Source organism: Mucilaginibacter dorajii, assembly GCF_024808255.1.
In the GTDB taxonomy this organism is placed as follows: Bacteria; Bacteroidota; Bacteroidia; order Sphingobacteriales; family Sphingobacteriaceae; genus Mucilaginibacter; species Mucilaginibacter dorajii.
Window position 1 is genome coordinate 1 of record NZ_JANTYS010000015.1, and the last position, 115,343, is coordinate 115,343.

Consider the following 115,343-nt stretch of genomic DNA (forward strand, 5'->3'; position numbering starts at 1 on the left):
AGACCTGTATAGTTCATCTTAGGACTAACAGAATACCTTGTATAGTATTTACAGGATTTACTCACAAATCTGTATAGCTATTTCCGGACGGGTCAGTCTCCTCACCTCCGGCGCACAATCCCCCATCGGTTCGTTCGAAATGACAACGTTTTTGTTTGGTGATACGATTCTAAAAAGTGTGTACACATAGTAGGTTACAGATAGGGTAGTTATTATGTTTTATAATTAAGATTTACCAGGCTATATCATGGTCGTATTGAACTCGTTTCGGTACGACCATTAGTTTTTAATAAAATTCGTAAATTCCGGCTATGAAAAAAATCGTTACCCTTATCCTGCTATTGTTAAGTATTGCAACGGCTTTTGCCAGGCCGCCCAAAAATCAATATGTGCGCATCAGCACCAGCTACGGCAGTGTAATTATCCGGTTGTATAATCAAACACCTTTGCATCGGGATAATTTCATTAAGCTGGCAAAAAAAGGATTTTACAATGGCGTTTTGTTTCACCGGGTGATCCAGAATTTTATGATACAGGGCGGCGATCCGGATTCAAAAGATCCGAACAAAGCCAAACCGGGTGCCGAACTGGGCAATGGCGACGTAGGCTACACCATCCCTGCCGAATTTAGGGATAGCCTGTTTCACAAACGTGGTGTATTAGCCGCCGCCCGGGATGATAACCCTAAAAAAGCATCAAGCGGCTGCCAGTTTTATATTGTAGAAGGTAAGCGCCTTAACGATGCTAAAATGGACTCGTTAGAAAACGGCCGCCTAAAAGGCTATAAAATCCCCGCGTGGCAACGCGAATATTACAAAACTGTTGGCGGCACCGCCCAGCTTGACCATGGCTACACCGTTTATGGTGAAGTAGTGAGCGGCATTGATATGGTAGACCATATTGCAGCCGTGCCCAAAGATAAAGCCGACCGCCCCCTCACCGATGTCCCCATGACTGTTGAGGTATTGAGCAAACGGCAGTGTAAGCAGTTGGATAAACTACTGAGCCCCCCAACCCTCTGAAGGGGGAGTATAAGGCGATATTAGTTCGAGGGCAAACGCATCTAATTGGGTTAACATAACTTAACATATTTCAGATATAATAAGTTATAATTATCTGATAATCAATATTTTATATTTTAACACAGTTAACACTAAACTGATGTATCGTGCAATTTAAGCCATCCAAATATTTGTACCTGTTGTTAGCCAGTATAAGTCCCTTCGATACATGGATCATTTAATCAGCACCAGGCAATAAAAACAAGGTATTATTTAATGCTTATATCTTCCCGATGCCATCGGCTTATCCCCGTTAACTATTTAGCTGCCTTTGCCCTGATATTAGCTCACAAAAACTTTAAACATCAACTTGTATACATTAATATTGCATGAAATATTATTAAACTTTTTAAATCAAAAAATTCCCCCTTCAGGGGGTTAGGGGGCATGAAAATAATCACTTATAATGTTAACGGCATCCGATCTGCAATTAGTAAAGATTGGCTGGCCTGGTTGCAGGCTACTGATGCTGATGTGGTTTGTTTGCAGGAAATTAAGGCTACGCCTGATGTACTGACAGACCTTGGCCTGGTAGATGCGCTTGGCTACAAACACTATTGGTTTCCGGCCGAGAAGAAAGGCTATAGCGGCACGGCTATCTTCACCAAACAAACGCCGAAACATATTGAATATGGCTGCGGTATCCCTGATTTTGACCGCGAAGGCCGTTGCATCAGGGTTGATTTTGATGAAGTATCGGTAATGAGCGCTTATTTTCCATCGGGTTCAAGCGGCGATGAGCGGCAGGTATTCAAATACCGTTTCCTGGATGAGTTTGGCAAATATCTTACCCTGCTCAAAACAGAATATCCAAAACTGGTGGTATGTGGCGATTATAACATTTGCCACCGCCCCATTGATATTCATAACCCAAAATCAAACGCCAACTCCTCCGGCTTTTTACCCGAAGAACGCGAGTGGATGGAGAAATTTATTGAAGGTGGTTTTATTGATACTTTCCGGCATTTTAACAAGGAACCCCACAACTACACCTGGTGGAGTTTCCGCGCCGGCGCAAGAGGCAAAAACTTAGGCTGGCGTATTGATTACGCCATGGCCAGTACGGAGTTAGAAGCCAACATCAAACGGGCAGCTATACTGCCAGAGGCGAAACATTCGGACCATTGCCCGGTGCTACTGGAGCTGGAGTTTGCCCCCCAGCCCCCTAAAGGGGGAGTTTAAAAAAACGCGGGTATAAGAAAAGGGAGGTTGCGTTTTTCGCAACCTCCCTTTTCTTATTATATATATGCTATTCAAAAAGCTCCCCCTTTAGGGGGCTGGGGGGCTTCGCCTTATCCCTTCACCCGTTCCACATAAGCACCTGTAGCTGTATCAACTTTTACCTTATCGCCAATGTTGATGAACAGTGGCACACGAATTTCGGCGCCGGTTTCAACGGTGGCATTTTTTTGGGCACCGGTTGAGGTATCGCCTTTTACGGCTGGCTCGGTATAAGTAATTTCAAGCTCAGCCGAACTTGGAATAGTTCCCATGATAGGCTCTTCGCTTTCAAAAGCAATAATCACGTTCATCCCCTCTTTCAGAAATTTAACCGCTGGGCCAAATAAAGTTTTAGGAATATTATGCTGATCATAAGTTTCGTTATCCATCACTACCAACGCATCGCCATCTTCATATAAGTACTGGTAATTGTTGGTTTCAACACGGGCTATATCAACCTCTTCGTCGGTACGGAAACGGTATTCAACCAATTTTCCCGATTTTACGTTACGCATACGCGCCTGGTAAAATGCACGCAAGTTACCTGGTGTACGGTGTAAAAATTCCTCTACCTGCACTAACTCGCCATTAAAGCGAAGCACATTTCCATTTTTAACATCTGATGCTTTGGCCATAAAATAATATTGAGGCGCAAACTTAGTTACTTATGGGGAAAGAATCAAGAGGGCGATTGTTGGTTTATTAGGTTGATTATGTGAATGGTTGTGCTTTATAATAAAAGAGATCGGAACTTAATCAACCACTCTCCCAATCAACCATTCACTAACCCTTATAATCACTTATGCTCATGCGTTCACTACAAAAGCCGTATTCATGTTCCTGGTTGGAGCAAACAATGGTAAGGCGATCTTTTGCGAAACGCTCCACCAAACTTAAATACCAATCTACGCCCTGGGTATCCAGGTTGGAAGTAGGCTCATCGAGCATCAACATAGGGGTATCTGAACAAAAGGCGAGGATGAGTTTAAGGCGTTGTTTCATACCCGAAGAAAAATACCGGATCAGTTTATGCTCGCTTTTGGGCAGGTTTAAAAGCTCGATAACCCGTTTTTTATCAAGGCCACTTTTATAATTTTTAAACTGAAAATGAAAATCAACCATTTCACTCAGCGAAAATTCTTCTATCAGTTCTAAATATGGGGCGGCAAGGCTCAGGTGGGTAAATACCTTATCTATCTCGACAGGTTTATCTTCAAAAGTAAAATCAATAGTACCAATTGAAGGGGCAAGACTACCGTTTAATACCTGTAATAAAGTAGATTTCCCGGAACCATTCGGCCCCAAAATAGCATATGCGCCCCCGGTAATAAAAGTACGGTTCACCCCCCTGAAAATCCAGTCGCGGTTAAAGCGGCGGCCAATGTTATTGAGGGTGATGGTCATGATTTGTTCATGGTTGATGGTTCATAGATCATGGCAGAATAGTTCATGGTTGATAGTTCATAGATCATGGCAGAACAGTTCATGTTTGGTGGTTCATAGATCATGGCAATTTGCTTTTTCTAAATAGCCACAATATGAAACTAATAAACCATTCGACTTATGACCTTAACTGCTATGAACCATGAACTATTATCCATGAACCAAAAAAGCTATTAGGTATTCCCAAATCCCTTCATGATACCCCTTTGTGAATTTTGCAGGAAGTTGATGATCTCATCGCGTTCAACACTTGGGGTAAATTCGGCTTCAATGATATCAAGGGCTTTACTTACGTTGTATTTTTTTAAGAACAGGATACGATAGATCTCCTGGATTTCGGCAATGGTAGCAGCCGAAAAGCCCCTGCGGCGCAAACCTACAGAGTTGATACCTACGTATGACAATGGCTCGCGACCTGCCTTGGTAAATGGCGGCACATCTTTACGTACCAACGAACCGCCAGAGATCATGCTATGCGCGCCAATTTCAACAAACTGGTGTACTGCAGATGAACCACCGATAAACGCGTAATCATACACATTGATATGGCCGGCTAATTGCACCGCGTTGGCAATAATTACATTATCGCCAATCACACAGTCATGGGCTACGTGTACATAGGCCATCAGCAGGCAATTGCTGCCTATAGTGGTGGTATTTTTATCAAGCGCGGTACCGCGGTTTAGGGTTACGCATTCGCGGATGGTGGTATTATCCCCAATAGAAACCGTGCTTTGCTCACCTTTGTATTTCAAGTCCTGAGGCGGAGCTGATACTACCGCGCCGGGGAAAATACGGCAATTTTTACCTATACGGGCCCCGTCCATAATTACGGAGTTGGAACCGATCCAGGTGCCTTCGCCAATTTCAACATCTTTGTGAATGGTCACAAAAGGTTCAATCACCACGTTATCGGCAATTTTTGCCTGTGGGTGTATATACGCTAAAGGCTGGATCATGCTTCGTTTCCTTTTACTTTTACTATTTGTGCCATTAATTCGGCTTCAACAACAACCCTGTTGCCTACCATGCCAACACCTTTCATGGTTGCAATACCGCGCCTTATTGGGGCAAGCAGGTCGCAAATATAAATAATGGTGTCGCCCGGCACTACTTTACTTTTAAAGCGGGCATTCTCAATCTTTAAAAACAAGGTAAGGTAATTCTCCGGATCGGGCACGGTGTTTAACACCAAAATCCCGCCGGTTTGTACCATACCCTCAATTTGCAGCACACCCGGAAATATAGGAGCGCCCGGGAAATGACCTTTAAAAAATTCCTCGTTTATAGTTACGTTTTTAGCACCTACCACGTGGCTTTTAGTCAGTTCCAATATTTTATCGATCATTAAAAAAGGCTGCCTGTGCGGCAATAAGCCCATAATCTCAACGGTATCATATACCGGTTTAGCATTAGGGTCGTAAACTTTTACCTGTTTACGGCTTTTTTCTTTTTTAATAAGGGTTTTAATCTTTTTAGCAAACGCGACGTTAGCCGCATGACCAGGCCTTGCTGCCATAATATGACCTTTTAACGGTACACCTACCAGGGCAAGATCGCCAATCATATCCAACAGCTTGTGCCTTGCAGGCTCGTTCTGGTGACGTAGTTCGGCATTATTTAAAATACCTTGTGGCGCTACGCTGATGTCCTTACGGTTAAACAATTTGGCCAGGTGTGCAAGTTCTTCTTCATCCACCTCTTTATCAACCACTACAATAGCGTTGTTTAAATCGCCGCCTTTGATCAGGTCGTGCTTTAACAGCATTTCCAGCTCGTGCAAAAAGCAAAAGGTACGGCATGAGGCAATCTCTTTTTTAAATTCTGTGATACTGGATATACTGGCATGCTGACTGCCCAATACCTGCGAGTTATAGTCAACCATGCAGGTAAAACGGTAATCATCTAAAGGCATGGCCACCATTTCTACTTTGCGGTCGGGCTCGGAGTAATGGATGTTGTATGGGATATGGTAATACTCGCGGTCGGCATCCTGTTCAACAAACCCTGTTTCGGTAATAATATCAACAAACTGAATTGAACTACCATCCATGATAGGCGTTTCGGGACCATCCATATCTATCAGCACATTGTCAACCTCCATGCCTACTAATGCAGCAAGCACGTGCTCAACCGTGTTAACCGTTGCGCCATTTTGCGAAATGGTGGTGCCACGGGATGTATCGGTCACATTATCAACATCGGCATCAATTATTGGCGAGCCAGGTATATCAATCCTTCTGAATTTATAGCCATGGTTTTCCGGCGCAGGGTTAAAGGTCATGGTTACACGCTGACCTGTGTGTAAACCCGTACCCGAAACTGATACCGGTGCCTTAATAGTTCTTTGTTTTACATTCATCTTATTAGTTCATTGGTTCACTGGTTCATTAGTTCATTGGTGTCGCTTCAATATTTAAATTGGGTTATTCATTTGGTTTCAATTGCCAGAAAACTCCGACGCAAAAGACCAATAAACTAATGAACCAGTGAACTAATGAACGTTTACTGAACGTCTTTTCTTAATTCTGCAATTATTTTTTCTAATTCGTTTATTCTTTTTTCAAGCTCGGGCAGCCGGCTGATCACCACGTTTGAGCGCATGTTGGCATTGTAAGGTGCCGCGGGTGTGCCTGCCCATTTTTTGCCTTCTTCTTTAATAGACCTACTTACGCCAGATTGTGCCTGGAATTGCGACCTATCTGCAATATTGATATGCCCAACCAGGCCAACCTGCCCGCCCATGATTACGTTTTCGCCAACCTTGGTACTGCCGGATATGCCCGACTGCGCGGCAATTACGGTATTAGCACCTATCTCAACATTATGGGCAATCTGGATCAGGTTATCCAGTTTCACCCCTTTACGAATCACTGTTGAACCCATGGTTGCCCTATCGATGGTGGTATTTGAACCTACCTCAACATCATCCTCCAAAATAACATTGCCAATCTGTGCAATTTTGGTGTACGAGCCATCGGGGTTTGGCGCAAAGCCAAAGCCATCGCTGCCTATAATGGCACCAGAGTGAACTATAACGTTGTTACCTATCACACAATCAAAATAAACGGTAACACCCGAAAACAAGGTAACATTATCTCCTATAGTAACATTATCGGCAATGTTAACATTAGGATAAATTTTACAGTTGTTGCCTATTTTGGCGTTAAGCCCAATATAGGCGAAAGCACCTATATATGGCTCGATACCAATTTGCGCGGTTGGATGGATAAAACAAGGTTGTTCAATCCCTTTTTTATCAAGCTTAATGGTATTGTATTTTTCAAGCAGTACAGAAAACGCGCTATAAGCGTTTTCAACCCTAATAAGGGTAGCAGCAACCGGAGCGGTAAGCTGTAAATCGCTGTTTACAATAACTACCGAAGCATTAGTAGTATATAAATACTGTTCATACTTTGGGTTTGCTAAAAACGACAAGCTGCCCGCGGCACCATCTTCTATCTTAGCCAGCTGATTAACCGTTACCGAAGGGTCACCTTCAACAGTGCCGTTAAGCAGAAAACTTATATCCTGGGCAGTAAATTGCATCGACAAATTTAAATGTTATAATTAAAGCAGCAAATTAAATAGTTAGTAGCAAGTATTGAGTATCAAGTATCAAGTAGTTAGTATCAAGACAGCTGCACTGGCGGCTAAAAATCTTGATACTATTACTATGTAGTTGGTATCAGAATAGCTGCATTGAAGCGCCCAAAATCTTGATACTTGATACTAACTACTTGATACTAAATTCTTACTATAGCAAAGTATATATTTTTTTACGGTTTTGGCTAACGCCTCTAACGTTGAATTATCACTGGCGGTTGTAATATCATGTACATGACCATCCTTCATCAATATACCTATGTTGCCATCGCCGGCGGTGTAGGCATTGTTACGGATGGATGTTGTAAAAACAAAGTACGCGGCGTCCTGCTCGGTTACCCCATATTTTTGCATAGCCTTTTTAGTAAGCGAATCTACAAAGGCTTTATCAGCCGGCTTATTGCTGATATCCACATGGTACAATTTACGCTGCACCAGGTTTTGTGACAGGGTTGAAAGGATAAAATCAGGATGACCGGCCCAAACCTTTACCGAGGCCATAATATCCGTATCATCAAGCCCGGCAAATGTTTCCAGGTGGTGGTCTTCATTCATAAACACATCCCTGCTGATGCTTCCTTTTATAAAATGCTTCAGCGCCGGGGTACCAAACAGGTCTTCGCCTTTTAGGGTAAGCTCACGGCAGCGTTTAAATATTTTAACCAGCAACTCCTCGCCGGCAATAACGGTTTTATGCAGGTAAACCTGCCAGTACATCAGTCTGCGGGCTATCAGGAATTTTTCTATCGAGTAAATGCCTTTGGCTTCAACTACAATATGATCGTCCTTTACATTCAGCATTTTAATGATCCTATCAGAACTGATCACCCCTTCAGATACACCGGTAAAATAGCTGTCGCGGTTAAGGTAGTCAAGCCTATCCATATCTAACTGGCTTGATACCAGCTGGTGTAAAAACTTGCGGGAATAGGTGCCATTAAAAATGCTGATAGCCATGGTAAGCTTTCCATCAAACTGCTCATTCAGCTTTTTCATGAGCATACTTGAAATATCTTCGTGATTGATGCCTTCAATAATGGAACGCTCCAACGCATGCGAAAACGGGCCATGCCCAATATCATGTAAAAGGATGGCAATGGTTACCGCTTCCTCTTCGTCATCGCTTATGTGGAGCCCTTTATTACGCAGTGTTTCAATGGCCATATCCATGAGGTGCATGGCACCAAGGGCATGATGAAAACGGGTGTGCAATGCGCCAGGATAAACCAGGTGTGTCATCCCCAGTTGTTTGATGTACCTTAACCGTTGAAAATAAGGATGCTCTATCAGGTCAAATATCAGCTCGGTTGGGATGCTGATAAAGCCATGAACCGGGTCGTTTATAATTTTCTTTTTGTTCAATGTGCTCAATAAGTGCAAAAATGTAAAACAAAGGTAAAATAAGCGACCGATGTTTGTTAAATTTTGTTAATACCTTTACTCAGTGACAACAAAAGCGTCCCTTTGGGGTTTAAGTTACGAAACCGAAACTTTAGCATTGGTTATTTTCCTCTTACAGTTTGCTGTTAAAGGATATTGCATTTTCTGCAATTCATGATCTCCGCCAAGGTTTCAACGTTTCCTGCAAATTTTAAATACAGATACTATGCAAGATACCACCATTTTATGGGCTGATGACGAAATTGACCTGTTACGACCACATATACTTTTCTTAAGCGAAAAAGGCTACAAGGTTACCACTGTAACCAATGGCAACGATGCTGTTGATACTTTTAAAAGCGGCTATTTCGACCTGGTTTTCCTGGACGAGAACATGCCGGGCCTTACCGGTCTTGAAACCCTTCAGCAGATTAAAAACATCAATAACGATGTTCCTATTGTACTGATCACCAAAAACGAAGAAGAATATTTGATGGAAGATGCCATCGGTTCAAAAATCGACGACTACCTCATTAAACCGGTACACCCAAAGCAAATATTGCTTACCATTAAGAAGCTTACTGAAAACAAACGCCTGGTTACCGAAAAAACAACCATGGCCTACCAAATGGATTTCCGTACGCTGGGCATGACGCTTAACGATAACCTGAGCCACCAGGAATGGGTTGATGTTTATAAAAAACTCATTTATTGGGAGCTGGAACTGGAGCAATTGGAAGACGCCGGCATGCATGAAATATTAACCATGCAAAAAGCCGAAGCCAACACCCAGTTTTGCAAATTCATTGAGCGTAACTATTTAAACTGGATCAAAAATCCGGATATGGCACCTACTTCTTCGCCGCAATTATTTAAAAAGAAGGTATTCCCTAAGTTAGATGGTAAGGGTCCGTTGTTTTTTATATTGATAGATAACCTGCGTTATGATCAGTTCAAGATCATTAACCCTATTATATCCGAGTATTTCAGGCTGGAGGAAGAGGATACTTACTACAGTATTTTACCTACTGCTACCCAATACGCCCGTAACTCTATTTTTAGCGGCCTGATGCCTTTAGATATGGAAAGGCGCTACCCAACCATGTGGCAAAACGACGAGGATGAAGGCGGCAAAAACCTTTACGAATCGGAATTTGTTGCCGATCATTTAAAGCGTGTGCTACGCCGGGATTGCAAATACTCGTACCACAAAATATTGAACATTGACGAAGGCCGCGCATTGAACGAGTCGGTTAGTAACCTGATGAATAATGAGCTGAATGTGGTGGTTTATAACTTTGTGGATATGCTATCGCATGCCCGTACGGATATGCAAATGATCCGCGAGCTGGCAAGTGACGATGCCGCTTACCGTTCATTAACATTATCGTGGTTTGAGCATTCGCCTTTATTTGATTTGCTTAAATACCTGGCACAAAAACAGGTTAGGGTAGTGATCACTACAGACCACGGCACCATCCGCGTAAAAAACCCAAGCAAAATTGTGGGCGATAGGAACACCAACACCAACCTACGCTACAAACAAGGTAAAAACCTTAACTATAACGCCAAGGAGGTATTCCACATCCGTAACCCGCACGATGCTATGCTGCCTAAGCTGCACCTAAGTTCAAGCTTTGTGTTTGCCAAAGAGGATAGCTACTTTGTATACCCCAACAACTACAATCACTTTGTGAATTTTTATAACGAAACCTTCCAGCACGGAGGAATCTCGTTAGAAGAAATGATCATCCCGATAGTAACTTACGGGCCGAAATAGCAGCCCCTCTAAATCTCCCCTGAAGGGGAGACTTTAAAAAACAAGAAGGCCAATCGCAAAACGATTGGCCTTCTTGTTTTTATGTAGATATTTTCGAAATTCTACAACGAGCAAATCAAAAAGCTCCCTCTTTAGGGGGCTGGGGGGCCTCTGTTACTTCTTCATCTGCTTATCAGCAAAAGAGAAAACCTTTTGCAACAGTGGCGTAGTACGTGCGCCCAAATTCTGGCGGATGTTTAATTCTTCTTTGGCTATCTCGATAAATAAACCGTCGATGGCTTTTTGAGTTACGTAATCGGTAATATCCGGATTGATCTTTGATACAAACGGTACTTTATTGTAGGCCTGGGCTGCGTCAGTATAGTATTTTGTAGCGCCTACCTTGTTTAAACTGGTTTGGATAACCGGCCTGAACTGACCAGACAATTGTAATGTAGTCGTTTTTTTAAAATATTGAGTAGCCGCGTCCTGGCTGCCTAACAAAATGTTGGTTACATCCTGCAAGGTCATTTGCTTTATAGCACCAATAAATATGGGTTTTGCTTTTACAGCGGCATCTTCAGCGGCATGATTAAGCGAAGTGATCACATTATCGCAAAGACTGCCTAAGCCAATGCTTCTAAGCGTTCTCTCGGCTTTTTGCGCCTCTGGTGGAAACAGGATCTTAACCTCGGCATTTTTAAGGAAGCCATCAACTGCCGATAACTTATCAGAGCTTTTGCCGGTACCTATTTCCAATGCCTGCTTTAGGCCATTACCAATTTCAAGCGTGGTTGGCGTTTTTTGCGCATCTGTGGCAGTTGCGGCTTTGGCTACCTGGTTTAATGTATCGCAGCTGGTTAGTGTTATAAATACCAACAAAGCTGTCAATGATAATATTCTTGCTTTCATAGTGGCTAAAATTAGCAAAAATGGAATCAACTATCAGAAAATTATCCCCATATTTTCAACAGTGCAAACACACCGGCGGCTATTAATGCCGAAATAGGAATAGTGATGATCCAGGCCCAAACCAGGTTAATGGTTACGCCCCAGCGCACGGCCGATACACGTTTGGTTAAACCAACACCAATAATTGAACCGGTTATAGTATGTGTAGTTGATACCGGGATACCAAAACGCTCAGTGATAAAAAGGGTTATCGCACCGGCTGTTTCGGCACTTACACCTTCTAATGGCGTTACCTTGGTAATTTTTGAGCCCATGGTTTTAACAATTTTCCAGCCACCACTCATGGTACCCGCCGCAATAGCAGTGTAGCAAGCTAATGGAATCCAGTCTGGCATTGGTGCGCCAGCGTGAATTACTTTTGCGGCTATCAGGGTTACATAAAGGATACCCATTACTTTTTGGGCATCGTTACCGCCGTGTGCAAAGCTTAAGGCTGCTGCAGATACCAATTGTAATCTTTTAAACCAACGCTCGGCAGTTGCAGGCCTGGCCTTTTTACAAATGTTTAATATTAAAATGGTTACAAGGTAGGCTATAACCAAACCTATAAAAGGCGCTAATACGATGTAAGCTATAATGGTAAGCACGTATTGCATTTCAATGGCATGTAAGGCATTTGCACCCATGTAGATGGCATTAGTCATACCTGCACCTGCAAAACCACCTATAAGCGTGTGCGACGAGCTTGAAGGGATCCCAAACCACCAGGTAATTAAGTTCCAGCTGATGGCTGCTACCAAACCGGCCAATATAACATGCAACGTAACGTAGTGCTCCAATACAATTTTTGAAACGGTATTGGCAACTTTATGGTCCTTTATAAAGAAGTAAGCGGCAAAGTTAAATATGGCTGCCATTAAAACAGCCTGGAAAGGCGTTAGTACTTTTGTTGATACAATGGTTGCAATAGAGTTTGCAGCATCATGAAAACCGTTGGTATAATCAAATATCAGCGCAAGTAAAACAATAACAACAAGTAGGGAGGTAACCATTTAGTGATGATTAGGTGTGCTTAGGCGTTTTTAACTAATATTGATTCCATTACATTAGCCGCGTCTTCGCACATATCTGTAGCAGTTTCTAAAGCAGCAAGTATCTCTTTATATTTTATCAGGCGGATGGCATCTTTCTCATACAGGAACAAATCGGCAACTGCACGGTCAAATACGTAATCGGCCTGGTTTTCCACGCTGTTGATCCTGATACATGAGTCTGCAATGTTACGTACGTTGCGCAGGTCTTTCAACTCGCGTACCGCTTTTTCCAGGTCGATGCTGGCCTGTAGGATCAGGTCAGATAATTTGCGGATGTGCTCATTAAAATCATCAATCTTATACAAGCTCATACGGTTTGCAGCGCCCTGTATATAATCGGCAACATCATCAATAGCAGTTGCTAATGCGTGAATGTCTTCGCGGTCGAAAGGAGTAATAAAGTTTTTACCCAATTCCAGGTAAATCTGGTGGGTAAGCTCGTCTCCTTTATTTTCCAGCTTATCAATCTGTTTAAACAGTTCCTCGCGGGTAGCCTCGTTATTGGAGTTAACCGCCTCAACCAATACAGTACCCATGGTTACTACATTGCTTGCTGCCTGTTCAAATAAAGGAAAAAATATTTTTTTGTCCTTAGGTACAAAATATTGAAAAATGCTGTTTAATGACATGTTGCTTAAAATTGGTGTAAAGGTACGGTTGCTATGTTAAATTAATGTTAACTTTTTAACACTGGTATATGGGGGAAAGGTAAATTTTGTTTTGCTCTTTGCAAAGTAAATCCGAAAGTTGATCCCAATCCTTCTGTACTGCGCACGTTAATCGTTTGCTGATGCGCTTCAATAATATGTTTTACAATAGCCAACCCCAAACCCGAGCCGCCAATCTGCCTCGACCGGCTGCTATCTGTACGGTAAAAACGTTCAAACAAACGCGGCAGGAATTTTTCTTCGATGCCTATGCCATCGTCGGTAACTTCAACCAAAACCTGGTCGTCAAGTACAAATAAGCTCAATGAGGTACTGCCTTCTTCTTTGCCGTACTTAAATGAATTATCTATCAGGTTAACCAACACCTGGCGTATTTTTTCCCTATCGGCATAAACCACAATACTTTCATCATATTTCTGCTTGAATATCAGCTTGATCTTATATTGCTTGCCTTTAATCTCCAGCGATTCAAATACTTCTTTGATTAGATCGTTGATCTTAAATTTGGTGTAATTGATGGGAATTTCGCCCGATTCTAATTTGGAGATCTCATCCAGGTCTTTAATCAGGTAGCTTAGCCGGTCAACGTTTTTTGAAGCTTTTTCTAAAAACTGTTTGGCCATTTCGCGGTCCTCAAAGTCATCATCCTGCAAGGCCTCAATATAACCTTGTATAGCGAAAAGTGGTGTTTTAAACTCGTGCGAAATGTTGGATAAAAAATCCCTGCGAAATTTTTCCTGCTTGCGCAGATCGTCTATCTCCGATTTTTTTTGCTTAGCCCATTCCTTTACTTCCTGCTCCACATCGTCGATAGGATTGGCGCTCACATGCTCGCCAAGGGCATCACGCAAATCACGACCTAACTTCAAGTTATGGATTAATTTATAAATGAGTTTTATGCGCGAGTAAATGTACTTTTCAATAAGGTAATAAAACACGAAGTAGCTTACCGCAAGCGTTGCCGTAAACGTGATCATTACATCGTACCATTTATGCTGAAAATAAAAATTTACTGCCGATAGGGTTACAGCTACGCCCAAAGCAGTGGTTAAAACCAAAACACGCAAATTCATAATCGTAAAGCTACGATTTATAGATCACTAAAGTCCATCGGAAAGGCCAGTTCCATGTTAATTTAAAGTTATCAATTTGTGCTTTTTTCAACAAGGTTAACAACTCGTCCCTTTTGAAGCTTCGCTTTACCGATAAAGGCCCATCAACCCGCACCATTTTATTACGGGTTAACACATGGGTGATAACAATAACAGCATAATACAATACCCAGTGCCGGTGCAAATCGGTAATGATGATTCCTTTACGCGCTTTGCCGTACATATTTTGAATGAGCTTTACCCATTGCTCATCATCAAAATGATGGGTAAACAAACTGCTGATAATAATGTCGTGTTCATCAATCCTATCAACTTCATTAATCACATCGGCCTGTACATAGCTGATGTTGTCAAAATCTTGCGATGCTTCCCGGGCAAAGTTAACGGCGGCGGGCGCCGCATCAACCCCTGTTAATGTTAGCTGCATTTGGTTTTGAGTACCCCATTTAGCTATCGCAATCAGTGAATCGCCACCGCCGCAACCCCAATCGCTAACGGCGTAACCGCTTTTTACCGGGAATTTTTTAAGATCGTTAATAAGATTTTTGTGACCGCCAAACCAGGAATTTACTTTGCCAAGGCCTTCCAACACGGGGGCTATCTCGGCATCGGACAGGGTAAAATCGTCCATGATCTCGGCGTCGAAAACGCGGGTAGTTAAATTCGGCATGTTTACAATACGCCCCAATCAGGCAAAAGGTTTGCCATGCGTTTTACTAATTAAATATCGGGATACCGGCGGCAGACCATTTAACAGGTGCAGGGTAAGCGCTGTTGTATTGTTATTGCCAAACAGGCGCTGCAATTGCCGGCCTACCCATAGGCGCTGGGCAAATTGCTGGTTCCAGCTTTGAGTATAATCGGCTTCGAGGTTAGCCCGGTTACCTGCCGTAAAATTACCCGGCTTGTAATGACTGACGATTTTTTCTGAAAGAATTTTGGCCGAGTGGATTGCCATAGTCATACCATTACCGCAAAGCGGGGCTATCATGCCGGCGGTATCACCACTCATAAAAATATGGTTATCAACCGGGGCCTTCTTTTCAAAGGAGATCTCGTTGATCACTTCCGGCTTATCAAGCAAAAATTCGGCATTGGCGAAAATATCGTTGAGGTAAGGATTTTTGCGGATGATATTCTCCTCCAAACTTTGCAAGCTGCCAAACTTGCGCAGGTCATCCCGATGGGCCATGTAGCACATGCAATACCTGTCGCCATCGGTTTTGCTTACGCCGCAATAGCCATCTTTGTAATTATTAAGCTGAATGAGATCGGTAGGAAAATCCATCCGCACATGAAACTTTACCGCCAGGTAAGGGCTGCGCTTGTAAAAGAAGGGACGTTTTAATTTTTGATCGAGGTTGGATCGCTTACCAAAAGAACCAATAACCAGCGGCGCGGTTAAAACTTCGGTGGGTGTTGCTACCTCAAAATGATCGGCCACAAAACGAATATCCTCTACCCGGGTACCGGTCATAAAGTTTACACCTTCAGTTTTAGCTTTATGATACAGGAAATTATCAAAGGTATAACGGCTTAAGCCGAAACCGCCCAGATCGAGCTTTTGGGTAAATTTGGTACCCGAAGCTGCTGTAACTTCTACCCGGTTAATGCGGGCAACGTTAAGATGCTCTAAATCGATATCTAATGTACTGAGAAAAGGGATAACCTCATTGCTGATGTATTCGCCGCATACCCGGTGCATGGGGTATGTTTTTTTTTCGATGAGGGTTACCTGAAGTCCGGCCCGGTTGAGTAATATGGCATTGAATAATCCTGCAAGGCCGCCGCCAACTATAATTACATCGCTCATTTCAGATCAATGCATTTCAAGGATCATACCTTCAACCGTTAAACCCGGACCAAACGCGAAACTCATGATCTTTTGATCCACAAGGTTTTGGGCCTTCAATATTTTTTGCAGCACAAAAAGAATGGTGGCAGATGACATGTTGCCGTACTGCTGCAAAACCTGGTAAGCAAAAGCATTACTTTCTTCAGGTAGTTCCAAAGCCTCTTCAACAGCCTCCAATATTTTACGGCCGCCGGGGTGTACCGCGTAAGCCGTAATTTGCCCGGCGTCAAGCTTTGCCTTTTGCAGGAACCGGCTGGTTAAGGCTTTTATATTTTTTTTGATCTGCTTAGACACCCGGGAGGTAAGCTTCATTTCAAAACCGGTATTGCCTACGTACCAGCCCATATCATCCCGCGCTTCGCTCACAAATTCCGAGTAGAAGTTTTTCAGCGCAAGGTACGTTCCTGTGCCTAACCGTTGTGATGTGTTTTCCACAAACACAGCTGCCGCACCGTCAGAAAACAGGGAGTTGGCGACCCAGTTATCCAGCGTGTTATCTTTTTGAAAATGCAGCGTGCAAAGTTCAACGCTTACCACCAAAACTTTGGCTTCGGGATTGGCACGGCATATATAGTCGGCAACTTTTAAGCCGTTTATAGCGCCATAGCAACCCATAAAGTTAATGCAGGTACGCTCGGTATCGCGGTTAAGGTTTAGCCGTTCTACCAGTTCAATATCAATACCAGGTGCGTGCATGCCGGTACAGCTAATGGTAATTAGATGGGTAATCTGTTGTAAAACACCCTGGTCAAAACCGCTTAAGCAATTGTTTACCGCGTTAACAGCAATAGCAATGGCTTCGTTCTCGTAAAGCTTTAATCGCTTTTGGGTATCAGGGAAAGGATCAAAACTACCCGAGGGATCAAAGAAAGTATATTGAGACGGATCGCTTTCGCCAAAATCCGGGATCACCGAATACCGGTGATCAATGCCCGAGTTATCATAAATAGTTTTAAGCCGGGCAGCATTGGTTTTATCCAACCCAAAAGCATCTACCATAAAATGGTAAATATCCTGCTGGGCAATACGGTTATGGGGATTTGCTATCCCAATGGCACTAATGCAACTCTCCATTTTTATACTTATGCTTAAAGCTTAAGGCTCAAAGCCTGAAGCAAAGTATTTGGTAACGGTCAAATACCTGTTTTTATTTGCTGATCTCAGTTTCGATACTAACGTTAGCCTCGTTTGATAAGATCACATTTTTACCACCGATGCCAAAATCTGTCCTCAAAACCTGGAACTCGCCTTTAAACGTTGCGGTGTTGCCGCTTTCAACATACGTAAAAGGTATTTCAATCAGCTTTGTTTTTTCTTTAATACTTACGTTAAAACTGCCGGTATAGTTGTTCCCACTCTTATGTTTAAATGAAACCGATTTCAACGTAATTTTAGGGTACTTAGCTACATCAAAATAGTCATCACTCTTCAAGTGGTTATCCCGGCTTTCGCTATCGGTATTAACCGTGTTTGAGGCCACCGAAGCTTCAATAGAACTTGTAGCCAGGTTGGTAGGGTTAAACCTGATATCGGCATTAAAACCGGTAAAATTACCGCCTACATTAAAACCAAGGTTTTTGATTTTGAAAGTAACATCACTTTTGGTCACTTTGCTTTGCGCAAAGGCGTTTACAGTTAAAAAAGCTAAAATAGCAATGGTATAAATTTTCCTGATCATGATATAAAAAACGTTGCTTTCAAACATAACAATTTATACGATACTAATTTTTACATTAGTGAACTAAGCAACCCATTGTATGTTTATAACGTTCTACTAAAGACTCATGGTTGCCTTTAAAGTTTAATTATCCTAAATGAAATTAAAACAGATTATTCCTACCCGCTCGGCCTGGGCACATCTGCGTTTTGTATTTTCTGTTTTTTTATTGCCGGTATATCTGTTTGCCTTTAGCCAATCGCTTGCTATCAACGTATGGCATGCTGTTCTGATCTTCTTCATCTGGCATTTACTGGCTTTCCCGGCAAGCAATGGCTACAACAGCTATTTTGATAAGGACGAAGAAAGCATTGGCCTGCTTGAAAAGCCCCCGGTGGTGGATATCAGTTTATATTATTTTTCCATCCTGTTAGAGGCAGCCGCTTTCCTGTTAGGCTTTTTCATCAGCTGGGAATTTGCCTTCGCGGTACTTATTTATGGCATCATGTCTAAATTATACAGTCATCCCGCTACACGGTTAAAAAAGTACCCTATCATCAGTTTTTTAACGGTATTTATTTTCCAGGGATGCTTTATTTATTACACCACGTATTCGGCGCTGAGTGGGTTAAGTTTATTCAGGCATTGGGATACTGGCTTCATAGTTGCCGGCGCAATTTGCTCCTGCCTCATTGGGGCATCATACCCGCTCACCCAGGTTTACCAGCACGACGAAGATAGTCGTCGGGGCGATATCACCATCAGTATTTTATTAGGTTATAAAGGCTCGTTCATTTTTTCGGGAGCGATGTTTGCCTCAGGGATTGCATGTTCATTTTATTACTGGCATATGGCAGATAAGATGAGCAACTTTTACTTTTTCCTGGCTTGCGCACTACCCATATTCCTATTCTTTAACTACTGGTTTTATAAAGTAGGGCAATCTACCGATAACGCTAATTTTAAAAATGCCATGCGGATGAATTTTTTGAGTTCGGGGTGTATGCTGATTTATTTTGGGGTGCTGGCAGTTATGCGGTAAGGTAGGTCGCAATAATTGAACGATGTCATTGCGCGTTTTTAAATCCGGAGGACTTTGAAGGTAGAATGATGTAACAAACTATCCTCTCCAGGCTGTCATGCTGAGGTACGAAGCATCCATTAGTGAACTTTACAGGGCGAATAGGAATGGCGTAGAATAGATCCTTCACTGCGTTCAGGATGACAGTCGTTTTAAAAGACGTCATGGGTAGGCACGAAGCAATCTCGTCGCCGTGCCTATTCGCTCTGTAGAGCGACGAGATTGCCGCGCTGCGCTCGCAATGACAAAATTTAAACTCCCCCCTAAAACTCAATATGCGCCCTCATCGAAAAAACATTCACCGGGCCGCGATCTTTGTTATAGGCCGGGTTTAGAATAAACTGGTAATCGGGCGTAAGCCAGAATTTCTTCTGATAGGCATTGATCTTGTAATACAATTCCGCAATCACTTCGTGGCCGTAGTTCAATTTGCCATCACCAATAATAAAACCATAGCCACCCGCTGCCAGGTAGTTTTTGTGAGGTGTTGATAGACCGTTGGCTATAAATGCCAGGCCAAGTTCGTCATCACCGCGTTTCCATGATGTGCCTTTCAATACGCCGCCAAAACTTAATGAACGGTCAATCTCTGTAAAATACCAGGTTTCTGTATGACCATCATTGTAGCTTAGTTTGGCAAATACACCAAAATCTTTGGTCAGGTATTGATCAGCACTGATGCCGAAACCATATTTATGCTTGCCGTAGGTAAGGTTGGTATCAACTACTGGGTTTACCGGGTTTTTAGCTAAAGCATCGTTATAAATGCCCATTTTGCCATTATTCCTGAACCCTAAAAGCCTTACTGTTCCCTTGTTACCGTTAAGTGTGTAGCGGCGTTCATACTCCAGCGTTTGGGTATTGGCTTTACCTATCTTGGCATCCCAAATGGCACCATTAGCCTCCGTTGTCGACATAGTGAAGGCAAACCTCAAAGTCCAGTTTGGCTGGCCCAATTCGGTATGGATGCCCATTACGTAGCCGCGGGTATTGGCCGGGTAGTCCCAGGCACCGTTATCCATCAGTGCCCAGTTCATAAACTGGCTGCGCGGGTCGTGGCTAAACTCGTTGCCATCATAAAAATCGGCCATGCCAAATTTACCTACCGTTACCTGGAAGTAGCGTTTGCTTTTTAAGCCAGCCAATTGGTTGTTGGCATCCTCAAGGGTGTCCTTCTCTTTACCCCACTCAAAGTTTTGGGTAAAGTATAAGCGGGCTATATAAATTTTAGGTTCCGAACCACCTACCCTAAAAGTTTCGCCGTTCGGGAAACCGGCAACACCCAAAGTTTTGCTCAGTCCCGATCCTCCCGAAAGTTCGGGATTAAAAAAAGCCGAAGCGCCTTTCCAAAGCCTGGCACCGCCAAAAAAAGTAGTAGTAATGGAGCTTTGCGTTTCTGATTTGGTGAGCAGGCTGTTATCACCGGTATAATCGGCACCAAACGATGGTTTATACTGGGTAATAATGGTTTGTTGAAAATGAAAGTTAAAGCGTTGTTGCTTTAAAGTGTCCTGCGCTTTGGCTGTAAGAATAGCTCCGGGCAGGAGCAGTATAAATAGTAAAGTTTTTTTCATAAACATTAAGTTGAAAACCTAACCCTAATATTGGATTATGGTTTGCATTCCAGGTAAAATTGCAGCAGGTAAGCCTCCATGAACGCGTGGCGCTGTTCGGCCAGTTTACGACCGGTAGCAGTGTTCATTTTGTCTTTAAGCAACAATAGTTTTTCGTAAAAATGATTAATTGATGGAGCCGGGGAGTTTTTATACTCTTCTTTGCTCATGTTTAAATTGGGTTCTATTTCGGGATTATAAATTTCCCGGCCTTTAAAACCACCGTAACTAAATGCCCTTGCAATACCAATTGCACCTATAGCATCCAGCCTATCGGCATCCTGTACTATAGCCAACTCGGGCGAGTGAAATACCACCTTATCGAAACTGGCCTTGAACGACATGTACCTGATAATTTGCTGCACATGCTCAATAACCGCTTCATCAACAGCCACGCTACGCAAATATTTAGCAGCTGTAGCCGGGCCAATTTCTTCATCGCCGTTATTGAATTTGGCATCGGCAATATCATGAAGCAGTGCGGCAAGTTCAACAGTAAGCAGATCGGCTTCCTCTGTTTGCGCTATTAGTTTGGCATTTGTCCAAACACGGTGAATGTGCCACCAGTCGTGGCCCCCCTCGGCATTTTTAAGAGTATCGCGTACAAACTGTACGGTATTTTGTATGAGCTTTGCTGTTTCCATCCGGGTGCAAAGATATTATTGCCCGGATGAAACAGTGGAATAATTGTAAATTATTAAGCTGCGGCTATTTTTTCTGTATTGATAATTTCGTGTATATCAACCTCCAGGATAGCAGCTATCTGGAAAAGTCTTTCTACGGTTATTTTAGTATAACCCAGTTCAATTTTACTGTATGCGTTTTGCGATATATTCAATTTTGCGGCCAGGTATTCTTGGGTATAATTGAGTTGTTCGCGGGTGTTCCTGATGTTAGCTGCAATTGCTTTAATCTTGTAATTCAGCGTCTCTTTCATGCAATTATTGTTTTAACTATCTGATATAAACGAGATTTGTTAAAACACGGATTTCATTTTTTTTATTTTTTTGAAATTTTTTTTCGTTAGCTATAATTACGTCTCTATTATCTTTAAATATTACGGTGGCCGGGCCTCAAAAAAACACCCATCCCTTAATGGGGATAGGCGTTTTTGTATCACTGTTTAATCCTTTTTAACAAAGTTCCCGCTTTCATCAAAGATGAGGTCTCCACTTTTTATCTCGGCCTCATAAAAAGTTTTGCCTGCGGCATCGGTCACCTTTCCGGCTTCCTTAATTTTTGCCCCTTTATAATGGGCCATTACATAGGGGGCAATTGTTTTAGGCAAATCGCTTACCTTAATAGCATTTACAATCTCAACAAAAACACCACCAGGTGTAAAAACAGCCGAATTATCCTCGCCCGATTTGCCGCCCCAGTTAGCTTCATAGTTACCTTTTTCTTTTTCCCAACTCACTTTAGCAGCAGCGGGATATTTTGCGGCAAAAGCTGTTTTAACCCCGGCAGGCACATCTTTTGGTTTAAGATCCTGCGCCATAACAGCACCCGAAGCAAGGCCAAGTGCTATTAAAAATGATAATTTCCTTTTCATGATAAATTTAATTTACACAAGTATAAATTATCAATCTGAAGAAAGGCTGACTGCTTTTTGTAGAAATACTGGATAATGAGATGGTTATCAAAGAATCAGTTTAATCATAGCTGTGGCGCTCCAGGTCATAGTCCGACTGGTTGGATATGATCTTTTTGCGCCGCTGAACATCCGCATCCAGGTTATGATCATAAGTATTGTCAGTAACCGTTATATCCCTGTCTTTTTCCTTGTCGGCCATATATAAATTGGCCTCCACCGTTTTGGCTATGGCTGTATCATACGGTCCCTTGGGCGACATCAGTTTTACAAATACCGGTAAACATTCAAACAGGATAAACAAATAGCCTATAAAGGAGATAGCCATATAGGTATCCAGATCTCGCGTACCGTTTTCATTATAAGACAACTGACCCAAGGCCCAGTTACGATCAGAGAAACCGGCTACATTGGCCAGGCTATCTAATTGATGATCTGTAAACAACCTCAGGGTGTTTAGCCCTTCGTAATCTTTACGGTGCCCCAGGTATTCGTCCATTTGCCCCTGGCTTTCGGTAACCGTTTTTAAGCGTGCCTCCTTTTCTTCCAATACCGACTGTTTTTGCTTGGCATACGTACCATAACCGGTAATGCCCGATGTCTGGTTGGTTTTATCGCCAAAAACTTCCTGGTTTAACTGGTAGCGCGACCGGTTGATATCCTTTTCGAGCGAGTCCTTTTCCTTTTTCAGATCGTTGTTTTTACCCAGTTCCATCGCATACTTTTCGTTGTATGTTTTCTCCAGGGTATCAATTTTACGGTGCTGGCCTTTCAGATATGAGGATTTTAGTTTCTGACGGATCTCTTTATCAAAGATCTTCAGCTCCAATGGCCGTGAAATCACTATCCCAATCATAATGGCCAGCAAAATACGTGGCGAAGCCTGTAAGATCTGCTGGTTGGTACTGCCTTCTTTATTAATGCTGGATACAATGTACCTATCCATGTTAAAAATAGCCGTACCCCAAAGCAAGCCAAACAAAATGGCGAAAAATACGGCAAAAGCATCGCCATTAAAAACAAAGTACATGGCGTAACCGCCAGATAACGAAGCGAATAAAGCCGTAAAGAATATGGTAGCCCCAATGCCCACGTATTTATTGTGCTCAACAGGGTATTTTTTTAATGTATCTATATGCGCTCCTGAACAAAACCAGAAAAAGCGGGTAACTTTTTTCATCTATATGATCCGTTTAAATGGCAGCCGTTCAATCTTTATGTCAAATTATCAGAACAGCGCCGGTGCATTACGGCATCAAACTGCTGCAAAACAGCCTTGTGTGCGGTAAATCATATAATAAACGCACTTGGGCACTGATTGTTACAAAAACCTGCCGTAATTATTTGCAAAGGAAAAAAAGCTACCTTTGGATTATAATTCTATTTGACATGAACGAGATAACCGTACAGGAACTAAAAGAGAAATTAGACAAAGGCGAAGACTTCCAACTAATTGATGTTAGGGAAGATTTTGAATACGAAACATCAAATCTTGGCGGCCAGTCAATCCCATTGGGTGGCATCCTTATCGAGGCCGATAAAATCAGCAAAGACAAACCTGTTGTGGTAATGTGCCGCAGTGGTAAACGCAGCGCGGCTGCCATTATGCAGTTAGAGCAACAAGGCTATACCAACCTATCTAACTTACGTGGCGGTATTTTAGCCTGGGCGGCCGAGATTGATCCCGAACTTTCTGTTTACTAATCATGGGCTTTAAGTTAGTGCTAAATGTACTGTACACTATAGGTATGGTACTTTGCGCCTTTGTGGCGTACCAGTATTTTCAGACTAAAAACTACGTTGTTATGGCCGTAGCTTTAGTTGCCTGCGCAGCTGTTATTATATTAAAAATAAGACTGTTAAAAGACGTAAAGAACTCGCAGAAAAAGGTGTAACTTCATTGCATGTTTATAGCAATATTAGGAGTTATCGTACTCGTGGTGGGTATAGTACTCAAACGCTCACCAGAGCCCGCAAGTCATTTTAGTAATACAGTTAGTATAGTTGGTGTAGTAATGGTGGCCCTGGGCCTGGTACTATCCATGTTTAAAACTATTGAGCCAGGCAAGGTAGGTGTGCAGGTACTTTTTGGCAAGGTTCAGGATGGCGTATTAGAGAGCGGCCTGCATATAGTTAACCCACTTGTTGAAATCACAACGTTTGATGTACGGCTGCAAACTTACACTATGAGCGCCGTACATGACGAAGGCAGCAAAGAAGGCGACGATGCTATCCGTGTATTGTCGTCTGACGGTTTGGAGGTAGCTATTGATCTTTCTGTTCAGTACAAAGTAAATGCCGATAAAGCCCCCTTTATTATGCAAAACATTGGCGAAGACTATTTAGAAAAGATAGTACGCCCTGTTTCAAGAACAGCCATACGCGATAACGCTGTAAATTATGCGGCTGTCGACTTGTATTCAACCAAACGGCAGGAGTTCCAGGATAAGATCAACAGGTTTATTACGGCCAACTTTGCCAAACGCGGATTAGAATTACAACAGATCCTGGTACGCAACATCACCCTGCCGGCATCGGTACGTGCCAGCATCGAATCAAAGATCAATGCTGAACAAGACGCCCAGAAGATGCAGTTTGTTTTACAAAAAGAAAAGCAGGAAGCCGAACGTAAACGGGTAGAGGCACAAGGTATAGCCGATTATCAAAAGATCCTATCAACGGGTTTATCTGATAAACAACTACAATACGAAGCTATTAAGGCTCAAATGGCTATCGCTACCTCGGCAAATGCCAAAGTGATTATTATTGGCGGCGGTAAAGGAAACCCGATAATGTTGAGCGATAAATAAACACGAATGGTTCGAATTGAATCGAATTTCACGAATTTAAATGAGGACGAATTTTATAAAAAGCGTAAGGCCACCTTTTAATGGGTGGCCTTACTGCAATCAGGGGTAGTTAGAATATCTGTGTTCTATAAACTGTCGTCATTGCGAGGAGGTACGACGAAGCAATCCCCGATTAGAAGAGCAACTTTAATGTTTGCTCTGTACAGTTGGGGATTGCTTCGTGCCTCGCAATGACGTTTTTTACTGTTCGTTAGCCTTATGTTGCTGCGATACCAGTTTTTCTACCGGGTATCCCATCGCTTTACATTTTGCCACTATCTTATTGTATTCGTCTGCCGGCATGCTGGGCTTGCGGCTCATGATGAATAGAAACTTATAATCCGGGTGACCAACAACCGCGTATGAGTAATCGTCGGCAATATCTATCACCCAATAGTCAACCTTAATAGGCCATACAAACTGGGCTCGCATATCGGATGCGTTATTATCCTTTTCGGGGAAGAGTTTTGATTTATAGGTTTTCAGCTCGTTATCCCCGCCTTTTTTTGCTACGGTTATCACATTATAGTAGCCATCCTTATTTAAAGTATAGGTGGTGGTAGTTTCCCTGGTACCCTTATCGAACATGGTAGGGATAGAATATAAAGAATACCATTTACCCGAAAATTTATTCAGATCAACCCTGCTTACCGGCTTGTTTACAGGCGCCGTAAGGGTGGTAATTAATAATATAATAGATGTGCAAATTACTTTCATGATCAAAAAATTAAAGCCCCGTTACATCCAATTACGGAATAACGAGGCCTTAAGATTTTTTTAGTGTGAAAAAGCCCCCTCTAAATCTCCCCCGGTAGGGGAGACTTCTGACTTGCAAAGCTTTTTAAGTCCTCCCTACCGGGGAGGATTTAGGAGGGGCTGGGCTTACTTCACCAACGTACCAATGGCTTCGCCTTTGGCAATTTTCATGAAGTTGCCTTCTTTGTTCATATCAAATACAATGATAGGAAGTTTGTTTTCCTGGCAAAGGGTAATGGCGGTCATGTCCATTACATTAAGGCCTTTATCATATACTTCCTGGAAACTGATCTCGTCATAACGGGTTGCCGATGGATCTTTTTCAGGGTCGGCAGTGTAAATACCGTCAACACGGGTACCTTTCAGTACAACGTCGGCTTTAATTTCAATGGCGCGTAATGAAGCGGCAGTATCGGTAGTAAAATATGGGTTACCGGTACCGGCACCGAAGATCACTATTTTACCAACTTCAAGGTGGTGCATAGCACGCCTACGAATGTAAGGCTCGCAGATCTGCTCCATTTTAATGGCCGATTGCAGGCGGGTTGCCACGCCAATGCTTTCCAGTGCGTTTTGTAAAGCCATACAGTTGATCACGGTGGCCAGCATGCCCATATAATCGGCTTGAGCACGTTCCATGCCCGATTTTTCGGCGCTAAGGCCTCTAAAAATGTTACCGCCACCAACAACTATCGCAATTTCCATTCCTGTGTCGTACACATTTTTAATGTCATGCGCATATTGCAATACCTGTGCATTATCAATGCCATATTGCCTGCTGCCCATAAGCGATTCGCCCGAAAGTTTCAGTAAAATTCTTTTGTATTTCATTTGGTGTGATTTGTTATTAACGAAAATAAAGGGAACTTGCTTTTGTAGATATCATGAATTGATAAAGCGTTGTTCATATGAGGTGTCGTTCGCCAAAAATAGCGAATAAAAATCAGTGTTAAAATTTTATGTTGTCTTTGTTAATAAATGGCCGTTAAGGATGGTGACTTCCACCTCAAAATCAGCATTAAAAACTACCATATCGGCATCAAAACCTTTTTCAATTTTACCCTTTTTTGTTTGCTTAGCCAGCTGTGCGGGGTATAACGAAGCCATATTTATAGCTTCAACCAAATCTATACCCACTTGTTTTACACAGTTTTCAACAGCTTTAAGCATGGTAAGGCTCGATCCACTCAGCGTACCATCGGGCATTACGTATTTATCCCCTACCAGGCGATGATGATATGCGCCTTCGGTTGTTGAAGTTACTGCATCGGTAATTAAAAACAGCTTATCACCCAGTTCACGCTTGGCCAGCCTGATCATTGGCCAATCCACATGGTTACCATCGGCAACAATACTGGTGTAGGGCTTTTCTTCAAAAATAGCTGGGATATACCCGGGCTCGCGATGATGCATTTGCGGCATGGCATTAAACAGGTGTGTAACCGCCGGGATGGGTTTATTTAAAAACGCTTTCCCTTCGGCATAAGTAGCGTTGCTATGCCCCGATGATATGATGATCCCGGCATTGTATAGGTAATCAATTACTTCCTGGTCTTGTAATTCCGGGGCAATGGTGATCATTTTTATCTCGCCTTCGGCCTGCTCCACCCAGCCTTTAACTTCGGCAAGGGTAGCTTTTTTGATATACTTCTCTGGATGCGCGCCTTTTTTGGCAGCATTTAAATACGGCCCTTCCAAATGCAGTCCCCAGAAAGCACCGCGGGCTTTTTTGCGAAACGCCTTTGCTGCTTCAATGCCCGCTTCCACAATCTCATTGGTATTTGTGCCAATGGTAGCAAAAACACCGGTAGTTCCCTGGTTCAGCAAATCGTTTTCCAGGCGCTCCAATGCTTCAACACTTGGTGTCCCGGCAAATAATAAACCGCCGCTGCCATAAATTTGCAGGTCGATAAAACCAGGGGCAAGGAATGAGCCATGAAAATTGTGCTTTTCGGCATCTGCCGGAATGGCTGTATCATCAATAACATCAATGATAGTTCCGTTTTGGATTAAAACGGCTTTGCCTGTGGCGATAGTGCCGTTTGAAATGAGTTTGTGGTTGTGAAGTGCAGTTATCATAAGCCCCCTCTAAATCTCCCCCGGTAGGGGAGACTTCTTGTTTTATTATAAATTATCCTTTTCATAACAAAGCCCTCCCTACCGGGGAGGGTTGGGTGGGGCTACAAAAAAAATCCCCCTCGTTAAAACGAGAGGGATAAAATATTTAAGCTCCTAAAGCTACCCGCTTAAATGCGGTTACTGTGAGGCCTTTTTCAACGGTGGCCAGGAACTGGGCAACGCTTTTTGATGAATCTTTCACAAACTCCTGGTTTAACAGGGTTGAGTCTTTATAAAACTTGTTCAGTTTACCTAAGCTGATTTTTTCAACCATTTCTTCTGGTTTACCTTCTGCACGGATCACGTCTTTAGCAATCTCTAACTCACGCTCAATTACAGAAGCGTCAACACCGTCTTTATCAACAGCAATAGGGTTCATAGCCGCAATTTGCATGGCAACGTCCTTACCTGCTTCATCGGCACCTTCAGGGTTTGAGTTTAAAGCAACCAATACACCTAAACGGAAGTTACCGTGTACATAAGCGATAACTTTTTCGCCGGTGATGATCTCTAATTTAGATACACCAATTTTCTCGCCGATTTTACCGGTTTTGTCAATGATGGCCTCACCAATAGTAGTAGTGGTGTTTTCTGTATCGATAGAAAGCGCATAAAGCTCTTCGATGCTTTTTGGCTGGTTTTCAACCGCTTTGTTAGCAACTTCGTTAGCGAAAGCGATGAACTCAGCGTTTTTAGCCACGAAATCAGTTTCGCAGTTAAGTTCGATGATCACACCGGTTTTGCCATCTGCACTGGTACGTGAAATAACAACACCTTCGTTTGATTCGCGATCCTGACGGCTTGCGGCAACTTTAGCACCTTTTTTTCTCAAAAAATCGATAGCTGCTTCAAAATCACCGTTAGTTTCGGTCAATGCTTTTTTGCAATCCATCATGCCGGCACCAGTTTGCTGGCGCAGTTTATTTACGTCGGCTGCAGATATTTGTACTGTAGACATCTTTTTTTGTTTTAAGTTGTATGTTATGAGTTGTAGGCTAAAGGCAAATTTAATATACCGCTGTAACCCCCAACTGTATTTATTATTAAAAAATATAGGTTGTATAAAACAGCCTATAAGTTAAAAGTCGTAAGTACTAAGAACTAAGCCCGGGATTAATTCCAGGCTTAGCACTTAGTGCTTACGACTAAAATTAATTATTCTTCTGTTTCAGCAGGTGCTTCGGCATCAGCCTCGGCTACTACGTCTGCAACTTCAGCAGTTTTTCTTGCTCTTTTACCGTCTTCGCTACGATCTTTAACTTCAGGAGCATCAGCTTTTGATTTAGCAGCAACTGCTTCTTTTTCAGCTTCGTCTTCTTTATCGCGTTTACGTTCTTCTAAACCTTCTTCAATCGCTTTGATGATGATGCTGGTAATCAATGAAATTGATTTGGTAGCATCGTCATTCGCAGGGATAGGGAAATCGATGTTTGAAGGATCAGAGTTGGTATCAACCATAGCAAATGTAGGGATGTTCAACTTCAAAGCTTCAGATACAGCGATATGCTCTTTCTTAACGTCGATCAAAAATAATGCTGCAGGTAAACGGTTCAGATCAGAGATACCACCTAAAAGGGTTTCTAATTTGATACGCTCACGTTGTATCATCAGTCTTTCTTTTTTAGAAAGGTTGCTGTAAGTACCGTCTTTAGTCAATTTATCAATGTTTGACATCTTTTTGATTGACTTACGTACAGTTGCAAAGTTGGTTAACATACCACCCAACCAACGCTCGGTGATGTATGGCATGTTTACGCTTTTTGCATAATCAGCAACGATATCTTTCGCTTGTTTCTTTGTAGCTACGAATAATACCTTACGGCCTGATTTTACTATTTGTTTGATAGCTGCAGCAGCTTCTTCAACCTTAGTTAAGGTTTTATTTAAATCTATAATGTGGATACCGTTACGCTCCATGAAAATGTACTGTGACATTTTCGGGTCCCATTTGCGGGTAAGGTGACCAAAGTGTACACCAGCGTCCAGTAAATCCTGATAAGTTGTTCTTGCCATTTTGTTGTCCTCCTGTGATTAACGTTTACTGAATTGGAATCTCTTACGTGCTTTCTTACGACCTGGTTTTTTACGCTCAACCATACGGTCATCACGTGTCATAATACCTTTAGCGCGTAGTGCTGGTTTCTTTTCAGGATCCAGTTCAACAATGGCTTTCGCGATAGCTAAACGAACGGCTTCTGCCTGTCCTTTTACACCACCACCTGCAACATTTACTTTAACATCAAATTTTCCGGTTGAACCAGAAACTTCGGTGCTTTGAGTAACAATGTACTGTAATGGCAATGTTGGGAAGTACTCTTTGTAATCTTTACCGTTAACGATGATCGCACCATTTCCTTCTGAAAGGTAGATGCGGGCAACGGCTGTTTTTCTTCTGCCTGAAGTGTTAGTTGTTGGCATTTCTTTTCTCCTTTAAAATTAAAAAGTTAAATGGTTGTTGGGTTTTGCGCTGCATGAGGATGCTCAGAACCTGCATATACATGCAGATTGCCAAATAATGCTTTGCCCAAACGACTTTTAGGTAACATACCACGAACGGCTTTTTCAATTACGCGCTCTGGATGCTTTGCCATTAACTCCTTAGGAGAAATGAAACGCTGACCACCTGGATAACCAGTGTAAGAAACATATTGCTTTGCGCTAAATTTGTTTCCGGTCAACTTTACCTTGTCTGCATTGATAACTATCACATTATCACCGCAGTCTACGTTCGGGGTGAAATCTGGCTTGGTTTTTCCACGAATGATCATTGCGATCTTTGTAGACAAGCGCCCCAAAATCTCGCCTTGTGCGTCAACAACAACCCATTGTTTGTTAACGGTTTTTTTGTTGGCTGAGACAGTTTTGTAACTTAACGTATTCACTTGCTTTAAATTAAATTGTTTAAACGTTTATTATACCCCGCATTTTCGGGACTGCAAAGATACAGCTATTTATTTTATTAACAAATAGTTTTAAACTAATTTTTAGTTTGTTACCAATACTGTCGTACAATGGGTTAAACAGCGATGTTATTGTTAGTAGCAATAAAAGCAGCTGATGTTAAATAACGGATTTTGAATACCCAACAACTACCTCCATTTGATTATTTCGATACCGAACATGCGTGTTGAATATTGATCCCGTTTTAAACTTCCCATTCCCTTTGGTGACACAACAATGTCACCGCTAAAAATCAATACTAAAAAGCATTTTGATGGACATTTCTGTGTTGCGCGTGATATTCAAAAGTGTTGCGGTTTGTTTCACTTGTTGCGAACGCAACAGTTTAGTTGATAAAAAATGTTAATTTTTGATTCTCACCTCACAACTCTTTTTAATTATCAAACCGATGGCATATCTTAGCGAAGAACTATTGTAAATACCCCAATTGATGATACCCCTACGCAGGTTAGCGCATGCCTTATCACTTCTTGTGCTATGCCCGGCTATGCTGTTCGCCCAAAAAAAGGTGAGTATAGAGGATTCATTGAAAACCCAGCTTGATGCCAATACTTTATTAAACTCCCTTTTCAGCAAAAAGAGCGCCACAGCAAGGGCCGACACTACTCAACCAGAAAAAAACTTTTTTTGGGCGGTGTTACCGTCTGCTGCTTACAACCCGAGTGTTGGGTTTGCCATTGGCGCTACATCTGCAGCTGGCAAGTACTTTGGCGACAGGCACAATACCATTCTATCGATAATGAACGCCGCGGCTTATATCTCAACCAACGGTCTTTCTACCCTCGAACTTAAACACAACGCCTTCACCTCAAAAAATACATGGAACCTGCAAGGTGCCTTACAGGTAGGCAAAACCATAGCTAAGGACAATGGCCTGGGTACCGGCAGGCGTAGCATAGGCGATGGCCCCTTCCATATGGGCGATGAACATTTTGACGATAACCCCGATGAATTCCCCATCAAATACACCTATCTTAAAATAAATGAACGCATCTACCGCAAAATAACCGATCATATTTATATAGGTGCAGGCCTGAGTTTCAATTTTTATGATAATATTAATGACGATCGCAAAAATATTCCCATCACATCAACCCATAATTACATGTACAGTATCCGCAAAGGATATTCGCCTTATAGCTATAATGCCAACGGCATTTTGGTGAACTTTCAATACAACAGCCGCGATCAGCCCAACCGGGCTTTTAAAGGCATTTATGCCGATTTTATTTTTCGCGCCAATCAGGGCTGGCTTGGCAGCAACCACAATGCCATTCAACTCAAAACCGAATTACGTAAATACTGGAGCCTGAGCGATACCGACCCTGAACACGTTTTGGCTTTTTGGCATTGGGCCACCTATACCGTAGCAGGCTCGGTGCCTTATTTGGAATTGCCGGGCACCGCGAGTGACGCTTACGGCCGCATCGGCAGGGCCTTTATCATAGGCCGTTTTAAAGGACCATCGTTTGTGTATAACGAAGCAGAATACCGTTTTCCGATAACTACCAACAAGCTGCTGAGCGGAGTAACTTTCGTCAACGTAGAATCAGCTAATAACCAGCGCGATATCAAACTATTCAGGTACTGGGAACCAGGGGCCGGGGCTGGGTTACGCCTATTGTTCAACAAATTTACCCGGTCAAATATGTGCTTTGATTATGCCCGGGGAGCTTATGGCTCCAGCGGCTTCTTTTTGGGGGTTAACGAAGTTTTTTAAACGTGTTACAGTTTAAGGCATAAAAACGGCGAACGCGAAATCATACTTATTCCCTCCTGATTTTCAATGCATATTGATGTACGTTGCCGCGGTATCATGTACTTTATGAATTACGACAGCAACACATTTATCGCTGGTCTTATCTACCTCAAATGAAATACCTTTATCCAGATCGGTATACACCTCAACTTTGCCCGTTTTGGCGTTATAGCCTGACGTTAATTTTACAGTATACCCTTTTTTAATGGCAGCCAATGAGGAGCCTACCCCAACACCATCGGCGGTTTTAAACCAGGGCGAGGTTATCAATATTTTTTGGATACGACTAACCGCCTCATCTTTGCCACCCATATTACGGTGCGCAAAGATACTCGTGCGGTACCCTGCTATATTATGCTTAGCAAACCAAACCATCAACGCACTGCCCATAGCCGCATCTGAGCTATCGGGCCGCCCTAATAATTTAACGGCAGTTTCAGCATCATCATTTACCATAATATGGCCTATGCCTTTTCCCGGCATAATGAGCCTATCGACTGATACAAGACTGGCGTTTGAAGTATCGGAAGCAATAAGCTTATTAGCGGCAGAATCCTGCACAGCGGCACTGCTGGTTAACGAGGTATCGGAAGTACCCTCTTTAGCACTGTCGGGTGCGGTTTGCTTTTGGGTTGATGAATTGCAGGCAAAAAAGCCGGCAATCAATAATATCAAAACACTATTCTTTATCATACATTAGCTAACAGTATTTATCACTAATTTGTTGGCGCGGTAATGCGCATATCATCTAACTAAACACAAATCCCGTTGTTATAAAGCCATGACAGATAAAGGCCGGCAGGTAATACAGCAGTGGTACAGGCAAAAAAACTGGCAACAGTTTCCCTTTCAAAAAGAGATGGAAGCGGCCTATCTTAACGGATACTCCGGTCTGTTAAACGCGCCCACCGGCAGTGGTAAAACCTTTGCCTTGTTTTTACCCTTTTTAGCCGGCTTTATAAATCAGCATCCCGATACTTATACTACACAACAAAACAACGGACTGCTTATGCTGTGGATAACCCCGTTACGCGCCCTTACCAACGATATCCGCAAAGCCATGCAGGAGGCCTGTGACGAAATGGGCCTGCCCTGGCGCATAGCCACCCGCACAGGCGACACATCTGCCGCCGAAAAGGCCGCCCTTAAAAGAAAGCTTCCCGAAGTACTGCTCACCACCCCCGAAAGCCTGCACCTGATGCTGGCCCAAAAAGATTACCCCAAACTATTTAACAGCCTACAGGTAGTAGTAATTGACGAATGGCACGAATTACTCGGAACCAAAAGAGGAGTACAGGTAGAGTTGGGGTTATCGCGATTGAAGGCCCTTGCGGCAGTAGGCAGTTCTCAGTTGGCAGTGGGCAGTGGGCGATTAGCAGGCGGCAGCGGGCAGCATTTATCTGATAAAGCGATGTTATCAACCGGTGTAGAACAAACAAACAAAAAAAATAATATCCGGCAGCATACTGCAAACTACAAACTGGAAACTGCAAACTGCCCACTGAAAATCTGGGGCATCAGCGCAACTATTGGCAACCTTGAACAGGCGGCCGAGGTATTGCTGGGTAACGACTTCCCACCTGAACAGATCAAAATGGTGAGGGCCAACCTGGAGAAAAAGTTAGAGATCAAATCTATCATCCCCGAAAACGTGGAGAACTATTCATGGGCCGGGCATATCGGTTTAAAATTGCTGCCACAGGTGATGGAAATTGTGGCCAGGAGTAAAACTACCTTAATATTTACCAATACAAGGTCTCAATCTGAGATCTGGTACCATGCCATTTTAGATAATTATCCGGAGTACGCGGGCATTATGGCTATGCACCATGGTTCCCTGGATAATGAGCTACGCAACTGGGTAGAGCAGGCCTTGCATGCCGAAGCGCTTAAACTGGTTGTTTGTACCTCAAGTCTTGATTTAGGAGTCGATTTCAGACCTGTTGATTGCGTGATCCAGATAGGTAGCCCCAAAGGCGTAGCCCGCTTTATGCAGCGCGCGGGTCGGAGCGGCCACCATCCGGGTGCCATATCCCGCGCTTATTTTGTGCCCACTCATTCGTTGGAATTATTAGAAGGCGCGGCGCTCAAAGAGGCCATCAAAAGGGGAATTTTTGAAAGCCGCGACCCCATGCTGCTTACCATGGATGTACTGATTCAATACATGGTTACGCTGGCCGTATCAGATGGCTTTAGGGCCGATGCACTTTATAAAGAAGTAAAGGGCACCTATGCTTTTGCCGATTTAACAAGTAAAGAGTTTAGCGAACTCCTGGAGTTTATAACCACCGGCGGCAAAACACTGGCCCAATATGATGAGTTTTTAAAGGTAGAGATAGAGAATGGCCTTTATAAGGTGAACAGCCGCAGGGTAGCCATGCGCCATCGCCTTAGCATTGGCACCATAACCAGCGAGCTTAGCATCCGCATTAAATGGCTTAGCGGCGGCAGTCTGGGCACTATTGAAGAATCCTTTGTATCCAAATTAAAACCGGGCAATACTTTCTGGTTTGCAGGCCGCAGCCTGGAGTTTATCAGGGTAAAGGAGATGACTGCCTATGTAAAAAAATCAAATTCAAACAAGGGTTTAATTCCCAGTTGGAACGGCGGCCGCATGCCGCTGTCATCACAACTGGCGGCTGTATTCAGGGATAAGCTGGATGAAGTTGCGCACGGCATTGAAAAGGATGTAGAAGTTATCGCCTTAAAACCCCTGTTTAAATTACAGCAGGAACTATCCCACTTGCCGCAAAGCCATGAATTTTTGATCGAGTCGTTCAAATCAAAACAAGGGCACCATTTGTTATTTTACCCTTTTGAGGGACGGTTGGTACACGAGGGAATGGCATCGTTACTGGCCTTCCGCATCAGCAAGATCAGGAATGCGAGTTTCTCCATAGCGATGAACGATTATGGTTTTGAACTTCTTACTGATGAAGATGTACCTATTGAGGAGGTTTTAGAAGATACCGGCTTCTTCTCCATAGATAACCTGATAGATGATATTCAGCACAGCCTAAATGCCAATGAAATGGCCCGCAGGCGTTTCAGGGACATTGCCCACATCGGCGGGCTGGTATTTACCGGCTACCCGGGTCAGCAGGTGAAAAACAAGCACCTGCAGGCGTCCACTTCGTTATTGTTCGAGGTATTTACGGAGTACGAGCCGGATAACCTGTTGGTACGCCAGGCCTATAATGAAGCCCTTGCATTTCAGTTGGAGGAATTTAGACTAAGGGCGGCGCTGCAACGCATTCAAACCCAAACCATCATTCTTAAAAATATTGAGCGCCCAACACCCTTTGCCTTCCCGATAATGGTTGATAGCCTTGGCCGCGAAAAACTGAGTACCGAAACAATGGAGGAAAGGATTGCCAAAATGGCCCGCAATTATGGCGCCGAAGGCGTTGGCAAGGTGGATGAAACCAGGAAAAACAGGAGACCCGGGATTATCAGGAAAAAGGGATTTTAGCAGTTGCAGACTTTAAGGGCCCGTGTAAAAAAAGCGACTAAAGTCCCGAGGCTTTTTGCTTGCTTAATCTGATGTACTATGCATTACCTTGTTACCGTTCCACCGGAACGATGGAACACCACGAACATCTTTAAACCTCAATATCAGTTAGTTAACGTTTTTTAAAATGTAAACTCCGTGGAACACCTTACTCGCTCACTATCAAATACTTATATAGCATTAACGCTTTTTACTTGCAAAAGTAACTGATTGGGGGCTGAATATTCTCTTCATAGATCATAAATATTCTTCAAAGAAATTTAAACAGGCTCTCAGAAGCTGTTTAAAAACGGTTCTGGAAAGATATTACAGTCAAAAAAATCGCATTGCTTCGTTGTTTACGTTCATAATGATGTATTTCGTTTTCTTGGTATCGGTAGAACGCTGGAGACGACTCACCCCGGCAGCGCTTCGCTGGCCGACCCTCTCTCCGGCTGAAGCCGCAAAGAGGGTAAAAACTGTTTTTATTTTCCGCCCCTCTATGCGACGCAGTCGGAGAGAGGGGAAGACGGGCGTAGCCTCGTCGGGGTGAGTCGTCTGCGCCTTGTTCACGTCATGCTGTCCTTCAGATATCGAAAATCTTACCAAAGGCAGTAACAATCTATTTTTCTTATTTTTAAACAGCCTCTCAGAGAGAAGACTTTAATTTGTGAGTTGAACCCGCGGATTATTCATCCATCTTCTTATTACGTCCTTCTTCTTTGGACAAGGCTACCGGTATGGCACCCTAATTGAACAAGTCTATCTGCTGCCCTATAACATCCAACTCGTTTTGGTGAAATGAGCCGGTATACGACAGCGTTTTATACTTTTCTTTACTTGTTTTATAGATATTGGCCAGCCATACGCCATGGCTATAAAGGGAGTAATACAACCCTTTAAGTGCAGCATCTTCTTTAGCGCGGATGTTAAGGTTCATTTGCTTATCCTGAACGGCATAATGTATGTCGAAATTTTTCATATAGCGATATTTGGCATTAGGTAAGATGTTGTAATATAGTCAATTGTTTGCATTTATTAATCTCTTGTTAAAAATATTTTAATTAACACCGGCTGTTATGTTAATGACTTTTGCGTCCTTCTATTCCTGCACATAAAAGGTGTCGTTTCTCATCATGATGTTTGTTTATCATCATTAAAAGTATTTAAGTAGATGTTTTGTTTGAACCGGCGTGAAAAAGAGGTAAAAGGGTAAAGGAGAAAGGTAAAAGGCACTTCCACTTTTTGCAAACTAAAAAATAAACGATCAGGATATTTCTTGTCCTTTATCTTTTGTCCTTCCATCTTTCGTCCCCGAAAAACCTTTACCCTTTTGCCTCAAAAATCTCCATCGATTCATTATGCCTGTTTGTCGATACATCGGTACAGAGTATAGGCACATAGGGCATCTTTAGCTACTCGTATTAAAATTTATGTCGGTTGCTTTAAAGGCTGAAAAAAACCTTACTCTTATTACTTGTATTCTACTCTCACTATTTTTTAGTGCGAAAACCCGCGCCCAAAGCCTGGGCGACCCGGTAGTGAAGATCACCTTTGGTTCTGGCACGGCATCAAGAGCCGGCGCGCTGGCAGCCGACTCAGGCTCCACCACCTACGTTTACAGCGGCAGCGGTGAGATAGGCGAAAATTACTATACCATTACCAACCAGGTTAATACATCAGTACACGGTAGTTTTGTTACCAGTTATGACCATGATTATGAAACCACCGGCAAAACTACGGGCTACATGATGGTAGTAAACGGCAACGTGCAGGCCGGCACAGTTTACACCCGTACCGTGCCGGGGCTTTGCGGCAATACACAATACCAGTTTGGGGTTTGGGTAAAAAATGTGCTGTCATCAAATGGCATCCCACCTAACATGGTTTTTCATATTTACGCGGCCGACGGCACAACCGAGCTAAGCACGCCGGTATCAACAGGCGATGTACCAACCGGCAATGTATGGCATAATTACACGGCTACTTTTACCTTACCTGCCGGCACAGGCGATGTCATTATCAAACTGGTAAGCAATGCCAGTGGTACGGTAGGTAATGATTTCGCGGTGGATGATATTACCTTTAGTCCGTATGGCTCTACCGTATCGGCGGTATTTACGCAAACAACCGGTACCACCGAAAGCACCTGCGCGGGATCTACCCAAACCTATACTGTAAAAGCCACCAGTACACTGGCAAGCGGCTATGTACAAAAGCTACAGATGTATGTTAACGGAGTATGGACGGATTTAACAACCGGTAGTACTACAACCACCTATACTATCACATCACCAACAACAGCAGGTACCTACCAATACCGCCTGGTTTCGGCATCTACAGACAACATTAACTCGGCAAGCTGCGTGGTAGCCAGTAATAATCTTACCTTAACGGTTACACCGGCCCCCACAGCGGCCTTTTCAGTAGCTACCGCTACCTGTTTAGGTACAGCGACAACTTTTACAGATGCATCGGTAGCCAACGGCACCACCATCGCATCCTGGCTTTGGGACTTTGGCGACGGACAAACATCTGCCCTGCAAAATCCGGTGCATACTTACGCTGCAACAGGCACTTATACAGTAAAACTAACCGTTGCGGGTACCACAGGCTGCTCCCCATCAACCATCAGTAAAACGATCACGATTAACCCGCTGCCAGTGGCGGCATTTACCTTTACCAGTCCCAATTGTTTAACGCAGCCGGTTACCATAACCGATCAATCAACAACCGGCACAGGGACCACCATTACCAGCTGGATTTGGGACTATGGCGATGGCACTACCGAAACCAAAACTACCGCGGCGGCTTTTCAGCATTTGTACACAGCAGCGGGTACTTATAGTGTTAAGCTTACGGTTACCAACTCGGGTGGGTGTACCGCTATGGTTACCCAAAGTTTGAAGGTTAGTCCGCTGCCGGTTGCAGCCTTTACTATGCCCGATGTTTGCCTGGCTGATGCTTCGGCTACGTTTACAGATGCCAGCACCATAGCCGATAATACCACAAGCGGTTTTACCTATTTATGGAATTTCGGCGATGCCAATGCTACGGCAGGTAACCCCAATACATCCACTTTGAAAAATCCGTCGCATAAATATACCCAGGCAGCAGTTTACCAGGTTACGCTTACGGTAACATCGGCAAGCGGCTGTGTATCTACTATAACCCAAAACTTTACGGTAAATGGCTCCATCCCGGTGGCGGCGTTTACAGTAATAAACCAATCGGATCTGTGTAGTAACCACCAGGTGCTATTCACTAATAATTCTACGGTAGATTTTGGCAACATCACCAAACTGGAATGGTATTATGATTATGCCAACAACCCCGGCACAGTGGTTACTGACGAGAGCCCGTCTTACGGTAAATTATACGGGCATAATTACACGGCCTTTCATACCCCCGCAACTCAAAATTACCAGGTACGGCTGGTGGCCTATTCTGGCGGTACCTGTGTATCTGTTATGGATAAAACCATTACCCTGCTTGCACAGCCCGATCTTAGTTTTACAGCCCCGTCAGCGATTTGTATCAACGGCGGTACGGTACAATTGGTAGCACAGGAAAACGCGGGTGTAGCGGGCAGCGGCATTTACCAGGGTACGGGGGTAAGCAGCACGGGCTTGTTTGATCCAACAATATCCGGAGTGGGCACATTCTCTATCGATTACATTTATACCGCGACCAATGCCTGTGCCGATACAGTGAGCCAAACCATTACAGTTAACCCGGTGCCAACCATTACAGTAGGTCCGGATATTACGGTGTTAGCTGGTGGCAGCGCGTATTTACCGGCTAAAGCAAGTGGCACCGGGCTTACTTACGCATGGTCGCCTGCCACTTATCTTAGCGACGCCACGGTACTTAACCCAGTGGTTACCCCTTTTCAGGATATTACATACACACTTACGGTTACCACCAGTAGCGGCTGCTCATTAAGCGGGCAGGTAAAAGTTTCGGTTTTGCAGGGGCCGGTGGTACCCAACACGTTTTCGCCCAATGGCGATGGCACCAACGATCAGTGGAACATCAAATACCTGGATACCTATACCGATTGCACCGTTGAGGTTTATAACCGCTACGGTGCCAAACTATTTGCTTCGGTAGGTTATGCTGTGCCCTGGGATGGCACCTATAATGGCGCGCCTGTACCGGGCGGCGTGTATTACTACATCATCAATCCCAAACACGGCAGGAGTACGCTATCAGGATCGTTGACGATATTGCGATAAGATTTTATTGCCTGTTTTATTCCTCTTCGCGCGCAAAATGCTGGCGTAGTTTTTCCTCTTCCAGGTCAAGCAGATCTAATTGCTGCTTAACGATAACGTCATTAATGCTTTCTTTTTTGTTGAGGGTATGCAGCAGTTTGCGTTGCTCCTGCATCAGGTGGCTCATGATCTTGCGGTAATCTCTATAGTAATCATCGGCGCGTTTGGCGTTGTCATCTTTCTCCCAGTCTTTCAGCAGGGCCATATCGGCGTTAAGGCGTAATTGTAGTGACTTTACCATATCGTTGGTTTTAAGCTGATCGGCGTAGTTATCATCCAACAATTGTAGCGAAAGGCCGGAGAGCTTTTTCCTAACCAATTGCTGTTGCTGATCAAAAGAAATGGTATAATCCGGATCGGGCATATTTACCCATTTAACCAGCTTAGGAAGCGTTAGCCCCTGCAATACCAGTGTTACCATGATCACCACAAACGTAATAAACAGAATGAGGTTCCGCTGCGGAAATGCCGCCCCCGATTGTAGCGCTACAGGCACGCTAAGCGCCGCAGCTAATGACACCACACCGCGCATACCGGTCCAGCCAATCAATAAAGGGCCTTTCCAGCCGGGAGTAGGGTCGGCAGTGGTAATAAACCGACTGATAAACATGGTGAATACCATAGCGCCAAAAGTGCTCAGCAAACGGGTAACTATTAAAATACCGGTAATAATAAGGCTGTATTTAATGGCCGGAGCCAACCCCGCCGGACCAAGCTCCCTGATGATCACCGGGAACTCGAGCCCTATCAGTATAAAAACAAAGCCGTTAAGTACAAAGGCTACGGCCTCCCATACGTTAACGCCCTGTAACCGGCTACGATGTGTGAGAATTTCCTGTCGCCTTGCCGAAAGAAAGAGCCCCCCACTTACCACTGCCAGCACGCCCGAAAAATGAAACTCCTCGGCCGCCATATACATGGCATAAGGGGTAATGAAGGTAAGGATAATATCGATATTGGTTGTGGTGGGCAGCCAACGGTGAATCGCGTAAAAAGCAAGGGCCACTACCAACCCCGTAGCTATCCCCATTACAATAACAACCACGAAGTTCACGGCCGCCTGGCTAAACACAAACGTGCCGGTTGTCACTGCGGCCAGAGCAAACCTAAAAATCACCAAACTTGATGCATCATTCATTAAACTCTCGCCCTCAACAATGCTGATAAAGCGCTTGGGCACTTTTACATTTTTCAAAATAGCGGTTGCCGATACCGCGTCGGGAGGGGATATAATGCCGCCTAACAGGAAACCTATAGCCAGCGTAAAACCAGGTATCAGGCTGCTTGATACCAAGGCCACCACACACGATGTTAAAATAACAATAAGAAACGCGAAACTGGATATAACCCTGCGCCATTTCCAGAAATCTTTCCAGGAAGTGTTCCAGGCCGATTCATACAGCAGGGGTGGTAAAAATATGGCGAATATCAGTTCCGGATCTATCTGGATACCATTTAAAAAGGGCACAAAACCCAAAGGCAGGCCCGCTAATACCAACACTATGGGGTAGGCTATTTTTATTTTTTGTGCCAGCATGACTACAAACAGGATCACAACCAGCAAACAGGTGTATTGTATTATTAAATGGTGCATAGGCGCAGCTTGGGGTTTATGGTCGTATTGATTTATTCAATGCTAAAAACAGGCAGCAACCTTCATGGTTTCTGTTCTGTTATAAATTTCTGGTCGAAAAAGAAGGTACTTAACAATACCACAACTCCTGTAATAATAACCCATTTGTATTTAAAGGTTACTATTAAAAACTGGCTCCCGGCGCTGTAATTTTCAAGGCACAACAAGCCGCAGGCAATGGCCAACCCTGCAATCAAAATAAAAGCAGCGGTTAAATTGAAGCGCATATCGCTTTTGCGCTGTACTTTTAATTTAGCCTGGGCGGTAACTTTAGCCGCGAAGTTAAAGGGTAAACCTTGCACAGGTTCTTTACCCAGGGTTTTAAAAAGCGACTCATACGCCCCAATGTTTCCTTTTTCAGATGCCGATAAAATTTCATCTGATGGCCGTGCGCCATTTTCTATCAACGCCTGGATCTCATCGTCATTCAGCTCTCTCATATCATTCAGTTTTTAAGATCGTGTTCAATTTTTTCTTTTAATAGTTTACGTGCCCTAAATAGATGGCTTTTTACTGTCCCTTCGGGGATGCCGGTAATTTGTTCAATTTCGGGACAGGTAAATTCATTTAAGTGATATAAAGTTAACACTGTTTTGTATTGCAAGGGCATCTGATCAATTAAGTAGTTAACATAACTCGCCGTATCCTTCTTTATCAGTTCAACTTCGGGGCTTTCATCGGTAAAATGGTAATTGTCAATATTCTCCGGATACGCTGTAGGTTTTTCGGCTTTGTTTTTTTTTAGATAGTTTACCGCGGTTAAGTAGGATATGCGGGCTATCCAGGTAGATAGTTTTGACTGAAACTGAAACGTATGCAGGCTTTGGTGTACTTTAATAAAAACGTCCTGGCAAATATCCTCCTTGTCCTGCTGATCATGCACCAGCCGGTTAATTACAAAGAAAACCAGCTTCTCATACTGCTTCACCAATAATTCAAAAGCCCGGAAATCTCCTTTTAAAATCCTGGATACAATTTCCTTTTCGTTAAACATATTATAGTAGTCAGGTGATGTGGGCTATCGGTTGCAAAAATTAAAAAAAAATATTTGCAACCGTTCTATTATTTTTATTGACTACTGTATCAAATCATTTAATTTAAAACATCATGAAACAGTTAATGCCCTTTATAATTTTAATCGTACTGTTTATAATTATAGCAATTTTTATTTTGGCCGTGTATAACTACAGGCTTAAAAAACGCATCATTGATGCAGGCCCGCTTAACGAAACCAGTCTTAAGTTTTTAGAGCAGCTCTCGGGCTTTGGTACCGAAGCCATGAAATGGGGATTATTGCTTTTTACAGCCGGCATTGGTTTAATAGTAATGCAGTTTGTACCGTACAATGCCGAAGACTCGCCGGTACCTTATGGAGTCGAGATGATTTTCATTGCTCTCGGCTTCTTCCTTTACTACCTGTTTATCCGCAACCACAGGGATAAAAAATCACTTTAACAGTTATGGCATAAGGCGGTATTAGCCCGGGCTGATACCGCCTTGTCCCCCCCCGTTTTTTAAGGTTTATAGCCTTTACGGGAACTCCTATGCCTAAAAAATCTATCAACAATTCAATCTTATCCATCATGAAATCTTTTAAATATATAGTTAGGGTAATCATTTTGCTTATCATCTTAACAACACAGAGAAACAGTGCCCTTGCCCAAACCAGCCCAGCATCATATGTGATTAAAGGCATCATAACAGATTCTGGCACCCATGCTCCCATACCTTTTGTCACCATCAGGATAAAAGACGAAAAAGGCACACCAGTAAAAGCTGGCATATCTGCTGAAAACGGATCATTTGTCATCCTGGTTACTGAGCAGATGAATTATACTGTTGTAGTTGCAGCCATTGGGTACGCGCAAAAGACGCTGCCGGCCAATCTGTCAAAAAACACCGCAAAAAGCATCAACCTTGGCACGGTGAGCTTAAAAGACCAGTTCACCAGCTTAAAAGAAGTAGCTATTACTGCCGATAGGCCTATCATCAGGCAAAAAGCCGACAGGATCATCTACGATTTGAAAGCAGATCCCGAAAGCAAAGCCAACAGCGTTTTAGGCATGATGCATAAAATTCCCTTTATTACTTTGGATGGACAGGATAACATATTGCTTAAAGGCAATTCCAGCTTTAAAGTACTCATCAATGGAAAGCCATCTGCAAGTGTGGAAAATAATTTAAACGCTATACTCAAAAGCATGCCCGCGTCCACTATCGAAAAAATAGAAGTGATCACCACTCCGCCCTCAAAGTACGATGGAGACGGCCTTGCCGGCATTATCAACATTATCACCAGTAAAAAGCTGATTGATGGTTATAGCGGTTCGTTAAATGTTAACGAAAGCTTCCCGGTAGGCGGCCCCGGCATCGGCGGCTCATTTACGGCTAAAAGCGGCAAGTTCGGTATCTCGGGATTTGCGGGCGCAAGCATTTTTAATAATCCGCAAACCAGCTTTACCAATAGCAGGGTAAGTTTGGATGCCAATCCCACCACGTTGGTGCAGCAGGGCGTTCGTAAATCAAATAATAAAACCGCATATTTTGGCACCGAAATGAGTTACGAGATAGATTCACTGCACCTTATTTCGGGCCAGCTGAATATTAATGGTGGCCGGTCTGCAGATCATATGGGTCAATCCTCTGAATTAACCGGGGCAATTGGAGGTAACCAGGCTTATGATTTGCTTAATGATAACAAAGCCACCAATTACGGCTTAGATGCCGCCTTGAATTATCAAATTGGTTTTAAAGCGGTAAAAAACCGTTTGCTTACCTTTTCATACCAGTTTTCTACCAATCACGGCAACCGCAATGGCCAGGTAGATCTATCAAACCAGGTGAACTTTAACACCCCGGATTACACCCAAACCGACAAACAAAAATTTAATGAACACACCCTGCAGGTTGATTTTGTAACCCCTGTTAAGCAGGTAAACATTGAAGCAGGAGTAAAAGGTATATTAAGGGATAATAACAGCAATTTTGGCTATAACAGCTTTAACAACGCCACCGGGCAGTTTGACGCCGATGCGACTCTGTCAAATCAATACTCCAATACGCAGAACGTCTTTAGCGCTTATAATTCTTACCAGGTTAATTTAAAAAGCTGGAATATAAACGCCGGTGTACGTGTTGAAGAAACCGTGATCAGGGCCAATTTTATAAGTACCAATACCACGGCAGACCAGAATTATTTTAACGTGCTGCCTGCTGTATCCGTTGGTAAAAACCTAAGCGATCAAACCTCCGTTAACTTTGGTTTTTCTGAACGGATCAGAAGGCCAGGTATCAACAGGCTTAACCCTTATGTTGATCGGTCGAACCCAAACTTTGAGGCAACCGGTAACCCCAATTTACGCCCGGTATTGCTAAACGATATACAGGCCGGTTACAGCAGCAATAAAAAGCTATCATTAAACATCGGACTGGATTATTCCTTTATGAACAACCTCGATCTGCTGGTTACCAGCTTTGACCCAACAACCCAAATTACCCGCACCAATTATCAAAACACCGGCAAATCAAGCAGCCTGGGGAGCAATATATCGGCATCGTACCCTATCAGTAAAGCTTATAGCCTAAGCCTGAATGGCAACGTAATGTACCTTTGGCTTAAGGGATTCTCTGACGGATCGATAGTACATAACGACAGGCTGATGTATTCCTTTTCGTTATCAAACGGTTTCAGGTTTGATAAGGGTTGGGCACTCAATGCCGATTTAAATGTAGTGAGCCGAAACCCTACCGGCTTACAAGGCTATTCAAATGGCTTTGTGGGTACCGCTTTTAGTGTAAATAAAGAGCTGATCAAAAGCAAGCTTTCTTTTGCCGCCCGCATCAACAATCCTTTTACTTCGTACAGAAACAACACGGCCAAAACGTTTGGTCCCGATTTTAACCAGCTGTATACCACCAGGGATTATTACCGCTCGGTTGGCATAAGCCTAAACTATAATTTTGGCAGCTTAAAAGATGGCATCAGCAAAAGCAGGAGATCTATCGAAAATAATGATATGGCAAACTAAATAGTTGGCAGCATCTTTATCCTTAGGGCAATGGCCCGGTTAAGCTGCCGGGGGCTTAACCGGGCCATTGTTTTGTTTTAATGGACTTGCCAGGGCAAACGCATCAAATTGGGTTAACATAACTTAACACATTTCAGATACGAAACCATTTAATTATCTAATAATCAATGTTTTGTATTTTAACATGGTTAACACTAAACTGATGTACGGCGCAATTCAGGCGCATCCAAATATTTGTGCATGTTGTTGGCCAATACAAGTCTATTGGATACCTAAATCATTTAATCAGCACAAGGCAATAAAAACAAGATATCGTTTGATGCTTATATCTTCCCTACGCCATAAGCTTATCCCCTTTAACTATTTAGATGTGTTTTCCCTAATGTACTTGGCTGATTTATAGCTTTTTTGCCCGAATTAACTTAATATTGTAATAGGAGCTTCCAGGGTAAGTAGCCCGGCTTTTTAACTCCCAAAAGTATACACATTCAACATCATGAAACACCTCGCCTTAAAATCATTATTTGCCGTTTGCATGCTCAGCAGCACACAGCTATTTGCACAACAGGAAACAGTTGATACCGCAGTATTCAGCCAGATCAGGAAAGCAGAACTCAACAGTTCGCAAATTCCCAGCATTGCCCATTACCTTACCGATGTTGCCGGACCAAGGCTTACCAATTCGCCGGGCTTTATGCGGGCGGCCACCTGGGCTGTTGAAACCATGAAAAAATGGGGTATGGCCAATGCCGCCCTTGAGCCATGGGGCGAGTTTGGTAAGAACTGGGAGATCAGTGAATTCAGCATCGCCATGACGGCCCCTTATATGCAGCCGGTAATAGCCTATCCCGCGCCATGGAGTCCCAACACCAACGGGGTACAGAAAGCGCAGGTAACGGTGATCAGTCGCGCGCAGTCTATGGATACCACCTATATCGCTCAACACCTTGCCGACCTGAAAGGTAAGATCATTTTGGTTGATGGAGGGGCGGTTAACACGTCATAAAACTTTAAGCCATCGGCAGAACGCCTTACCGATGCCGAGCTGGCCGATTTAAAGGATACTTATATGGTAAGCCGCGAAATGATACAGCAGTACGTGGGCATTTTTAAAAGCATGGCCAGGGCCGATGTTCTGTTTAAACAATCGGGCGCGGTGGCTATCATCAGCACCGGTAGCACCAGCATTAACGGCACCGTGGTGGTACAATCATTCAACGCTTATAAACTAAACATCCCCGAAACACTGCCCAAAGTAAGCATGGCCGCAGAGGATTGCCAGAAAATAAAACGCCTTATTAAATCGGGGCACCCGGTTGAGCTGGAGCTGAACATCCAGGGAAAAATATCGCCCGAAACCAAGGGCTATAACGTGGTAGGGGAAATTACAGGTACCGATCCTAAATTGAAATCGCAACTGGTGATGTTAGGTGGGCACCTCGATTCATGGTCTGCCGCTACCGGTGCTACCGATAATGCAGCGGGCTGTATTGTGATGCTGGAAGCTGTGCGCTTGTTAGATTCGCTTCACCTGAAACCAAAACGTACCATCCGCATTGCTTTATGGAGCGGCGAGGAGCAAGGTCTTTTAGGTTCGTTCAACTATGCCAAAATTCACTTTATGGATAATGGCAAGGTAAAACCCGAGCAGGCCAAAGTATCGGCCTATTATAACCTGGATAATGGCACGGGCAAAATCCGGGGCATCTACACCCAAAACAATGAAACCATTAAACCTATTTTTGAGCAATGGTTTGTTCCGTTTCATGATATGGGTGCAGCTGCCGTTACCACCAAAAATACAGGCTCAACAGATCATCTTTCGTTTGATTGGGCAGGCATCCCCGGCTTTCAGTTTGTACAGGACCCCATTGATTACGAAACCCGCACCCACCACAGCAACCAGGATAATTACGACCACCTGCAAATTGACGATTTGAAGCAGGCGGCCATTATTGTTGCCTCGTTTGTATACCAAAGCAGCGTAAGGCCCGCTTTACTTCCGCGTAAACCGCTGGTAGTTGAACCATTTGCTTTCGACGGATTTTAAACCGGCGATAATTTCACTGATAAAAGCCTTGGGTGACCGGGGCTTTTTTATTTTAAGATAGTGAGGTTGCCGGCCAGCTTTTTTGTGCCGTTTTTCAGATCGATGATATAGTAATACACTCCGGCAGGCAGGGCGGTACCTCCATAAGTCCCATCCCATGGTTTTTGGTAGCCTGCAGATTGCAAAACCATACCTCCATAACGGTCAAAAACCCTCACCAGGCAATTGGGATAAAAGGAAAGATCATTAATAACCCAGGTATCATTAACGCCATCGCCATTAGGTGTAAAAGCATTGGTGACAGTTATAGTGGGTGGTGGTATTATAGTAACTACTGCCGCGTTACTGGTTGCCGGTGGTGTGCAAGCACCGGCTACCGTGATGGTACAGGTTACGATGTCGTTATTTTTAAAAGTACTGCTGGTAAATGTATCCTCGTTTTCGCCAGAATTAACGCCGTTTACCATCCATTGGTACGATAGCAGGGATGCTGCGTTTTGTGTTACCGCGGTAAAAGTAATAGGCGTGCCCGAATAAACCCCATTTACAGATACTGATATACTTACAGTCGGTGCCGGGCTTTGTGGCGAAACCACGCTAACAATAATTGGCGAAGATGTGGCTGTAAGCGGTGTGGGACAGGTATTGTTATTGATAAGCGTACAAGTAACCTGGTCGCCGTTTACCAGGGTACTGGTGGCAAAAGTAACATCGTTGGGGCCTGTTGCTACGTCATTTACCTTCCATACATAAGTTGGATTAATTCCCGGGTTGGTGGGTTGCGCGGTAAAAACAACCGCGCTCCCGCTACAATCAGGACTGGGAATAGCCGCGGTGATGTAAATAGCCGGCTGCGGTACAGCGCTCACAATAAGATTTTGCTGAAGTGACTGACCAGGACTTGTTGCCGTAATAGTTGTTATACCGGGCCCTACAATATGCACCTTGCCGTTAACAATGGTGGCTACATTGGTGTGGTTGCTAAAATAAGTGATTGCCTGCGGGCTTACCGCGCCGGGGTCAAAATCCACGTCGCAGGTTATTTTAGGCGATATTGGCCCAAAGGATAATGCGGCTTTAACGGTTAATACCTGCGATACCGGCTGCGCCTGTAAATTTAGCGCGTCGCCGGCCTGCGATGCCGTAATCGTTGTTGTACCAATGCCCGTTATATGAATCTGGCCGTTAACAATGGTTGCTACAGCGGGGTTGCTGCTGGTATAAGTAACCGGATATGCTGTAACGTTACTTGTAGCGCCAGGATCAAAATCGGCATCAATCACATACTTAACAGGCAAAGGGTTAAAACGGATGAATCCCTGCTGGTATACCGTTAGCTGGCGCGAAACAGGCACCGCATCTGAATAATTATCATTGCCTGCCTGTGTGGCTGTAATAACCGCGTAACCAACACCAACCAATCGTATTTTACCATCGGCAGTAATAATAGCTACCGCGGGATTGCTGCTGGTATAAATGATGGGCGTTTCGGGGTTGGTACTTGTAGCGGTAGGCTGTATTATGTTTTGCTGCGCCGGAGGTAAAGAATTGAAGGTAATAACAGATGGTTTAAGCGGATTGGCCGTTACCCTGATGTTAACAACGGTTGTACTGCTGCCGCTGCTATTGTAGGCCGTAACCGTATAATCCGTAGCCGGCGAAACTACCGTTGGTGTACCGCTAATGATCCCGGTACGCATATCAAAAGTTAAGCCCGCAGGCAATGGTTTATCAATAGTATAACCTGTTAAGGTAATCTTGCGCAACAGGTAATTAGCAAAATCGGTCACAAATAAATTGCCGTTGCCATCAAAGGCCAAACCAATGGGGTAATTAAAACTGGCAGAAACACCAACCCCGTTTACAGCGCCGCCGCTGCCTGTACCTGCTATTGTTGTTACTAAGCCCGCAGGGCTTATCTTCCTGATGAGATCATTCTTATAATCGGCCACAAATAAATTACCCGATGCATCAAAAGCCAGGCTGGTTGGGTAATTGAAAGCCGCGGCTGTGCCGGTGCCATCGGCATAACCCGCCGCGCCACTACCGGCAAAGGTAGTAACAGCGCCTGTTGGCGTTATCTCCCTGATCAGGTTGTTTTTGGTGTCGGCCACAAAAATATTACCCTGTTTGTCAACGGCCACCCCATCAGGGTTGTTAAAACTGGCTGCAAGGCCAATATCGTTTACAGCGCCCGCGCTACCGTTACCCGCAACGGTAATAACCAACCCGCCGGGCGTTATCTTCCTGATCCTGTTATTTTGCTGATCGGCCACATAAATATTGCCCAGGGCATCGGTTGTAACACCTCCCGGACTATTGAAACTGGCACCAGAACCTGTGCCATCCAGGTAGCCCGCAGCATTGTTGCCTGCAAAAACAGTTTTAACACCTGCAGCGCTTATCTTAAAAATATTGTTGCTTTGAAAATCAGAGATGTAAATATTGTTCTGATTGTCTAACGTTAATGATGCCGGCGCACTAATATTATTGATTGTTGTTACAGCGCCGGCCGGTGTTACCTTTCTGATAGCACCGCTGCCGTAATCAGAAACATAAATGGTACCGTCTGTAGCCGTGCCCACGCCCGATGGCAGGTTAAAACCAGCATCGGTGCCAAAACTATCATAGGTAACAGGCGCCCTCCCCCCTGCCAGGGTACTCACCTCGCCGTAAATATTTGCAGGCACAGGGCCACCTGTATTGGCGGGAGCAAGAGGCGTTATCCCAACATTAATGCTGTATGTTTTGGGCGTTTGATAATTTACAACGGGGACTACACCAACTGGTGCAGCGTTAGTAGTTAAACGGGAATGGGTGGTTTGCACAGCAGCAACCGGCGTATTAGTTTCCCGTGCGTAAAACCAGGTTACCGGATGCTTTGTTAAGGTATCGGCAGGTTTATTTAACAAAAAAGCAGATGCCTGTATAGGAATGCCCAAAACAGGAAGACTAAAAAACAACAGCAATCTTTTCGAAAATTTCTCAATCATTCTAAGGTCGCTTTTGAGGTTTAGCCATTTTTTAAGCGACTACCAAATTAATTTTTTTTAATGACTATTGAACGCTAAGAGCCTGTTTAAATTTCTTTCAAAAATATTTTATACCCTCCATTAAGCACATATACACCCCTGATATGTACTCTTGGCGTATTGTGTTTCCACAAACATTTGCATGAACGCTGGCTACGACTCACCCGGTCTACGCTTCGCTGGACCACCCTCTCTCCGGCTGCGCCGCAAAGAGGGTTAGCAAGAAACAAAACCTTTTTAGCCCCTCTATGCGACGCAGTCGGAGGGGAAGACGGGCGTAGCCTCGTCGGGGTGAGTCGTCTGCGCTAACCTACACATTGCCCCTTTCCATGATGGAATTTATATAAATTATTGATTATCAAAGATATTTATTAATACATCATCCCCTTTTTTTCAAGAATAACCCTGCTGCATCCTCGCAATGGCGATCTTTTATTTATTTTTAAACAGGCTCCGGTTACCGGATCGGCCCATTGTTCGCTTATCCCTTTCTGGAGCGAGAGATTAAATAAAAAAAGAAATGAACGCGCTACAGATATCAAACCGACTGGGCAAATTATTTTGTGTTGATAATGGTGATAGGGTGTTGATAAGCGGGGAGGCCAAAACTTATAGTATTGGTTGCATTTGGGTTGATTAAGTTATCGGAGGCTATTGAAAAAATTAACCCTACATTTAAATAGAAATAACAAATTAACGTATATGGAAGATAAAAGTGTAAGCACCTCAAGAGTATGGATAAATGCCCTTGTATATGTGCTTTCTGCTATCTTATTCTATGTGGCGATGAATTATGGATATCCAATATATAAGGACTTTCTCGTACGCTCGTTGTCGACAATCAAATACATTGACAATGATTCTGCTACGTATGCATTTTGGGTTAGCATAATAGTCCCCGTTTCAATTTATATATTTGAATTAAGCGTAGTCAAAAAACTTAAGCTAAGCGTGTATTTTATACCCGCGCTTTTACTATCAGACTTGGTTTGCCTGTTTGGCACTGGTTTGATAAATATTATTTATAACAACAGTACACGCCATACTATTGGTTGGGCTAATACCACATCCCTTTATCATTTTTTGCTGGCCCTTTGTTTTATTTATGCAAAAAGCTGGATTTTTGAGATTATTCGTAAAAAATCAACTAACAGAAAACCGGCAACCCTGTAAATGTCAAATACTGTTGCCTGGCAACCATAAGCGCTATTTGATTTGAAAGCGAAGACCCTTTTGTAAATTGGCAGGCATCATAATGGCTAACTCATCTACATACCATAAAACCCGTATAGCCCCCACCCCCAGCGGCTACCTGCATGTGGGCAATGTATTATCATTTGCTATAACGGCCGCGCTTGCCCGTAAAAAAGGGGCAAAGGTTTTACTGCGGATAGATGATATGGACCGCGAAAGAGTTAACCCACTATACTTACAGGATATTTTTGACACACTGAACTACCTGGGTATAGCATGGGATGAAGGCCCTTCCAATGTGGAGGATTTTGAAAGCAACTTTTCACAACTGCACCGGATGCCTTTGTACCAACAGGCGTTGGATCAATTAGCTCAAAACAAGCTTGTATTTGCCTGCACCTGTCCGCGCAGCACGCAGAAACCGTGTACTTGTCTTGAACAACAGCTGCCCTTATCAACCCCAAATGTAAGCTGGCGTTTAATCACCAATAATGATGATCCTATCCAGGTAAAAACTTACATCGGTAAAACGATCTCTGAAATTTTGCCTGTTAGCATGCACAATTTTGTGGTAAAGAAGAAAGACGGCTACCCGGCCTACCAGCTTACATCGGTTATTGACGATCTGCATTATGGCGTTGATCTTATCGTGCGCGGGCAGGATCTTTGGGATTCAACACTGGCACAACTTCAGCTTGCAGGGTTATTACATAAAACAGATTTTAGCAACATCTCATTTTATCACCACCCATTGATCACCGATGCTACAGGCAATAAACTTTCCAAATCTGCCGGTTCAACATCTGTGCAATATCTGAGGCAGCAGGGTAAAAGTGCTGCGGAGATCTTTACTATGATAGCAGGTATGATGGGAGTAACAGCGCAAGTGAGCAGCTGGAAAGCACTTGTTGAGGCTTTGGTGGAATAGTAATCGAAGAAATTTCAGTCGAAGAAATTTCAGTCGAAATTAAACTTATAAGTTTTATAATTCCAGTCGGTTGCAAAAACATATTCATCGGTAAGAAAGAAATCGTCTCTGTTGGAGTTTGCCGTTGTGAAAATATCCGCGCCTCCTTGTGACCAAACGAGCTGCCCACTATTGCTTACCCTGCTTATTTCCAACTCGCCATGTATAATATAATCTTCCTTGTATTTGTAGATCTCGAAACAGGTAGCATCATCAGCTTTAACTTTCCAAAGCAAGGACAGATCAGGGATAGATAAACAAAACACGGTATCGCCACAGCATATTACCAACCTTTCGGATTCTATAACATGAGAAGTTTCATGAAAGGTTGTGGAACCGCCACCCGCTCCAATAATTACCCTTTTTACTACCTGGTCTGTTAAGGACACCGCTATCTCATAAACTGTGTCTGAAATATAACCCCTATCTTCCCAGTAATCGGCATCGTAACTATATAAATTATCCATAGCCTGTTTACTGTAGGCAGGCTTACTATCGGCACTTATAAGGTAAGGCCCGGAAATCAATTGTAATTTAGCCATGACAACGGCGTTTTTTAAAACGCAGCCTTGATCTTATCTTTTGTGGCAGCTAACTCCTCTTGCGTAGGGCTTAGTTTAGGGCGGGAGAAATTCAGATCGTCAACCCGGTTCATTGGGATAAGGTGGATGTGGGCATGTGGTACTTCCAGGCCAATCACCGCTACACCAACCTTTTTACAAGGAATAGCTTTTTTGATAGCTGTAGCTACAATTTTGGCAAAGATCTGCAAACCTGTATAGGTTTCGTCATCCAGGTCGAAAATGTAATCAACCTCCACTTTAGGGATCACCAGCACATGCCCCTCGGCCAGCGGACTGATATCTAAAAAAGCCAAAAACTCATTACTCTCTGCAACTACATGCGCGGGAATTTCGCCCGCTATAATTTTTGAAAAAATGCTCATTGTACACGAATTTCATTAATTTATTCAAATTCCACTAATTTGATTTACACCAATTGAGGTAAATTGCACTAATTGCAGAAAGATACCTTCAAATGTTAAAGCAGTAGCCTCCATAATTCGTGAAATTCAACTCAATTCACGCAATTAGTGTTTCAATGTTAATAATACCACATTTTCCACATGCTGTGTATGTGGGAACATATCAACCGGTTGAATTTTTACCGTGTCGTATTTTTCCTTTAGTACCAGTAAATCGCGGGCCTGCGTGGCGGCATTACAGCTTACATAAACAATTTTAGGAGCTTCAATTTCCATTAACCGGGCAACCACATCCGGGTGCATGCCTGCACGTGGCGGATCGGTAATGATCACATCCGGTTTACCGTGCTGGGCAACAAAATCGGCCACCAGTACGTCCTTCATATCGCCGGCGTAAAATTTGGTGTTGGTAATGTTGTTAATGGCCGAGTTTACTTTAGCATCCTCTATTGCGGTAGGCACATATTCAACACCAACAACCTCGCGCACATGGCTGGCAATAAAGTTAGCGATGGTGCCGGCACCGGTATACAAATCATAAACCAGCTCATTGCCTGTAAAACCCGCAAAATCACGGGTTATTTCATAAAGGCGCAATGCCTGGATGCTGTTGGTTTGGTAAAAAGATTTTGGTCCGATCCGGAATTTGATGCCGTTCATTTCCTCGTGAATATATTCCGGGCCTTTGAAGGCTACCACATCCTGGTCAAAAATGGTATCGTTTTTCTTTTGGTTTACGATGTATAATAGAGAAGTGATCTCCGGAAATCGGGCATCAACAAAACCCATCAGTTTATCAATATCTTCCTGGCTTACATAAGCAAATACCACAATCACCATAACCTCACCGGTTGATGAGGTGCGTACAATAAGGTTTCTTAAAGCGCCTTCGTGGTTGCGCAGGTTATAAAAAGAATAGCCCTGCTCTATCACAAAATCGCGGATACTGTTGCGCAATTCGTTTGATGGTTCGGCCTGCAAGTAGCAGTGTTTTACATCAAGGATCTTATCAAAACGACCGGGGATATGAAAGCCCAGGGCATTCATATTTAAAGTTTCGTCTTCTTTGTTTTCGCCATCATATAACCAGCGTTTATCGCTAAAGGTATATTCAAGCTTATTACGATAATAGCGGTCTGCAGGTGACGGAACAATATCCGTTATGCCATCAACCTCAATTTTAGCAATGCGGCTGAGCGCGTCAGCAACAGATTTTTGTTTAAATTTAAGTTGCGCCTCATAGGTCATGTGTTGCCATTTACAGCCACCACAAGTACCAAAGTGCTCGCAAAAAGGCTCAACCCGGTAAGCCGAAGGCTGTTTAAGATTGGTGATCTTGGCCTCGCCAAAACTCTTCTTGCTGCGATAAACCTGCACATCGGCAATATCACCGGGGATGGCTTTATCAACAAAAAGCACAAAGTCATCAACTTTGCCTACACCTTTACCTTCTTCGGCAATATCAATTATGGTAACGTCTTCAAAAAATTTGGGTTTTGCAACTTTATTCATCTGGCTGCAAAGGTAATAAAAATCAGAGGCAAGATATTAGCGCCAGGAATCAAGAAAGGAAATCACATTTTTACAGCACATGCTCCTTTCAAAAAACAGCGCTTCTTAGCCGAACCAAACTTGCTTTATGCCTTGTTTTTGCCTTATCTTTCTGCCTTTAAATATCAAATACAATGAGAGCCGTACTACAACGCGTTACCGAAGCAAGTTGCACAGTTGATGGTGAAATTACCGGGCAAATAGGAACAGGCTTTGTGGTATTGCTGGGAATAGAGGATGCCGATACCGGCGAAGACCTGAACTGGCTTGCCAATAAAATTGCCGGGATGCGTGTTTTTGGCGATGAAAACGGCCTGATGAATAAGGCACTCGCAGATATCAATGGCGAAATTTTGCTGATATCACAGTTTACCCTGTTTGCTCAAACCAAAAAGGGAAACCGCCCGTCATTTATCCGCGCCGCACGCCCCGATAAGGCTATCCCAATGTATGAGCAAATGATCAAAACACTGGAAACAATTACCGGTAAAAAAATAGCCACCGGAATTTTTGGTGCCGATATGAAGATAAGATTACTGAACGATGGGCCTGTTACTATTGTGATGGATACCAGGGATAAGGATGCACACTAATTCCACTAATTTTTTCGAATTTCACTAATTTACACTTAATAAAGCATGGCAGATTTACTTTTTAAGGAAGAATCTTACAAAATAATAGGTGCCTGTTTTGAAGTGCACAAGATATTAGGGCATGGGTTTAAGGAGGCTGTTTATAAAGATGCTTTGGAATTTGAGTTTAGAAAAACCAATATCGCCTTTGAGCGAGAAAAGCCATATACAATAACGTACAAAGAACAGAAGCTTAAACATCTCTTTGTAGCAGATTTTATTGTTTTAGACACCATTATACTTGAAATAAAAGCGGCAAGCAGCATCGGCGATCCATACATCAAACAAACATTAAATTACCTTAAAGCATCTGGCCTAAAATTGGGAATGGTGATAAATTTTGGCAGTCCTTCGCTTACTTATCAACGGGTAATAATTTGATTTATAAGGTTAAATTAATCGGGTTCGTGTAATTAGATAAAATTTGTGTAATTCGTGTTATGGAAATTAAAGAAGCGCAGCATCTGGTAGATAAGTGGATAAATACCACAGGTATCAGATATTTTAATGAGCTTACCAATACGGCTATTTTGATGGAGGAAGTGGGCGAAGTGGCCCGCATTATGGCGAGGCAGTATGGCGAGCAATCATTTAAAAAATCGGATACGGAGGTTAACCTGGCTGATGAAATGGCTGATGTGCTTTTTGTGCTGATATGCCTGGCTAACCAAACCGGTATCGACCTCACGGATGCGTTGGAAAAGAATATGGAAAAGAAAAGCATCCGTGATGCCGACCGGCATAGGAATAATGAGAAACTGAAATGACATTTTAAAGAATTATATTTTGACAATATAAATAAAACAGAATTTAATTTGTTTTATTTTGATTTTAATATAATTTAATAAGGTGAATTTCGTTCCTTCCATAAAACTAATTTGCCTTATTATGAAAATTTGTATTGTTTCTTTTGCTTTGCTATTAATACTTTCGGCATGTGAACATAAAAGCCAGACCGAAAAAGCTAAGATTGCTAATGTGGAATTGATGGCACCGTCTCCTGGCTACCGAAATCGTGCATCTGATAAAATGATGGCTAAAGCCGCGCCCCCCGATGACAGCAAAACCGCAGTTGACCAAGCAATTGACAATGCTAAGAAGATTGTAAAAGAAGGCGAGATCAGGTTTGAGGCCAAAGATTTAAAAGCGGCCAGGGATAAGATCGTGGCATCGTTAAAAAACCTTGGCGGCTATGTTGGCGAAGAGAATGAAACCAATAATGGCGATAATAACCGTAGGGAGTATGATCTGAAAATACGCGTGCCGTCTAAAAACTTCGACCGGTTTTTAGATGCCCTATCCTCCAATGCCGATCACATCGACGCTAAGAACATCCGGGTAAAAGATGTAACCACCGAGTTTATTGACATCAGCACTCAACTCAAAAACAAACAGCTGCTTGAAAACCGTTACCTGGAACTGTTGAAGCGCGCCACCAAAACAAGCGACCTGTTAGAAATAGAAGATAAACTTGAATCTATCCGCACCGATATAGAAACCACACAGGGCCAGTTGAATTATTTAAACAGCCAGGTAGCCTTTAGTTCGTTGGATATCACTTTCTATAATATCCCAACCGCCGAGCGGGCCGACGAACAATTTACCACCAAGTTTAAAAATGCCATTAGCGAAGGCTGGGGTATCCTGAAAACGCTTTTTTTTGATACCATTATGCTTTGGCCTATTATATTTATTGGCTTTGCGGGTGTATGGGTTTACAGAAGCAGGAAAAAGAAACGTGGCAACGAAAAGGAATAATGCTAAAACAGTAACCAGGCAATTAGCTCCCATTAATGAACATCAATCTGATCTGGCCTGCTGGCCACTACTTCGGGCTGCTCTTTAAACAGTTCAAATATGCCGGTAACGCAAACCGCCTTTCCTTTTATGTTTGGCAAATCCAACGTTACTTTATTGCCTTTTAACGCGATGGTATATTTTTGATGCGGATAAACGCCACCCATATTAAGCAGCGTTAGGGTATCGCTCACAATCCTTAATGATTTTACAGTATCGCAAAGGGTACCGGTTTTGCCAAGCTTACTTTTAAAATCGGCGGCATCAAATTTACTTTGCGCCTTAGCCGTTGCTGCAAAAGCGAAAACGCCAAAAGCAAGCATGAATAGTTTTTTCATTGGTTGATGTTATTATTTATACAACAAAGCTACTCATCATTTTTTTCACTTTCGGCAGGCGCAACGCCATCGTCAACATTTAATGTAAATGCCGGTTCTGAAGCCCTGGTAGCGGCATCAATGGCAGCAGTATCGGCCTCGTCATCATCCAGGCGTTCGTTGCCGGTGTCCTTACCTTCGTTTTGTTCATATTCGTTCCCGGGATCTTTTCCGTCCTGGTTATCATCAAGATTGGGATTTTCTGGCAGTGGCATGGTTTCTTTGTTTTAATGTATTGATTATAACCCCACACAACAACGGTTGTTTTAGCATTACGCGGTATTACAGTAAAATAACACATCATCATACGGCTTTAGTAATAAGGCCCTATAGGCATCCAGGGAAATCGTTTTTAACATTTCCGCATAAAGAAATCCTTTTCAATGAGCACAATAGGTAGCCGCTATGCGGCATCTTGTCTGGTTCTTTTTCTTTCTACAAACAGGTAGCCGCTATGCGGCACTCTTCCCGCTTATTAAATATTCGATGCCGCATAGCGGCTACCTATTTGTAGAACAAGTAATTTATGCTTTTTTGCTCCATAGGAGCTACCTGTTGCTGCGCAAATCTTTAAAAGCGATTGCCTGTATAGGCATCGCGACGCTAAGGCTTTTTCAGGTATAATCTGTATTTTTACCCGCATATGTCAACCCGTAATAAACTTTACTTTGCTTCTGATTTTCATTTAGGCGCGGGGGCACTTGCCAACAGCCGGGAACGCGAAGACAGGATAATACGCTGGCTCGACAGCATTAAAGCCGACGCCGCCGAGCTTTTTTTAATGGGCGATGTATTTGATTTTTGGTTTGAATATAAAACCGTTGTCCCACGCGGCTATATCCGCTTTTTAGGTAAACTGGCCCAGCTTACCGATGCCGGGGTAAAACTTTACTTTTTTAAAGGCAACCATGATATGTGGGTGTTTGATTATTTTGAAAAGGAAATGGGCGCTACCATCATCAGCAATGAATTAAAGATAGAGCGCAACGGCAAAAAATTCTTCCTGCACCATGGCGATGGCCTTGGCCCCGGCGATAACTTTTACAAACTGTTAAAAAACTTTTTTCGAAGCGGGCTTTGCCAGTGGCTGTTTGCCAGGCTGCACCCCAATTTTGGTGTAGGTATAGCTAACTACTGGTCGAGCCATAGCCGTATAGCCAATTCAAAAAAAGAAAACCATAAGCCACATGAACAGGAATGGCTGGTAGCTTTTTGCAAGGACGAATTAAAAACCAATTTTTACGACTACCTTATTTTTGGCCACCGCCATTTACCCCTCGATATTCAAATTACCCCTAATAGCCGCTATATTAACTTAGGCGAATGGATAAACTACAATAGCTATGCTGTGTTTGATGGCGAGGCGCTGAAATTGGAATATTTTGAAAAGGTTGATGGTTAATAGCAAGTATCCCACTTCGCCTATGAACTATCAACCATGATCTATGAACTATAAGAAACAACTTACAATCCACTGAAAAAATATATGCCTGAAAATGCGTATTTTTGTGCGTTTTTTAAAGCAAGCCTGTAAACCGACTGAAAACTAACACCTTTCCCGAGCCGGCCCAACGTTAATTAAAGCTGCTTTGATTAACTTTTGAATATATAATATGTTAGAGAAATTAGAACTGATATTTCAACGTTGGAAAACCGTTGAAGGCGAATTGAGCAATCCTGAGGTTATGCAGGATATGAAACGTTTTGCCCAGCTGAATAAAGAATATAAGGATTTGGCCAAAATTGTTGACGAGTATAACATTTACCGCAACATCATGAGCAATATCGATACCAATAAAGACATCCTGGCTAACGAGAAAGACGAAGAGTTTCGCGAAATGGCCAAAATGGAACTCGACGAATTACTTACCCAACAGGAAGAAAAAGAAGAGCTGATCCGTTTAATGCTGATCCCTAAAGATCCGGAAGATTCTAAAAACGCGATGATCGAGATCCGTGGTGGTACCGGTGGTGATGAAGCCGCTTTGTTTGCCGGCGATCTTTACCGTATGTACATGCGCTATTGCGAGCGCCGCGGCTGGAAAACCGAACTGGTTGACTACACCGAAGGCACAAGCGGTGGTTACAAGGAGATTGTATTTAACGTAAACGCCGAGGACGCATATGGCAATTTAAAATACGAATCGGGTGTACACCGTGTACAACGTGTGCCGGATACCGAAACCCAGGGTCGCGTACATACATCGGCTGCATCTGTAGTGGTATTGCCAGAGGTTGATGAGTTTGATATTGATTTGCAGGTGAGCGATATCCGTAAGGATTTGTTCTGCGCGTCTGGTCCGGGTGGTCAGTCGGTAAATACAACTTACTCGGCTGTGCGTTTAACCCACTTACCTACGGGTATTGTGGCACAATGCCAGGATCAAAAGTCGCAGTTAAAAAACTACGATAAAGCACTACAGGTATTGCGTTCAAGGGTCTATGAAATGGAGCTGCAAAAGCACCTGGAAGAAACCTCTAAAAAACGCAAAACCATGGTATCAACCGGCGATAGATCGGCCAAGGTACGTACCTATAACTACCCACAAGGCCGCTTAACCGAGCACCGCATCGGTCTTACCATTTATAACCTGCCCGGCGTACTCAACGGCGACCTTCAGGAAATTATGGAAGCCCTCCAATTTGCAGAAAACGCCGAGAAACTAAAAGAAGGAACAGTAGTTTAAGGGGATTTTTGGACGATGAGACTATAGGACTGTTGGACTATAGGAAAAGAAAAAACAGCTTAATGAGGTTATAGAAAGTAAAACGGGCAGTGGATTATATCCCTGCCCGTTTTGCTTTTATGTATATAGAACTTTATCTATCTGATGTCTAAGTTCTCATAGTCCAACAGTCCCATAATCCAAAAAGTCCGCAAGTCCCAATCAGGGTTTTCCCGTGATCTTGGCCGATTGTTCCAGTTCGCTGCTTACGGAGTCATCGAAATAGAGGCGATAAATTACCCAATCGTTTTTTGGCTTGTAAAACATAAAGGTGAACCTAAGCGGTTGGTTTTGGTGTTTTACCAGGTAGCTGTATAGTATCAGACTGTTTGATGCCTTACGTTGTACAATAAGTTCTTTACCTAAATAGGGACCTATAATGCTGCGGGTGGTATCTATCTTGGTAATCAGCTTCACCAGGCTGTTAGAGTCGATAAGCGGGTTGGTTTTAAAGATATCCATCATTGCCCTGGTGGTGCTCTCTTTATCGTAGTTTTTAAAAAACTTTTCAATCAAGGTAGTGGGACCGGTTATAACAGCTGCTGCCGGTGCTTTTGTAGCTGTGCCGGCCGCGGGAGTAGTTGCCGGTTTGGTTTGGGCAAAAGCTTTGCTGCCTATAGTACAGGCAAGTGCTATCAAAACAAAGGCTTTTAAACCTTTAAAACGGGAGTTTTGCATAATGTTGATATTTGTGCGCCTAAAATAGGTAATTTATATATAAAGCCCATCTATCAGCTCATTATATCATCTTAGTTATGACAAAAAGACTATATTGATTTTACAAGATAAGCGATATTAGGGCAGTTGAAATATTATTTTGAGTTTATTATCTACATCGATAAGTTCGGCTGTAGATAGTCTGCCTAAAAGCCCTTTGGCTAATAACCTACCGAGAGTGGCAATTTTACCTGTTCTTATAAGGGATTGCTTCCTCAATCCATTTAACACTGATGGCATTAGCATAACGTCTGTTGTTTCCTGCCAGCCGATTTGTGTTGTAATAAAACAAACAGTTAAATCAAGAGCGGTGTCTGCAAGCACAACCGCTGGCCTTAATTTACTGCCGCTCAAATCTGTAAATGGGAATGTAATAAGTACAATGTCTCCCTTAGCCATTGTAAACTTCTTTTAAATCTGCTACGGAATATAATTCTTCTTCGTCATTTAAAAAGTCAAAGACTACGCTATCAGCAGTCAACTTCTGAATGCCTTGGGTTAGTTGATTTTCCTCGTATCGCTTACTTACAAAATCGGCAAAATCAGAGATCTCTTCTGCCTTGTCTTCCGGCAGCTGGTTAATTGCCTTCACTGTGCGTTCAATAATAGCCTGTTTGGTCATAATCCGGTAGTTTATACTCAAATATAAGAAATTGTGTAAACAAACTAAGTCTATTATCTTGGCGAAGCTTTTGACTCTAATGTTACAGCCCTACCTTTTCTTCAAAAACTCGGTTTTAAGCACAATGCTCATACCGTCAATTTTGCAATCAACTTCTTTGTCGTCATCTGTAAGGCGGATTTTTTTTACCAGCGTACCCTGTTTTAGCGTTACACCGCCGCCTTTAACTTTCAGGCTTTTGATCAGCGTTACCGAATCGCCATCGTTAAGGATATTACCGTTGCTGTCTTTTACGTTTGATGTTTCCATGGGGAGTTTTAATAAAATGAAAGAGCCCGATAAATTACCGGGCCCTTTAGTATCTGTTTGAAATTCTGCAGCCAACAGGCATAAATCCTGTATATCCTGCTAAATCCTTAAATCGTGTTATTATTTAGTAACGTACATTACCTCTTTAACCGCTTTAACAACCCTTGACGGGTTTGGCAGGTATTCCTGGATTAAAGTTGGGGCATAAGGTAATGGAACGTCGCCACCCATAATACGCAGGATAGGCGCATCAAGGTAATCAAAAGCGTCTTTTTGTACTTTAAAAGCAACCTCGGTAGCAATTGAACCTAAAGGCCAGCTTTCTTCAACAATTACCAAACGGTTTGTTTTTTTAACCGATGCAATAACCGTATCGTAATCAATAGGACGAACGGTACGTAAATCGATCACTTCAGCATGAATGCCTTCTTTTTCAAGTTCGGCAGCTGCAGCGATAACTACTTTCATAATTTTACCAAACCCTACCAAAGTTACATCGGTACCTTCAGATACAACTTTAGCTTTACCCAATGGGATATAGTAAGTTTCTTCCGGCACTTCGCCTTTATCACCATACATCACTTCAGATTCCATGAAAATAACCGGATCCGGATCAAGTATTGCCGATTTTAAAAGACCTTTTGCATCATAAGGGTTTGATGGAACAACCACTTTTAAGCCCGGGCAATTGGCATACCAGTTTTCAAAACACTGTGAGTGTTGTGAGCTAAGCATCCCCGCGTTACCGGTTGGGCCACGAAAAACGATTGGCACCGAAAACTGGCCACCGCTCATTGACATAATCTTGGCGGCGCCGTTGATGATCTGGTCAATGGCCACCAACGAAAAGTTAAAGGTCATGAACTCGATGATAGGGCGTAAACCATTCATGGCCGAGCCAATGCCGATACCGGCAAAGCCTAATTCAGAGATGGGCGTATCAATAACGCGTTTAGCACCAAACTCATCAAGCATACCCTGGCTTACTTTGTAGGCACCATTGTATTCGGCAACCTCTTCACCCATCAGGTATATATTTCCGTCGTTGCGCATTTCTTCGACCATGGCCTCACGTAGCGCTTCTCTGAATTGTATTTCTCTCATTATATTATATCAATATGATGTTTTTTGCGAACGCAAATATAAACACTAATGTGTTAAATGCAATTGTACCCTTTACACTTTGCGTTTTAATACAGATATTTTACAAATTGTGCTTACATTGCCAATATAAACCTGTATCATAATGCGATTCCCATCCATCAAAACACTTGCCGAAGGCTTTTTATCCACGCTAAAACGTTACCCGTTTGAATTGTTATTTGCCCTGGCAGGTACCATAGCCGGCACTATTGAGGTAGAGCTAAAACATTTAAACCGCATTGACGAAGGCTGGCTGATGCGGATGGCAATGACGGCCAACCTGGGCTTGCTGCTTAGTCTTTCGGCTACGTTGTTTACGCAAAGCCGGGCAATGTCAAAGCGTAATTCTTTTCTTATAAAACTGGGCGCTGCCATTTTTGCATCATCGCTCATTTTTATTATTGACCCTACCGCTCGCGAGGCAGATTATATCCGCTTTTTCCTGCTATCCCTTGCCTTTCACTTATTAGTGGCGTTTGCCGCGTTTACGGGTAAAGGCCAGGTAAACGGTTTCTGGCAATTTAATAAAACCCTGTTTTTACGCTTTTTAACCAGCGTACTATATGGCGTGGTATTGTTTTTAGGTATCGCGGCGGCCATAGGCGCTACCAACTTTCTATTCAACTTTAATTTCGAATGGGATACTTACGTCATATTATGGGTTTGGATAGTGGGCATGTTTACCACTACGTTCTTTTTAGCGGGCGTACCTATTAATACCGCCGCACTTGATGAGGATTTAAGCTACCCTAAAGCGCTTAAAATATTCACCCAATATGTGCTCATCCCGTTATCTACCATTTATGTGCTTATCCTGCTGGCCTACGAGGTTAAAATATTAATTCAATGGAGTTTACCCAAAGGCCTGGTATCTGATCTGATATTAAGCTATGCCGTATTCGGCATCCTTTCCCTATTGCTTGTTTATCCCATAAGAGAGCATGATGGTAATAAATGGCTTAAAACCTATGCCCGCAGCTTCTACTTTTTAATGGTGCCGCTGCTGGGCTTGCTATTTGTGGCTGTTGGCGCAAGGGTATTTAAGTACGGCATCACCGAATGGCGATACTTTTTGATTGTTTTGGCCTGCTGGCTATTGTTTATCTCTGTTTATTTTTTAGCCTTCAAAAAGCAAAATATAAAACTGATCCCGATATCACTTTGCGTACTTACGTTGTTGTCTGTTTACGGGCCGCAAAGCGCGTTTTCGGTAAGTATGTACTCACAGAGGAGAATCATTATTAAGTTTTTTGAAAAGCATAATGCTTTAAAACAGGGGCTGTTTGCGCCAATTGACAGTACCCACGTTGACCCTAAAGCAGCCAGCGAAGCGGTGGCGCAATTGAATTATTTTGTGTTTAAATATGATCTTTCGCCATTACAGCCCTATATTAAAAAAGACCTCACATTAGTTAACGATTCACTTGGCAAATTAACCGGTAATCCCAAAAGCGATATCATGATCAGTCGTTACGAATTGCGGGAAGCTAAGTACGAGTGGATTCGCAAATACCTTGGACTGCATCATTTTGACACCTGGTATAATAAAGCCGAAAGAGTCATAAATCAATATGAATTTATTGCTGCCAATAAAATAAGGAATATTAAAGGTTATGATTTTGCTTTTGATCCAGGCTATCTTACCGATAGTCTTTCTGACAAGGTTGATGGCATAATCATGAACTCTAAAACGATTAACAACAAGGTATACATTTTGAAAATAAACAACGAAACCTTCAGATTTGATATTGCAGGCCTGGCGGATGGTTTTTTAAAGAATTTGAAAAAAATGGACCGTTATAAACAGGAAAGCCAGGAATATGATTACCAAAATACCTATAAAGTACCCGTGGAAATGTTAGAAATCGCCAAACAAGGCCGAGGTTTCGACGTACTATTGGTGATAGAAAGCATGACCGTATCTGGCGAAAAAAAAATAGAAAACGCCAACCCCAACTATCCCAATATTGGATTTGCCTATTACATAAAACGGAAATAACGGCAATCAATAAAAAAGGCGATGGGGTTTACTCATCGCCTTTTTCGTCGCAAGTCTGTTTAATTCACCCTGATCACCACCGGCTCCAGCTGAATGTCTTTAACAGATTTGGCCATGCGTTTAATAAAAATATAATTGGTAGTACCACCAATAACCGCGCCCACTACGGGTACAAGGCGTTCGGCGGTGCGTACACCTAAGTTGAGGATAACCTTTTCGGCTATACTTTCCATCATGGTTTTGGTGATGGCTACACCGGTTTCTACCTTGAATGATATAGCAACCAATTTAATAAACTCGTCGAAACCCATTTGATAACTGCCGCGATTGTAGTACATAATAGCCATGGTAACCCTAAACTGTTGGGTTATCAGGTTAACCATATCAACAGGCATGCCAACTACCATGGTTAAAATACCGCCGCTACCTGATATGGCTCCGGTGCCGGCTGCCATGATGGCGCATTGGTTAATAAATTTATCTAATCCAAGCTTATCAACGCCGTTTTTGATCTTCAGCTGGTCTATATGGTCAAATACCTGTTTAAAGCCGTCATGGGCAAGGTGATCTGAGTACTGTTTTATATCTGTACCTATTTGTTTTAATGATTTCATGGTATGGCAATTAATATACGTGAGTCTTAAAGACCTAACATATAGTTAGCTATTCCCGTGCCAGTTTATAAAACATCAAAAATAGCAGCTTTTACCGTGATGCTATCACTTGCCCTTTTTCATCAAGCGTTTCCATAACCGGTTGGTTTTGTTGGTTTATGTATATCTTTAATCGTGCACGCCCTTTAGCATCCCGCAAAAATAAACCTACTTCGCCCTCCTTATTTTTACCTACAAATAAGCGTTCGTTTGTTAGCCTGCCCGATGCTTTTAGTTTTTGAATGCCTGCATTATAGGCTTTGGTATCGTTAAGTTTATGAAGCGAATCAACATAAGCCATCAGATTTGTGGTTGTGAATTCATCGTATTTATCCCAAAGTTTTAAGCCATAACTCCTTTGTGGTTTTACTCCAGCGTTGTCCTGGCTGTATTCCAGGTGCATAATTTGGTCATTATGGTATTGATCAATGGAATAGGTCATGCTGGCGCTTTTTTTATCCCCGTCATAAACCAGCCCGCCGCATTCATCGCCATCATCATTAAAAAATATCATACCGGCCGGCCTGTCGCGTTTAGGCAGCACCTTACCGTCAATAGTGCCGGGGTGCTGACTTTCACGGTTGCTTATAGTCATGCGAATTTTGCCATCGGGTTCTACAATGTCCACCCGCTCGGCAGTGAGTAGTTTAAAATGATTGTTATTATTCAGTAAGCGGGTCATCATAGCTATAAATGCCAGCACTATTATAGTTAATACAATAACCAGTGCTTTTAAAATTTTGACTTGCTTTGCCAGCTTTTCCATAAAATATTGATGCTTAAAAAGTTCAGTAAATATATTTGAAGCGTAAAAATGATCAAAACAATTAAAATACAACTCATTAATAGCGCCTGGGTTTGTAAATTTGCCGTTTATTAAAACATACAGTTCAGTTGAAAAATAACATTCTTATTGTTGACGATGTGCACCCCATATTTATGGAACAGGCCGAAGCCAAAGGGTACACTTGTGATTATAGGCCAACCATAAAAACAGAAGAAGCGATACAGATCATTGGCGATTACGCCGGGTTGGTGATCCGCTCAAAATTCCAGGTAGATAAAAAAGTTTTAGATGCGGCCACCAACCTGCGGTTTGTTTGCAGGGCAGGTGCCGGTATGGATAATATTGATGAAGCCTACGCGGCGCAAAAAGGCATTACGCTTATCAACGCACCCGAGGGCAATTCTGACGCGGTAGGCGAGCACGCCATAGGCCTTTTGCTTTCGCTGATGAATAATTTTAACCGGGGCGATGCCGAGATCAGGCATGGCAAGTGGGAACGAGAAGGCAACCGGGGTTATGAGCTTAAGGGTAAAACCGTGGGCATTATTGGTTACGGCCATATGGGACATAGCTTTGCCCGTAAATTATCGGGTTTCCAGGTTGATGTGATCGCTTTTGATAAATATAAAACCGGCTTTAGCGACCGCTATGCCCGCGAGGTGAGTATGGAGCAAATTGTAAAGCTAAGCGATGTGGTAAGCGTACACGTACCCCTTACCAACGAAACCAACGGACTGATAGATGACGAATACCTGTTCCACTTTAAAAAGCCTATATTTTTTATCAATACCTCCCGTGGTAAAACGGCCAAGGTAAGCGCTGTATTGAAAGCTATTAAAGAAGGCAAAATATTAGGTGCAGGTCTTGATGTGTTAGAAGTAGAAAAATTTCCAACCCTTGCCGAGCAGGCCTGGTACGAAGAGTTGCGACAAAGCGGCAAAGTTATCCTAAGCCCCCACGTTGCCGGCTGGACGTTCGACTCATACCGCAAGATAAGTGAAGTAATGGCGGAGAAGCTGGTTTCTTTAGTTCATGGTTAATGGTTCATTGTTCATGGCAGTGTCCCCTTTCTTTTTAGCCATGAACTATTAACCATGATCCATGAACCGCCGCAGGCAAATAAATTTGCATATTAAAACTTAATTCCCTTATCTTCGTTTTAATCAAAGCAAGACTATGTGGCATAGGCCCTATAGTCTTGTTTGTTTTTATGGTCATTGCGTCCTTCTTAAAAAAGGGAGGGCGGTTTTTTTTGTACAACCAATAGAATAAACAATAATTAATTTAGGTGTTATGGCAGAGGTATCATACTTTACCAAAGATGGTTTAGAAAAATTAAAAGAAGAATTACAAAGGTTGAAAACAACCGGTCGCTCAGATATATCAAAACAAATTGCAGAGGCTCGGGATAAAGGCGACTTATCTGAAAACGCCGAATACGATGCAGCAAAAGAAGCACAGGGCTTGCACGAAGCCAAAATTTCGCAAATGCAGGAAGTACTGGCCAATGCCCGCTTGCTTGATGAATCTAAACTGGATACATCAAAAGTACTGGCATTATCTATCGTAAAGATAAAAAACCTTAAAAACGATGCAACCATGAGCTACCAGCTGGTAGCCGAGAGCGAAGCAGATATGAAAACCGGCAAAATATCTGTAGCATCGCCAATAGCCAAAGGTTTATTGGGCAAAAAAGTAGGCGAAAAAATTGAGATCATGGTTCCCGCCGGTAAAATAGAGTTCGAGATCCTGGAAATCAGCCGATAATTTAATTTGAAAATTTGAGTATTTGAAGATTTGAAAATGATTTAGGATTAAGTAGCCGCCTGGTTATAATCCTTCAATCATTTTCAAATCTTGTTAATCGTGTTATATGCAACCCGAAGATCTTTTAAATGAAGGTAATGACGACCAGCAAAAGGCCGCCGCTAAGGATAGCCCGCTGCTGAGTTTAGAGCGGGAACTTAAGTTTTTTAAAGACTCCATACAGGAGGTAGCCATCGAGATTATGGTGGAAGGCCTGTCATCGTACCCTATTTTTGTAGCCCATCAGCATGAGGTAAAATTAGGCGAGGTGATTTTAGACAGGCATGATCTGAACTCTGAATGGAGCATCCATGCCTCAACCCTTGAAGAATTTACCGAACGCGGTGTGATCAAACCCGAGCTAAAAGACCGCTTTATTAAAAGCTACAAAAACCCCAACGAATTTATGTGCGTTTTTGTAGTTGTACCAGAGGGCGCAAACTTTGTGTACGTGCCTTATAAAAAATAAAATGTTGTTGGAGTGGGTTGTAATGTTGAAATGTTACAATGTTGTAAGGTTAAAATGTACTCGTATATTTACAGCATAAAAACAGCATTACAACGTTTCAACATTACAACTTTCCAACAAATTCCTACTCCATGTCTGAAAAGAAACTCCTGATATTGAACCAGCAGCAGATCCAGCAAAAGCTTGATCGGATGGCTTACCAGATCCTGGAAGATAATTTCGACGAGGAAGAGATCATTATAGCCGGTATATTGCCACGCGGCAATCATATTGCCAGTAGGCTAAAAGTCATATTGGATCAAATAGCCCCCTTTAAAAGCAAACTATTAACCATCCAGTTAGATAAACAAAGCAGCAGCCTGCAGGCCAATATTGATTTTGATGTGAATGATTGTAGCAATAAAGTGGTGATATTGGTTGATGATGTACTCAATAGCGGTAAAACACTGGCCTATGGCTTTGGCGTTTTCCTGGATGTGCCTTTGAAAAAATTGCGTACGGCCATATTGATAGATCGTAACCACAAAAGTTTCCCTGTAACCACCGATTTTGCCGGCATGGCCCTATCTACCGTAATTAAAGAACATGTAGATGTAGTGCTTGACGAAGAAGGCCAGGAAGATGCCGTTTATTTAAGGTAACCACACTGGTTTTAAGCCCTAATATAAAACGTTCATCTACCCCAAAACAGCTTTAAGCCTTAAGCATGCTGCTTTAAGCTTAAATACAGGCAACGCAAATCATTTTTGCGGCGTATTTGTTATACATTTAAATCATCAAACAACAATTCATGAAAAAACTAATCCTCCTGACCCTATTTATAGGCATTAGCGCATTTACCTATGCCCAACGCAAGGTAGTTTGCTGCAGCAATCCATCGGCAACGCAACGTTTTGCCATGCTGGCCTCAAACCCAGGCTTTAAGATGGCGCATTTAAAACCGCTGCCTATCCGTTTTCAAAGCAGCATCGGCAGCAACATCACCTACAAAACCGCCGATGGTAAAGAGTCAACAGCTTATTTACTAAAAGCTAAAACACCCACCAATAACTACATCCTGGTAATTCACGAATGGTGGGGACTTAACGATTATGTAAAACGCGAGTCGGAAAAGATCTATAACGACCTGGGCAATGTAAACGTTATTGATCTTGATCTTTACGATGGCAAAGTAGCTACCACTCCCCAGGATGCCGGTAAATTGATGCAGGCTGTTAATGAGGATAGGGCAAAAGCTATCATCAATGGCGCCCTTGCTTACGCCGGGCCAAAAGCACATATAGCAACCATTGGCTGGTGCTTTGGCGGTGGCTGGAGTTTGCAAACCGGTTTGTTAGCCGGCAAAAAATTGGTGGGTACGGTAATGTACTATGGGATGCCCGAGCAGGATGTTGCCCGCCTAAAAACCTTAAATGGCGATGTGTTGGGTAATTTTGCCAATAAAGATCAATGGATTAACCCTAAAGTAGTGGGTAAATTTGATGCAGATATGAAAGCCGCAGGTAAAAAATTATACCTGCATCAATACGACGCCGATCATGGTTTTGCTAACCCAAGCAACCCGGCCTACAGCAGCGATGCCACTAAAGATGCTTATGCAAACACCATTTCGTTTTTTAAAGCAAGATTAAAGTAAACAAAAGGAACGGTATTACGTTATATGGGGCAAGTTAATCCTTGCCCCATTTTTTTGTACTATTGCGTAAATTTTACTTTATTGACTTCGTCTGCCAAAAAAATTGTTTCGTTTTTACTTAAGGCCGGTATATTGATTGTCGCTGCATGGTTCATTTACCGGCAGTTTTCCAAAAAAAACAACGACTTAAAGGAGTTTGAGCACTTAGCATCAAACTTGAGTGCAACTAAAGTGATATTAACCATGGTGGTGGTTGTACTGCTTATGTTTGTAAACTGGTTTTTGGAGGCCTTAAAGTGGCGTTACGTTAGCAAAACACTGGTTAACCTCACATTATGGGAAGCCGTTGAAGCTGTATTTTGTGGCCTTACCTGGGCTGTTACCACACCAAACCGTATTGGCGAATATGGCGGCCGCGTAATGTTTTTACCCAACCGCAAACGTATTCCCGGCATATTTGCCATGGGGGTAGGTTCATTTAGCCAGGGGTTGGTAACCAACGTTTTGGGGGTAATCTCGATGATCTGGTTTGCATTCAACTTTATACATGATAAGGTTTGGATATATTCAACAATAATATTGGTTTGCGCCATTTTGGCAACAATACAGCTTGTGATATACTTCCATATCAAATGGATGGTTACGATATTTGACAAAATTGGCTTTATCCGTAAATACCACCGCTTTTTTGAGGTTTTAGGGCGCTATAAAACAAATGAACTGATAAGGATAATGGGCTTTAGCCTGGCAAGATACCTTACTTTTTCAATGCAGTATTACCTTGTTTTTCAGATGCTGGTGCCCCAAATGCTGGTGTTTCAAATGTTTATGATGTTGATGCTGTTTTTGTTGATTTCGGCGCTTGTTCCCTCGCTTGATTTGTTTGATATTGGTGTGCGTGGCTTTACGGCGGCCCACTTGTTTGTTTATATAACCGATCAAAAACTGGCCGTAATTGCAGGGGTATCCTCTATTTGGCTTATTAATTTAATTATTCCGGCTATTTTAGGCTCTTTATTCGTTTTAAAACTCAAATTCTTTGATCGCACTGCTTAGTATCATATCCTTATCGTTTACCGGTATTTACCTGGTGTTTGTTGTTTACCTTATAAAGGGATGGTTTAGTATAAAAACTATAACACCGGTAAACAAGGTACCATTCAACACAAGGGTTACCATTCTTGTGGCCGCCCGTAACGAGGCCGAAAGCATTCACTTAACAATTGGCGATATCCTGGCCCAGGACTATCCCAAACACCTGCTTGAAGTTATTATCGTAGATGATCACTCCACCGATGATACCGCGGCCATTATTGCCAGCTTTGCCGATCAGGGAATCACTTTACTTAAGCTCAATGAGGATCAGCCATTAAACTCTTATAAAAAGAAAGCTATAACCGAGGCCATCCAATTATCTACCGGCGAATTAATGGTAGCTACAGATGCCGATTGCCGGATGAACAGCAAATGGATCTCAACCATTGTAAGTTATTACGAAACCGAAAAACCGGTACTAATATCATCCCCGGTTACTTTTTTCCAGGAGAAGTCGGTTTTTGAATTGATGCAAACGTTGGAGTTTTCGTACTTGATAGGCATTGGCGCGGCATTTATAGGAAATGGCAGGGCATCAACCTGCAATGGGGCCAACATGGCCTATCGCAAGGATGTATTTAACGAAGTTGGCGGTTTTAAAGGGATTGATCAGCTGGCCTCTGGCGACGATGAATTATTGCTGCAAAAAGTGGCGGTGCGGTATCCCGGTCGCATTGGTTTTATCAAACAAACAGATGCTATAGTTTATACCCATGCTAAGCCCAATTTAAAAGAGTTTATGCAGCAGCGTAAACGATGGGCTTCTAAATTTACGGTATACAAGGATAAAAAGATAGTGATCATCGGTCTTATCTTCTGGCTGTTTAACGTATCCATGTTACTTAACTTTCTACTGGGCCTGTTCTTTATTGATATATTAAAACTTTTCGCGGTACAGTTTCTATTAAAATATTTATTTGAAGCTTTGTTCCTCATTCCCGTTACCTCATTTTTCAGGCGCAGTTACCTGGTAAGCCTGCTGGTTATTACCATACCTGTGCATGTAGTTTACCTGGCCTATATGGGTCTTATAGGCAGCAATAAGAAGTACCAGTGGAAAGGCAGGGAGGTTAGGTAAGTATCGTTGCTTTTTAATATCAATGTAATTTGTATGCCTGCAATTGGTTATTGTACCTATTTAAGCGATATTTAGCCAACAGCAAACTAACTATTGGCCCAGCTTACCCCCTCACAAAGAACGTGGAACGCCTTTAAGCGTAACAAAATCGCCCTGGCAGGGCTGTTATTTATCGCCCTTACCCTGCTTGTGGCCATATTGGGCTACCTGGTAATGCCCGATCAAACACCACGCGCCAATAACATGATCATACAGCTGAGCATCAAAAAGCCCGGCGCTAAATTTACGATGCTACGCATCCGTAAAAGCGAGCCGGTTGATACAATAGGCTTTTTTGGCCGGATGCTTTTCGGTCAGCCCTCTTTTTACCGCGAGATCCCAATAACCGGTTATTATTTTAAGCAGGATTCTATCCACGTAAACGAATACATTGGCAACGAGGATAAACCCGATCAAAAAGCTTATAACATTTTTGAGGTGGTGACCGGTGTTAAGCCACGATACCATTTCAATAAAGTATTACTGAACCCAACACTAAGCTGCGAAAAAAGCGCAGAGATATACAAAAGTTTCAGCGATAGGATTAAAAACGAACAGATTGTCACCAAGACCTACTGGCTGGGTACCGATATTTATGGCCGCGATTTGTTAAGCCGCTTGCTGTTGGGCACACGCGTATCGCTTTCGGTTGGGTTAATGGCCGTTATCATCAGCATGCTGTTAGGCGTAACTATAGGCTCCATTGCCGGCTATTTTGGTGGATGGATAGATGCCGCCTTAAGCTGGGTAATGAATATATTATGGAGCCTGCCCGCCCTGTTGCTGGTTATTGCCATATCATTCGCATTAGGTAAAGGTCTGTGGCAGATATTTATAGCTGTAGGCCTATCTATGTGGGTTGAGGTTGGCCGGCTTGTTAGGGGACAGGTGATGAGCCTAAAGCAGGTAGAATATATCGAAGCTGCCCGGGCGCTTGGCTTCAACAATACCCGCATTATTACCAAACACATTTTACCCAATATTACCGGGCCGATGCTGGTGCTGGCGTCGTCAAATTTCGCATCGGCTATACTACTTGAAGCGGGGCTTAGCTTCCTTGGTTTTGGGGCCCAACCGCCAATGCCCACCTGGGGCGCAATGATAAAAGAACATTATGGCTATATTGTGATGGATTCGGCTTATCTTGCCATCATTCCGGGTTTAGCCATTATGCTATTGGTATATGCCTTTAACCTGGTTACTATAGTGCTGCGCGATGCGTTCGATATAAAATCACAAAGTACACGCATTTGAAAATATTTTTTTTACTTTAGTCAGGCGTACTAATAACGAATGCAATACAACGACGATAGTTCTGGCGAAGACGAATTAATCAGGCTGTTGCTTAAACGACAGTCGGAGTTGAACTCCTTATTGGAGATTACCCGTGCTATTAATAAAAATACCGCTACTCCCATACTCATTCAAATGCTTGAGGTTATCCTGCAAAATTATCTGCAGGTTGGCAAGCTTCGTTTTTTGATAGAAAAAGACAATAAATTCGTGTGCATTTCTAAATACGGTGGCGATATGGAATCGGCCATTGTACTGAGCAAGGCTTGTAATAAGTTAAGTAAAGTAAAATCTCCTACTTCCATAGCTGATCACGAAGATGGCACCTTAAGCAAATACAATTATTTTATTCCCATTTACCATAAAAGCCGCGCGCTGGCCTACGCCCTTATTGGTGATTTCAATACATCGGGCGAGATGCTGAGCAATGATCTTAATTTTATTCAAACCCTGATGAATGTGATCATTGTAGCGTTGGAAAATAAAAAACTGTTCCGCGAGCGTTTACAATCCGAACGTTTCCAGCGAGAAATGGAGCTGGCTGTTGAGGTGCAGAATATGCTGATCCCAATGCGGATGCATAAAGATGACGCGGTAGAAATAGGCGCAAAATATCTCCCGCATCAAAACATCGGCGGCGACTATTTTGATTTTATCCGCCTTAATGAAAACGAATTTTTGTGGTGTATTGCCGATGTTTCGGGGAAAGGGATCTCGGCAGCTTTATTGATGGCCAATTTCCAGGCCAGTTTGCATGCCTGGGCTGCGGTAGAGGATGATCTGACCAATATCATTGACCGCCTTAACAAAATTGTACTCAACAATACCAAAGGCGAACGCTTTATCACTCTTTTCCTGGCCCGCTATAACGAAAAAAAACGCAAGCTCAATTACATCAACGCCGGCCATAACCCAACTATACTTTATTCAAATGGCGAAGCTGTACCGCTAAAGCTGGGTACCACCATGATAGGTGTTTTTGAAGAACTCCCCTTTTTAAATGAAGGCGAAATAGATATGGAGCCGGGCAGCCTTGTTGTAAACTACACCGATGGACTAATGGATTTTGAATCGACCAGCACCCGGGTTTGGAATGAGGACAAGTTGCTCGATTTTGTGAAAGCTAACGGCCATATGTCGCCCGATAATTTCAACGACGCACTTTTAGATCATTTGAACCTGGTACACAAAAGCAAACCTATTGATGATATCACGTTGCTTACGTTGCGGATATTTTAATACACACTAATTCCCACTAATTTTTTCGAATTTCACGAATTTTAAGCTTCAATTTGCTTTGCCCTCCGCGGAGTTACGCAGCGTAACTCACAGAACACACCAATTTGCCGGGAATTTAACACTCCCTTCTCCTGTCTTGATACTTGCTACTAACTACTTGATACTTCTTATTATCTTTGCCACATGTTAGCAGCCAGGTACCAGTATGAGTTAATTGAAGCGGGGTGTGATGAAGCAGGGCGTGGCTGTTTGGCCGGGCCGGTGTTTGCCGCCGCGGTGATCCTGCCGCATGATTTTGATCATCATTTACTAAACGACTCTAAACAGGTAACTGAAGAGATCAGGTACCAGCTGCGTACCGAAATTGAGGAAAAAGCTATTGCCTATGCTATAGCATCTGTTGATAATTTTGAGATAGATGAGATCAACATCCTCAATGCTTCCTTCCTGGCCATGCACCGGGCTATCGAAAAGCTACATACCCAGCCACAGTTTTTAATCATCGACGGCAATCGTTTCAAAAAATATCCCAACATCCCGCACGAGTGTATCATTAAGGGCGATGGCAAATACTTCAGCATTGCGGCGGCATCTATTTTGGCCAAAACTTACCGTGACGACTATATGCTGAAAATTGCCGCTGAGCATCCGGAGTATGACTGGCATACCAACAAAGGCTACCCTACCATAAAACACCGCGAAACGGTAATGAGGATAGGTTTTACGCCATACCATCGTAAAACTTTCAGGGTAAGCGATCCGCAATTAAGTATTTTTTAGCCACATGCTTTGATAAGCACTTTGCGGATGGTATTTTTGTAGAAACCAGTAAATCGTTTGAAGATACTTATTTTAACACATCGTGTCCCATTTCCTCAAAATGGCGGATATGCCATAGTGGTATGCAATACCATTAAGGGCTTGATAGCCCTGGGGCATGATGTATCGCTGGTATCTTTAGATGCGCAAACTTATAGCGGTGGCTCACATGAGCGCGATGAGTTGCAGGACCAAATCCAATACACTTCCTATAAGATCAACATCAACGTATCTATGGTTGATGCCGTGGTAAACCTGTTTCGCAAAAAATCAAACAATGTTGACAGGTTTTACGATGCTGAATTTGAAAAACTGCTGGTGCGCGAATTAAAGCGCGATGATTATGATATCATCCAGTTTGAAGGCTTATTTGTAACGCCATACCTGGCATCTATCCGTAAAGTATCTAAAGCAAAACTTATTTACCGGTCGCACAATATAGAGCACCAGGTTTGGGAAAGGCTGGCCGAGCAGAAAAGCGACCTGTTTAAAAAATGGTACCTGCGCATGGTGGCCAAACGCATTAAAGAGTATGAACTGGAGCAGCTTAATAAGTTTGATGCCATAGCGGTGTTTACTTCCGAAGATAAAACTACTATCCTCTCATACGGCACAAGTATCCCGGTCGAGATCATTCCGGTGGGCATCGATTTAACAAGATACAAGCCCGATTTCAGTAAAACGGAATTTCCAAGCCTGTTCTTTTTGGGATCGCTGGATTGGCTGCCCAACCGAGAAGGTATTGAATGGTTTATCGATAACTTTCATAAAGATCTTACTGATGGCGACCTGCGGGTTAAGTTTTACGTAGCCGGCCATAACATTCCCGAACGCTTTGATGATTACGAAGTAATGGGCAAAATTTTTATCCAGGGCGAAGTTGATGATGCTTTTGAGTTTGTAAACAGCAAAGCTATCATGATAGTGCCGCTGCTATCGAGCGGCGGTATGCGGGTAAAAATTGTAGAAGGTATGGCCATGCAAAAATGTATCATATCTACCTCGTTAGGAGCTGAAGGTATCAATTTTACCAACGGCACCAATATCCTGATAGCAAACGACCAGGACGAGTTTTACCATGCCATTGAACGCTGCATTACCGATGAAGACTTTTGTAAAAGCGTTGGTTTAAATGCCCGTAAACTGGTAGAGCAGCAGCATGATGTGAACAAGGTAGCGAAAGACCTTGTACAGTTTTATAAAACACTAAATCCGGGCCCAACCCCTGCAGGCCACAAGAGCGCGAAAGTAAAATCTCCGCAGCCCGACGAGATTTAGCAGGGAAATGGCTGTTACCCGCAGGCAATGGATTCGTGTTATCTTAAGGCAATTTTTTGAGTTAGACACGAATGCCCGCCGACCCGGTTATAATTTAATCGAATTTCACAAATTTTGGAATTGACCGTTAGCACAAATCGGGACAAACGGCCCTGAATACTTAAGGGGACAAACTTAAGGCGGTGGGAAGATATAAGCATCAATTTAGTGTTAACCTTGATAAAATACAATACATTGACTACCAACAAATTAAGATGCATTTTATTTGAAATATATTAAGTTATGTTAACCCAATTCGATGCGTTTCCTATGTATCACAAATTAAAATGTGATTGAAAAAATTCGTAAAATCAGCTATAATCTATGGTACGGGCAGTTAAATTCGTGTTTACTCAACGCTCTGCTTATGAGAAAAATAAAGTTAAATATTAAAAGCGATTTATCTTGGAGATTTAGGCCCAAGCCCTCATTTCCGGTTATAAATAATTACTTTTGCGGCTTATTTGACTGACCGCATGAAGAATACTGCTTTAACCGAAGTACACATAAAAACAGGTGCCAAAATGGTACCCTTTGCCGGCTACAATATGCCTGTGCAATACGCTGGTATTAACGCCGAACATGAAACCGTACGCAAGGCGGTGGGAGTGTTTGATGTAAGCCACATGGGCGAATTTATTTTAAAAGGCGAAAACGCGCTCGACCTTATCCAACGTGTTACCAGCAATGATGCATCAAAGCTTTATGATGGTAAAGTACAATACTCCTGCCTGCCTAATGAAAACGGCGGCATAGTTGACGATTTACTGGTTTACCGTATCGACGAAAAAACTTACATGCTGGTTGTCAATGCGTCAAATATTGATAAAGACTGGGATTGGATAGTAAAATATAACACCAGGGGTGTTGATATGAAAAACATATCAGATCGCACTTCTCTTTTGGCTATCCAGGGACCAAAAGCAGCCGAAGCTTTACAAAGCCTTACCGATATTGACCTGGTATCAATGGAGTACTACACCTTCAAAAAAGGGACTTTCGCCGGTGTTGATAATGTAGTGATCTCGGCAACAGGCTATACCGGTGCAGGCGGTTTTGAGATCTATTTTGAAAATCAGTATGCGGAACAGATCTGGGACGCTATTTTTAAAGCCGGCGAGCCATTTGGCATTAAACCGATTGGCTTAGGTGCCCGCGATACCTTACGTTTAGAAATGGGCTTTTGCCTTTATGGCAATGATATTGACGATACCACATCGCCATTAGAAGCCGGCCTGGGCTGGGTTACCAAATTCAATAAAGACTTTACCAACTCCGAAGCTTTACAGCAACAAAAAACTACCGGCGTAAGTAAAAAGTTAGTTGGCTTTGAAATGATAGACCGCGGCATTCCCCGTCATGATTATCCTATTGTTGATGCCGATGGCAAAAACATTGGTAAAGTAACATCGGGCACACAATCATACTCGCTTCAAAAAGCCATCGGTCTTGGCTATGTAAATACCGAATTTGCCAAAGAAGGCACCGAGATTTATGTAAGCATAAGGGATAGCAAGGTTAAAGCTAAGGTTGTAAAACCTCCTTTTTATAAAGCCCCCTAACCCCCTGAAGGGGGAATGATAAGCAAGCTTCTTAAATTATTACTCAAATCATGTCAGAAAATATCGATAACCAAACTCCCCCTTCAGGGGGCCGGGGGGCACACGTTTGCCTAACGCCGGCATTGCTGCCGCTCTTTAATGTTGAAGAGTATATTGTAGTAGTTATTGATATTTTCAGGGCAACATCATCTATATGTTATGGTATTGAAAACGGTGCTGAGGCTATTATCCCAGTATCACAGGTTGAGGAGTGTTCCGCATATAGAGAGAAAGGTTTGGATTACCTTTTGGCAGCAGAACGCGACGGAAAAGTAGTAGATGGTTTTGATTTTGGCAATTCGCCATTTTCATACACCGCCGAAAAGGTTGCAGGGAAAACCGTTGTGCTTACCACTACAAACGGTACACACGCGCTGCATTTATCAAGGGCAGCAAAAAAGATTGTGATAGGATCATTCCTTAACCTTACGGCTTTAAGCACCTGGTTAAGCGCACAAAATGAAAACGTATTGTTGGTATGCGCCGGCTGGAAAAACAATTTTAACCTGGAGGATACCCTGTTTGCCGGCGCGGTGATAGATCAGCTTAAATCAAACGATTTTGAACTGGATGATGCCGCTATTGCAGCCTATGACCTTTATCAGGCTGGTAAACATGACATAAACGCTTACCTCAAAAAAACCTCACACGGCGAACGCCTTAAAAAATTAGGTATCGAAAAAGATATTGAGTTTTGCCTGCAAGTTGATGTTACCACAGCCATCCCGGTATTGGATGGCGAGCGACTGGTAAAACAGGGGTAAGGGTTTCGTTTATCAAATCCGCAGCCCTTATCAAAAAATGGCAAAGCACCGAAAGCCTTACTATGTTTTTACATAGCAAGGCTTTTTTTATACAATAGATAAGTATATGACAAAGGGCATTCAACCGGCGCTACTTCGCGTTCAATAAATAACCTTTAAAATCTTCAAAATCTTTGCTGATGGCAATGGCAAGTTTGGTTTTTGAAGCTAATTCTTTTACCTGGGCAGGTACATCAATTTTGGCGGTTATTTCATCACTAAAAACATCCGGGAATTTGCATGGATGCGCGGTTGACAAAAAGACGCCCGCTGTATCTGTAGCCGGATGATCTTGCTGATAATCAGTTAAGGCCTGCCACGCAATAGCTGTATGCGGGCAAACCACATAGCCATAAGTGTCAAATACCCAATTGATAGCTTTTACGGTTTCCTCATCGTTATATTTAAAACCGATAACCAAGCTTTTCAATTCCTCCATATCCGCCTTAAACAAGTCGGCAATACGCACCCAGTTGCTTGGATTGCCTACGTCCATCGCATTTGACAATGTCGCTACCGATGGTTTGGGCTGATAAACGCCGGTTTTTAAAAACTCGGGCACGGTGTCATTAGCATTGGTAGCCGCTATGAATTTCTCAACAGGCAGGCCCATTTTCCAGGCTAATAAACCCGCGCCAATGTTGCCGAAGTTGCCACTGGGTACAGAGAAGATCACCTTTTTAACCCCTTGCCTCAAAAGCTGCGCGTAGGCATTAAAGTAATAGAAAGTTTGTGGTACCAAACGGGCAATATTGATAGAGTTTGCCGATGTTAAACGGAATTTTTCGTTTAGTTCGGCATCGGTAAAGGCTTGTTTAACCAAAGCCTGGCAATCATCAAAAGTACCATCAACTTCCAATGCACGGATGTTTTGGCCGTTGGTGGTCAATTGCTGCTCCTGTACGCCACTAACTTTACCTTTAGGATAAAGTATAGTAACCCTTGTATTAGACACGCCTAAGAAGCCTAAAGCAACCGCACCGCCGGTATCGCCGCTGGTGGCAACCAATACATCTAACTGTTTTTCGCCGTCTTCTAAAAAGTAGCTCATTACCCTGCTCATGAAACGGGCTCCAAAGTCTTTAAAAGCGAGTGACGGTCCGTGAAAAAGTTCCAGCACATGCACATTATCATCCAGCTTTACAACCGGCGCATCAAAATTGATGGCATCGTCAATTAAGGCTTTCAGGTCATCGGCAGGCATGGCATCACCCAAAAGGCTTTTAGCTACCTCGAAGGCAATCTCGGGCAGCGTATATTTATCCAGGTTGCTGATAAAATCATCACTTAAACGTGGAATACTGATGGGCATATATAAACCCTTATCCTGCGGCATGCTGTTAAAAACCGCGTCTTTAAAAGAGACTTCTGATAAGGTGTTGTTGGTACTGTAGAGTTTCATTTTGATTTCGGATTTCGGATGTTCGATTTCGGATTTGCTCGATTTGCCGATTTGTTTAATTTTTAATTGGCTTCCTGACTTACGAAGTTTTAGAAACTTCGTAAGTCCCCTATGCTTTGCTAATGCGTCTGTTTTTTTGGCTTTTGAATTTTTACTTTTGACTTATCCCAGCACCCTTGGCCCGGCATCATTTATAGTTGATACATAGCCGTTAGAGCCTATTTTTAAGCCAGTTAAATGTTGCTGCAATTTTTGAGTGATGCGATTGGCGGTATCCTCATCTTTAGTAAACGCGAAAACAGACGGACCAGAGCCGGAAATGCCGAAGCTTACCGCGCCTAATTCCATGGCCATTTCACGCATCTTGTAAAAATCGGGGATCAGCATAGAGCGTACCGGCTCTACCAGTACATCTTTCATACTGCGGCCAATCAGGTCAATATCATTCATAAACAAACCGCTTACCAGGCCGGCAATGTTACCCCACTGGGTTACGGCATCCTTCATCTGGATATTTTTACGGATAATCTGGCGGGCTTCCCTGGTAGGTACATCCACGTCGGGGAATACGATAGCGCACCATAAACCTGCCGGGTGCGGCAAGCGCACCACATCTAAGGGCTCATAGCTACGGATCAATACAAAACCACCCAGCAAGGCAGGAGCTACGTTATCGGCATGACCGTGACCGCAAGCCATTTCCTCGCCTTTCATGGCAAAAGGAAGCAGCTTAGCAGCATCACTATCATCACCCAATAAGGTTTTGATAGCAAACAAACCCGCAACCGTACTGGCCGAACTTGAACCCAGGCCACTGCCTATCGGCATTTTTTTGTGCAGCTCGATATCCAATCCAATATCGGTACGACCAACACTCTGCAAATAATGCTGAACGCTTACGCTCACCGTATTTTTGGCCGGGTCCATGGGTAAACGGCCGTCGTCACCGGTTATTTTGCTGATGGTGATGCCCGGGTTGTTGTTCATGCGCATAATTACCTCGTCGCCCGGTGCGTTCACCGCGAAACCCAGTACGTCGAAACCGCATACCACGTTGGCTACAGTAGCCGGCGCAAAAACGTGGATAGAGTCCAAGCCCCCCCCGCCCCCTGAAGGGGGAGCCAGAGAAGGTTTACTTATTTCTATTGTTTTATTATCTTCCATATTGCAACTATCAAATTATTACTCCCCCTTTAGGGGGCCGGGGGCATCAAACTATTGTTCCCCCTTCAGGGGGTTAGGGGGCTCAATTTGCGCCCAGGTTAATCAAATCTGCAAATACACCAGCAGCGGTAACTTCCGCACCGGCACCCGGACCTTTTACTACTAATGGGCGCTCTTTGTACCTATCGGTAGTGAATGATATAATATTATCACTGCCCGACAGCATGTAGAACGGATGGTTTTCATCAACCATTTGCAGGGTAATGGTTACTTTGCCATCTTCCAGTTTGCCTATATAACGTAATACTTTACCGTCTTTTTCGGCCTGATCTTTTAGCTTGGCGAAGTGGGCGTCTTCGGTTTTAAGAGTGGCGTAAAAATCTTCAACAGATTTTGCTTCCAGGCTGGCTTTTGGCAATACGCTTTGAATTTCCACATCGGCTTCTTCCATGGCGTAACCGGCATCGCGGGCAAGGATGAGCATTTTGCGCATAAAATCCTTACCGCTCAGGTCGTCACGCGGATCTGGCTCGGTATAGCCTTTTTCCTGGGCTTCTTTTACCACATCGTGGAAATTGGCATCGCCCTTAAAGTTATTGAAGATGAAAGATATCGTTCCCGACAGGATAGCCTCAATGCGCTGTACCCTATCACCACTGTTCATCAGATTTTTCAAGGTGTTGATGATTGGCAAACCTGCCCCCACATTGGTTTCATAAAAGAAATCGACACCATGGCGGCGCGCGGTATCTTTAAAAGTACGGTATTGTTTGTAGCTGCCCGAGTTCCCTATTTTATTACAGGTGATCACCGAGATATTGGCTTTGAATATATCTTCATAAAACTCAATTGGTTTTGGGCTGGCGGTATTATCAATAAACACACAGTTGGGCAGGTTCATGTCTTTCATTTTGGCGATGAACTCTTTTAAATCGGCAGAGTAAGGCGATGATTCGATATCGTCCTGCCAGGTATCTAAAGAAATACCATCGCTGTTAAAAGTCATTTTGCGGGTGTTACTGATACCTGCAACTTTTACCTGGATGCCGTTATGCTCTTTCAAGTAGTCGCTATGGGCGTTTAGCTGGGCAAACAGCGTTTTGCCAATGTTACCGGTGCCTAAGCAAAACGCATGCAATGTTTTGGTAAGCTGAACAAAGAAAGCATCATGAACGGCGTTCAATGCTTTTGAAAGATCCTGTGCCGAAATGATCACCGAGATATTATACTCTGATGAGCCCTGCGCAATAGCCCTCACGTTAACACCGTTACGACCAAGCGCATGGAACAACTTGCCCGACATGCCCGGCGTTTGTTTCATATTTTCGCCTACTACAGCTAATATGGCCAGGTTTTTCTCAATCACCAGGTGTTCTAACTTTTTGGCCAGCAATTCAAGCTCAAATTCCTGCTCAATTACTTGTTTAGCCCTTTCGGTATCTTGTGGCGATACCGCGAAAGTGATGCTATGTTCTGATGATGATTGTGTGATCAGGATGATGTTGATCTGCTCCCTGGCTAACAGCGAGAATAGCCTGCCACTAAAGCCCGATTTACCAACCATACCGCTACCTTCTAAATTAAGGATGCTGATGTTATTGATTGACGAAATCCCTTTAATAGGCAACGTAGACGCCTTACAATCATGGCGAATCACAGTACCCACAAACTCCGGCTCAAAAGTGTTTTTGATCACGATAGGGATCTTCTTTAAAAATGCCGGGATCATGGTTGGCGGATAGATCACCTTGGCACCGAAGTAGGATAGTTCCATCGCTTCGGTATAAGTAAGCTCGGTTAAGGAGAATGCTTTTTTTACCATGCGCGGGTCGGCAGTCATCATACCGTTCACATCGGTCCAGATCTGGATCTCTTTGGCATTAAGCGCCGCGCCAAAGATGGCCGCTGTATAATCCGATCCGCCCCTGCCTAAAGTGGTGGTTTGGCCAGCATCGTTACCTGCAATAAAACCGGTAACAAATAATATTTTGTCTTTATTTTCCTGCTGTAAAGTCTTAATCAATAACTCAGTAAGCTCGGTGTTTACTTTGGCGTTGCCAAAGGCGCTGTCGGTTTTAATGACTTCGGCAGCATCAACATACAATACATCTTTAAAATGCTGGGCGGCAATTTTGCTTACCATAATGGTTGAGCAGCGTTCGCCAAAGCTGAGTACCTGGTCGCGGGTTTTGGGGGTAAGCTCGCGCAGGGTTAGGATGCCTTGCAGCAATTCCTCTAACTGGTTAAAGTGAATTTTTAAACGGGTAAAAGCCGGGTTTTGGTTTTGCACATCAAGTAAAGCTTTCACTACTTCAAAGTGTCGCCTTTCCAGTTCGGCCAGCTGGGCGGTAAATTCTTTACCGTTTGCGGCGTCTTCGGCCATGGAGGCCAACAGGTTGGTTACCCCGCCCATTGCCGATAATACAACTACCGGTTTGGCGGCCTCATTTTTTACTTCGTCTTTTAATATGGTTAAAAGAGTTTGGATACTTGCGGCGGAACCTACGGATGTGCCGCCGAATTTTAAAACTTTCATTGTTTGAGTTTAGCAGTATAAATAATAAAAAAGCCTTCCCCGTTTGTGGAGGAAGGCTTTCATTTGGTTTCTTTTTATGTTTTACACCATACGATTATCTTCCTCCGGGGTTTATGCCGGTGGTAATAATTGTGGTAATAATGGTGTTGTTAGCTGTCATACTTATAATGTCGACAAAGTAAATAGAATATTTTTTAATAAGCAAGCATTATTTTACTTTTTTAAAACGATATACTGATTAACAGGATGGTAGCAAATAACGATGTGTTTGAAACCTATCGCTATAGTGAATAGTTATTTTAAATCCCCAGGGAGAGTTACCTAAACTGTTTTGTTGCGCAACAAGTGAAACAGTAAAAAATATCATCTAACTAAAAATCAACAAATTATGAATTGTCATAATTTATAAACCGCAACAAAAACGCAACAGTTGGGAGCAATCTATATGTCAATGATTTATCGGATCTTAAAACCGATTTCGCCTGCTTAACAATGGTATGCATTGTAATTGCTACTTTTGAGGCTTAATTGATATGCAGGGATTACTCATCAAATCGACCGGAAGCTGGTACCAGGTGCAAACACCGGATGGGCAAAGGATTGATTGCCGGATAAAAGGAAAATTCAGGATGCAGGGCATCACCACCACCAACCCGGTGGCCGTAGGCGATGTAGTGGAGTTTGAAATGGAACCCGATCAGGAAAGCGGTATCATAACCAAACTACACCAACGCAAAAATTACATTATCCGCAAGGCGATAAACCTGAGCAAACAGGCCCAGATCATAGCCGCCAATCTGGACCAGGCCCTGCTTGTGGTTACCCTGGCCTCACCACGCACCTCATTGGGTTTTATCGATCGTTTTTTGGTTACTGCCGAAGCTTATGATATTCCCGCGCGACTGATCTTTAATAAGGTAGACCTTTTTAGCGATGAAGGCCTGGAGATCCTGGCCGACCTGAAAGCCGTTTATGAAAAAATTGGTTACCCCTGCTTTGAAGTATCCGCTTTAGAAGGCACCAACATGAGCACCGTACAAGAACTGTTAAAAGATAAGGTAACGCTATTCTCCGGTCACTCCGGCGTGGGCAAATCAAGCCTCATCAACGCGTTGCTGCCTAATCTCGATCTGCGTACCCACATGGTATCCGAATGGAGCGATAAGGGCATGCACACCACCACCTTTGCCGAAATGTTTGAGTTGCCACAGGGCGGCTTTATTATAGATACCCCCGGCATCCGCGAACTGGGCGTTATCGACATAGAAAAAAATGAGCTGAGCCACTTTTTCCCCGAAATGCGTTCCCGCCTAAACCAATGCCGTTTTAATAATTGCCGGCATATTAATGAACCGGGCTGCGCTGTACTGGAGGCTTTGGAGGAAGGTGACATCGAACTATCCCGCTACGAAAGCTATTTGAGCATTTATCATGGAAATGATACCAGGGCTTAGGAAAGAATCAAGAAGTTAGAGTCAAGAATTAAGACAGCTTCACTTGCTGGTCATTAACGGGGTTAACACTTAGCAGCTAATTAACCCTTACTTTTTCTTTCCCCCTATAAAATCCCTGAAATAACTACACTCATTTACCGCTACCTTATAGAATGCGGTTCCGTTATATTTTTTTTGCAGATCGGTAAAATACGGATTCCTTGTTATTTCCTTTGCGTATTTTTCCCTGGCAAGCTTTCTCCTGGCATGATTATAACCATTACTATCGTCAAAATCCAGGCTGATTCGTTTTTGGCGACATTTAGCGGCCATAAACGTGCATTTGGCTTTAAATTCATTGTTAGTACCGGGCAGGGCACGCGCTTTCAAAAAATACTTTTCAGCATTATTGGTTGTTAAAAAGTCGGCATCGTAATATTCGGTTGGCATGCGGTCGCGGTCATAGGAACTGTTGGAGTAGGAGATATAATACCAGGCATTGCTGTAAAATGAGGTACTATATAAACCTGTTGCCAGGGTGTAATAATACCGGGCCGCGTTTTTAGGATCGGTCTGTATTAAGCTTTGCAGCCTGGCCATTCGCTTTGCGAATTGCAGTTTAGTATAGCCCCTTGCCGCAACAGAATCATATTTTTTTGGATAGTCGTGTAAGCGGTCAAGAAAAGGGTTGGAATACATCTCGGCATTCCAATCGTGCGGTACCCGCTTTAGCTTTTTTTCGGGGATGTTTTTAAATGCTCTTACAGCTGCATTGTAGCGATGCTCCCTTAGATAAGTGGTACCCAACAAATCATATAAATTATAAGTTACATCCCGGTCAATATCCGAGGTTAACAATTTGAGGTAAGCCGTTTTTGAACCGCTTTTACTCAAACCAATCAATTTAAGCACAACATAAGAATGCATTTTACGTTGTAAAAAGTCGGGTAGATTAAAGCCTAATGCCATCTGCCTGTATTGCGGATCGGCAGGTGTAATGGTTAATTTACTTTTAAGCATAACCAGCGCTGCCATTGCAGTATCCTTTTGCCTCAAATAAACCGGGGCCAACACCATCGAATAAAAATCACGGCACGATGCGGAATATTTTCTTTCGCCATAACCCGCCCACCAATAATCATCCCTAATTTTAATCGTACGCGCCTCATATTGAACCTTTTTATTTAACCACGTCAGCAATGGTACCAGTTCCTGTTCATTTACCGTATCCAGTTTTGTTATTTTTTGAGATAGCAGCAAAAGCTTAATCATCTGCTTTTGATCATCCAGGTGCATCCCTAATCTGATGCTATCAATTGCGGCCAGCGCTTTAAACCCGCCCGTATTATCTTCCTGTATCCATGATAGATAAGCCAGGGATAGATTAGCTAACACAGGTTGTGTTGTTGTAAGCCTCCTGCAAAACACTTTCAGTTTTGGGATATATGCCCGTTGTTTTTTTACAGTGCTATCTTCACCAATGTAAGGCTGTAAATAACTATACGGATCCTGAACAGCGGTTTTGTTTCGTTTAGCCGATAAGTAACTTTCCTCAATTTTATTGATCTCCCTAACCAACAGCACTTTTATTAGCGGCGATTTAGGCTGGCACCGATAAATGTTCTCTAATGCCGAAAGGCTAACCCTTGGTACATGAAAGCCTTTGATAGCGTAAACAAATGCCTTTTCCTCGCCCGTTTTGGCGTACTTCAGGATGTTTTGAGGCTTTTCGTTAATGTTGTTAAAATCATGAAATGCCTGGATCCGCCGTTCGGGGTAATTGGCAAACACTTTCGAAAACAGAAAAGCCGATTTCGCGTGATCTTTTTCACCACCGGCCCGTAATGATAAGGCCCAGCCCATAACATGGCTTTTTGATTTTACATTGGCTATATATTTATCATAAATGGCATTTGCATCCGCGGGCTTGCCGGCATAGCGCATAAAACGCTGGGCCTGGTAATAGTACCTTAGTTTTATAAAACTATCTTTTTCTGCAGCCGCTTTTTGCAAAGCCTGTTTTTCTTTATCAATCAACAACCCGGGATCGGGCTGTTTAGGGTTCCACCTATCGCCATAAAACTGGTTAACCAAGGGCTCGCTACTTTTTGCAAAGCGATAGTATTGCAGGGCGTTGTTATGCCGGCCGGATACCATCGCCCTTAAAAAGGTGTTCTTCCGCAGGCTATCGGGCAGCCTACCGCCTGATTTTAAATAGTTTAATAATAATGCCGAGTCTGCCTTGTGGGGCAAGTCATACATCGCCAGCCTTACATCCTTCGTTAATACTCCTTTACCTAAATATAGTGCCCATTCTTTACTGTTGATGTCGCCTTCGTCGGCAGGATTGTTATCATCATTCAGGTATAATAAACCATTAAAGTAAAATGGCTTGTATCCCTGGTTATCCTGTATGGTGTTATGAAAAAACGAAGCATAATAATCATACGGATCAGGCTCGGGCCCGCAAGCCAAATCAATAGCAATACCAATAAAAAAGCAAGCGACAAGGCTAATGGAAAATATGGTCAGTTTTTTCAAGGTCGGCATAGGTATAGGCTTTTACTACAGGCTCATCAAGGTGAAAATAAATAACATTTAAGGTATCGGCCTTTATCAGCGGCGATAAATAGCCTGCCGTTGCCTGCAGGTTGTTTGCCGAAACTGTTTCCCAGCGTACTTCGTCATTGGCTTTTAAACCATCATCTGGCAGGTCTGTTTGGGCGCGATAAATATTATTCCCTATAAATATAAATTGATTTTTTTGTTGCAGCTGGGCAATTGAAATTCTTTTTGCAATGCCAATGTATTCCTGGTTACGAAAGGCCACCGCCCAGCTAAAAAGCGGCAAACCAACATCAACAGGGATGGGATAATTGCTGATGTTATCGCCCAGGTATTTCTTTAATTCGGCAATTTCCAGGATGGAGTTTTGCTGCCCGTATTTGCGCAGGTTACCCATGTTATAACACATGAGCATTACCCGGCTAACCGGCGGGATGCCACTGCTTTTTTGATTTTTTATTTGATGAAGCCTTAGGGTAACAGAGAAACGCCTGCTTTTCAAATAAGGTACCTGTTGCAGCTTTTTAAGCAGGTAAAAGTAGTTTTCGCGGGTTGATGCCGTCCAGTCGCAATCAACCTGGAATTCATCAAACGTATACTTGCCGGCCTGGTGTACTTTACCTTTTACAAAATTGCTGATTTTGCCTGCCAGGTCATCGAGCTGGGCATGCGTAATATTTTTGAGAATATTATTAACAATGAACACGACCGGCACTATAGCAACAGTATCCGGCAGTTGAGCATTAAAGGTGATAGGCGAGATTGGCACAGGCGAGCTGCCGGTTTCATCCATATCAACATCCATTATCCGCACATACAATTTGTTGGTGCGGAAATGTTGCAGATAAGTCTGTTCGGCGGGATTAGTTTTGTAAACGGTTTTCCAATAGTAAAAGGAGGTGTTTACTATACGATCATGCTTGCATGACGCGGAACAAAGAGCAAGGATAAAAAGAACAAGGAATGAAGTTTTGTGATATATTTTCATTCCTTACTTCTCTCAAAAAAATGCTTTTGTCCTTTATCCTTGCTCCAAAAGTCTTTGCTCTAAGCGAGAGCGCTTTTAAAATCTTCCACCAGATCGTCCAGGTCTTCGATACCTACCGATAGGCGGATCATGCTTTCTGGGATGCCCATTTCTGCACGGCGTTCGGCACCAAGCTCGAAGAAAATGGTTTGCGCAACGGGGATGGCCAGGGTACGGGTATCGCCCAGGTTGCTTGATTTTACTACCAGTTGCAGTTTATTTAAAAAGGCAAGGCAATCAATGCTTTCATCCAGTTCGATGCTCATCAGGCCGCCAAATTTATTGAATAGCTTAGCTGCGCGTTCATGCTGAGGGTGACCTTCCAAACCCGGGTAAAATACCTTTTTAATTTTAGGGTGATTTTCGAAATAGGTAGCCAGTGCCAATGCGTTATTACAGGCACGCTCCAAACGTAAGGCCAGTGTTTCTGCACCTACAGATATGGTATGGGCAGCTTCGGGCGCTAAAGTGCCGCCGGCGTCACGTAAGCCTTTTTTGCGCACCTGGGTCATACCCAATGCTTCTGGTTTAACCTGATCTTTAAAGCTTGGGAAAATGTTTGGATAATTGCTCCAGTCAAATAAACCGGTATCGGTAACACTGCCGCCCAGGGAATCGCCATGGCCGCCAATGTATTTGGTTAGGGAGTTGATCACCAAACTTGCTTTAACATCAATTGGGTTAAACAGGTATGGCGATGTCATGGTGTTATCAACCACATACAAGATCCCTTTTTGGCTGCAAAGCTCGCCAATGCCTTCCAAATCGGCAATTTGGGTGGCCGGGTTGGCTATGGTTTCAACAAATACCAGTTTGGTGTTCTCTTTTATTTCGGCGCTTACGTTGGCCACATCAGTAGCATCAACAAAAGTAATATCTAAACCAAGATCGATATAAGTTTGAAATATGCTGCGACTGTTACCAAACAAAAATGAGCTGGCAACAATATGATCAGTATGTTTAATGAGCGCCATAATGGTGGCCGAAATAGCCGCCATACCAGTAGAAAAAGCCACGGATGACAGTCCTTTTTCCATTTGGGTTACTTTATGCTCCAAAGCGGTAACCGTAGGGTTGCCCTGGCGCGAGTAAGCGTAACCTTTCTTTTTATTCTGAAAAATATCTACCAGGTCCTGCACATCCTCGTGCCCGTAGGTAACCGAAGTGTGGATGGGTTTATGTAAAGAACCATGCTCGGGCTTGCCAAGACGGTCGGCATGTAATAGGGTAGTAGTAAAGCCTCTTTTAGTAGTCATTTTGAACCTATTAGTAAAAAAATAATAGCGGTTGCGAACTTAGCTGTTTTTGCTCAAAAAATGACGACTTTTTTAATATACTATACAAGTTGAGCAAGATATGAGAATAAGCGGACAGGATTTTAGACACATAGAGCCACACACGGGTAGCTTTGTGACTAACCCGGGCAATTGACAAATGGGTGAAAAACGCTAAACAAATAAACTCATGATGTAGCTTAAAACTTCCGGCGTTTCTATTTCAACATCTTCGAACTCCACCTGTTCGTCTATCTGGTTTGAAAAATCTGTTAGTTCGCGGCTCATAATTTTCAAATTTACTATGCAAACATAATAAATATTATACCATATACCAAAATGGTATATGGTATAATATTTAAAAAAATCAGATATTTATTTTATTGGATGCTCTATTAATCAAATACATGCCCCTTTTGCAGCGCTTTTAAGCTAAAAGTTTGCTGCCTTGGATACCTGTACCCCAATTCATGAATACCTTTGGTGATGAGGTCTCCATTGCATGTTACATCAATTGATTTGCTGCCTTCATCCTCTACGCCCAAATAGAGCCTGAAATTTCTACGGTCTGTTAAATAAACCGCGTCTCCATCAGCGTTCATAAAGCCGCCTCCAAAAACGCGGTAGTATTCAACGTATAACCCGCTCCCGTACCTTACGTTTCCCGAAGTATTTAAGCTATAGCTCCCGGCTGGGTAGGCTTTGTTTTGATTGATGGTTGGCATGCAATAATGGATACCGACAAAGCCAACTATATTAATCAGCAGCGGGATAAATGACTTGTCATATTTTTTCCTGTTTACTATCCCCCAAACAATATTTATTAACACATTTAACAGGTAGGCAATGATAATCAGCAATGATGGCAAGACCAGCAAAAAAGAACATACAGCATTAAAACGACCTAAAACCGCATAACCAATAACCGCGGCTAAGGAAATTTTAACCGACCAACTGAATGCTTCGCTCTCTTTAATGCTGGTGGCGGATTTACCGTTATTATCCATTTAATATCATGCAAATCCAACTACTGCATTAGCAGTTATCGTTTGAACTGTTTTTACATACTTTAACCGCATTTTTCTGAAATAGGAGTTAAAAGTATTCCCGCCTGCCTTAAAGATCTGTTTATGAGCAAGCCAAACAAGACAGCTTGTGGCATAAAAGAAGCATTTATAAGCAAAGCGTAGCATTATTTTAACGGGCATGCTTTTGCTGTCATAAATAATAGCCAGTCGCTCGGTTTGAAAAGTAATGTGGTAAGCTTCATCTATCAAAATATCGGTGCAAATTTCTTTCAACAACTTACAATTTGTGGCATCTTTTAATGATTGATAAAATATCTGAGCCGTGCTTTCTACAACTATGACGGCCAGCGTCCACATTTCCATGCTTGTGTTTAGATACCTTATCTTCCTGAACAGACTATCCCCCCAGTCTTTCTGTATTCTTGGTCTTTCTATAGCATCAAGATACATACCCAGGTTGTTGCCATGTTTTTGCTCTTCCTTAATAAAAAGCTTCACCGCTTCTACGTAATTCTGGTCGCCAATCTTAGCGGCATATTTAGTTGAAGCCGCAATCAGATTTTTCCCTTCAGAGGTTTCACCCAACTGCCAGGCCTGTAGCGAAGCAAGGATTGTATTAATCTCTTTTTCGGTTATTGCCGGTGCAACATTCCAATTCACTCTTTTGATAAGGGCATTTACCTTGAAATGCTCAATCCAATAATTGCTTGTATTCATTATTGTTATTTATAAAGTACTTTGAATTACAAAGTTCATATTCGAAAATAAAAGACCATCGCTGGCCCGGTTATTTAAACACAAATAAAACAAAAGAACTTTGAACTACAAAGTAATTATTAAATATTTTTTTTCCTTCGGCAAAATGAACCGGCAAGTTCAATACCTTTACCCATGACCACGCAAGAACAGGTATATAACTGGCTGATGGAAGGCCTCCGCCAATCGTCCGTAAAGTTTTCTGAAGTGTTTTACTACGATAGACGTGACAAGCAATTCTTTTCGTTATTGATGAGCGACTATTATTTGTTTGATGCAAAGGGTGGGCTCACGAAAGAAGCAGCGTTGGTGTATTCGGCAAATACTTTAACATTACTGTTCGATAGGATCCGCAGAATCAATATTGACAACAATATTATAGCGCTCCCCCGGCTGGGCGATACCAAAGAAGATTATTTGCAACAAGCCGATTCCTTTTTAAACCTCAATTCAATCAGTATAGATGAAATTACCATTTGGGAAGTGGAAGCCGCTACACCGATAACGCTTAAATTGGGATAATACTTAAACCGTAATAGCCGCCTTTACTAAATAAGGCAGGATCTCTTTTTGAAAAGACACGAAGTTTTTGCGCACGTCTGAATCACTTACCGATGTAAACGCAAAACTAAACACGATGCTTTTACTGCACTTGATTAAAAAACGCAGGCGCTGGTGGTAAGTTTCGTGTTTACGAATGCCGGGTAATTGGATGAAAGAGGCCATCAGCATTTCTTCTAGCTCATTGGATAAATTCTTTAAAAAATCCTGGGAGTTGGTTGATTCGCGGATAAAATCCCAGCCGATAAACTCATTACAAACGGTGTATGACAGCCGGCATGTTTTCATGATGAGGTTATTAAGGTAAGCCTCTTCGTCCATATTGGGCGTATTGCTTTGCACCAGGTCGTCAACGCTCACCTTAATGTAATCCATCAGCAAAATGTGCAACACGGCCTCTTTGCTGTCGAAGTATTTGTAGATGGTAGCTTTAGCAATTTTTGCTTTTTTTGCTATCTCGTTAACGCTGGTTTTATGGTAACCGAATTTGCGGAAAAGTTCCTGTGCGGCCCGCTTAATACTATCTTTAATTTTATCGGCTTCCATTTATATTAGTTGGATACAGTGATCGTATAATTATACGAACTTACAGTGTAACTTCTTAAAGCCTTGGTTGCCGGTGCTTTAACAGGCGTTCCGTCGGCAAGTGAAAATTTTGATCCGCTGCAGGGGTCAGTAACGGTAAAGCCGGAAGCATCAAGTGTTACCGCGCATTTTTTTTCGGGCTGATAGCTGCTGCAGCGATCATACGCCGCATAGCCTCCTGTAGCGGTACGGTATATAATAAGTCCGGCCACACCATAACCATTAATAAGCGCCACCCCACCGGCGCTGTTAAGCCCGGCCAGGCGCGGGTCATTGATAGCTGCCGAAAAGTTTACCGGTATGCTTGGTACATAATCGGAGGCTTTTCCACACGAAAAGTAGCATAAGCTGATTAATACGATGGCCAGCAGTTTTCTCATAGCATTTCGGCAGTAAATTGCTTTAAAAAGCGACTATCGTTTTCCGAGAATAACCGCAGATCGCGGATAACATATTTCAAATTGGCTATACGTTCCATACCCATACCAAACGCAAAGCCGGTAAATTTGTTACTGTCGATACCGCAGTTTTCCAACACGTTAGGGTCAACCATACCACAACCCAATATTTCAACCCAGCCGCTGTACTTACACATATTACAGCCCGATCCACCACAGATAGTGCATGATACATCCATCTCGGCAGATGGCTCGGTAAACGGGAAGTACGATGGCCGGAAACGCACTTTGGTACCTTCGCCATAAAGCTCCTGTACAAAGTGGTAAAGGGTTTGCTTTAAATCGGCAAACGATACGTTTTCGTCGACATATAAACCTTCTACCTGGTGAAAAAAGCAATGCGCGCGGGCAGATATAGCCTCGTTACGGTAAACCCTGCCAGGCATAATAGCCCTGAACGGTGGTTTGCCATGCTCCATCATCCTTACCTGTACCGATGAGGTGTGTGTACGCAAAGCGATATCATCCTTACCATTATTCTTTTTGATAAAGAAGGTATCCTGCATATCGCGCGCCGGATGCTCTTCGGGGAAATTTAAGGCCGAAAAGTTATGCCAGTCGTCTTCAATTTCCGGTCCTTCGGCAACAACAAAGCCCAGGCGTTTAAATATATCGATGATCTCGTTACGAACCAATGATAAGGGGTGGCGCGAGCCAACATTGAAGCCGTCGCCTGGTAATGTTAAATCAAGATCTGAGTTCTGAGTGGTGAGTTCTGAGTTCTGAGTTTCTTTCAACTCGTTATATTTGGTTTCAGCTAATTTCTTAAACTCATTAAGCACTTTACCAAAAGTGCGCTTTTCTTCGGGTCCAACCGTTTTAAACTCCTCAAAAAGATCTTTAATTATTCCCTTGGTACCCAAAAACTTTATACGGAACGCTTCCAGTTCATCGGCCTTTGCAGTGGCAAATGCTTTGATCTCGGCAGCGTATTGGTCTATTTTATTTTGCATTATAATGTTCTTAAAAATTGTTCGGCTGTTAAAACCGGTATAGTGGATTTTCTGTAGTCTTTTATATTCCGGGTTATAATTATATCGGCGGTAACGCTTTTAGCAGCATAAAACTGAACGGCGTCCTCGAAATCGTTAAACTCTGATGCTATTGCCTGATTAACGATAGTAACATCCTCAGAAATTATTTGGAGTTGGTTAACTAACAACTTAACAGTTTCACGAGCCGCAATTGCACCCAGATTCTTTTTTGTAAAATAATGAACATTTAAAAGAGTATGAACCGAAGTACAACATTTATACCCACTACTTTCAGGCAACGATAATATTTGGGCCGATGTGGAATAAAACAATTCCCGGTTTAAAATTACATCAAGTAAAACATCAGAGTCAATGAAAGCCATCTTCATAGGCCATACTTTTCCTCAAGATGCTTATGATACTCTTCTTTGTGGTCAAAATCTGGCGTAGGTGTTTTTGATAAGGTTAGCTCTTTAACCCAATCTGCTATTTCCACCTTTTTTTCAACGATTGGTTCTGTTTTGCCAGCGCTTATACGCTTTAAAAAATCCTGTACCAAAACTGATAAATCAGAATGTGTTTCATTCGCATAGTACTGCGCTTCCTTTATAACCTCTGGCTCAATATCTAAAACTAACTTTGCCATAACTTTTCGCATTAATAAAACAAAAATACAAACAATTTGCCTTATTTAATCACTCCCAATTCCTTACCCACTTTGGTAAACGCGGCAATAGCCTTATCTAAGTGGTGCATATCATGCGCTGCCGAAATTTGCACCCTGATACGGGCTTTACCTTGCGGCACTACCGGGTAATAAAAACCAATTACATAAATGCCTTCTTCTAACATTTTTGCAGCAAACTCCTGCGCCAGTTTGGCTTCGTAAAGCATAACCGGTACTATAGGATGTACGCCTGGTTTAATGTCAAAACCAGCTTCCGTCATTTTTTGACGGAAGTAGTGGGTATTGGTTTCCAATTTATCGCGTAGCTCGGTAGTTTCGCTCAGCATATCCAATACCGCTATGGAAGCACCGGTAATGGCAGGGGCCAAGGTGTTTGAAAACAAGTATGGTCTTGAACGCTGGCGCAGCATATCAATAATTTCTTTACGGCCAGATGTAAAACCGCCAGATGCACCACCTAAGGCTTTACCTAAGGTGCCGGTAATGATGTCTATTTTGCCCATCACATTGTGATGCTCATGCGTACCACGACCGGTTTTGCCCATAAAACCACTGCAATGACTTTCGTCTATCATCACCAAAGCATTGTATTGTTCGGCAAGCGCGCAAATTTTATCAAGCTGGGCTATCGTGCCATCCATACTAAAAGCCCCATCGGTAACAATAATACGGTGACGGCAGCTTGCGGTAGCTTTCAGTTTGTCTTCCAGGTCGGCCATATCATCGTGCTTGTAGCGCTGGCGCTGCGCTTTGCAAAGGCGCACACCATCAATGATCGACGCATGGTTCAGTTCATCAGATATAATGGCGTCCTGATCATTAAACAAAGGTTCAAACACACCGCCGTTAGCATCAAAAGCAGCCGCGTAAAGGATGGTATCCTCGGTGCCTAAAAATTCGGCAATCTTTTGCTCCAGTTCTTTGTGTATATCCTGTGTACCGCAAATAAAACGTACCGATGATAAACCATAACCATGTGTATCCATGGCATCCTTAGCTGCCTGGATAACTTTGGCATTGCCAGATAAGCCAAGGTAATTATTGGCACAAAAATTAATCACTTCCTGTCCGCCCTGTACTGTGATATCAGCCCCCTGAGCTGATGTTATGATGCGTTCTTTTTTATATAATCCCGCATTTTCAATGGCTTCCAATTCCTGCTGTAAAACCGGCTGTAATGTATTGTACATGGTATATGATATTTAAAGGCAGCAAAATTAAGCATTAACAGGCATTTGAGGGGATTTTATTGTCCTTTAAATTATTTATTCGCTGCCCAACAAAACATTTTAATGGTTAGCAGTATTTGATTGAATAACCATATGAAAAAACACTTACTCCTGATTTTTACCGCTTTATGCTCGTTAACCGCATCTGCGCAGCAATATATGCTGTCGGGCAAAATAACCGGCAGCAAAAACAATGTCATACCTTTTACCTCGGTGTATATCCGCAATTCTACTTATGGCACCACGGCCAATGAAAATGGCGTATACCAGTTTAAGCTCGCCCCGGGTACCTACAATCTTACATACCGCTTTGTTGGTTATAATGAAAAGGTGGTTAAGGTAACCATTACCGACCACGACGAAACCCTGAACGTGCAAATGGACGATGAGGTTTTTGGAACCGAAAGGGTTGCTGCCATGTACCGCAAAAATCACGACGCTGCCGATACCATTATGAAACAGGTGATCAAAAAGCGTAAATATTATATCGATGAAGCCGCATCTTACTCCTGTGCGGTGTATGTTAAGGCGGTACAGAAATTACTAAGTGCTCCAAAATCGTTGTTATCAAAGGAGGTTGTGCATACGCTCGATCTGGATTCAAACGGCCGCGGGATCCTCTATCAGCAGGAGTCATTATCAGAATATAATTTTCAACGGCCAAATAAAATAAAGGAGATCACTATTGCCAACCGCATGGCGGGTATCAATACCGCGTTTAGTTATAATAAGGCATCTGATTTGCAGGTTAACTTTTACAACAATGTGTTTACCATTAATGGGCTAAGTACCCGCGGTTATGTGTCGCCATTGGCATCAAACGCGCATTTGTTTTATAATTACAAACTGCTGGGCGTATCAAACGAAAACGGCCGGGTGATAGATAAAATCCAGGTGATCCCTAAGCGGGCGCATGGGCAGTATCTCCAGGGCGATATTTATATTGTTGACGGCGACTGGCGTTTATACAGTGCCGACCTATACCTGGAAAACGGCATGAATAGCCTTAACCTTATTGATACCCTAAAAATAACCCAGCAATACGTAGCTATTACCGATAGTGTTTGGATGCCCGCCGCCGTGCAGTATAACTTTAAGGGCGCTGTATTGGGATTTAAATTCGGTGGCTATTACGAGGCTGTTTTTAACAACTACAAAATTAACCCCACCTTCCCCGATCATTTTTTTACCGGTGAGGTTTTAAAAATTGACACCAGCGCCAACACTAAAAAGGAAGATTACTGGGCTTCTGTTCGCCCGGTACCCTTAACAAAACTGGAAGCAAGAGATTACCAGAAGAAGGACAGCATTGCCGCCTATAAAACAACCGATGCTTATTTAGATACCCTGCAGCATACCAAAAACCACATCAATTACCCCGGCTACCTTATATTTGGCTACAATGCCAGCAACCGAAGCGCAAAGGACTCGCTATACATTTATCCATTTATACAAACGCTTTATTATAACACGGTTGAAGGTTTTGGCATCAATGCCAAGGTAAGGTATACCCACAAAATGGACGATTTTCATTCCTTTGCCATTACACCAAACCTACGCTATGGCTTTGGCAACAAAACACTGAGCGCTAATATTTACTCGGAGTATAAAAATGATCCCTTTCATAACGCCAAATTTTTTACCGGTTTTGGCAGCGATGTGCTGGATCTGAACAACGTAGGTACCCGCTCGCTATACTTTAACACGTTGAGTACCTTGCTTAGCGAGAATAACTATGTAAAATATTATCGGTCGCACTATGGCTTGTTTGGCTACCAGCGCGAAGTAGCCAATGGGATTTTACTATCGGGAAGCTTATCATATGCCAGCCGCTCACAGTTATACAACACATCGTACGGACACATCTTTAATAACAAAAACAGGGAATATACCTCCAATAACCCTTTAGCGCCACCGGGAACACCTGCCGATGACCATTCGTTTTTATTCCCCGATAACCAGGCTTTAACATTTGCTACCTCGGCCATGTTTACTTTCGATCAGCAATACATCACCCGGCCTACCGGTAAAATTAACCTGCCATCAAAATATCCAACCATTACTATAAACTATCGCAAGGGTATTAAAGGCGCTTTTGGTTCTGATGTTAATTACGATTTTTCGTCGGTTGATATTTCGCAGTACAACATCAGGGTGGGTTTAACGGGTTTCTCGTCGTTTAAACTTACGGCGGGCGGATTCTTCAATAACAACACATTGTATTACATGGATTATAACCACTTTTTAGGTAACCAGGGAACCACGTTTGATCCTACTTACATCGGCAGCTTTCACTTTTTACCGTTTTATACGTACAGTACCAATGGCGGTTTCCTGGAGGCTCACTATCAGCATAATTTTGCAGGGTCTATTCTTAACAAAATTCCATTCATCAGGAACTTTAAACTGGAAGAGGTTATTGGCGCTAATTATCTCACCACAAAAAATAACAAAAACTACAGCGAGTTTTATGTAGGTGTGCAGCGTCTTATTTTCAGGGTTGATTATGGTGTATCCTACGCCGGGGATAAAAAATACATCCAGGGCATCAGGATCTTTTACGGCATCAGGTAAGGGTGGGAATGCCGCCTGATTGAAATGTAGCTATACTTACTACACAACTTGTAATGAAATAATTTTTAGCGTCGTCTACTATCAGAAAATTGATCTGGTATACCGTAGTGTTTGCGCTAACAACAGCCCGGCCAATCCAACAGGCAGGATTATCCGTTGATTGAGGGTTACCAATGCTACCTCCAAAAATATTGCCCGCCAGTATTATAAAGCCGGTAATAACTACCGTATCTCCTCTTTCCGGATCAACCGGTAAAGCCAGCCAGGAAATTTTATCGCCGGTATAACACACTGTATGAAGACTTTGCGTCCCCTCATTACTGCTGCCAATACCAATACGGTTATCCATCAGGTAAATACCCGTAACCGGCTTAGCACCTGGCTGTAAACCTTCCAGATACGCGGTATCCAACGCAATACTAATAGTAGTTTGAGGCGTTTGTACAGCATACAGAAGCGAAACATGTAATTTACCGGCCATAACTATCAACGCGCAATTTAAATGGTATACAAAAGCTGCCGGCTAAAAAAAGACCGGCAGCGAGGGGATAGTACTAATTGATCAGGAGCCTACCGTTTTGATAAACGGATCCCAATTAATCACGTAGATGTTGTGGTTCTCGTCGGTAATTAAAACCTGGATCTGATAGGTTTGCTGGCCGGCGTTAATTGCCCTGCCAATCCAGTAAGCAGTATTATCTGTTGGCTGCGGGGCTCCTAAGCTACCGCCAAATACGTTGCCGTTTGAAACATTAATACCAATAATGCTTACGGTATCGCCGCGTTGGGTATCAATAGGTGTTACGTAAAATGATACGTTGTCGCCTGGGTAACAGTAGGTAAATAATTCCATCTGCCCTTCATTGTAACTGCCAATATTCAGACGGTTATCAATCATGTAAATACCGGTGCTTATGTTGCCGGGCTGGCTGGTTAAATACGCAGTATCTAACGCTATACCTATGGTAGTTTGCGGGGTTTGTGCAGCGCTTTTTAGCTGTACTTTTGCTGAATGTGCCATTTTGTGTTGTTTTTAAAATCTCAAAAAAATAGGTTGATAAATTAATTGCCGTTCATGCCAAGGGTGGTACTTGGCTGAAACACGTTACCGCCGCCAATGGCGTTAAGCGTAATCTGGTAACCTGCCTGCCCGGCATTTTGCACCTGCCCGGTATAATAACCGGCTGTTGCTGCCATTGGCTGGCCGCCCGGTCCCCATGAGTTTGAGCTACCTATACTTTGTATGGAGTATAAAAACCCGTCGTTAGGGTTTAACGGGATAACACTCCAGGCTACGTTTGACATTTTTGAACAAACGGTTTGCAACGAGGCCGAACCTTCGTTGCTGCTACCTGCCGAGCTCCTGTTATCTACAAAGTACACGCCCTGCCCGGTGCCGGTTTGTATGGAGCTTGAATCAACAAAAGCGATGATGAATACCTGGCATGAGTTAACCGGGATTTTTGAAGCGCCTAATTCTGAATTTTTCATGATATTAAATTTTTCTGATTGTTACCTACTCTGTTATGGCTTTTCGGTATCGGCCGTTATTTTTTTAAGCAGCGCCGGTTATTTGCTTAACGCAGCCGACACAAGGGGATAATTAGTGGCAATTACATTTATTGCTTTGCTCAAGCAATAGCAATAAGGCAAGCTGGCCACTAAAATCAACATCGCTTAAACTGTTGGTTGCTGCTAAGGCATGTAAGGTTGGGATGCTGAAATGGTGGCTATAACCAGCACATTTCCAGCCGAAGAATGGAACATCAATACAAACCTGGATGCCCGCATCGAAGCTGAAAGTACCGCCTTGCTCGCTAAAATTGCTGATAGAGATAACTACTTTAAATTTGCTGTATGGCTGCCAGGTAAAACTGCCGCCCTGTGTAATTTTAAAGGTTTTGGTTACGCCGCCAAAGGGAGTGTTTACCGATATGGTTAAGGCTACATAACCATCAATAACGCTGGCACCTAAACAGGCGTTACAACCTAAGTAAGTTGGCGTACAATACTGTACCGCCGTTAAGCTATCATAACCGGTATAAACCTGGCCATCTTTAACTTCTGTTAATACTGTTGACATGATATAGATTTTTTAATTGTTTTTGTTACCTACTCTGTTAAGGCTTTTCGGCATCGGCCTTTTGTCAATCCAGGGGGTCAGAAGCGCTTCTTGTTTGTTTTGACATTTCAAAGTAACGGCGCTTTAACCGCCTATTTCAGCGTAGTAAACCCCAACATTAAAACCGGGTGTTTTTACCATAAAAACAGGTATTTACACCCGGAAAACATCATGTCGACGAAAAACCAGGTGGTCAGGAAAGCAGTAAATTGGAAGGAGGCTTTTGGTGGATTTATTGCAAACACCCTCAATAGCGTTCCACCGGAACGGGTGGAACACATGGAACGCTTTGGAACGCATTGGCGCTGACAGTGAGATAGTTAGCGTTTTTAAGAAAACAAATCGATGGAACACCTTTCTCGCTCACTGTCAATCGTTTAACGGCAAACCGCTCTTAAAATGCTTTAAAATACTGTAAACCCCCACCAGGATTATCCACTAAAAGTGTAAACTTTTTTCAGGACGGAACAAAAATGGCCTTTAACATTTCCGCACAAGTTAAGACCTTTCAATGAACACAATAGGTAGCCGCTATGCAAATCTTCAAAAGCGATTGCCTTGGTGTGGCCAAAAAACAATGAATAGTAAAGATTGCTATGATTAAGCAATAGCGGTTAACACCGGAGAGATGCGGACAAAAGGAAATAAACGATAATGCGGCCCGCTAAAACTGCAACTCAAAAATGCCGTATTTGATGGCGAATATGACCAGTCCCGCGGTGTTTTTGCAGCCAATTTTACCCAACAGGTTGGTGCGGTGCCCGTCAACAGTTCTGTTGCTGATAAAAAGCTTTTCACCTATTTCGGCATTGGTTAATTCGTTGCAAATCATTTTTAATATCAGCAGCTCCCTTTCGGTTAACGATATGGGGATGTTATTCATGTTTTGAATGCCCGTTTTGCGGTGATGTACGGCGTTGCGCATGGCATTTACGGCATCTTTGTTGAAATAAAAGCCTAATTGATAGGTACTGGTAATGGTTTGAAAAAGCTCCGAGGTTTCGCAATTCTTTTTGAGATAGCCGCAAGCACCGGCTTCAATCATTTTGCTCATATACCGCTCCTCGCCATGTACCGATAGTACTATTACCTTAACAGATGGGTATTCGCGGTGTAAAACGGCATTTAATTCAACCCCGTTCATTTCGGGCATGTTCATGTCAATAAGGGCTATATCAGGCGGGGTTTCCAGCGTTTTAATCTGCTCCAACATAATACGGCCATTTTGGGCCTGGGCAACAAGCTCATATTCAGGATTGGTACCAAGTAGGTTCACCAGCCCTTCCAAAAACAGGGTTTGGTCATCAGCAACGGCTATTCTTATCTTTGTCATATCAGGTTAATTCTGGGTATTCCTTATCCGGTTCAAGGTAAATAAACAGGGCAAAGCCTTTTCCAACCGAGGTTTTAATGGTATAGCGGGCATCTATCATGGTAAGCCGGCTTTCTATATTTTGCATCCCCATGCCCTTTTTGAATTTTTTATCATCCATATCGCAGCCTACGCCATCATCGGTATAATGGATGGATAGCAGGTTATTTTTCATGAATAAAGAGATCCCGATGCACGTAGCTTTTGAATGTTTTAAAGTATTGGTAACCAACTCCTGCAACACCCTGATCAGTGCCAGCGCAACCGGCTTGGGCAGGGCATCAGTGGTTTTATCGGCATGATTGGTAATCGAAATAAATGATTCATCACCTTTGCCTACAATGTCTTTTATTTCTTCCAGCGCTTCAGAAAAACCAAACAATTCCAGCCCCGGGGGCGAAAGGTTGTGCGATATATTGCGCACATTTTCAATGATCTTATCAATCAATTGTTTATAAAGCTCGGTAGGCAGGCTTTCTTTGGTAACGTCCGTGCCGTCGTTAAAACGATTGATGAGGATGCGCAGGTTTGACAACGAACCGCCAACCTCATCGTGTAAATTCTGCCCGATTCTTTTCCGTTCCTCTTCCTGCGAATAGATCACCGCATGTAATAAGTTTTTCTGATGATCCATAGCAGCCTGGTGCAGACTTTCCTTTTGCAGCAAAAGCCTGCTTTGGTTGCGTATAAACAGTATTACAAATGCTATTACCAGCAAGGCAATCCCGCCGGTACACATAATAACCAGGATGTAAATGTTTTCACCTACGTCTTTCTGCATATATAAAATCCCCACGAAAATAAAAGATACATGCTAAGTAATAATGATGCATGTATATTCCAGATAAAAAGATTAAGTAGTTTGTATTTGGGGCTGGTATAGGCAGTAGTTAAATTTGAAAAAGAGTATACAAATAATGCACCCGAAAAGTATAACAGGATGCCGATATTAACCCATATGAGTGAGTTACCGCTCCAGGCTTTTACATCGTTTGCCTCATTGGCCTGGGCAAAGTAAGTTAGGCTATAGGCCATTACTATCAAAACCTCCAGCGGCCGCGTGTAGGTATTAAAACGGAAGATGCTTTGAAAAAAAGTAAAGTTGATAATGCATATCAATGGGAAAAGCACCATCAAAAATTTAATGATATTACGGGCCAGCGGATCTTTTAAAATTTTTATGTAGAAAAACGAAAGGAGCAAAAACTCCAAAATGGTATAAATATGCAGCAAAGGCAGGTTATTAACAGCATGGTCTGCCAGTATAATTGCAAACAGATCAACAGCTCCATCTAATAACAGATAATAAAAAATGAGCAAAAGCACCCTATCAACCTGCCTGTATTTTACTACGGCAACGCTGATAGGGATTAAAACTGATACAGGGACAATTAAGCCCATGAATATTAACCTGGCTGACGGCATGCGGGGTTATTATGTTATATATAATTTTCTACACTGTTATCACTGTTAAATAATGGGCTTGACGTATCGCAAAGTGAAGGACAAGGTTGTGTAAAATCATAAATTGTTGATGCTGTAGCATTGCTTAATATTCCACTGACACTGGAGGTATCATCGGCAGATATTTTCTTTGTCAGCATATCGCGATTGTTGGCATCTACAGGCACCAACATACCTGTGATCTGGTACGGAAATTCTGGGTCCTGCAAGCTTAAATAAAGGCGGATAGCTTTGGCTTTAGGCTGATCGGCCAGCAGGTCTTTCACATCAGCTATATTGATGTTAATAGCCCTAAAAATACGCTGTTTGGGTACATCAAGGCCTATACAGGTATTAAAATCGGCAGCGGCATTTCCTCCCGGTATTTGCACAACCAGGCTGCGCCAATTTTCGGCCCTGGCCATGGCCTCTTCAAGCGGGATACGGGGTTTGTTTGATAGCGTTAACTCCTGGCTTGCAGAGTTGGGGCTAATAGTATTTTCAAAGTTATTCATAATAATAGGGGGTTAGTTTTTTTTTGTAGTGTATAAAAAGCTACGTTTGTTTATTAAAGAGTTACCAGTTCTGATACGCCAACTGCCGCGCGAAAACTGTAAATAACAGCCTGTGTAAAGCCACCATCGGGATTATAACCCGTGCGGCAAACACCAAACGCGGCAACCCAACCCAAAATCTGTTCAAGCGGACTTGCATTGTTAATATCTAATACCCCATAGGTGGTTGAGGGTGTAAAATCGCTGCTATCAACCTGACTTTGCAGACTATTAGCCATTAGCACGACTTCGCTTTTGGGTTGTTGAATCCCCCAGTTTAAAAAGTCGTCCATTATTTGGTTTGTCAGCAGGCTGGTATCGCCGGCAGGCTGGTAATTTAATACAACCCCTGCATCCTGTGATGATGGAGGTAGTAAAATAGCTGGGAATATTGCCGGAAAAAGAACGGCCGAATCACTGTTGGCAGCTGAAATAGCTGCTGTTGCGGCCTGCGATAAATCGGTATAAACCGGCGGCGGTGTACCTAAAGATGGCGGGGTAAGGCCCTGTATAATAACATTGAGATCGGAAAGTGCTACCGCGGTATCCTGTACTGATTGTACAAACAGGGAAACAACCTCGGGCATGGTTAAATTGGTGAGTGAAGCAAACTGTCCCATTTTTTGATAAATTGTATTAGGTACCTACTCTGTTTGGGCTTTTCGGTTTACGCCGCTATGTTATTAACTGTTAGTTCAAAACTATTAAATAATACCACATGCGTAATGAGGTAAAAGCCCCGGTTTAAAAAGCAGGTGTTTTTACCTGTTTTTTAAAATAAAAAGCAACTATAATATTTAGGAATAAGCGATTGCTAAAATACTGCAGGGGGAAAATATCAAATAAAATGAGGGGCGTGAGTAATGCGTTTTCATAAGTAGGTTTGGTTGTATAATTAAGCTATTTTAATTATTGAGATATTCTTATACGGAGTAAGAACGGAAAAAGTTATTTTTTGAGTTTATAAAGAGCATTTAAAAATGGGCTCGCAAAATATTATAATCAAAAGATCGTCATTGCGAAGCAAGAAGCAATTCCAACCTATATAAGGCGGTTCTGCAAATTGGGGACTCCTCCTACCCACCATGTTTTCTTGGGACGGCTACTTTTAAATCCTCTCTTGAGAGGCTACCGTGTACCCACATCTTGTTAAACCTACTCTTCCAATAAAAACGGTTGTCATTTCGACGAACAAGGGTTGGGATTGTGCGCCGGATGTGAGGAGAAATCTTGTAAAAGCGAACATTCGACCATACAAACCGTATAAGATTTCTCCTCGCAGCCCCGCTTTCTCCTCGCAGCCCCGCTTTCCCCGCGCTTGCTCGTTCGAAATGACATTTTTCTTTAACAAAAAAGATGTGGGTACACGATAGCTTGAGAGGGCGCGCGCCGGAAAGTGCGATGACAGGGGTGTGTTTAGCCCGCGTTCTATCGCATGCACAACACGCCCCTCCGCCCCTCTCAAGAGGGTATTCGCACTCGCACTCGCTTTAAAACGTCATTTCCCCTTCACAGTACGCGAATTTTAGGACTTGACGATCCTTTTTTTAAACAGCGTCTAAATAGCAAGGCGGCAACGTGCCGGAAGAGGCGTTTTAGCGATTTACAAAAATCCTCTAAAACAAAAAGTGCAGATGCTTTTTAAAACATCTGCACATCTATAATCTGAAATCCGCACATTAAGTGCACATTTATAATTTGATCTCTTCGTCTTTACTGGAGAAGAAGTGGAATTCGGTGATCTGGTAGGCCGGATTGCTTTTAACTTTAATCCATTGACCGTACTTTAAAAACCATTTCATTTGGCGGGTATAAATACCCTGTTTAATATAAGCTTCAATATATGGGTGCACGCATAGGGTAATTCCCTTTTCGTTTTGCTCATCCAATATATAATTGAAGTTATTTTCAATGTCGTCCATCAGCAAAATGGTTGGCCTAATGGTACCGGTACCATTACATGTAGGGCACACTTCGCTGGTTACAATATTCATTTCGGGCCTTACACGCTGACGTGTAATTTGCACTAAACCAAATTTACTTGGAGGTAAAATGGTATGCTTTGCCCTGTCGTACAGCATTTCGGTACGCAAGTAATCAAACAGCTCCTTGCGGTTTTGCGGTTTGTGCATATCAATAAAATCGATAACCACAATGCCGCCCATATCGCGCAGGCGCAGCTGGCGGGCAATTTCTTTAGCCGCTTCTTTGTTTACCTGGTAGGCGTTCTCTTCCTGGTTTTCCTTACTGGCTGTACGGTTACCGCTATTCACGTCAATAACGTGTAATGCTTCGGTATGTTCAATTACCAGGTAAGCGCCACCGGCAAGGTTTACGGTTTTACCAAAGGCTCCTTTAATCTGTTTATCAATGCCAAAATGTTCAAATATAGGCTCCTTATGCTTATGCATACGCACTATACTTTCCATATCGGGCGAAATTTCGTGGATGTATGACCGAATTTCTTCGAACATACCATTATCATTTACGTAGATGTGCTGAAAATCGGGGTTCAGGATATCCCTAAGGATAGTTGATGTACGCCCAATTTCGCCCAAAACCTTTTTTGAAGGCTCTGTTGATGGCAACCTTGTAATAAATGATTCCCATTTTGATATCAGATCAAGCAGGTCTTTTTGTAATTCCTCAACGCCTTTACCTTCAGATACCGTACGGATAATTACACCAAAATGCTTTGGCTTAATGCTTTCAACAACCTTACGCAGGCGGTTACGCTCTGTATTGCTTTTTATCTTTTTGGAGATAGAGATGGCTTCCGAAAACGGAACCAGTACTACATATCGCCCTGCGATAGAAAGATCGGAGCTTAAGCGCGGGCCTTTGGTTGATATAGGTTCTTTGGCTATTTGTACCGGTATAAGCTGGCCTTTGGTCAATAAATCAGAGATCTTGCCTCCTTTATTGATATCGGCTTCCAGCTTAAAGCCGTCCAACAGCTTTGACTGATATCCCCCGCTACGCACTTGCTTGGTTAACTTTAACAGGCTTTGTACCTGCGGACCAAGATCAAGATAATGCAAAAAGGCATCCTTCTCGTAGCCTACATCCACAAAGGCAGCATTTAAACTCGGCATTATTTTTTTAATACGCCCAAGGTAAATATCACCAACAGTATAATTATTGCTGGTTTGCTCTTTATGAAGTTCTACAAGTTGTTTGTCCTGTAATAATGCAATGGTAGCCCCATTGGGGGATGAATCGATAATTAATTCTTTTATCAACTGCTACTCCATTTCTTAAACGGTTAAAACCGTATGTAAATAAGTGGGAAAAAAACACTCATAATAAAAAGTACCCACCTTCAAAAAAGGTGGGTAATATCTGCTTTTGTTAAGGCAGCTTATTTCTTTTTATGTCTGTTTTTTCTTAAACGCTTTTTGCGTTTGTGGGTAGCCATTTTGTGTCTTTTACGTTTTTTACCGCTGGGCATAATAATAATTTTTTAAGTGTGATTAGTTTTTTAATTCGTTGATGTAACCATCAATGCGCTGAGCAAATACCGGATCGGGCATCATTTCTTTACATTTCTGGTAAGCGTCAATTGCTTCTTTTTTTATACCCAGTTGTTTGTAGCTTTCTGCCAGATAAAAAGTTGGCTCAAGTTCTGTACGCTGGGCAAGTAATGTTTTAAATCGACCAACCGCTTTTTCGTACTGGCCCGATTTCATGGCAAACATTCCTAAATTGAGGTTTGCTTTCCAGTTCTTCGGATCCTTTTTTACTACTTCAAGCAGCAGGGCTATACCTTGCATAGGGCCGGCCGCGCCATTTACGTACGCAATGCCTAAGCCTGTTTTACCTTCAAGGCTTTCAGGTTGTAACTTTAAGGCGTTTGTAAAAGCCTCTGCCGCGTTGCTTACAAAAGCGGGCTGCAATAAAGTATCCTGGGTAAGTTTGTATGCATCGTTGAAACGATTACCTGCATTTAACCAATCTTCGGCTTTGTTGCCTTTGCGGGCCAAAGCCTGGTAGTAAAATGCTGCCGGTGCCGGCTGGTTATCATCGTCCCACTGCTTAGCCAATTGCTGTTGTAGCTTTTCGGCATCGTTTCCTGTCGCTGTTTTTAATTGTCCTTCAAGATCGCTGATCTTTGCTGCCAAACCTGCCCCAATTGCAGCTTTGGCCGGCTCAGAAACCATATCAACCGTTACCGTATTAGTTTTCTTATTGGTAAGTACGGTTGTTTTATCGTTTTTAGCTTCCTTAGGCTTTATTAACCCTTTAACAGGTAAATGATACAAATAGCCCATCATAACAACTACTGCTATACCAACGGCTATTTGTTTCTTATACATACTTGTAATTATTTGGTGGTTTTGTTGCCGGTTTTAACTTTCTCAACAAATGTTTTTGCTGGTTTAAAGCTTGGCACAAAATGCTCGGGGATGATGATGGCAGTATTTTTTGAAATGTTACGTGCTGTCTTTTTTGCTCTTTTCTTTACTACAAAACTACCGAATCCTCTAACGTAAACATTTTCGCCGCCAACCATTGAGCTTTTAACAACTTTAAAAAACGCCTCAACAGTTTCCTGCACGTCTACTTTCTCTATACCTGTCTTAGATGAGATTTCAGTTATAATTTCTGCCTTAGTCATATCTGATTTACTTTATTTTATTTTATAAATACTTAACTGTTTTGGGGTTGCAAAAGTATCGCTTTATATTTTAAGAGCGAAATATTTAACAGATTTTTTTTGTTTAGTACATCTAACGCACATTTTCGTTACAAAGTATAGACAATCCCTGGCTTTCAATCCTTACGGATGTGAAAGCCAGGAGAGTAAGGAGCAAGGACTTTTGGACAAAGGATTCTTTGGAGAAAGGATAGACGGAGCAAGGATTTCTGGAGCAAGGATTTTGGAAAATAAAGATGATAAAACAATAAATTCTTACAGATCGGTTGTCTCCAAAGATACTTCATCCAAAAGTCTTTACTATTTGTTCCAAGAATCTTTTGTCCAAAAGTCCTTACTCCTTGCTCCATTCATCTTACTTTTACATTCAATGAATTTTACCCACGAACTGGTACAATGGTACCTTGTAAATAAACGCGACCTGCCCTGGCGTAATACTACTGATGCTTATACCATATGGCTCTCTGAAATTATTTTGCAGCAAACCCGGGTTGAGCAGGGCATGCCATATTTTAACCGCTTTTTGGAGAAGTATCCAACTGTAACTGATTTTGCCGCGGCACATGAAGATGAAGTGCTTAAATTATGGCAGGGATTGGGTTACTATTCACGCGGCCGCAATATGCTCAAGACAGCCCGGTTGGTACAGGAGCAGTATCATGGTGTTTTTCCGCAAAGTTACGAGGAGCTTATTAAGTTAAAAGGCATTGGCGAGTATACCGCCGCAGCTATCGCGTCCTTTTCGGCCAATGAGGTCAGGGCCGTAGTGGATGGCAATGTTTACCGGGTACTGGCCCGCTATTATGGTATCTATGATGCCATCAATTCAACAACAGGTAAAAAACTATTCCAGCAAATTGCCAATGATTTAATTAATAAGAAAAACCCGGCTTTACACAACCAGGCCATGATGGAGTTTGGCGCCATGTTGTGCAAACCTAAAAATCCGGCCTGTGGCATTTGCCCGGTGCGTACCGGCTGCGTTGCATTTACAACCAATGCAACTACTGCCTTACCTGTAAAACTAAAAACGGTAAAGGTTAAAGAGCGTTTCTTCAATTACTTTTTAGTTACCGATGGCAACACCGTTTTAATGAATAAAAGAGGCGATAAAGACATTTGGGCTAATATGTATGATTTGCCCATGGTTGAAACTGCATCACTATTGCCCCCCCATGAGCTTGTTATACTGCCGGCAGTAAAAGCCATTTTTGGGCCAGAAGTGAAAATTATAGAAGATACTCCAGTACAAAAACACATCCTTACCCACCAGCGCTTATTTGTAAGAATGATAAAAACCGACGCGCCGCCTGTTAAACTAAACGAAAACTGGCTTTATGTGCCCATAGAAAACCTGCCCGAATTAGCACTCCCGAAGATTATTTTTATATTAATAAAAAATATTTTTAATTTGTAAATTAATTTTTCGTTATTTTATGGCATGTCTGGAATTAATAAAGTTATCCTTGTTGGTCATTTAGGCAAGGATCCCGAATTGCGTACGTTAGATGGAGGTATATCTGTAACAAGTTTCCCTTTAGCTACTTCTGAAACCTATAACAAGGATGGCCGCAAGGTTGAACAAACCGAATGGCATAACATAGTAATGTGGCGTGGCCTTGCAGATATGGCCGCCAAATTTTTACAAAAAGGAAAGTTAGTTTACATAGAAGGAAAGCTGCGCACCCGCTCTTTTGAAGACAGGGACGGCATCAAAAAATATACTACCGAGGTAGTTGCCGAAAACTTTACCATGCTTGGCCGCAAAAGCGATTTTGATACCGATACCTCAAAAAACGGCAAACAAGATGAGGCAGTTAATTTTATTGATGGCGATAACTTACCTGCCTATTGATAACATACTTTTACTAACAAACTCTACCAATTACCCTATTAGCCTAAGGAGTAGTTTTTGCAATTTTATTATGGCTACCTATATAGTGGGAATGTTATTTTATGCCTATATTCAGCGCATAAAAACCTTACCGTTAGCACTATGAAGCTTTTAATAGGCCTGCTTTTTACCTGTTTACTACCCGCATTAACCCAGGCGCAAACCAGCACCCCGGGCGTTAAAGAATTTGACAGCTATGTGCAGCAGGCCGTTACCGACTGGCATGTGCCCGGTTTGGCAATTGCTGTGGTTAAAGATGGCCGCGTAATATTTTCCAAAGGCTATGGTGTGCGCGAATTGGGGAAACCGGGCAAGGTAGATTCGCAAACCATTTTCGGCATAGCCTCAACCACCAAAGCTATGACAGCCGCCTGCGCCGCTATGCTGGTTGACGAGGGTAAGCTGCACTGGGATGATAAGGTAACCGATTATCTGCCCGATTTTCAATTATACGACCCGTATGTAACCCGCGAGCTTACCGTGCGCGATTTGTTTTTGCATGACAGCGGCGTTGGCAACACTGATTTTTTGTGGGGGATGATGAATATACCCGCTACAGAGATCCTGCACCGTATGCGTTTGGTTAAGCCCCAGTATGGTTTCAGGGCCGGTTTTGTTTACCAGAATATATTTTATATGGCTGCGGGTAAGCTGATAGAAAAAGCAAGCGGCATGCCCTGGGAAACCTTTATTCAGAAACGGATTTTTACCCCGCTAAAAATGACCCGGACCGTACCCACTTTTTCGCTGGCCAAAAACATGCCCAACCAAACAGAAGCCCATATGAAGGTTGATAGCAGCATTGTTGTTATTGAAAAAGACATGACCGATGCTATTTCGCCGGCCGGCGGTGTGTGGTCATGCGTTGATGATATGGCCAAATGGGTAAACTGTATGCTGGATAGCAGCAAATACGGAACCCAACGCCTGCTTAAGCCCGAAAGCTGGGCCATGCTGTTAAGGCCGCAAACCTTTGTATCCGAAGATGAGTTTTACCCCACGGCCCGTATTACCAAACCTCACTGGATAACCTATGGCTTAGGCTGGTTTCAGCAGGATTATAAAGGACAAAAGATAGATTTTCACACAGGCAGCCTTGGTGGCCTCATTGCCATCAATGGGATGATCACCGATAAAAAAACCGGCGTTTACATCCTTGCCAACCTTGACCATGCCGAGGTACGGCACGCGCTGATGTTTAAAGCCTTTGATTATTTTTCCCTCGGTGGCAGTACCGATTGGAGCAAAGATTTCATGACTCTGTACAACGGCATCCACGCTAAAGGCGAAAAAGCCCAAAAGGATTACGAAGGCAAACGCGTTTTAGGCACCCACCCAACTTTAGATATTAAATCCTACGCGGGTACCTATACCGACCCGCTTTATGGCTCGGTTGTCGTTACCGCCAATGGCGATAAACTTTCGCTCAATATAAACCAGTTTATAACCGCCGAAGCCACTTGCTGGAACTATGACACCTTTAGAGGCCCATACGCCCGTAAAGAATACGGCAAAGTAACCGCCACTTTTAGTATTGATGAACTGGGGAAAATAGCTACTGTAACTATCGATGGTTTAGCTTTTGCCAAACAGTAAACAATATGTTTGCACAATACGGCGTTCTGTTCTGAAGCTGTTTACTAACTAATTCGTATCAATTGATGTCTGCTAAAACTTTTTACGGGTTTTAATCGTATCTTTGGAAAGATTATAAATAACAGTTCATTATTCTAATTATAATTCAGTGGTAATAATAATTTTCTTCATAGCGCATTGGTTTCTGTCGCTATTTTTCCAAACGTTCTTTCTACACAGGTACGCATCACACAAAATGTTCACTACCAATAAATTCTTTGAAGGAACATTTTACCTGCTTACTTTCATTTGCCAGGGATCGTCATTTTTAAATCCAAGAGCTTACGCTATCATGCACCGCGAGCACCATGCTTACAGTGATACCGAAAAAGACCCGCACTCTCCGCACTTTTTCAAAGATGTTTTCCAGATGATGGTTTACACCGCAAAAAGCTACCGTATGCACGAGCGCAGATTGAAAGATCCTGAAGAACGCTTTAAAGGAAATATCCCTGAATGGAAAACTGTCGACTTCATCGGTTCATCAATGATTTCGCGTATTGCCTTTGGTGTTTTATACGTTGCTTTTTATGTAGTATTTGCAACTCAATGGTGGATGTTTTTATTGATTCCTATTCACTTTTTAATGGGTCCTATCCATGGCGCTATCGTTAACTGGTGTGGTCACAAATACGGTTACGCTAATTTTGATAACGGCGATAAATCAAAAAACACAACCCCATTTGATTTCCTGATGCTCGGCGAATTGTTTCAGAATAATCACCACAAGAGGCCTAACCGTGCCAACTTTG

114 protein-coding genes (1 of these 114 running past the window's edge) are annotated in these 115,343 nt (G+C 42.8%); 44 read left to right on the forward strand and 70 right to left on the reverse strand.

Annotated elements, in window-relative coordinates:
• The first annotated feature begins 311 nt into the window (after positions 1–311).
• Positions 312–1,022 carry a peptidylprolyl isomerase gene (locus FHS10_RS19130; RefSeq protein WP_259093537.1) on the forward strand — a complete coding sequence of 237 codons (711 nt, stop codon included), beginning with the start codon at positions 312–314 and terminating at the stop codon, positions 1,020–1,022.
• A gap of 426 nt (positions 1,023–1,448) precedes the next feature.
• Entirely contained in the window at positions 1,449–2,243 is a 795-nt protein-coding gene (locus FHS10_RS19135) for an exodeoxyribonuclease III (RefSeq protein ID WP_259093540.1), read from the forward strand.
• A gap of 110 nt (positions 2,244–2,353) precedes the next feature.
• Here FHS10_RS19135 and efp read toward each other — a convergent pair whose 3' ends face one another.
• The 6 genes from efp to FHS10_RS19165 form a co-directional block, all read right to left on the reverse strand.
• On the reverse strand, positions 2,354–2,917 hold the full coding sequence (efp, locus tag FHS10_RS19140; protein WP_259093541.1) for an elongation factor P: 564 nt from the start codon (positions 2,915–2,917) through the stop codon (positions 2,354–2,356).
• Between the two features lie 148 nt (positions 2,918–3,065).
• Complete coding sequence (locus FHS10_RS19145; RefSeq protein ID WP_259093544.1) at positions 3,066–3,686, reverse strand: ABC transporter ATP-binding protein; 621 nt, start codon at positions 3,684–3,686, stop codon at positions 3,066–3,068.
• Positions 3,687–3,898: 212 nt separating this feature from the next.
• On the reverse strand, positions 3,899–4,684 hold the full coding sequence (lpxA, locus tag FHS10_RS19150) for an acyl-ACP--UDP-N-acetylglucosamine O-acyltransferase (protein WP_259093545.1): 786 nt from the start codon (positions 4,682–4,684) through the stop codon (positions 3,899–3,901).
• Positions 4,681–6,087, reverse strand: a complete 1,407-nt coding sequence (locus FHS10_RS19155) for a bifunctional UDP-3-O-[3-hydroxymyristoyl] N-acetylglucosamine deacetylase/3-hydroxyacyl-ACP dehydratase (protein ID WP_259093548.1) — start codon at positions 6,085–6,087, stop codon at positions 4,681–4,683. The genes lpxA and FHS10_RS19155 overlap by 4 nt, the downstream gene beginning before the upstream one ends.
• 143 nt (positions 6,088–6,230) lie before the next feature.
• Positions 6,231–7,274 (reverse strand): UDP-3-O-(3-hydroxymyristoyl)glucosamine N-acyltransferase, encoded by a 1,044-nt coding sequence (lpxD, locus tag FHS10_RS19160; RefSeq protein ID WP_259093550.1) that lies wholly within the window; start codon positions 7,272–7,274, stop codon positions 6,231–6,233.
• Between the two features lie 183 nt (positions 7,275–7,457).
• Positions 7,458–8,693: an HD domain-containing protein gene (locus FHS10_RS19165; protein ID WP_259093553.1), complete on the reverse strand. Its 1,236-nt coding sequence runs from the start codon at positions 8,691–8,693 to the stop codon at positions 7,458–7,460.
• A 244-nt stretch (positions 8,694–8,937) separates the two neighbouring features.
• Between FHS10_RS19165 and porX the strand changes: the two genes are divergently transcribed.
• The gene (porX, locus tag FHS10_RS19170; protein WP_259093555.1) at positions 8,938–10,491 is read left to right on the forward strand and encodes a T9SS response regulator signal transducer PorX; all 1,554 of its coding nucleotides are present in this window, start codon (positions 8,938–8,940) and stop codon (positions 10,489–10,491) included.
• Between the two features lie 153 nt (positions 10,492–10,644).
• On the opposite strand, the gene FHS10_RS19175 is transcribed toward porX, so the two are convergent.
• The 8 genes from FHS10_RS19175 to FHS10_RS19210 form a co-directional block, all read right to left on the reverse strand.
• On the reverse strand, positions 10,645–11,382 hold the full coding sequence (locus FHS10_RS19175) for a DUF4197 domain-containing protein (protein ID WP_259093558.1): 738 nt from the start codon (positions 11,380–11,382) through the stop codon (positions 10,645–10,647).
• Positions 11,383–11,423: 41 nt separating this feature from the next.
• On the reverse strand, positions 11,424–12,434 hold the full coding sequence (locus FHS10_RS19180) for an inorganic phosphate transporter (protein WP_259093560.1): 1,011 nt from the start codon (positions 12,432–12,434) through the stop codon (positions 11,424–11,426).
• 20 nt (positions 12,435–12,454) lie between these two features.
• On the reverse strand, positions 12,455–13,105 hold the full coding sequence (locus FHS10_RS19185) for a DUF47 domain-containing protein (protein ID WP_259093563.1): 651 nt from the start codon (positions 13,103–13,105) through the stop codon (positions 12,455–12,457).
• A 47-nt stretch (positions 13,106–13,152) separates the two neighbouring features.
• Positions 13,153–14,217: a sensor histidine kinase gene (locus FHS10_RS19190; RefSeq protein ID WP_259093566.1), complete on the reverse strand. Its 1,065-nt coding sequence runs from the start codon at positions 14,215–14,217 to the stop codon at positions 13,153–13,155.
• A 10-nt stretch (positions 14,218–14,227) separates the two neighbouring features.
• Positions 14,228–14,926 (reverse strand): methyltransferase domain-containing protein, encoded by a 699-nt coding sequence (locus FHS10_RS19195; protein WP_259093568.1) that lies wholly within the window; start codon positions 14,924–14,926, stop codon positions 14,228–14,230.
• Positions 14,927–14,944: 18 nt separating this feature from the next.
• The gene (locus tag FHS10_RS19200) at positions 14,945–16,069 is read right to left on the reverse strand and encodes an NAD(P)/FAD-dependent oxidoreductase (RefSeq protein WP_259093571.1); all 1,125 of its coding nucleotides are present in this window, start codon (positions 16,067–16,069) and stop codon (positions 14,945–14,947) included.
• A 6-nt stretch (positions 16,070–16,075) separates the two neighbouring features.
• Positions 16,076–17,185: a type III polyketide synthase gene (locus tag FHS10_RS19205; protein WP_259093573.1), complete on the reverse strand. Its 1,110-nt coding sequence runs from the start codon at positions 17,183–17,185 to the stop codon at positions 16,076–16,078.
• Between the two features lie 73 nt (positions 17,186–17,258).
• The gene (locus FHS10_RS19210; RefSeq protein ID WP_259093576.1) at positions 17,259–17,789 is read right to left on the reverse strand and encodes a YceI family protein; all 531 of its coding nucleotides are present in this window, start codon (positions 17,787–17,789) and stop codon (positions 17,259–17,261) included.
• 136 nt (positions 17,790–17,925) lie between these two features.
• On the opposite strand from FHS10_RS19210, the gene FHS10_RS19215 reads away from it, so the two are divergent.
• Positions 17,926–18,810, forward strand: a complete 885-nt coding sequence (locus FHS10_RS19215; RefSeq protein WP_259093579.1) for a UbiA family prenyltransferase — start codon at positions 17,926–17,928, stop codon at positions 18,808–18,810.
• 302 nt (positions 18,811–19,112) lie between these two features.
• Here the strand turns inward: FHS10_RS19215 and FHS10_RS19220 are convergent, their stop codons facing one another.
• The 5 genes from FHS10_RS19220 to FHS10_RS19240 form a co-directional block, all read right to left on the reverse strand.
• On the reverse strand, positions 19,113–20,423 hold the full coding sequence (locus FHS10_RS19220; RefSeq protein ID WP_259093580.1) for a carbohydrate porin: 1,311 nt from the start codon (positions 20,421–20,423) through the stop codon (positions 19,113–19,115).
• Positions 20,424–20,458: 35 nt separating this feature from the next.
• Positions 20,459–21,106 carry an HD domain-containing protein gene (locus FHS10_RS19225; protein ID WP_259093582.1) on the reverse strand — a complete coding sequence of 216 codons (648 nt, stop codon included), beginning with the start codon at positions 21,104–21,106 and terminating at the stop codon, positions 20,459–20,461.
• 53 nt (positions 21,107–21,159) lie between these two features.
• Entirely contained in the window at positions 21,160–21,399 is a 240-nt protein-coding gene (locus FHS10_RS19230; RefSeq protein WP_259093584.1) for a helix-turn-helix domain-containing protein, read from the reverse strand.
• Between the two features lie 186 nt (positions 21,400–21,585).
• Positions 21,586–22,014 (reverse strand): PepSY-like domain-containing protein, encoded by a 429-nt coding sequence (locus FHS10_RS19235; RefSeq protein ID WP_259093586.1) that lies wholly within the window; start codon positions 22,012–22,014, stop codon positions 21,586–21,588.
• Positions 22,015–22,114: 100 nt separating this feature from the next.
• Positions 22,115–23,233 (reverse strand): DUF4407 domain-containing protein, encoded by a 1,119-nt coding sequence (locus FHS10_RS19240; protein WP_259093588.1) that lies wholly within the window; start codon positions 23,231–23,233, stop codon positions 22,115–22,117.
• 209 nt (positions 23,234–23,442) lie between these two features.
• Here FHS10_RS19240 and FHS10_RS19245 point away from each other — a divergent pair, with 209 nt between their 5' ends.
• From FHS10_RS19245 to FHS10_RS19255, 3 genes are read left to right on the forward strand one after another with little or no spacing between them, the layout of a single operon-like run.
• On the forward strand, positions 23,443–23,757 hold the full coding sequence (locus FHS10_RS19245; RefSeq protein WP_259093590.1) for a rhodanese-like domain-containing protein: 315 nt from the start codon (positions 23,443–23,445) through the stop codon (positions 23,755–23,757).
• 2 nt (positions 23,758–23,759) lie between these two features.
• A complete protein-coding gene (locus tag FHS10_RS19250) occupies positions 23,760–23,948 on the forward strand; it encodes a DUF6358 family protein (RefSeq protein ID WP_259093593.1) in 189 nt (62 codons plus the stop codon).
• Positions 23,949–23,957: 9 nt separating this feature from the next.
• Positions 23,958–24,863, forward strand: coding sequence for a prohibitin family protein (locus tag FHS10_RS19255; protein ID WP_259093596.1), 906 nt, complete (start codon positions 23,958–23,960; stop codon positions 24,861–24,863).
• A gap of 240 nt (positions 24,864–25,103) precedes the next feature.
• Here the strand turns inward: FHS10_RS19255 and FHS10_RS19260 are convergent, their stop codons facing one another.
• From FHS10_RS19260 to rplM, 7 genes are all read right to left on the reverse strand, one after another.
• On the reverse strand, positions 25,104–25,619 hold the full coding sequence (locus tag FHS10_RS19260) for a lipocalin family protein (protein WP_259093598.1): 516 nt from the start codon (positions 25,617–25,619) through the stop codon (positions 25,104–25,106).
• Positions 25,620–25,784: 165 nt separating this feature from the next.
• On the reverse strand, positions 25,785–26,489 hold the full coding sequence (gene pyrH, locus FHS10_RS19265; protein WP_259093600.1) for a UMP kinase: 705 nt from the start codon (positions 26,487–26,489) through the stop codon (positions 25,785–25,787).
• A 126-nt stretch (positions 26,490–26,615) separates the two neighbouring features.
• The gene (gene nagA / locus FHS10_RS19270) at positions 26,616–27,737 is read right to left on the reverse strand and encodes an N-acetylglucosamine-6-phosphate deacetylase (protein WP_259093602.1); all 1,122 of its coding nucleotides are present in this window, start codon (positions 27,735–27,737) and stop codon (positions 26,616–26,618) included.
• A 145-nt stretch (positions 27,738–27,882) separates the two neighbouring features.
• A complete protein-coding gene (tsf, locus tag FHS10_RS19275) occupies positions 27,883–28,734 on the reverse strand; it encodes a translation elongation factor Ts (protein WP_259093605.1) in 852 nt (283 codons plus the stop codon).
• Between the two features lie 197 nt (positions 28,735–28,931).
• Positions 28,932–29,789: a 30S ribosomal protein S2 gene (gene rpsB / locus FHS10_RS19280; RefSeq protein WP_259093607.1), complete on the reverse strand. Its 858-nt coding sequence runs from the start codon at positions 29,787–29,789 to the stop codon at positions 28,932–28,934.
• Positions 29,790–29,807: 18 nt separating this feature from the next.
• Positions 29,808–30,194, reverse strand: a complete 387-nt coding sequence (gene rpsI, locus FHS10_RS19285) for a 30S ribosomal protein S9 (protein ID WP_090638861.1) — start codon at positions 30,192–30,194, stop codon at positions 29,808–29,810.
• Positions 30,195–30,220: 26 nt separating this feature from the next.
• Positions 30,221–30,658: a 50S ribosomal protein L13 gene (gene rplM / locus FHS10_RS19290; protein WP_259093612.1), complete on the reverse strand. Its 438-nt coding sequence runs from the start codon at positions 30,656–30,658 to the stop codon at positions 30,221–30,223.
• 509 nt (positions 30,659–31,167) lie between these two features.
• Here rplM and FHS10_RS19295 point away from each other — a divergent pair.
• Positions 31,168–32,457 carry a BamA/TamA family outer membrane protein gene (locus FHS10_RS19295; protein ID WP_259093927.1) on the forward strand — a complete coding sequence of 430 codons (1,290 nt, stop codon included), beginning with the start codon at positions 31,168–31,170 and terminating at the stop codon, positions 32,455–32,457.
• Between the two features lie 63 nt (positions 32,458–32,520).
• Here the strand turns inward: FHS10_RS19295 and FHS10_RS19300 are convergent, their stop codons facing one another.
• On the reverse strand, positions 32,521–33,189 hold the full coding sequence (locus FHS10_RS19300) for a hypothetical protein (protein ID WP_259093615.1): 669 nt from the start codon (positions 33,187–33,189) through the stop codon (positions 32,521–32,523).
• 88 nt (positions 33,190–33,277) lie between these two features.
• Here FHS10_RS19300 and FHS10_RS19305 point away from each other — a divergent pair, with 88 nt between their 5' ends.
• Positions 33,278–35,968 carry a ligase-associated DNA damage response DEXH box helicase gene (locus FHS10_RS19305; protein ID WP_259093617.1) on the forward strand — a complete coding sequence of 897 codons (2,691 nt, stop codon included), beginning with the start codon at positions 33,278–33,280 and terminating at the stop codon, positions 35,966–35,968.
• Positions 35,969–36,734: 766 nt separating this feature from the next.
• On the opposite strand, the gene FHS10_RS19310 is transcribed toward FHS10_RS19305, so the two are convergent.
• Complete coding sequence (locus FHS10_RS19310; protein ID WP_259093620.1) at positions 36,735–36,968, reverse strand: hypothetical protein; 234 nt, start codon at positions 36,966–36,968, stop codon at positions 36,735–36,737.
• Between the two features lie 451 nt (positions 36,969–37,419).
• Here FHS10_RS19310 and FHS10_RS29235 point away from each other — a divergent pair, with 451 nt between their 5' ends.
• On the forward strand, positions 37,420–40,224 hold the full coding sequence (locus FHS10_RS29235; protein ID WP_310504194.1) for a PKD domain-containing protein: 2,805 nt from the start codon (positions 37,420–37,422) through the stop codon (positions 40,222–40,224).
• A 16-nt stretch (positions 40,225–40,240) separates the two neighbouring features.
• Here FHS10_RS29235 and FHS10_RS19325 read toward each other — a convergent pair whose 3' ends face one another.
• The 3 genes from FHS10_RS19325 to FHS10_RS19335 all read right to left on the reverse strand — a co-directional run bounded on the left by FHS10_RS19325 (position 40,241) and on the right by FHS10_RS19335 (position 42,890).
• Positions 40,241–41,857: a Na+/H+ antiporter gene (locus FHS10_RS19325; protein WP_259093622.1), complete on the reverse strand. Its 1,617-nt coding sequence runs from the start codon at positions 41,855–41,857 to the stop codon at positions 40,241–40,243.
• Positions 41,858–41,919: 62 nt separating this feature from the next.
• Positions 41,920–42,336, reverse strand: a complete 417-nt coding sequence (locus FHS10_RS19330; protein WP_259093625.1) for a hypothetical protein — start codon at positions 42,334–42,336, stop codon at positions 41,920–41,922.
• Between the two features lie 5 nt (positions 42,337–42,341).
• Positions 42,342–42,890 carry an RNA polymerase sigma factor gene (locus FHS10_RS19335; RefSeq protein ID WP_259093626.1) on the reverse strand — a complete coding sequence of 183 codons (549 nt, stop codon included), beginning with the start codon at positions 42,888–42,890 and terminating at the stop codon, positions 42,342–42,344.
• Between the two features lie 113 nt (positions 42,891–43,003).
• Here FHS10_RS19335 and FHS10_RS19340 point away from each other — a divergent pair, with 113 nt between their 5' ends.
• The 4 genes from FHS10_RS19340 to FHS10_RS19355 all read left to right on the forward strand — a co-directional run bounded on the left by FHS10_RS19340 (position 43,004) and on the right by FHS10_RS19355 (position 47,974).
• Complete coding sequence (locus tag FHS10_RS19340) at positions 43,004–43,351, forward strand: hypothetical protein (protein WP_259093628.1); 348 nt, start codon at positions 43,004–43,006, stop codon at positions 43,349–43,351.
• 128 nt (positions 43,352–43,479) lie between these two features.
• Positions 43,480–45,924 (forward strand): TonB-dependent receptor domain-containing protein, encoded by a 2,445-nt coding sequence (locus FHS10_RS19345; RefSeq protein WP_259093631.1) that lies wholly within the window; start codon positions 43,480–43,482, stop codon positions 45,922–45,924.
• 496 nt (positions 45,925–46,420) lie between these two features.
• The gene (locus FHS10_RS19350; protein WP_259093632.1) at positions 46,421–46,930 is read left to right on the forward strand and encodes a zinc-binding metallopeptidase family protein; all 510 of its coding nucleotides are present in this window, start codon (positions 46,421–46,423) and stop codon (positions 46,928–46,930) included.
• Between the two features lie 63 nt (positions 46,931–46,993).
• Positions 46,994–47,974: a M20/M25/M40 family metallo-hydrolase gene (locus FHS10_RS19355; RefSeq protein ID WP_259093634.1), complete on the forward strand. Its 981-nt coding sequence runs from the start codon at positions 46,994–46,996 to the stop codon at positions 47,972–47,974.
• Between the two features lie 47 nt (positions 47,975–48,021).
• Here FHS10_RS19355 and FHS10_RS19360 read toward each other — a convergent pair whose 3' ends face one another.
• Positions 48,022–50,967, reverse strand: coding sequence for a T9SS type B sorting domain-containing protein (locus FHS10_RS19360; RefSeq protein WP_259093636.1), 2,946 nt, complete (start codon positions 50,965–50,967; stop codon positions 48,022–48,024).
• 741 nt (positions 50,968–51,708) lie between these two features.
• Between FHS10_RS19360 and FHS10_RS19365 the strand changes: the two genes are divergently transcribed.
• Together FHS10_RS19365 and FHS10_RS19370 are read left to right on the forward strand one after the other, a co-directional pair.
• Positions 51,709–52,179 (forward strand): hypothetical protein, encoded by a 471-nt coding sequence (locus tag FHS10_RS19365; RefSeq protein ID WP_259093638.1) that lies wholly within the window; start codon positions 51,709–51,711, stop codon positions 52,177–52,179.
• A gap of 82 nt (positions 52,180–52,261) precedes the next feature.
• Positions 52,262–53,128 (forward strand): glutamate--tRNA ligase family protein, encoded by an 867-nt coding sequence (locus FHS10_RS19370; protein ID WP_259093640.1) that lies wholly within the window; start codon positions 52,262–52,264, stop codon positions 53,126–53,128.
• 29 nt (positions 53,129–53,157) lie between these two features.
• On the opposite strand, the gene FHS10_RS19375 is transcribed toward FHS10_RS19370, so the two are convergent.
• The 3 genes from FHS10_RS19375 to rlmD all read right to left on the reverse strand — a co-directional run bounded on the left by FHS10_RS19375 (position 53,158) and on the right by rlmD (position 55,664).
• Positions 53,158–53,709, reverse strand: coding sequence for a hypothetical protein (locus FHS10_RS19375; protein WP_259093643.1), 552 nt, complete (start codon positions 53,707–53,709; stop codon positions 53,158–53,160).
• Positions 53,710–53,723: 14 nt separating this feature from the next.
• Complete coding sequence (locus FHS10_RS19380) at positions 53,724–54,113, reverse strand: HIT family protein (protein ID WP_259093645.1); 390 nt, start codon at positions 54,111–54,113, stop codon at positions 53,724–53,726.
• A gap of 144 nt (positions 54,114–54,257) precedes the next feature.
• Positions 54,258–55,664, reverse strand: coding sequence for a 23S rRNA (uracil(1939)-C(5))-methyltransferase RlmD (rlmD, locus tag FHS10_RS19385; RefSeq protein WP_259093647.1), 1,407 nt, complete (start codon positions 55,662–55,664; stop codon positions 54,258–54,260).
• Between the two features lie 173 nt (positions 55,665–55,837).
• Here rlmD and dtd point away from each other — a divergent pair, with 173 nt between their 5' ends.
• From dtd to FHS10_RS19405, 4 genes are all read left to right on the forward strand, one after another.
• Positions 55,838–56,296, forward strand: coding sequence for a D-aminoacyl-tRNA deacylase (gene dtd / locus FHS10_RS19390; protein ID WP_259093650.1), 459 nt, complete (start codon positions 55,838–55,840; stop codon positions 56,294–56,296).
• Between the two features lie 45 nt (positions 56,297–56,341).
• Positions 56,342–56,716, forward strand: a complete 375-nt coding sequence (locus FHS10_RS19395; protein ID WP_259093651.1) for a GxxExxY protein — start codon at positions 56,342–56,344, stop codon at positions 56,714–56,716.
• Positions 56,717–56,775: 59 nt separating this feature from the next.
• Positions 56,776–57,102: a nucleotide pyrophosphohydrolase gene (locus FHS10_RS19400; protein ID WP_259093654.1), complete on the forward strand. Its 327-nt coding sequence runs from the start codon at positions 56,776–56,778 to the stop codon at positions 57,100–57,102.
• A gap of 121 nt (positions 57,103–57,223) precedes the next feature.
• Positions 57,224–58,093, forward strand: coding sequence for a DUF4349 domain-containing protein (locus tag FHS10_RS19405; protein ID WP_259093657.1), 870 nt, complete (start codon positions 57,224–57,226; stop codon positions 58,091–58,093).
• Positions 58,094–58,125: 32 nt separating this feature from the next.
• On the opposite strand, the gene FHS10_RS19410 is transcribed toward FHS10_RS19405, so the two are convergent.
• Together FHS10_RS19410 and FHS10_RS19415 are read right to left on the reverse strand one after the other, a co-directional pair.
• Positions 58,126–58,470, reverse strand: coding sequence for a hypothetical protein (locus FHS10_RS19410; RefSeq protein WP_259093660.1), 345 nt, complete (start codon positions 58,468–58,470; stop codon positions 58,126–58,128).
• A gap of 29 nt (positions 58,471–58,499) precedes the next feature.
• A complete protein-coding gene (locus FHS10_RS19415; protein ID WP_259093661.1) occupies positions 58,500–58,724 on the reverse strand; it encodes a hypothetical protein in 225 nt (74 codons plus the stop codon).
• 428 nt (positions 58,725–59,152) lie between these two features.
• On the opposite strand from FHS10_RS19415, the gene FHS10_RS19420 reads away from it, so the two are divergent.
• Together FHS10_RS19420 and prfA are read left to right on the forward strand one after the other, a co-directional pair.
• The gene (locus FHS10_RS19420; RefSeq protein WP_259093664.1) at positions 59,153–59,911 is read left to right on the forward strand and encodes a UDP-2,3-diacylglucosamine diphosphatase; all 759 of its coding nucleotides are present in this window, start codon (positions 59,153–59,155) and stop codon (positions 59,909–59,911) included.
• 211 nt (positions 59,912–60,122) lie between these two features.
• Positions 60,123–61,196, forward strand: a complete 1,074-nt coding sequence (prfA, locus tag FHS10_RS19425; RefSeq protein ID WP_259093667.1) for a peptide chain release factor 1 — start codon at positions 60,123–60,125, stop codon at positions 61,194–61,196.
• 201 nt (positions 61,197–61,397) lie between these two features.
• Here the strand turns inward: prfA and FHS10_RS19430 are convergent, their stop codons facing one another.
• The 5 genes from FHS10_RS19430 to FHS10_RS19450 all read right to left on the reverse strand — a co-directional run bounded on the left by FHS10_RS19430 (position 61,398) and on the right by FHS10_RS19450 (position 63,987).
• Entirely contained in the window at positions 61,398–61,913 is a 516-nt protein-coding gene (locus FHS10_RS19430) for a hypothetical protein (RefSeq protein WP_259093670.1), read from the reverse strand.
• A gap of 117 nt (positions 61,914–62,030) precedes the next feature.
• Complete coding sequence (locus FHS10_RS19435; RefSeq protein WP_259093673.1) at positions 62,031–62,351, reverse strand: type II toxin-antitoxin system PemK/MazF family toxin; 321 nt, start codon at positions 62,349–62,351, stop codon at positions 62,031–62,033.
• A complete protein-coding gene (locus FHS10_RS19440; RefSeq protein WP_259093675.1) occupies positions 62,344–62,595 on the reverse strand; it encodes a hypothetical protein in 252 nt (83 codons plus the stop codon). Before FHS10_RS19440 ends, FHS10_RS19435 begins: the two co-directional genes overlap by 8 nt.
• A 69-nt stretch (positions 62,596–62,664) precedes the next feature.
• Positions 62,665–62,883: a zinc ribbon domain-containing protein YjdM gene (locus tag FHS10_RS19445; protein ID WP_310504195.1), complete on the reverse strand. Its 219-nt coding sequence runs from the start codon at positions 62,881–62,883 to the stop codon at positions 62,665–62,667.
• Positions 62,884–63,003: 120 nt separating this feature from the next.
• The gene (locus FHS10_RS19450) at positions 63,004–63,987 is read right to left on the reverse strand and encodes a pyruvate dehydrogenase complex E1 component subunit beta (RefSeq protein WP_259093678.1); all 984 of its coding nucleotides are present in this window, start codon (positions 63,985–63,987) and stop codon (positions 63,004–63,006) included.
• A gap of 142 nt (positions 63,988–64,129) precedes the next feature.
• Here FHS10_RS19450 and FHS10_RS19455 point away from each other — a divergent pair, with 142 nt between their 5' ends.
• Positions 64,130–66,025 carry a DUF4153 domain-containing protein gene (locus tag FHS10_RS19455; protein WP_259093680.1) on the forward strand — a complete coding sequence of 632 codons (1,896 nt, stop codon included), beginning with the start codon at positions 64,130–64,132 and terminating at the stop codon, positions 66,023–66,025.
• A gap of 59 nt (positions 66,026–66,084) precedes the next feature.
• On the opposite strand, the gene FHS10_RS19460 is transcribed toward FHS10_RS19455, so the two are convergent.
• A complete protein-coding gene (locus tag FHS10_RS19460; protein ID WP_259093683.1) occupies positions 66,085–66,639 on the reverse strand; it encodes an EcsC family protein in 555 nt (184 codons plus the stop codon).
• Positions 66,640–66,730: 91 nt separating this feature from the next.
• Positions 66,731–67,444, reverse strand: coding sequence for a hypothetical protein (locus FHS10_RS19465; protein WP_259093686.1), 714 nt, complete (start codon positions 67,442–67,444; stop codon positions 66,731–66,733).
• Between the two features lie 128 nt (positions 67,445–67,572).
• Here FHS10_RS19465 and FHS10_RS19470 point away from each other — a divergent pair, with 128 nt between their 5' ends.
• The 13 genes from FHS10_RS19470 to FHS10_RS19530 all read left to right on the forward strand — a co-directional run bounded on the left by FHS10_RS19470 (position 67,573) and on the right by FHS10_RS19530 (position 80,621).
• Positions 67,573–68,505 carry a 2-hydroxyacid dehydrogenase gene (locus FHS10_RS19470; RefSeq protein WP_259093688.1) on the forward strand — a complete coding sequence of 311 codons (933 nt, stop codon included), beginning with the start codon at positions 67,573–67,575 and terminating at the stop codon, positions 68,503–68,505.
• Positions 68,506–68,758: 253 nt separating this feature from the next.
• Positions 68,759–69,232, forward strand: coding sequence for a transcription elongation factor GreA (gene greA, locus FHS10_RS19475; RefSeq protein ID WP_259093691.1), 474 nt, complete (start codon positions 68,759–68,761; stop codon positions 69,230–69,232).
• Positions 69,233–69,338: 106 nt separating this feature from the next.
• Positions 69,339–69,740: a hypothetical protein gene (locus FHS10_RS19480; protein WP_259093693.1), complete on the forward strand. Its 402-nt coding sequence runs from the start codon at positions 69,339–69,341 to the stop codon at positions 69,738–69,740.
• Between the two features lie 131 nt (positions 69,741–69,871).
• The gene (locus FHS10_RS19485) at positions 69,872–70,381 is read left to right on the forward strand and encodes a phosphoribosyltransferase family protein (RefSeq protein WP_259093696.1); all 510 of its coding nucleotides are present in this window, start codon (positions 69,872–69,874) and stop codon (positions 70,379–70,381) included.
• Between the two features lie 149 nt (positions 70,382–70,530).
• Positions 70,531–71,376, forward strand: a complete 846-nt coding sequence (locus FHS10_RS19490) for a dienelactone hydrolase family protein (protein WP_259093698.1) — start codon at positions 70,531–70,533, stop codon at positions 71,374–71,376.
• 216 nt (positions 71,377–71,592) lie between these two features.
• Entirely contained in the window at positions 71,593–72,432 is an 840-nt protein-coding gene (locus tag FHS10_RS19495; protein ID WP_374759831.1) for a hypothetical protein, read from the forward strand.
• A complete protein-coding gene (locus tag FHS10_RS19500) occupies positions 72,416–73,549 on the forward strand; it encodes a glycosyltransferase family 2 protein (protein WP_259093703.1) in 1,134 nt (377 codons plus the stop codon). Before FHS10_RS19495 ends, FHS10_RS19500 begins: the two co-directional genes overlap by 17 nt.
• Positions 73,550–73,642: 93 nt before the next feature.
• The gene (locus FHS10_RS19505) at positions 73,643–74,842 is read left to right on the forward strand and encodes an ABC transporter permease (RefSeq protein WP_259093705.1); all 1,200 of its coding nucleotides are present in this window, start codon (positions 73,643–73,645) and stop codon (positions 74,840–74,842) included.
• Positions 74,843–74,881: 39 nt separating this feature from the next.
• Positions 74,882–76,120, forward strand: coding sequence for a PP2C family protein-serine/threonine phosphatase (locus FHS10_RS19510; protein ID WP_259093707.1), 1,239 nt, complete (start codon positions 74,882–74,884; stop codon positions 76,118–76,120).
• A gap of 183 nt (positions 76,121–76,303) precedes the next feature.
• Positions 76,304–76,900 carry a ribonuclease HII gene (gene rnhB, locus FHS10_RS19515; RefSeq protein ID WP_259093709.1) on the forward strand — a complete coding sequence of 199 codons (597 nt, stop codon included), beginning with the start codon at positions 76,304–76,306 and terminating at the stop codon, positions 76,898–76,900.
• Between the two features lie 57 nt (positions 76,901–76,957).
• Positions 76,958–78,217 (forward strand): glycosyltransferase family 4 protein, encoded by a 1,260-nt coding sequence (locus FHS10_RS19520; protein ID WP_259093711.1) that lies wholly within the window; start codon positions 76,958–76,960, stop codon positions 78,215–78,217.
• 515 nt (positions 78,218–78,732) lie between these two features.
• Positions 78,733–79,818: a glycine cleavage system aminomethyltransferase GcvT gene (gene gcvT / locus FHS10_RS19525; RefSeq protein ID WP_259093713.1), complete on the forward strand. Its 1,086-nt coding sequence runs from the start codon at positions 78,733–78,735 to the stop codon at positions 79,816–79,818.
• A 50-nt stretch (positions 79,819–79,868) separates the two neighbouring features.
• The gene (locus tag FHS10_RS19530) at positions 79,869–80,621 is read left to right on the forward strand and encodes a 2-phosphosulfolactate phosphatase (protein WP_259093716.1); all 753 of its coding nucleotides are present in this window, start codon (positions 79,869–79,871) and stop codon (positions 80,619–80,621) included.
• Between the two features lie 130 nt (positions 80,622–80,751).
• Here FHS10_RS19530 and thrC read toward each other — a convergent pair whose 3' ends face one another.
• The 3 genes from thrC to thrA all read right to left on the reverse strand — a co-directional run bounded on the left by thrC (position 80,752) and on the right by thrA (position 85,762).
• The gene (thrC, locus tag FHS10_RS19535; RefSeq protein ID WP_259093717.1) at positions 80,752–82,062 is read right to left on the reverse strand and encodes a threonine synthase; all 1,311 of its coding nucleotides are present in this window, start codon (positions 82,060–82,062) and stop codon (positions 80,752–80,754) included.
• Positions 82,063–82,224: 162 nt separating this feature from the next.
• Complete coding sequence (locus FHS10_RS19540) at positions 82,225–83,157, reverse strand: homoserine kinase (protein ID WP_259093720.1); 933 nt, start codon at positions 83,155–83,157, stop codon at positions 82,225–82,227.
• 151 nt (positions 83,158–83,308) lie between these two features.
• Entirely contained in the window at positions 83,309–85,762 is a 2,454-nt protein-coding gene (gene thrA, locus FHS10_RS19545) for a bifunctional aspartate kinase/homoserine dehydrogenase I (RefSeq protein ID WP_259093722.1), read from the reverse strand.
• 533 nt (positions 85,763–86,295) lie between these two features.
• Between thrA and rsgA the strand changes: the two genes are divergently transcribed.
• Positions 86,296–87,216, forward strand: coding sequence for a ribosome small subunit-dependent GTPase A (gene rsgA / locus FHS10_RS19550; protein WP_259093724.1), 921 nt, complete (start codon positions 86,296–86,298; stop codon positions 87,214–87,216).
• A gap of 87 nt (positions 87,217–87,303) precedes the next feature.
• Here the strand turns inward: rsgA and FHS10_RS19555 are convergent, their stop codons facing one another.
• From FHS10_RS19555 to FHS10_RS19575, 5 genes are all read right to left on the reverse strand, one after another.
• Positions 87,304–89,745 carry a hypothetical protein gene (locus FHS10_RS19555; RefSeq protein ID WP_259093727.1) on the reverse strand — a complete coding sequence of 814 codons (2,442 nt, stop codon included), beginning with the start codon at positions 89,743–89,745 and terminating at the stop codon, positions 87,304–87,306.
• The gene (locus tag FHS10_RS19560; protein WP_259093729.1) at positions 89,708–90,748 is read right to left on the reverse strand and encodes a hypothetical protein; all 1,041 of its coding nucleotides are present in this window, start codon (positions 90,746–90,748) and stop codon (positions 89,708–89,710) included. The genes FHS10_RS19555 and FHS10_RS19560 overlap by 38 nt, the downstream gene beginning before the upstream one ends.
• Before the next feature lie 59 nt (positions 90,749–90,807).
• Positions 90,808–92,043 carry a cystathionine gamma-synthase family protein gene (locus tag FHS10_RS19565; protein WP_259093731.1) on the reverse strand — a complete coding sequence of 412 codons (1,236 nt, stop codon included), beginning with the start codon at positions 92,041–92,043 and terminating at the stop codon, positions 90,808–90,810.
• 413 nt (positions 92,044–92,456) lie between these two features.
• Positions 92,457–93,068: a hypothetical protein gene (locus FHS10_RS19570; RefSeq protein ID WP_259093734.1), complete on the reverse strand. Its 612-nt coding sequence runs from the start codon at positions 93,066–93,068 to the stop codon at positions 92,457–92,459.
• 6 nt (positions 93,069–93,074) lie between these two features.
• On the reverse strand, positions 93,075–93,806 hold the full coding sequence (locus tag FHS10_RS19575; RefSeq protein ID WP_259093736.1) for a ferritin-like domain-containing protein: 732 nt from the start codon (positions 93,804–93,806) through the stop codon (positions 93,075–93,077).
• A gap of 174 nt (positions 93,807–93,980) precedes the next feature.
• On the opposite strand from FHS10_RS19575, the gene FHS10_RS19580 reads away from it, so the two are divergent.
• Positions 93,981–94,367, forward strand: coding sequence for a hypothetical protein (locus tag FHS10_RS19580; protein ID WP_259093738.1), 387 nt, complete (start codon positions 93,981–93,983; stop codon positions 94,365–94,367).
• 3 nt (positions 94,368–94,370) lie between these two features.
• Here the strand turns inward: FHS10_RS19580 and FHS10_RS19585 are convergent, their stop codons facing one another.
• The 6 genes from FHS10_RS19585 to kbl are packed head-to-tail and all read right to left on the reverse strand — an operon-like array spanning position 94,371 to position 98,301.
• Positions 94,371–94,952, reverse strand: coding sequence for a TetR/AcrR family transcriptional regulator (locus FHS10_RS19585; RefSeq protein WP_259093740.1), 582 nt, complete (start codon positions 94,950–94,952; stop codon positions 94,371–94,373).
• 5 nt (positions 94,953–94,957) lie between these two features.
• Complete coding sequence (locus FHS10_RS19590) at positions 94,958–95,371, reverse strand: Rieske (2Fe-2S) protein (RefSeq protein WP_259093743.1); 414 nt, start codon at positions 95,369–95,371, stop codon at positions 94,958–94,960.
• On the reverse strand, positions 95,368–96,402 hold the full coding sequence (gene pheS, locus FHS10_RS19595; protein WP_259093744.1) for a phenylalanine--tRNA ligase subunit alpha: 1,035 nt from the start codon (positions 96,400–96,402) through the stop codon (positions 95,368–95,370). Before pheS ends, FHS10_RS19590 begins: the two co-directional genes overlap by 4 nt.
• Positions 96,402–96,812 (reverse strand): type II toxin-antitoxin system VapC family toxin, encoded by a 411-nt coding sequence (locus FHS10_RS19600; RefSeq protein ID WP_259093745.1) that lies wholly within the window; start codon positions 96,810–96,812, stop codon positions 96,402–96,404. The genes pheS and FHS10_RS19600 overlap by 1 nt, the downstream gene beginning before the upstream one ends.
• Positions 96,809–97,069: a DUF6364 family protein gene (locus FHS10_RS19605; RefSeq protein ID WP_259093747.1), complete on the reverse strand. Its 261-nt coding sequence runs from the start codon at positions 97,067–97,069 to the stop codon at positions 96,809–96,811. The genes FHS10_RS19600 and FHS10_RS19605 overlap by 4 nt, the downstream gene beginning before the upstream one ends.
• Positions 97,070–97,110: 41 nt before the next feature.
• A complete protein-coding gene (gene kbl, locus FHS10_RS19610; RefSeq protein WP_259093749.1) occupies positions 97,111–98,301 on the reverse strand; it encodes a glycine C-acetyltransferase in 1,191 nt (396 codons plus the stop codon).
• A gap of 132 nt (positions 98,302–98,433) precedes the next feature.
• On the opposite strand from kbl, the gene FHS10_RS19615 reads away from it, so the two are divergent.
• Positions 98,434–100,914, forward strand: a complete 2,481-nt coding sequence (locus tag FHS10_RS19615) for a DUF5686 family protein (RefSeq protein ID WP_259093750.1) — start codon at positions 98,434–98,436, stop codon at positions 100,912–100,914.
• On the opposite strand, the gene makC is transcribed toward FHS10_RS19615, so the two are convergent.
• From makC to FHS10_RS19635, 4 genes are all read right to left on the reverse strand, one after another.
• Positions 100,907–101,395: an alpha-pore-forming tripartite toxin MakABE regulator gene (makC, locus tag FHS10_RS19620; RefSeq protein ID WP_259093752.1), complete on the reverse strand. Its 489-nt coding sequence runs from the start codon at positions 101,393–101,395 to the stop codon at positions 100,907–100,909. The two genes, FHS10_RS19615 and makC, sit on opposite strands and share 8 nt — an antisense overlap.
• Before the next feature lie 81 nt (positions 101,396–101,476).
• A complete protein-coding gene (locus tag FHS10_RS19625) occupies positions 101,477–101,935 on the reverse strand; it encodes a DUF8788 domain-containing protein (RefSeq protein ID WP_259093754.1) in 459 nt (152 codons plus the stop codon).
• 41 nt (positions 101,936–101,976) lie between these two features.
• Positions 101,977–102,405: a DUF8788 domain-containing protein gene (locus FHS10_RS19630; RefSeq protein ID WP_259093756.1), complete on the reverse strand. Its 429-nt coding sequence runs from the start codon at positions 102,403–102,405 to the stop codon at positions 101,977–101,979.
• Positions 102,406–102,517: 112 nt separating this feature from the next.
• Positions 102,518–102,997 (reverse strand): hypothetical protein, encoded by a 480-nt coding sequence (locus FHS10_RS19635; protein WP_259093758.1) that lies wholly within the window; start codon positions 102,995–102,997, stop codon positions 102,518–102,520.
• Between the two features lie 99 nt (positions 102,998–103,096).
• Between FHS10_RS19635 and FHS10_RS19640 the strand changes: the two genes are divergently transcribed.
• A complete protein-coding gene (locus tag FHS10_RS19640) occupies positions 103,097–103,345 on the forward strand; it encodes a hypothetical protein (RefSeq protein ID WP_259093759.1) in 249 nt (82 codons plus the stop codon).
• Between the two features lie 355 nt (positions 103,346–103,700).
• On the opposite strand, the gene FHS10_RS19645 is transcribed toward FHS10_RS19640, so the two are convergent.
• From FHS10_RS19645 to FHS10_RS19685, 8 genes are all read right to left on the reverse strand, one after another.
• Complete coding sequence (locus FHS10_RS19645) at positions 103,701–104,369, reverse strand: response regulator (RefSeq protein ID WP_259093761.1); 669 nt, start codon at positions 104,367–104,369, stop codon at positions 103,701–103,703.
• 1 nt (position 104,370) lies between these two features.
• Entirely contained in the window at positions 104,371–105,189 is an 819-nt protein-coding gene (locus FHS10_RS19650) for a sensor histidine kinase (protein ID WP_259093763.1), read from the reverse strand.
• Positions 105,174–105,833, reverse strand: coding sequence for a hypothetical protein (locus tag FHS10_RS19655; protein WP_259093765.1), 660 nt, complete (start codon positions 105,831–105,833; stop codon positions 105,174–105,176). Before FHS10_RS19655 ends, FHS10_RS19650 begins: the two co-directional genes overlap by 16 nt.
• Positions 105,834–105,847: 14 nt before the next feature.
• Entirely contained in the window at positions 105,848–106,366 is a 519-nt protein-coding gene (locus tag FHS10_RS19660) for a hypothetical protein (protein WP_259093767.1), read from the reverse strand.
• Positions 106,367–106,419: 53 nt separating this feature from the next.
• On the reverse strand, positions 106,420–107,025 hold the full coding sequence (locus FHS10_RS19665) for a hypothetical protein (RefSeq protein WP_259093769.1): 606 nt from the start codon (positions 107,023–107,025) through the stop codon (positions 106,420–106,422).
• Between the two features lie 1,071 nt (positions 107,026–108,096).
• The gene (locus tag FHS10_RS19670) at positions 108,097–109,647 is read right to left on the reverse strand and encodes an Rne/Rng family ribonuclease (protein ID WP_259093772.1); all 1,551 of its coding nucleotides are present in this window, start codon (positions 109,645–109,647) and stop codon (positions 108,097–108,099) included.
• Between the two features lie 231 nt (positions 109,648–109,878).
• Complete coding sequence (locus FHS10_RS19680; RefSeq protein ID WP_259093774.1) at positions 109,879–110,721, reverse strand: tetratricopeptide repeat protein; 843 nt, start codon at positions 110,719–110,721, stop codon at positions 109,879–109,881.
• An 8-nt stretch (positions 110,722–110,729) separates the two neighbouring features.
• Positions 110,730–111,023 carry an HU family DNA-binding protein gene (locus FHS10_RS19685; protein WP_259093777.1) on the reverse strand — a complete coding sequence of 98 codons (294 nt, stop codon included), beginning with the start codon at positions 111,021–111,023 and terminating at the stop codon, positions 110,730–110,732.
• Positions 111,024–111,432: 409 nt separating this feature from the next.
• On the opposite strand from FHS10_RS19685, the gene mutY reads away from it, so the two are divergent.
• The 4 genes from mutY to FHS10_RS19705 form a co-directional block, all read left to right on the forward strand.
• Positions 111,433–112,479, forward strand: coding sequence for an A/G-specific adenine glycosylase (gene mutY, locus FHS10_RS19690; RefSeq protein ID WP_259093778.1), 1,047 nt, complete (start codon positions 111,433–111,435; stop codon positions 112,477–112,479).
• A 24-nt stretch (positions 112,480–112,503) separates the two neighbouring features.
• Complete coding sequence (locus FHS10_RS19695; RefSeq protein ID WP_259093781.1) at positions 112,504–112,917, forward strand: single-stranded DNA-binding protein; 414 nt, start codon at positions 112,504–112,506, stop codon at positions 112,915–112,917.
• A 141-nt stretch (positions 112,918–113,058) separates the two neighbouring features.
• The gene (locus FHS10_RS19700) at positions 113,059–114,552 is read left to right on the forward strand and encodes a serine hydrolase (RefSeq protein ID WP_259093783.1); all 1,494 of its coding nucleotides are present in this window, start codon (positions 113,059–113,061) and stop codon (positions 114,550–114,552) included.
• Positions 114,553–114,700: 148 nt separating this feature from the next.
• Positions 114,701–115,343, forward strand: partial view of an acyl-CoA desaturase gene (locus FHS10_RS19705; RefSeq protein WP_259093786.1) — the 5' portion only. Its footprint extends 92 nt past the window's final position; only the first 643 of its 735 coding nucleotides appear in the window; the start codon lies at positions 114,701–114,703; the stop codon falls past the right edge of the window.

What these genes read in the sequence shown, in the direction of transcription:
- FHS10_RS19130 (WP_259093537.1), top strand. Translation starts at nt 312, where the DNA reads ATGAAAAAAATCGTTACCCTTATCCTGCTATTGTTAAGTATTGCAACG.
- FHS10_RS19135 (WP_259093540.1), top strand. Translation starts at nt 1,449, where the DNA reads ATGAAAATAATCACTTATAATGTTAACGGCATCCGATCTGCAATTAGT.
- efp (WP_259093541.1), bottom strand. Translation starts at nt 2,917, where the DNA reads ATGGCCAAAGCATCAGATGTTAAAAATGGAAATGTGCTTCGCTTTAAT.
- FHS10_RS19145 (WP_259093544.1), bottom strand. Translation starts at nt 3,686, where the DNA reads ATGACCATCACCCTCAATAACATTGGCCGCCGCTTTAACCGCGACTGG.
- lpxA (WP_259093545.1), bottom strand. Translation starts at nt 4,684, where the DNA reads ATGATCCAGCCTTTAGCGTATATACACCCACAGGCAAAAATTGCCGAT.
- FHS10_RS19155 (WP_259093548.1), bottom strand. Translation starts at nt 6,087, where the DNA reads ATGAATGTAAAACAAAGAACTATTAAGGCACCGGTATCAGTTTCGGGT.
- lpxD (WP_259093550.1), bottom strand. Translation starts at nt 7,274, where the DNA reads ATGCAATTTACTGCCCAGGATATAAGTTTTCTGCTTAACGGCACTGTT.
- porX (WP_259093555.1), top strand. Translation starts at nt 8,938, where the DNA reads ATGCAAGATACCACCATTTTATGGGCTGATGACGAAATTGACCTGTTA.
- FHS10_RS19175 (WP_259093558.1), bottom strand. Translation starts at nt 11,382, where the DNA reads ATGAAAGCAAGAATATTATCATTGACAGCTTTGTTGGTATTTATAACA.
- FHS10_RS19180 (WP_259093560.1), bottom strand. Translation starts at nt 12,434, where the DNA reads ATGGTTACCTCCCTACTTGTTGTTATTGTTTTACTTGCGCTGATATTT.
- FHS10_RS19185 (WP_259093563.1), bottom strand. Translation starts at nt 13,105, where the DNA reads ATGTCATTAAACAGCATTTTTCAATATTTTGTACCTAAGGACAAAAAA.
- FHS10_RS19190 (WP_259093566.1), bottom strand. Translation starts at nt 14,217, where the DNA reads ATGAATTTGCGTGTTTTGGTTTTAACCACTGCTTTGGGCGTAGCTGTA.
- FHS10_RS19195 (WP_259093568.1), bottom strand. Translation starts at nt 14,926, where the DNA reads ATGCCGAATTTAACTACCCGCGTTTTCGACGCCGAGATCATGGACGAT.
- FHS10_RS19200 (WP_259093571.1), bottom strand. Translation starts at nt 16,069, where the DNA reads ATGAGCGATGTAATTATAGTTGGCGGCGGCCTTGCAGGATTATTCAAT.
- FHS10_RS19205 (WP_259093573.1), bottom strand. Translation starts at nt 17,185, where the DNA reads ATGGAGAGTTGCATTAGTGCCATTGGGATAGCAAATCCCCATAACCGT.
- FHS10_RS19210 (WP_259093576.1), bottom strand. Translation starts at nt 17,789, where the DNA reads ATGATCAGGAAAATTTATACCATTGCTATTTTAGCTTTTTTAACTGTA.
- FHS10_RS19215 (WP_259093579.1), top strand. Translation starts at nt 17,926, where the DNA reads ATGAAATTAAAACAGATTATTCCTACCCGCTCGGCCTGGGCACATCTG.
- FHS10_RS19220 (WP_259093580.1), bottom strand. Translation starts at nt 20,423, where the DNA reads ATGAAAAAAACTTTACTATTTATACTGCTCCTGCCCGGAGCTATTCTT.
- FHS10_RS19225 (WP_259093582.1), bottom strand. Translation starts at nt 21,106, where the DNA reads ATGGAAACAGCAAAGCTCATACAAAATACCGTACAGTTTGTACGCGAT.
- FHS10_RS19230 (WP_259093584.1), bottom strand. Translation starts at nt 21,399, where the DNA reads ATGAAAGAGACGCTGAATTACAAGATTAAAGCAATTGCAGCTAACATC.
- FHS10_RS19235 (WP_259093586.1), bottom strand. Translation starts at nt 22,014, where the DNA reads ATGAAAAGGAAATTATCATTTTTAATAGCACTTGGCCTTGCTTCGGGT.
- FHS10_RS19240 (WP_259093588.1), bottom strand. Translation starts at nt 23,233, where the DNA reads ATGAAAAAAGTTACCCGCTTTTTCTGGTTTTGTTCAGGAGCGCATATA.
- FHS10_RS19245 (WP_259093590.1), top strand. Translation starts at nt 23,443, where the DNA reads ATGAACGAGATAACCGTACAGGAACTAAAAGAGAAATTAGACAAAGGC.
- FHS10_RS19250 (WP_259093593.1), top strand. Translation starts at nt 23,760, where the DNA reads ATGGGCTTTAAGTTAGTGCTAAATGTACTGTACACTATAGGTATGGTA.
- FHS10_RS19255 (WP_259093596.1), top strand. Translation starts at nt 23,958, where the DNA reads ATGTTTATAGCAATATTAGGAGTTATCGTACTCGTGGTGGGTATAGTA.
- FHS10_RS19260 (WP_259093598.1), bottom strand. Translation starts at nt 25,619, where the DNA reads ATGAAAGTAATTTGCACATCTATTATATTATTAATTACCACCCTTACG.
- pyrH (WP_259093600.1), bottom strand. Translation starts at nt 26,489, where the DNA reads ATGAAATACAAAAGAATTTTACTGAAACTTTCGGGCGAATCGCTTATG.
- nagA (WP_259093602.1), bottom strand. Translation starts at nt 27,737, where the DNA reads ATGATAACTGCACTTCACAACCACAAACTCATTTCAAACGGCACTATC.
- tsf (WP_259093605.1), bottom strand. Translation starts at nt 28,734, where the DNA reads ATGTCTACAGTACAAATATCTGCAGCCGACGTAAATAAACTGCGCCAG.
- rpsB (WP_259093607.1), bottom strand. Translation starts at nt 29,789, where the DNA reads ATGGCAAGAACAACTTATCAGGATTTACTGGACGCTGGTGTACACTTT.
- rpsI (WP_090638861.1), bottom strand. Translation starts at nt 30,194, where the DNA reads ATGCCAACAACTAACACTTCAGGCAGAAGAAAAACAGCCGTTGCCCGC.
- FHS10_RS19295 (WP_259093927.1), top strand. Translation starts at nt 31,168, where the DNA reads ATGATACCCCTACGCAGGTTAGCGCATGCCTTATCACTTCTTGTGCTA.
- FHS10_RS19300 (WP_259093615.1), bottom strand. Translation starts at nt 33,189, where the DNA reads ATGATAAAGAATAGTGTTTTGATATTATTGATTGCCGGCTTTTTTGCC.
- FHS10_RS19305 (WP_259093617.1), top strand. Translation starts at nt 33,278, where the DNA reads ATGACAGATAAAGGCCGGCAGGTAATACAGCAGTGGTACAGGCAAAAA.
- FHS10_RS19310 (WP_259093620.1), bottom strand. Translation starts at nt 36,968, where the DNA reads ATGAAAAATTTCGACATACATTATGCCGTTCAGGATAAGCAAATGAAC.
- FHS10_RS29235 (WP_310504194.1), top strand. Translation starts at nt 37,420, where the DNA reads ATGTCGGTTGCTTTAAAGGCTGAAAAAAACCTTACTCTTATTACTTGT.
- FHS10_RS19325 (WP_259093622.1), bottom strand. Translation starts at nt 41,857, where the DNA reads ATGCACCATTTAATAATACAATACACCTGTTTGCTGGTTGTGATCCTG.
- FHS10_RS19330 (WP_259093625.1), bottom strand. Translation starts at nt 42,336, where the DNA reads ATGAGAGAGCTGAATGACGATGAGATCCAGGCGTTGATAGAAAATGGC.
- FHS10_RS19335 (WP_259093626.1), bottom strand. Translation starts at nt 42,890, where the DNA reads ATGTTTAACGAAAAGGAAATTGTATCCAGGATTTTAAAAGGAGATTTC.
- FHS10_RS19340 (WP_259093628.1), top strand. Translation starts at nt 43,004, where the DNA reads ATGAAACAGTTAATGCCCTTTATAATTTTAATCGTACTGTTTATAATT.
- FHS10_RS19345 (WP_259093631.1), top strand. Translation starts at nt 43,480, where the DNA reads ATGAAATCTTTTAAATATATAGTTAGGGTAATCATTTTGCTTATCATC.
- FHS10_RS19350 (WP_259093632.1), top strand. Translation starts at nt 46,421, where the DNA reads ATGAAACACCTCGCCTTAAAATCATTATTTGCCGTTTGCATGCTCAGC.
- FHS10_RS19355 (WP_259093634.1), top strand. Translation starts at nt 46,994, where the DNA reads ATGGTAAGCCGCGAAATGATACAGCAGTACGTGGGCATTTTTAAAAGC.
- FHS10_RS19360 (WP_259093636.1), bottom strand. Translation starts at nt 50,967, where the DNA reads ATGATTGAGAAATTTTCGAAAAGATTGCTGTTGTTTTTTAGTCTTCCT.
- FHS10_RS19365 (WP_259093638.1), top strand. Translation starts at nt 51,709, where the DNA reads ATGGAAGATAAAAGTGTAAGCACCTCAAGAGTATGGATAAATGCCCTT.
- FHS10_RS19370 (WP_259093640.1), top strand. Translation starts at nt 52,262, where the DNA reads ATGGCTAACTCATCTACATACCATAAAACCCGTATAGCCCCCACCCCC.
- FHS10_RS19375 (WP_259093643.1), bottom strand. Translation starts at nt 53,709, where the DNA reads ATGGCTAAATTACAATTGATTTCCGGGCCTTACCTTATAAGTGCCGAT.
- FHS10_RS19380 (WP_259093645.1), bottom strand. Translation starts at nt 54,113, where the DNA reads ATGAGCATTTTTTCAAAAATTATAGCGGGCGAAATTCCCGCGCATGTA.
- rlmD (WP_259093647.1), bottom strand. Translation starts at nt 55,664, where the DNA reads ATGAATAAAGTTGCAAAACCCAAATTTTTTGAAGACGTTACCATAATT.
- dtd (WP_259093650.1), top strand. Translation starts at nt 55,838, where the DNA reads ATGAGAGCCGTACTACAACGCGTTACCGAAGCAAGTTGCACAGTTGAT.
- FHS10_RS19395 (WP_259093651.1), top strand. Translation starts at nt 56,342, where the DNA reads ATGGCAGATTTACTTTTTAAGGAAGAATCTTACAAAATAATAGGTGCC.
- FHS10_RS19400 (WP_259093654.1), top strand. Translation starts at nt 56,776, where the DNA reads ATGGAAATTAAAGAAGCGCAGCATCTGGTAGATAAGTGGATAAATACC.
- FHS10_RS19405 (WP_259093657.1), top strand. Translation starts at nt 57,224, where the DNA reads ATGAAAATTTGTATTGTTTCTTTTGCTTTGCTATTAATACTTTCGGCA.
- FHS10_RS19410 (WP_259093660.1), bottom strand. Translation starts at nt 58,470, where the DNA reads ATGAAAAAACTATTCATGCTTGCTTTTGGCGTTTTCGCTTTTGCAGCA.
- FHS10_RS19415 (WP_259093661.1), bottom strand. Translation starts at nt 58,724, where the DNA reads ATGCCACTGCCAGAAAATCCCAATCTTGATGATAACCAGGACGGAAAA.
- FHS10_RS19420 (WP_259093664.1), top strand. Translation starts at nt 59,153, where the DNA reads ATGTCAACCCGTAATAAACTTTACTTTGCTTCTGATTTTCATTTAGGC.
- prfA (WP_259093667.1), top strand. Translation starts at nt 60,123, where the DNA reads ATGTTAGAGAAATTAGAACTGATATTTCAACGTTGGAAAACCGTTGAA.
- FHS10_RS19430 (WP_259093670.1), bottom strand. Translation starts at nt 61,913, where the DNA reads ATGCAAAACTCCCGTTTTAAAGGTTTAAAAGCCTTTGTTTTGATAGCA.
- FHS10_RS19435 (WP_259093673.1), bottom strand. Translation starts at nt 62,351, where the DNA reads ATGGCTAAGGGAGACATTGTACTTATTACATTCCCATTTACAGATTTG.
- FHS10_RS19445 (WP_310504195.1), bottom strand. Translation starts at nt 62,883, where the DNA reads ATGGAAACATCAAACGTAAAAGACAGCAACGGTAATATCCTTAACGAT.
- FHS10_RS19450 (WP_259093678.1), bottom strand. Translation starts at nt 63,987, where the DNA reads ATGAGAGAAATACAATTCAGAGAAGCGCTACGTGAGGCCATGGTCGAA.
- FHS10_RS19455 (WP_259093680.1), top strand. Translation starts at nt 64,130, where the DNA reads ATGCGATTCCCATCCATCAAAACACTTGCCGAAGGCTTTTTATCCACG.
- FHS10_RS19460 (WP_259093683.1), bottom strand. Translation starts at nt 66,639, where the DNA reads ATGAAATCATTAAAACAAATAGGTACAGATATAAAACAGTACTCAGAT.
- FHS10_RS19465 (WP_259093686.1), bottom strand. Translation starts at nt 67,444, where the DNA reads ATGGAAAAGCTGGCAAAGCAAGTCAAAATTTTAAAAGCACTGGTTATT.
- greA (WP_259093691.1), top strand. Translation starts at nt 68,759, where the DNA reads ATGGCAGAGGTATCATACTTTACCAAAGATGGTTTAGAAAAATTAAAA.
- FHS10_RS19480 (WP_259093693.1), top strand. Translation starts at nt 69,339, where the DNA reads ATGCAACCCGAAGATCTTTTAAATGAAGGTAATGACGACCAGCAAAAG.
- FHS10_RS19485 (WP_259093696.1), top strand. Translation starts at nt 69,872, where the DNA reads ATGTCTGAAAAGAAACTCCTGATATTGAACCAGCAGCAGATCCAGCAA.
- FHS10_RS19490 (WP_259093698.1), top strand. Translation starts at nt 70,531, where the DNA reads ATGAAAAAACTAATCCTCCTGACCCTATTTATAGGCATTAGCGCATTT.
- FHS10_RS19510 (WP_259093707.1), top strand. Translation starts at nt 74,882, where the DNA reads ATGCAATACAACGACGATAGTTCTGGCGAAGACGAATTAATCAGGCTG.
- rnhB (WP_259093709.1), top strand. Translation starts at nt 76,304, where the DNA reads ATGTTAGCAGCCAGGTACCAGTATGAGTTAATTGAAGCGGGGTGTGAT.
- gcvT (WP_259093713.1), top strand. Translation starts at nt 78,733, where the DNA reads ATGAAGAATACTGCTTTAACCGAAGTACACATAAAAACAGGTGCCAAA.
- FHS10_RS19530 (WP_259093716.1), top strand. Translation starts at nt 79,869, where the DNA reads ATGTCAGAAAATATCGATAACCAAACTCCCCCTTCAGGGGGCCGGGGG.
- thrC (WP_259093717.1), bottom strand. Translation starts at nt 82,062, where the DNA reads ATGAAACTCTACAGTACCAACAACACCTTATCAGAAGTCTCTTTTAAA.
- thrA (WP_259093722.1), bottom strand. Translation starts at nt 85,762, where the DNA reads ATGAAAGTTTTAAAATTCGGCGGCACATCCGTAGGTTCCGCCGCAAGT.
- rsgA (WP_259093724.1), top strand. Translation starts at nt 86,296, where the DNA reads ATGCAGGGATTACTCATCAAATCGACCGGAAGCTGGTACCAGGTGCAA.
- FHS10_RS19555 (WP_259093727.1), bottom strand. Translation starts at nt 89,745, where the DNA reads ATGCCGACCTTGAAAAAACTGACCATATTTTCCATTAGCCTTGTCGCT.
- FHS10_RS19560 (WP_259093729.1), bottom strand. Translation starts at nt 90,748, where the DNA reads ATGAAAATATATCACAAAACTTCATTCCTTGTTCTTTTTATCCTTGCT.
- FHS10_RS19565 (WP_259093731.1), bottom strand. Translation starts at nt 92,043, where the DNA reads ATGACTACTAAAAGAGGCTTTACTACTACCCTATTACATGCCGACCGT.
- FHS10_RS19570 (WP_259093734.1), bottom strand. Translation starts at nt 93,068, where the DNA reads ATGGATAATAACGGTAAATCCGCCACCAGCATTAAAGAGAGCGAAGCA.
- FHS10_RS19575 (WP_259093736.1), bottom strand. Translation starts at nt 93,806, where the DNA reads ATGAATACAAGCAATTATTGGATTGAGCATTTCAAGGTAAATGCCCTT.
- FHS10_RS19580 (WP_259093738.1), top strand. Translation starts at nt 93,981, where the DNA reads ATGACCACGCAAGAACAGGTATATAACTGGCTGATGGAAGGCCTCCGC.
- FHS10_RS19585 (WP_259093740.1), bottom strand. Translation starts at nt 94,952, where the DNA reads ATGGAAGCCGATAAAATTAAAGATAGTATTAAGCGGGCCGCACAGGAA.
- FHS10_RS19590 (WP_259093743.1), bottom strand. Translation starts at nt 95,371, where the DNA reads ATGAGAAAACTGCTGGCCATCGTATTAATCAGCTTATGCTACTTTTCG.
- pheS (WP_259093744.1), bottom strand. Translation starts at nt 96,402, where the DNA reads ATGCAAAATAAAATAGACCAATACGCTGCCGAGATCAAAGCATTTGCC.
- FHS10_RS19600 (WP_259093745.1), bottom strand. Translation starts at nt 96,812, where the DNA reads ATGAAGATGGCTTTCATTGACTCTGATGTTTTACTTGATGTAATTTTA.
- FHS10_RS19605 (WP_259093747.1), bottom strand. Translation starts at nt 97,069, where the DNA reads ATGGCAAAGTTAGTTTTAGATATTGAGCCAGAGGTTATAAAGGAAGCG.
- kbl (WP_259093749.1), bottom strand. Translation starts at nt 98,301, where the DNA reads ATGTACAATACATTACAGCCGGTTTTACAGCAGGAATTGGAAGCCATT.
- FHS10_RS19615 (WP_259093750.1), top strand. Translation starts at nt 98,434, where the DNA reads ATGAAAAAACACTTACTCCTGATTTTTACCGCTTTATGCTCGTTAACC.
- makC (WP_259093752.1), bottom strand. Translation starts at nt 101,395, where the DNA reads ATGGCCGGTAAATTACATGTTTCGCTTCTGTATGCTGTACAAACGCCT.
- FHS10_RS19625 (WP_259093754.1), bottom strand. Translation starts at nt 101,935, where the DNA reads ATGGCACATTCAGCAAAAGTACAGCTAAAAAGCGCTGCACAAACCCCG.
- FHS10_RS19630 (WP_259093756.1), bottom strand. Translation starts at nt 102,405, where the DNA reads ATGAAAAATTCAGAATTAGGCGCTTCAAAAATCCCGGTTAACTCATGC.
- FHS10_RS19635 (WP_259093758.1), bottom strand. Translation starts at nt 102,997, where the DNA reads ATGTCAACAGTATTAACAGAAGTTAAAGATGGCCAGGTTTATACCGGT.
- FHS10_RS19645 (WP_259093761.1), bottom strand. Translation starts at nt 104,369, where the DNA reads ATGACAAAGATAAGAATAGCCGTTGCTGATGACCAAACCCTGTTTTTG.
- FHS10_RS19650 (WP_259093763.1), bottom strand. Translation starts at nt 105,189, where the DNA reads ATGCAGAAAGACGTAGGTGAAAACATTTACATCCTGGTTATTATGTGT.
- FHS10_RS19655 (WP_259093765.1), bottom strand. Translation starts at nt 105,833, where the DNA reads ATGCCGTCAGCCAGGTTAATATTCATGGGCTTAATTGTCCCTGTATCA.
- FHS10_RS19660 (WP_259093767.1), bottom strand. Translation starts at nt 106,366, where the DNA reads ATGAATAACTTTGAAAATACTATTAGCCCCAACTCTGCAAGCCAGGAG.
- FHS10_RS19665 (WP_259093769.1), bottom strand. Translation starts at nt 107,025, where the DNA reads ATGGGACAGTTTGCTTCACTCACCAATTTAACCATGCCCGAGGTTGTT.
- FHS10_RS19680 (WP_259093774.1), bottom strand. Translation starts at nt 110,721, where the DNA reads ATGTATAAGAAACAAATAGCCGTTGGTATAGCAGTAGTTGTTATGATG.
- FHS10_RS19685 (WP_259093777.1), bottom strand. Translation starts at nt 111,023, where the DNA reads ATGACTAAGGCAGAAATTATAACTGAAATCTCATCTAAGACAGGTATA.
- mutY (WP_259093778.1), top strand. Translation starts at nt 111,433, where the DNA reads ATGAATTTTACCCACGAACTGGTACAATGGTACCTTGTAAATAAACGC.
- FHS10_RS19695 (WP_259093781.1), top strand. Translation starts at nt 112,504, where the DNA reads ATGTCTGGAATTAATAAAGTTATCCTTGTTGGTCATTTAGGCAAGGAT.
- FHS10_RS19700 (WP_259093783.1), top strand. Translation starts at nt 113,059, where the DNA reads ATGAAGCTTTTAATAGGCCTGCTTTTTACCTGTTTACTACCCGCATTA.